Below are 112950 nucleotides of genomic sequence, written 5' to 3'. Positions count from 1 at the left end.
GGCGCGGGCACGGGACGGGTGGAGAGGAAGAGCAGCAGCCCGGCGCCGAAGCCGACCATGATCGCGCCGAGCAGGCTCGACGCTCGTGCGAGGGTGGCGGCGCGCAGCGCGCGGAACGGGTCGATGCGCTGACCGCCGCGGGTGCTGCGCCGCACCGGCCACGCGAGCAGCAGCACAGCGACCGCGATGAGCACGAGCAGCACCGGGAGGAACCCGGAGGGCGTGAAGGTAGCGCCTCCGGTGACCGTCAGCATGTGGTCGAAGGCGAAGCCGGCGCCCGCGGCCAGCAGCGCGAGCACGAGCAGCGTCGATGCGGACGTGCGCTTCATCGATCGTCCGATGAGCGCAGTCGGTGCACCAGCTCGTCGACGCGGCCCGCTCCGGGCAGCACCGCGTAGGGGTCGATGCTGAGCCAGGGCTCCAGCACGAAGAGACGCTCGCCGGCCCGTGGGTGCGGCACCTGCAGATGCTCGGCGTCACTGCGGAAGTCGCCGTACGCGATGAGATCGAGGTCGAGTGTGCGGTCGCCCCAGCGCTCGGCCCGCACCCGGCCCTGCTCCTCCTCCACTGCGTGCAGCATGCCCAGCAGCACCTGCGGTGCGAGGCGGGTCGTCATCAGCGCGACGGCGTTGAGGTACGGCGGCGCGTTCGGGTCGGGCCCGTCGGGCTTCACCGCCACCGTCTCGATCGCCTCCGACATCACGAGGTCGTCGACCAGGGGCAGCCGGCGCAGCCGCTCAGCCGCGGCGCGCAGCATCTCACCGCGGTCGCCCTCGTTCGATCCGAGCGCGATCACCGCGACCTGAGGCGCGCGGCCCGGCCGCGGATCAGGCAGGCCCGAGAGGTGGGTGAGACGCCGATCCATCACTGCCGCCCCCGGCGGATCGTCACCGACACGTCGGCGAAGGTCTGCTCGATCGGCGCGTGCGGCTTGTGCACGGTGACCTCGACGTTCCTCACTCGCGCGTCTTCGAGCGCGGCATCCGCGATGCGCTGCGCGAGGGTCTCGATGAGGTTCACCGGCTCACCCGCGACGATCGCCGCGACTCTGTCGGCGAGCTCGCCGTAGTGCACGGTGTCTACCACGTCGTCGGAGGATGCCGCTGCCGCGAGCGACAGCTGCAGCGTGAGGTCGATCCTGAACTCCTGGCCCTGACGGCGCTCGAAGTCGAAGACGCCGTGGTAGCCGAACACGGTCAGACCCGTCAGCGTGATCTCGTCGAGCTGGCTCATCTCAGACTCCATCCCATGCGCTTGCGACGGCGAGGGCGTCGCGGGTCGCATCGACATCATGCACTCGCACGGCCCATGCGCCCGCCCGCGCGGCGAGCGCGCTCGTGACCGACGTCGCGAGATCGCGGCGTGCCTGACCGGGATCCCCGTCGAGCGTGTCGACGAGGAAGCGCTTGCGGGACGTGCCGACGAGCACGCGGTGCCCCAGGCCGATGATCTCGTCCAGGCCGCGCAGCACCTCCCAGTTCTGCTCCCCCGACTTCGCGAAGCCGATGCCGGGGTCGAGGATGACGCGCGAGGGCGCGATGCCCGCGGCGGCCGCCGCCGTGACTCGCTCGCGCAGCTCGGATGCGACCTCCCGGGCGATCCGCACGTACTGCGCGTGGGCGTACATATCGGATGACGGTCCGCGCCAATGGCCGATCGCGATGTCGGCATCCAGATCGGCGACGGTCGCCAGCATGCGCTCGTCGGCGAGCCCGCCGGAGACGTCGTTCACGATGCGCGCTCCGGCGCGCACGGCCGCTGCCGCGGTGTCGGCGTTGAGGGTGTCGATCGACGTCGGGATGCCGTCGGCGGTGAGCGCCTCGATAACCGGAAGCACTCGGCGCTGCTCCTCGATGCTGCCGATCCGCTCGGCGCCGGGCCGGGTGGACTCGCCGCCCACGTCGACGATGCTGGCGCCCTGCGCGCGCATCGTTCGAGCGCGTGCGAGAGCGATGTCGAGCTCGACGTAGCGGCCGCCGTCGCTGAACGAGTCGGGTGTGATGTTCAGGATGCCCCAGATGCCCGTCATCCGTGACCACCGCCCTGGGTCCCTGAGGCTGCCGAAGGGCCGCCGATCAGGGCGATGAGCTCGGCGCGGGCCGCGGGATCGGTGAACGCGCCGCGTGCGGCGATGGTCACCGTGGTCGCGAGCGGCTGCCGTCCGCCCCGCATCGTGACGCAACCGTGCGACGCGTCGAGCACGACGAGCACGCCGCGGGTGTCGAGGTTCTCGGCGATGGCATCCGCGATCTGCTCGCCGAGGCGCTCCTGCACCTGCGGGCGGCTCGCGAGGGTCTCCACGACCTTCACCAGCGCACCGAGGCCGACCACCTGCTCGCCCGGCAGGTACGCGAGGTGCGCGACGCCGGCGAAGGGCAGCAGGTGATGCTCGCACACCGAGCGGAAGCGGATGTCGCGCAGCAGCACGGCACCGGAGGGAACAGTGTCGGGTGCAGGACCCCGCGAGACGCTGATGGTGCGCGCGAGGTGCACGGCTGGGTCCTCACCGACGCCCGCGAAGAACTCGGCGTACAGCTCGGCCATGCGACTCGGCGTCTGCGTGAGCCCGGGCCGATCCGGATTCTCGCCGATCGCCTCGAGCAGTTCGCGGGTGAGCCGCTCGACGCGCGCCCTGTCGACGCTCACGTCACGCCGTCGCCGGTCGGGCCTGCCCGCCGGTCGCGGGTGAGCTCGCCGTGCGAGCAGTACCGGTCGGCTGTGCGGTCTGGGCGGCCACACCCTCCTCGACCCGACGGGGCATCGCGATGGGAGGCAGCGTCGACACCGGGCGCTCCTCGCTCGAGAGCCACTGCGGACGCTCGGGGAGCTTGCGCACCTCGGTGAAGATCTCGGCGATCTGGTTGTGGTCGAGGGTCTCCTCCTCGAGCAGCGCCAGGGCGAGACGATCGAGGATGTCGCGGTTCTCGCTGATCACCTTGTAAGCCTCGTTGTGCGCCTGTTCGATCAGCGCGCGCACCTCGGCGTCGACGCGCTCGGCGATCGTCTCGGAATACTCACGTCCGCGCCCCATGTCACGACCGGCGAAGGGCTCGCCGCCTTCGGAGCCGAGCTTGACCGGACCGAGCTGCATGGTCATGCCGTACTCGATGACCATCTTGCGGGCGATGCTGGTCGCCTTCTCGATGTCGTTCGAGGCGCCGGTGGTCGGGTCGTGGAAGACGAGTTCCTCGGCCACGCGACCGCCCATGGCGTAGGTCAGCTGATCCTGCAGCTCGTTGCGGGTGACGGAGTACTTGTCGTCGAGGGGCATCACCATCGTGTAGCCGAGCGCCTTGCCGCGCGGCAGGATGGTGATCTTCGTGACCGGGTCGGTGTAGTTCATCGCCGCCGCAGCGAGGGCATGGCCGCCCTCGTGGTAGGCGGTGATGAGCTTCTCCTTGTCCTTCATGACGCGGGTGCGGCGCTGCGGTCCGGCGATCACCCGGTCGATGGCCTCGTCGAGCGCGCGGTTGTCGATCAGCTGCGCGTTCGATCGCGCGGTGAGCAGCGCGGCTTCGTTGAGGACGTTGGCCAGATCGGCACCCGTGAAGCCCGGCGTCTTGCGGGCGACGACCTCGAGGTCGACCGACTGCGCGAGCGGCTTGCCCTTGGCGTGCACCTCGAGGATCTGCTGGCGGCCCTTCATGTCGGGCGCGTCGACGCCGATCTGACGGTCGAAGCGACCGGGGCGCAGCAGCGCGGGGTCGAGGATGTCGGGCCGGTTCGTCGCCGCGATGACGATGACGTTCGCGTTCGGGTCGAAGCCGTCCATCTCGACGAGCATCTGGTTCAGAGTCTGCTCGCGCTCGTCGTTTCCGCCGCCCATGCCTGCACCGCGGTGACGGCCGACGGCGTCGATCTCGTCGATGAAGATGATGGCAGGAGCGTTCTCCTTCGCCTGGGTGAACAGGTCGCGGACGCGGGATGCTCCGACCCCGACGAACATCTCGACGAAGTCCGAACCGGAGATGGAGTAGAACGGGGCGCCCGCCTCGCCCGCCACCGCGCGAGCGAGCAGCGTCTTGCCTGTTCCGGGAGGGCCGTACAGCAGCACGCCCTTCGGGATGCGCGCGCCGATGGCCTGGAACTTCGCGGGGTCCTGCAGGAACTCCTTGATCTCGTGCAGCTCCTCGATGGCCTCGTCCGCCCCGGCGACGTCGCCGAAGGTGACGGTCGGGGTCTCCTTGTTGACGAGCTTGGCCTTCGACTTGCCGAACTGCATCACCTTGCTGCCGCCGCCCTGCATCGACGAGAGCAGCCACCAGAACAGCAGACCCAGCAGCACGAGCGGCAGCAGCAGCGAGATGAAGCCGTCGAACCAGGTCGCGCGCGGCACGACGTCGTTGGCGTCCTTCGCCTTGATCTCCGCGGCGTCGATCGACTCCACGACCTGATCGGCGCGCGCCTCGACGTAGTAGAACTGCACGTTCTTCGCGCCCTCGAATTCCTTCGAGAGCGTGAGGTCGACCCGCTGATCGCCGTCGGTGTTGACCACCTTGGTCACGGTGTCGCCGTCGAGCAGCTCGAGACCCTGCTGCACGGTCACCTGCTTCGGCGCCGAGAGGTTCGAGATCAGCAGGAAACCGGCGAAGAGCAGCGCGCCGATCAACGCGACGTAGATCAGCGGATTGCGGGAGACCTTCTTGACGTCCATGATGCGTTCAGCGTACCGCTCGGCACTCAGGCGTCCGCTGAACGTTCACCACGGGCGTACCCGCCGCTTGAGCCCATCCTGGGCCCCTGAGCCTGCCGAAGGGCCCCGAGCCGCTCTGGGTCCCTGAGCCGCTCTGGGCCCCTGAGCCTGCCGAAGGGCCCGGAGTCCATCCTGGGGCCCCGAGCCGCTCTGGGTCCCTGAGCCTGCCGAAGGGTCAGCTGTAGACGTGGGGCGCCAGCACCGCGACATCGCGCAGGTTGCGGTAGCTCTCGGCGTAATCCAGTCCGTAGCCGACGACGAACTCGTTCGGGATGTCGAATCCGACGTACCGGCAGTCGATCTCCACCTTCGCCGCTTCGGGCTTGCGCAGCAGCGCGAGCACCTCGATCGACTCCGCTCCGCGCGACTCGAAGTTCTCGAGCAGCCAGCTGAGGGTCAGCCCCGAGTCGATGATGTCCTCGACGATGAGCACGTGCTTGCCGTGCAGGTCGGTGTCGAGATCCTTGCGGATCTGCACCACGCCGCTGGACTTCGTGCTCGCGCCGTAGCTCGACACGGCCATCCAGTCCATCGGCGCGTCGATCGGCAGCGCGCGGGAGAAGTCCGCCATGACCATCACTGCGCCCTTGAGCACGCCGACCAGGAGGAGGTCCTTGCCTGCGTAGTCCTCGGCGACGCGCGCTGCCAGCTCATCGAGCTTCGCGAGGATCTCCTCCTCGGTGACGAGGATCTGGCTGAGGTCGTCTTGGATGTCGGCAGCGCGCATGGATCGATCTTAGGTCGATCGGCATATGCTTCCCCACTACTGTGAGCGGTGAAGCGGGGCATCCGCCCTGCGGGGAAGGAAGACATGAACGTCGATGAGATCCTGAAGCAGGTGCCGATCGATGACATCGCGAGGCGCTTCGGCGTCAGCCCCGAGTTGGCGCGGCAGGCCGTGCAGGAGGGTGGCGCGACGCTGCTCGGCGGCCTGGCAAAGAACGCCGAGAGCAGTGAGGGCTCCGCGGCGATCGAGAAGGCACTGAGCCGGCACGGCGGCTCCGCCCGCCCTTCGAGGGTCGACGACGTCGATCAGGCTGATGGCGAGAAGATCGTGAAGCACGTCTTCGGCGACCGCAAGGGCGAGGTCACCGAGAAGCTCAACAAGAGCGAGAAGACGGCGGGCGGCATCGACTTCGGCAAGCTGCTGCCCATCCTCGCGCCGATCATCATGGGCATCATCGCGAACAAGAGCAAGGGCAGCTCGAGTGGCGGCGGCGGTCTGGGCGACATCCTGGGCGGGCTGCTCGGCGGCGGTCAGCACTCCGGCGGCTCAAGCAGCGGTTCGTCGGGTGGCGGCCTGGGCGGCCTCGGAGACATCCTCGGCGGGCTGCTGGGCGGTCGGAAGTAGCCGCTATCGCGCGCTGAAGACGATCTGCCCGCCTGCCCGACGTGCGGTGCACGCGGGCAGATCGATCGGCCCCTGACCAGACCAGTCGGTCACCAGGCGTGCCACCTCGAGCGTCTGCGACCTCGTCAGGCTCACGCCGAACTCGCTGTCGACGACGAGGCGGATGATGCGATTGCGCAGCGCAGCCGGATTCGCGGCGAGCGCCGCGACGCTCACGGCGATGCCAGCCTCGGCATGCTCGACGATGTCCTCGATGGTCTCGTGGATCATCTCCTCGAACGCCTCGGCATCCTCGCGCAGCTGCTCGGCGGTGCGCGCCAGCGCCTCGGCGATGCCGGGGCCGAGCTCTGCCTCGAGCACCGGCAGCACGCGCTCGCGGGTGCGGACGCGGGCGTACCTGTCGTCGAGGTTGTGCGGGTCGTTCCAGATCTCGAGTCCGGATGCCGCGCAGCACGCCCGCGTGGTGGCCCGGCGCACACCGAGCAGCGGTCGGACCCACAGCATCCCGTCGTCGCTCTCGCGAACCGGCGCCATGCCCTGCAGGCTCGCGGCTCCCGAGCCGCGCGCGAGACCCAGCAGCACGGTCTCGGCCTGGTCGTCGAGAGTGTGCCCGAGCATGACGGCGGCCGCGCCCTCGGCACGGGCTATGCCGCCGATGGCCGCATAGCGGGCCTCCCGCGCTGCCGCCTCGACGCCCTCGCCGTCGCTGACCACCCGGACCTTCGTCTGCAGCGCGTCATGCACACCGATGTGCTCCGCGGCGACGGCGGCGGATGCCGCGACCATATCCGAGCCCTCCTGCAGCTGATGGTCGACGGTGAGGCTCAGCACCGTCATGTCGCGGGCTCGCGCCTCGAACACCGTGGCGGCGGTCAGCGCGAGCGAATCGGCGCCGCCGGAGAGAGCCACGATCACGGTCGCGCGGTCGGGCAGCAGGTGGAGGGCGCCCCGGACGGCGCGACGGACTTCGGCGATGGCGAGATCGAGCGAGGGCACGCGTCCACGCTAGCCTGCGGCGCACCACCCCCGGGAGAAACCGGTAGGCGGCAGGGCGGCCTTGGGGGCGCGAACGGTAGCGCGCGCCGCGCGCGCGGCCGTACCCTGGGGCCGTGGACAAGGGGACGGTGCCGACCCGGTTCGCGCCGGAGCGCTTCACGGCGTTCACCGACGCGGTGGTCGCGATCGCGATGACTCTGCTGATCCTGCCGCTGCTGGAGTCGGTCACGGACGCCGCCGAACGCGGCATCCGGACTGCGGATTTCCTTCACGAGACGTCGGGGCAGCTGGTCAGCTTCATCCTCAGCTTCGTGCTCATCGCGACGTTCTGGATGGAGCACCACCAGATGTATCGCCGGGTGGCGGCGATCACGCCCGCGCTGCTGTGGATCAACATCGGCTGGCTGCTGACGATCGTCTGGCTGCCCGTGCCGACCGCGATGCTGGGCCAGCTGCCGACGGATGCGGTGCAGGCGACCGTGTACATCGGCACGCTCATCCTGACCCAGATCGCCACGCTGACGGCGAAGCTCTACCTGCTGCGCCATCGCGATCTCGCCGACATTCCCGCCGAGGCCCTGCGACGCGGCTGCGCAGGAGACATCGCGGCCGTCATCCTGTTCCTCGTCGCGCTGATCCTGGCGGCGTGGGTGCATCCGATCGGCTACCTCGCGCTGCTGCTTCTCGTGCTGGTCGGGCCGCTCGAGCGAGGGCTGCTGCGGCTGCGCAGGTAGGCTGGTGCGCGGCATCCGACCGTCATTCCAAGGAGAACAGCACATGGGCGCACACGACGCCGTCATCGAGATCCCGCGCGGCAGCCGCGTGAAGTACGAGGTCGACCACGAGACCGGTCGCGTTCACCTCGACCGCGTCCTGTACACCACCTTCGGCTACCCGGCCGACTACGGCTACTTCGACAACACGCTCGGCGAGGACGGCGACCCGCTCGACGTGCTCGTGCTGCTCGACCACACGATCTTCCCCGGCGTCGTCGTGAACGTGCGCCCCGTCGCCGTGCTCAAGATGAGCGACGAGGCCGGCGGAGACGACAAGCTGGTGGCCGTGCTGTCGAAGGACCCGCGCTGGGCGCACATCCAGGACATCGACGACCTGCCCGAGTACACGAAGAAGGAGATCGCACACTTCTTCGAGCACTACAAGGACCTCGAGCCCAACAAGTGGGTCAAGGTCGACGCGTGGGGCGACGCCGCCGAGGCGCAGCGCATCCTCGACGAGGCCATCGAGCGCTTCGCCGGCGACGGGCACTGAGCCTCTTCGACGGGCCGCTGAGCCCGTCGAAAACGAGAACCCCCGGCCTCTCGGCCGGGGGTTCTGTCGTTCTCAGCTCCGGTGCGGGTCAGATCGCGCCGCGGGCCGCCAGGAAGTTGTACGGGTTGGTGCGGCCGCCGTTGATGTACACCTCGAAGTGCAGGTGGCATCCCTGGGAGGCGCCGGTGTTGCCGGCGTAACCGACGAGCTGACCGGCGCTGACCTGCTGGCCGTTCGAGACCGCGTAGCCCGACATGTGCGCATAGCTCGTAGCGATGCCGTTGCCGTGCTGGATGCGCACCCAGTTGCCGAAACCGCTGTTGTAGAAGGCGGCGTCCACCCGGCCGCTCGAGGCCGCGTAGATCGGCGCGCCGCACCCGTTGGCGAAGTCGGTGCCGCCGTGCGTGGTCGAGCGGCAGACGCCGCCCGTGCACACCGGCGGGCGGGGACCGAAGTGCGAAGAGATGTGACCGCCGTGCGGGCGACGCCATGCGCCGGATCCGCTTCCGCCGGTTCCGCCGCCACCGCCACCACCGCCGCTGCTGCTGGCGCCGCCACCGCCACCGCCGCCGCCGCCGCCGCTCTGATGGTTCTTGGCGGCTTCTTCGGCGGCCCTGCGAGCGCGCTCGGCCTCCTCGGCGCGGCGTCGCGCCTCCTCTTCCTTCCGGATGCGCTCGCCCTCCTGATAGCCGGCGACCGTCGCGGTGGTGTTGTCCTTGAGAGCGGCGAGCTGCGCCTGCAGCGTCACGAGGTTGGACTGACGCTCCTCGAGCGCAGCCTGAGCCGCGTCGGCGGCGCGCTGCGCGGCCTGCATCTTCTCTTCGGCGATCTTCTGCAGCCGGTCGCGCTCGTCGCGAGCGGTGGATGCCTGATTGCTGAGGGACTGAGCGGTGTCGCGAGCGGACGCCGCACGTTCGGCGACCGTCCGGTTGTACTCGACGAGCTTGTCCATGCTGCCGAGACGCGCGAGCAGGTCGTCGGCTCCGTTGGAGGACTCGGAGAGGAAGAGTTCGAGGGCAGTCTCGTCGCCGCCGCTGCGGTAGAGCTGATTGGCGACCTGCCCGGCCTTGCGAGCGCTGTCGGCGGCGATCTGCGCCTGTTCGTCGGCCTGCGCCTGAAGGTCGTCCGCCTTGGCCGCTTGGTCGAAGTACGCCTGCTGTGCGGCGTAGAACTCGTCGCCGGCCTTGCGGGCAGCGGCTTCGGCCGCTGCAGCCTCATCGGTGAGCTGCTGGATGAGCGCCTCGATGCGCGTGATCTCAGACGCCTTCGCCGCTTCACTGGCCTTGGCGCGCTGCACGTCATCCCAGCTGGGGTACCCGGCGGCCTGAGCGGTCTGCGTGTTCGCGGAGACACCGAAAGCAGAGAGTGCGACGGCGCTCAGAACTCCGACGGTGAGCGCGCTGCGGCGGGTGAGCTTCGAGCGCGACCAGAGAGCCTCGCGTTCTGCGGGCGTCGGGGCGCACCCGCAGTCAGCCCCTGCGGATCGGGCATCCGCAGTAATGTCCTCGTTCACTCGGCTCCTTTCGCCGGATTCACAGCTGCAACAGTAACAACATTCGTCACAGTCGCACCAGGTACCGGCCTCGCCGCGACCCCGCGGAGAGACGCGATGCGTGCTTCTCGCCACTCCATCGTCCTCCCGAAACGCCCGGGATGTAAGCCGACGCGCCCCCGATTTCGTTTTTGCCTCGCCCAGCCCTTATGCTTGAGCGTCGGCAAGGGAAACCCCCAAGGAATCTCTTCGGCCCCATCGTTTAGCGGCCTAGGACGCCGCCCTTTCACGGCGGTAGCACGGGTTCGAATCCCGTTGGGGTCACTCTTCCGATACAATTGAAAAGTTATGGCCCTGTAGCGCAGTTGGTTAGCGTGCCGCCCTGTCACGGCGGAGGTCGCGGGTTCAAGTCCCGTCAGGGTCGCTCCGAGCGTCGAGCCTTCTTTCGAGGAGGCTCTTCGTCTAGGGTGCGGCAGTTCTCGAAGTGCCGCACGGCTCTGTAGCTCAGTTGGTAGAGCGTTCGACTGAAAATCGAAAGGTCACCGGATCGATGCCGGTCGGAGCCACGTAGCGGAGATTACACCGCTGCTGAACCCTCGCAAGGCTTCTACTTGCGGGGGTTCTTTTTTGGCTGCTGACCAGGGAGATTTGTCGGTACTGGCGCTGCGCACTCAGCGACGTGCCAATGGAATCGTGAAGATCTTCCGCGTATCCCCCAGATTCTTCAGTCACGCACCCCGCAGTAACCCCGCACTTTGGAGATCGTACTTTTGCTCCGTCGGGCCTGCGTCACCGCTCAGCCGACTGCGACCTGAGCGACCTCGCGGAGCACGCGATCGCGCTCACGCTCGCGCGCTGCGATCGGATTGGCACGGCGGCATCCCTCGCGCACCTGAGTCGGACCACGATGCGACAGGCGCGGCCTGAGTCGAACCATCGGATGCGGGGTTAGGAGCCCGCGCTCGCTCTGGTGCTCACTGCCGCGCTTCAATCGAGAGCGATGAACTGCGAGCTCAGCTGGTCACGCTGGAGGAGATTCTCCAACGTCGCTGCCGGAACGCCGATCTTCAAACCGATCCAGAACAGCCCCTCACCGTCCGCTAGCCCTGTCGACGACTCCCGAAGATTACCTTGGCCTGCTACTGCACAAGCTGGACAGCAGCCTCCTCTGCCTCCGACGATAGTCATCCTGAGGCGTTGCGGGTGCGTCGACTCAGCCGCGCCACTGCCTTCGCTTGGATGACCGACAACCCGTGGGCTTCTCTCCAACCCCCGACTCGCGCGCCTCCGGCCAGGGCCGACCTCGTAGCAGCACGGCGCGACCTCCTAGATGAGCCCCTGCAGCGACTTGCCCATCACTCCCGCTGCCTTGGTCGAGCCCTTGAGCGTGTTCATGTATACGTCCTGGGTCATGCTCGGATTCTCGTGGCCCAGGTAGTCGGCGATCTCCGTAGCGGATAGACCGGCCTTGTCGAGAATCGTGGCTACTGTCTTCCGGAAAGCGTGCGTAGACAAGCCCGGGTAACCCAGGCTGTTGCGCCGGTCTCGTAGCTCGCGCTGCGTGTTCGATGGGTCCCGAGGTCGCATCAGCGGGGTCGGGAAGATCAGGCCGGTATCGTCGCACAATCTCTTGTGACGCTTGTGCAGCAGGCTCATCGTCGCCTCCGGCAAGTGCGTCGTACGCGCAGACTTGTCAGTCTTCGCAAACTCCTGGCGCACGATCCCCTTCCCCTTCACACGCACGTTCTGCGCCACGACGGACGCTGTGCCGGCGGCGAAATCGATGGCGTCCGCTTCGAGCGCGCATACCTCGGCGACCCGCCACCCGGATGCGAGCATGAACGTGATCAGGTCGACCGTGTCCCACTCGAGGAGCTTCTCGTCAGCACGAACGCGCTCGAGGAATGTAGGGAGCTCGTCCAGCGGAATCGCCGTGCTCCCCTTCTTCTTCCTCTGGGTAACACGCTCGAGCTCACGCACGGGGTTGTGCGACAAGGCACCGTTCCGCACCGCAAGGCCGAGCATGCCGCTCAGGGCCGACCGGCAGTTCTTCGCTGCCCCAGGACCAGCTTCCTTTTCAACCGCGTTGAGGAACTTCTGCAGCCGCTCAGGCGTGGCTTCCGCAACCGAGAGATCGCCGATCCGCGGCGTGATGTGCGCGGTCACCGCATAGCCGTACGTCTCCAGCGTGCCTTCCGAGCGGCCCAAGTCCCGACGGGACTCCAGAAACCTCTGCCCAAGAGCACGAAGGTGCGTCGCCGGCTTCAGCTCGCCACCACGGGCAGCCTCGATCGTGGTCAGCGCGTTCTTCAGCGCGGCCGTCGCCTTCGCCTTGCTCGCCGCGTGCTTCTCGATCTGGCGAGACTTCCCGTCCGCGAAGCGGTAGCGAGCTCGGGCACGCCATTTCCCCGGCTGAACCTCAGCCACGTTGATGGTGCCGTACGTTCCGATCGCCAACCGTGGCCTAGCCATCAGTCCTCGCTTTCCAGGGACGCGCGGATCTCATCGACGAGGATGCGCGTCACGCGGCCGCGCGCTTGCGGGGTGCTCGCCACTCCCGCACGCTGCTTCGCTTCAGCCTCGAGAGAGTGCCCCCAGAGCTTAGACGCGTGGCGCTGAAGAAGGAGCGGTTGAATGCCGAGTTTCTTCGCGGCACGGGACTCCGCGAGGCTGACCGGCGGTCGGGGCCCGCGCAAGCTCGGGGCGAGCTCAGATGGCTGGATCGCGGCATCCCACATCGCGTCGACGCGGTCATAGCTCCGCGCAGCATCGGTGCTGGCGGAGCGCAAACGCAACGCCTCAAGCTCCAGTTCCTCGTCCCAATCGTCTTCAGTGGGACTCGTCATAGGAGCATGAGCATGATCCTCGGCGAGTATCTCGACTGGAGCTCCCGAGAGCACCCTCTCGACCCACGATCGCTTGACCGGCTGATCGGAGCTAAGGATGTACGGGCGATCGAGGAACTCAGCTGTCCCCAGCAGGTCCGCCAGTCGGATTGACTCCCCCGAGAGTCGCCCGAGAACGAGCGCAAGAGTCAGCAGAGTCGGAAGAGTTGGGGCTGCCTTCCCTCCTTCGATGGCCTGCACACTCGACAGGCTCCACCTGGCGCCGAACTCGCGGCCCGCTTGCGCGACCGTGTCCATCGTGATTCCGCGATCTTGGCGGAAAGCACGCAAGAAGCGACCAACCGCTTCGGCGTATGTCGTCGACTCCATACTCAGAGATTACTAGATATTTAGAACCTGTGCTAACGTTGCGCACACGCTACGCATTTATGGTATTCACAAGCAAAAGGAAGTAATCATGACCGCTCGCCAGCCCACTCTGCTCGACGTGAAGGAACTGTCCGCACTCACCGGCATGTCAGTGTCGACCATCTACCGCAAGCGGTCGCTCGGCGAGTCACTGCCGCGCGCCGTCAAGATCGGCTCTGCGGTGCGTTGGCGCCAGGCCGATGTAGACCTGTGGATTGAGGAGCAGCTGGAACCAGCGATGTGACGCAGAGACACTGCCCACAGCGCGAGCAAAGCAAAACGCCCCGGAAAAGCCGGGGCGCTTCACACAACAGATCTCGGCTAACGAGCGGCAACTCGTTTCTCACCAAAGGACCTGCATATGACCGTATCAGCGGACGCTGACACTAGCTTTGACACAACCACAGACCTCGACCTCGACCTCGTCGACCGCGGTGGTCGTCCGGATGCTCTCGACATCGAGTATCAGACCCATTGGCTTCGCGAGAGCGCGAAACAGCATCGTCTCCACATGCGGATCGCCTATGAGGTGGCCGCCGACTTCCAGCTGAAGTTCATGCACGTCACCGGTCTCGGATGGTTTCGATACGACAAGACCCATTGGGCTGCCGACGACGCTGACAAAGGCGCCACGAACGCCGTCATGAAGACCATCCGTAGGCTCGCTGCAGATGGGCTCACCGACAAGGACCTGTATTCCGATCTTGTGAAGGCTCAGACTGCTGCCGGCGCCAAGGGTGTGCTCAAACTCGCAGCGGGCCTCCCCGGTGTCTCCGTGAGCGCATCCGAACTCGACGCCGACCCATTCGTACTGAACACTCCGTCTGGCCTGCTTGACCTTGAGTCGTTCGAACTTCGACCACACGATCCACTGGATCGGATTACCAAAATCACCCGCGGTTCGTACGATCTGACGGCACCGCGTGAACGGTGGTCGACGTTCCTCGAGCAGGTCCTGCCCGACGACGAAGTACGCGCGTATCTACAGCGTGTCCTCGGCCTCGCGCTTGTCGGCAAGCAGCTGGAACACATTCTTGTGATCGCGACCGGCTCTGGCCGCAACGGCAAGGGTGTGACCTACGAGGCACTCGGCTGGGCAATCGGCGATTACACTCACTACGCTCCATCCACTCTGTTCGAGCGCACGAAGGGCAATGCGAATGCCGCGTCGCCCGCGCTGTTCGATCTGCGAGGGGCACGGTTCGTGGCACTGTCAGAGACTGAGAAGATGGCGCGCATCGCGTCGGCCCTTCTCAAGAGCCTGACGGGTGGCGATCCGGTCACCGCTCGTGGCTTGTATGAAAAGCCGATCACCTTCTTGGCGTCCTGGCTGATCCTTCTGGTCACCAACCATCTTCCGACGCTGCCAGCCGATGACCCGGCTGTCTGGGAACGTGTCCGCGTCATCATGTTCGACGTCTTCATCCAGAAGAAAGACCGAGACCCGAGGCTTGCCTCCAAGCTCCAGGACGAGGCTGACGGCATCCTCACCTGGGCCGTCGAGGGCTTGCGTCAGTACTGGGCCGGGGGACTCGCAGAGCCTGAAGCCGTCACCGTGGCCACCAGCGGCTATGCCGCCGCTCAGGACAGCGTCAAGAGGTTCATCGAAGCTGTCTGCACGGAATCGCCTTCGACCGGTGGCAACACCACGAAGGAGCTTCACGACGCCTACACCGACTGGGCGACCGCAGAGCGCATCTTCGCAGAGCACAGACTTGGGCGCACTGAGTTCGGGCACGCCCTTGACCGGCTCGGCTTCCCATCCGTGAAGAAGAGCCGCGGGATGGTACGCGCCGGTCTCGGACTCGCCGGCAACGGTGGCGTTCCGATTTCTAGTGATCCTTACGACCGGAGTCACGAGGTCTCGGCCCCGGACGCGGACCCGCCCACCGCCTCCTGGGAAAGTTCCGATGATCCGCCCAGCGCTGTCTTCGTTGGCTGAGGGTGAGACGAGGGCGTGTCGCGCGGCCTTCGTGGGGGTGCTCCCAGCGTCCGATAACCGTCACTATCTCACGCTCCACGCCCTCTCATTATGAGCTCGGGCGCGCCAGCATCTGAAGAGTCACCGACCTGCTCGGCCCTATGCAGTTGTGCAGTTGAAAGCCCAAACCTCCCCATGTGAAGCACATCACAAGGCTTACGTTCAACTACTGCAGAACTGCATCGGACGGCATACGTGCCGCTCGATGCAGTTCTGCAATTCACATCCCAGATCCCCTCGCACCCGTTGAACAAAGAGAGTTCTGGCCATCAACTGCACAAGTGCATCGGCTTCACCTGCACCGAGCTCCGTTAAGCCGATCTGTCTCCCTAGGACAGGCACGGGAAGTCCCTCATGAGCGGAGTGCGCTGACTCCGTTTCGTAGGTCCGGTGGTGTGAGAGTCGTCCTGTCGCTCGCTGTCGCGGGCGGGAGACTGGTCAGATCCGGCGACAATGCCGATGTGGGAGCGACGCTTGGCAGCAGCGCGATTCGGTCCCATCCGTGGACGGGGCGCTACCAAGGTGGTTTAGGTATCGCGATCTCGTCGACGGAGCATGGAGTACGTGAGCCAGTCATGGGGCGTGTCGGTTGCGCGTCGCGCGATGGAGTCGACGAATTCTCTTTCGCGTTCACCGATTTGCTCCGCCGACAACGCCGGCACATCGAACGGGTCAGCACCCATGGACCACATCGCGTGGGGCTCCAACACGGCGTCGTAGGTCAACACCATCCGGCGGTGTGTCCCATCGTCATAGCGCGCAGCGATGCCGTCGAGGTCGTTTCCCGTTTCCTGAGCGTACTGGCAGGCGACCGTGGCGCTCCACGGGGACTGCAATGCGCCTGCGAGGGTGTCGAGCTTGGCAAGTTCCGCGCTCGTGAGCCCCGTTGCCATGCGCTTCACCTCGACGGGAATGAACTCGCCGGCTCGTGTCAGAAGGAGCACGTCGGCCTCGCCGAGCTCCCTCGTCTCACCGAATGGGAAGATGCTCATCCCGGGATGGCTTCCGATGAGGCGTCCGTTCGAATCGGAGCCGAGGATGGACTCGAGGAACCTCGCAGTGAGAATGTGCCCCATGGCGTCGGCTTCGTAGACGCGGCGTGCCGGTTCGCTCAGCCGATACTTGAAATCGATCGTGGGGCGGTCGCCGAAGGGAAGGTCGATCGCAGTCGCGCATCCTCGGCACGTGATGGGTGGCGCGAACGACCCGATCGGGATCCACTGTTTCGCACCGCAGGTTCCGCATTGGAGGGGGAACCCTTTGATGATGATGCTGGCTCGTTCCGCCCATTCGAGCCAGTACTTCGCAGCCTTGTCGTTGTTGCCAAGAACCCGTTTGAAGTCGTGGAAGGACTTCTCGGGTAGCTCGTCGATGGACGCGCCAACCGCTTCCCCCGGCTGCACGACGATACCGGCGCCTCGGAGGCGTTCCTTGTACCAATTGAAGCCCTGACGCGCAGACATCGATTCCAGCAGGCTGAGGAGGGGCGCGTGGCAGAGCATGTACGCCTCCCATAGGCCACCCATCATTGTGATGAGGAGACGAGCGGCGATTCCGGGCGCGGATTCTCTCACCTCCAGATCGCGGATAGACGCCAGGCTGTGAGCCATCAGCTCGCGAGAGGGCCACTGGAGACGGGTGATTTTGTCAGCGAAACGCGGAGACGACCAGTGACTGTAAGCGCCGTCGTGGAAACCCTCGACGCGGTAGTCGTCGCTGACGGGCAACGGAGCGTCCTCCACCCGAGCGTCGAAGTGAAGTATCAGCAGGTCGTTGATGTTGCGCTTCTCGAAGACTTCACTATGACGTGACATGTCGAGAGCCTTGTAGGACGCGTGGCCGTTTTCCCACACAAGCACCTCGTCGCGGCTCCAACCCAGAACGGTGCCGAACATCAATAGGTCCTCCGGGGTGGCAACAGAGACATCACTGATGTTCGCCGCGGCAGCGACGAGTTCCTCGGTTGGGACGGAACAGCTGGTGACGTAGAGAGAGGAGGCGGAGAGTCCATGACGGGCGAGTCCCCCTGCTGTCGCGAGATTGCTGAGAGACGCGGGCGAGAGAGCGCTCAGCGGTAGGCCGATCGGGGTGGCATAGAAATCTCCATGCGCGGCGCGAAGATTCCACAGAAGCGCCAGATCATCGAGCGATCCGGGAGAACACACCACGACAACATTCGGCCCTGCGTCATAGAGGGAGAACCGGCTTGCGGGGAGGATCGGCTGAGCGGAGCGGATGTGAGAGCTGGCGGTGGAAGCGTATGAAAGGCTCGTCATGGACAATCGCCGTGGGGTTATGACGGGAGTCCGCGGCCAAGTCCGTGTAAGCAAGTCGTCGAGCGACCCCGTCGTGTGCACTCGTTGCACCTCTACGAAGTCCTCGAACTTCACGTCCGGTACCCAATTACCATGCCGGACAATTTCGGGATCGATGTGCTCGGGAAGCGAGCCCAGGCAGGCTTGGTAGATCAACCGCCACGGATCGTCCTCCTGGAGGGAGACGATCTCGATCGGCGGAAGATCGTTCGATCCCCCGTAAGGCAAGAGTCCGGCAGCGAGCTGGTACCGGGAGATGTCGCGCTGGGTACCTGGATCTACAGCGGCATTGAGGGCCATGCTGTGGTCATACGGCGCGCCATGCACGGAGTCGACCTGCGAACCACGCAAGCGCCGACGATACAACTCCGTGATACTGCCGTCCGAGTCGAGAGGCACCATCGGGTTTGATGCGCCACCCCAAAGCTGACACTCGCGTTCGACCAAGCCTGTGAACGAGGCTAAGTCGCCGCTACGGACCGGAACCGCAACGCGCCGCGGTCGGGTACTCAGACGGGTCGCGTGAGGGCCATTGAGACGTTCGCCGTCCAGGAAGTGTGGCATCCCAGCATGATGGCAGTTCCTGCGGCGACCGCGCGGGGTGGAACACGGGTGGGGTGATGCGAAGGGTGCCCATTGCGATCGGCCGTGAGCGGCTCGGAACGACTCGCGCCTCCCGAGGCAGCTGCTCGGGACGCTCGAACTTTCGGCTGCCACTCCGTCCGTTCTGGACTACACGTGCGGAAATGATTCCGTGATCCATTCGGCAAATGTTCGCGAGCCAGGACGTTCATGCCGAAGGCGTCGGCGCGCTTTCGTTCGCCGATGCCCCGGCCGTGCGAAGCGGAGGAGGGGCATCGCCGGGAGCACCCGAGGACGCCCCAGTGGGGCGTCAGAGGGCTAGGAGCGCCAGCTCCGCAGTCAGGGCCTGAGACGCGCCAGCGTCGAAGGTGAGACAGCCAGGAGGACCGAGCGAAGCGAGAGTCCGAGGGGCTGACTCAGAGGCGTCGGCTACGCCGACCAGCGGGCAAGTTGAACCGTAGCGAAGCGGAGGAGAAACGCAGCCCGGTGCCACCTCCCCTTATGCTCTTTTCTCTTTCTCCCTCGAATCGCGAGCCTTAGCGAGCGAACGAGGTCATTATTGCCGTTTCATCAGCGGAAAAGCTTGGTCCCAGACCCATTGGTACCAGAGCAGAATCCGAAGGGCCCAACGGGTGCTCTGGGACCATGGCCATGTTTTTGCGTTGGAAAATCGGGGTTTGCTTGGGACCGCGGTTTTGGGTGCCTTGGCACCGTGGTCCCAAGCCTCGAACGAAGCGAGGCCCGAGGGAGGAACGACCGAGTTTCCACCCCGACGCGGCCGCGGGCACGGTCGTCATTGCTCATCAAACGGCGCAGGCCGAAGCGGAGCGCCGGCCTCTGGGCATAGCGGCTGAGCCCCATCTGCGGCGCCGACGAAGGAGGTGCTGCAGCGACCCGCGACAAGGAGCGGAGCTCCGCTCGTGGTCTCTTCCTTCGCTTTGCGGTGGTCCACTGCTTGCGAGTACGACTGCCGTTCGACCCGTTAGCGCACTGTTGCCGCTCACGTTCTGACAGCCTTTGCGCAGATCGTTTGAGCTGTCTCGGCGGCCATGGCCCGGCCCCACGGAGGCCAAGAGGGGGCATCGTGTGACCGAGATGCGACCAGTCGAAGACCGTCCGGCGACCAGACAGGCTGAATCCGCTCGATTCGGCGTTCGATTCATAGCCGGTGGCCCCTTTGGGCCCAGCGGAAGGCCCAGTCGAGACCATCATGTGGCCCGCCGAGAGAATATGGCCTCTGCCGCTGTGTTAGTGGGCAACGCAGGACCACGGTGGGGCCACGTAGCGGCCAGCACGAGACCATCTCGCACCCGCTCCTCCGTAGTGGGACGCGGGCCGCAGCGAGGAATGCATGATGACCCGAACCGTGGCGGGAGGGTCGAGAGGACACTCAACACGAGCGGAGCTAACCCGCCCTAGCGTTAGTCTGCGTGACAACCGAGGGCGAACTCGTCCGCCCCACCGATGCAGCCGGCCCTCGCCAACGCCGTGGTCGGACCGTGGCGGAGCACCCCTCGACGAGAGTCAGCGCGAGCGATCGTCGAACCGCCGGACATACAGGCACCGCGTTGTGCGGCGTGTCTTGTCGAGGAGATCGCGAACCGCTTCTGCGCGTAAACGAGCATTGCTCGCGGGACCGTCATGATTCACACCAGCCTCCTCGTCCCCGCAGCGGTGAAAATGGATAACCTGACAATCTCCTGCGAACCAAGAATGAGCACAAACATGTTTTGTGTTCATTCATGAGTGGATTCTGTGCAGGCGCTTTGCCGAAATTTTCCGGCAGTTCACAGACAATCACCATCGCACAATTACGGTATATCGTGTGGAACGACAAGACGACGATCCAACGACTGCTGCATGGCCTTCTGCGAGCTCTATTCACGCGCTGGTCGGAGCGGTCTGCCGGCTGACTGACGACCCGGAATGGCTGATCGCTGCATTAACCGAGATGCTGACAGCTATGCGACCACCCGTCCCACCGACGGAAGCCGAAGTCGATTACTTGCTCAGCTCAAGTGCGTTCACCCCGACGCAGCTCTCACGAATCAGGGGCCGAGTCGCGCACGGATCTTTGGCGCTCGAGGGTGCTAAGAGCTTCCTCTCCGCACTCTACGCGACCTGGTCTCTCGAGCAAGTAGTCAGCTACATGGGCTCATCCAGGAATGAGGTTCTGGCGGCCGTCGAAGACGGGCAGCTCTATGCGGCCAAGATCGGGCAGAGCTTTAGGTTCCCGGTGTTCCAGTTCAACATCGGCCGGCCAGAACCTCTCCTACCCCATCTCCCCGAGTTCATCGAGGCAGTTCACGACCGCTGGAACTGGATCAGCGCCGCGGCGTTCATGGAAACGCCCCAAGCGACCTTGCTCTCCGTTTCCAAACTGACGCCACGTGCTTGGCTCCTCGACGGCGGCAGCTTCGAAGACATCAAGCAGATCACCAACTCCACACGCTGGCGCTGACTGCCGAGCGACGACAGAAAGGATTCTCGAATGACCACGAACGCGAACGTATGGCGTCAAGAGTGGCCCGCGCACCGGGTGCGGCTCATCGATATCACTGCCCGACATCTCGTCGATGAGCAAGCCCGCGCCAGTCACGGTGAGCTACCCAGCTGGAACGAACTTACGCCGCAGCATCAGAGCAACTTCAGCGACACCGTGGCCGCAGTGTTCGTTGCGCAAGCCCGAGCGTTCGCCGAGCTCGAGGCGGAGTTCGAAGCCAACGAAGATCCTCACACTGATGAATGAGGCAACGACGTCGGGCGGCGGAGCTACTGCCCCTGAGATAGAGGCATGACTTCGGTGGGACGCCCGAGCAAGGGCCTCCGCGATGCCATCATCATTCGACCGACCCCCGAGCTCGGAGCTCTGCTTCGATGCGAGGGGCAGCGCAACCTCATGACGGCGGGGGAACATGTCGTGTCTCTCCTCGCGCAGCACTTCGGGCTACCCCAGTTCATGCCAGAGCCGTCGCTGCGGAATCCCGAGCGTTACCCCACACGCCCTCATGTCACCAACGGCCGCGATTCGATCAGTGTGCGGCCGCCACTCGAGTTCGGCCATCTCATCAAGGAATGTGCGGGGAACGCAGGACTGAACTACGGCGCGTACGTCGTCGACATGATTGAACTCATGCTTCTTGCTCAGCCCGAGGATGACGACGCGGCGTCCGAGGAGCGCTGAGCCAAAGCTAGAGAGATGGAGATCTTGGAGACCGCTGCTACGTTCAACCTCCCGGACGAGCGCGTGTGGGTTGTCGGAGATCTGCACGGCAACGCAGGCTGGATTCAAACGCTGCTTCCTGCGATGCGCCGATTCGACCCAGGGATGCGCACGATCCTTCAGGTCGGCGACTACGGCTTCGATCACGACAGGCGCGGCACTCACGTGGTGGACTGCTGGGCCAGGAAGGCTGGCATCGATCGGGTACTGGTGACGCTCGGCAACCATGAAATGTGGGAGAAGATCACGCCAGCCCAGCAAGCAGCTCCGGGTCAGCCGATCCGCGTGAGCGAAGTCGTGTGGCTACTTCCCCGGCCGTTCCGCTTCCGTATTGCCGGGCGCGAGGTCCTCTCTCTCGGCGGCGCTTCCAGTGTGGACAAGGCGCATCGCACACTTGGACGAGACTGGTTCGAGGACGAGCTCATCACTGAAGAGATGGAGAAGCTGGCCATCGCCGGAGGCGGCGCTGCTGTACTGCTCTCTCATGAGTCGCCGGCGCGAGCGGTTCCCGAGGCTCGCACGATTCTCGAGAGCAATCCGCACGGGTTTCCGGCGGATGCACTCGCCCTGTCCGCAGCACAGCGTGAGCGAGTGCAACGTGTCAGCGACGCAGTGATGCCCGAACTTCATCTGCACGGCCACATGCACGTCTACGGCGACGTCGAGCACGCAGACGGACGCCGAGTGATCAGCCTTGACCGCGACACCTTCGCTGGCAACGCAGGCGTCCTCGACCTCGAGTGGCTTTCCTTCGCCCCTCTTCCTCACCTCTCTATTCGCGGCCGGTGGTGACGACCCAGGAGAAGGAGTTGTCCTGCGCGCCGGCACCATGCGCTCCTACGTCGTTGACCCGGGACTGCTCGGCAAGTAACGCCAGTAACTGCGTTACCTGTTACCGGTGTTACTGAGGCTGAGAAGCCACAACTCGTGTGCACTCGAACCGCATGGCAGAGCTCGCGCATGGACCAGGGACGCTCCAGAACAGGTCGACGCCGGTGGGCGTGAGCCTATGCGGCAGGGTGGATGACGGTTGGGTCCGTTGTATCCACAGCGCGGGAGTTGTTCACCTTACGGTCCACCACATACTGCTGAATGGTGGCGGCGACAGCAACGGATGATCCGTCGAGCGTGGCGAGCATGTCTTCTCGTCCGCCTCGGTTCAGCTTCAGCGGCTCGAGCCATGCGTCCATCGCCTCCGGTGTCAGGAAAGCCGGCATCCGGTCGTGCACCTCGCCGCCGGCATCGCGTGCTTCGCGTGTGACGACGACGAAGCACCGGATGCGCTCCCCGTGCACGTCCATCGACCAGGTGAGGCCGGCCGCGGCCAGAAGTCCGTCGCCGTGAAGGTAGTGCGGGGTCTTGTCGCCCTTCTCGCCCGTCCACTCGAAGTAGCCGCGCATCGGAACCACGCACCGTGCGGCGGTGAGCGCGGGCGCCCAGAACCCGGTGGCGAGCTTCTCGATCCGGGCGTTGATGATCGGGGCACCCTTGGGCCGGTTGGCGGGCTTCTGCCAGTCCCAGCGCACGAGCTCCAGGATGCGTCCCTCGCCGCGGTCACGGACGATCGGGGCGTCGTCGGTCGGGGCTATCGAGTAGGAGCCGTTCCAGGACTTCCACCAGTCTTCGGGCTTGCCGCCCTCGGCGACGAACTCGCGCACGAGCTCGTCGGTCTTGTCGGCGGAGAGAAGTATTCATCGGAGAAGTATTGCTACTCAGACGCAGCGACCAGACGGTCACCCCGACCAGCAGATGAACACGCATGTGTGTTTCTGTTCAGGGCGTGTTCAGCCGCTCGAGGATCTGCTTCATCTGGTCGATCTCCCGCTGTTGGGACGAGACGATCTGCCCGCAAAGCTCGACGATCTTGGGGTCAGTGATCGTCGATTGCTCGCACACGAGGATCGCCCGCGAGTGGTGGGGGATCATCGAGCGCAGGAACTGGTCGTCGCCTACGAATGCTTCTGCTCGCCCCATGAAGAACGCAACAAGGAAGAGAACGACGAAACCGACGAGCAGGCCGATTTTCAGCACCGTGTTGGGGAACATCTTCCACATCACTGCGATCATGATGATGCCCATCGGGAACACCATCATCAGTGCCATGTAGAGGTTGCTGATGTTGAGGAAGAGGTCACCGAGAACGTTGATCATCGCGAAGGTGAGGAAGTACATCACCACGAAGCTCAATGCGAGCGAGATGGCGAGCTTGAGGTAGCTCGCCATTCCGCCATGCTCTTGTTCGCTGGTCGCGGGTGTGTGCGCCTTGTCGCTCCCGTGCATGTTGTGGCTTGTCACAGCGCCTCCAGCAGTGCGGAGCAGGCCCGTTCACAGCGCCGGCAGGCTTCAGCGCACACGGTACAGTGCTCGTGCATGGTGTGCTTCTCGCACTCGTCGGCGCAACTGGCGCAGGCCTTGCGACAGGCCTCCAACGTCGCCCGGGTGAGGTTGGCGTCATATCCGGTGTGGCGAGACAGGACTCGGGCGGTAGCTTCGCAGAGATCTGCGCAGTCGAGGTTTGTGCGGATGCACTTGGTCAGCTCGGTGACCATGTCCTCACTGAGGCAAGAGTCTGCGCAGGCGGTGCAGGCCTGAGCGCACTCCAGGCACGCGTCGATACAGGCGGCGAGAGCCTGCTGGTCGACGTGCCCGAGGTCGCGGGGATAGGTGCGGAGCATCTCCGCGGTCGCAGTCATGGTGGACTCCTTTCGTAGGAGTGCCTGACGTTACGCCGCACCGGGACCGACCATGAGGGCCTTGAATACCCTCCAGGGGCATGGTAGCCAGCGGCGGCGGTCTGTGGCCTGGTCAGCAGGTGTTCCCGGCTAGCGGCCTCGGATGCGGCGGCGAGCTGTGAACCTTGCGGCGGTGAGGGCGGCCAGCCCGGCCCATAGCAGTAGCTGCGAAATGGCTGTGCCGAAGGCCACGCCGGGGGTGGTCCCTGTGCGTAGCTCCACGTTCTCGACCATGACGCCCTCCACGCCTGCGGGCAGTGACCTGATCGTCGCGCCGTCGGAGCGGATGATCTGGCTTGTTCCGACCGTCGAGATGTTGACGACCGTGCGGCCGGCTTCGATCGCTCGCATTCGGGCGAAGGCGAGCTGTTGCAGGTTCTCGTCGGTGCCGCGGAAGTCCGCGTTGTTGGTCTGGAAGACGAGGACTTGGGCTCCTGCTCGAACGCTCTCTCTGATCATCTCGTCGTAGATGACGTCGAAGCAGATGGCGAGCCCGACCTGGACCCCGTCGATGGAGACCGCAGGTGTGTCAGTGCCGGCGGCGTAGTCCCTCTGCAAGAGTCCCACGAGGTCCGGGGCCAGAGCGTTGTAGAAATCCCTGTCAGGCACGTACTCCCCGAAGGGAACCGGGTTGCGTTTGTCGTAGGTCTGCAGATCTTCGCGTTCAGGTGCCGGGCTGATGCTCGGGTCCCAGACGAAGGAGGTGTTGTAGAGCGCAGATCCATCGGTGGTGGCGGCGTTCGCCAGCAGCGGTGCACCAGCACGCCCGCTGATGCCGGTCAGGTAGCTGGCGAGGTACTCGTTCCGGAAGGGGTCGGCGTCCAAGCCTTCCGGCCAAACCAGCAGGTCAAGGTCCTCTCCGTACAACGGGTCGGTGGCAGCCGCTTGCGCATCGACGATGCCCCACGGCTTGCGCTCATCGAAGTACCCGGACGGGCCGTTGCCCTGGACGGCACCGATCCGCAGCGATCCTGCAGCGGCGGTCGGGAATGCCGGCATCAGCAGCAGTATCGCGACTGCGGACGCCGGAACGGCAACCCACGCAGGCTGCCGCCAGGAACGAGTGCGGGCGCACTCGATGGTTGCGGCCACGGCGAACACCATCAGGAAGCTCAGGCCGCTCACGCCCACCCACGAAGAGATCGCTGCGACCGGGCTCTCAGATTGCGACATTCCCAGCCGCGCCCAGGGCAGCCCGCCGTACGGCCACGTTCCGAGCACGACCTCGCGTCCGGTCCACAGCGCCGCCACCAGCGCAGGCAACAGCACGTGGCGTCCTAGGTGCCGGGGAATCCCTCGAGGCAGCCAGCGGTAGGCCAGGGCGATCGGGATCAATCCGAGCGCGGTCAACAGCCCTTCCAAGGCGCTCAAGGCGATCCAGGGGATCGGACCGAGGTAGCGGGATGTCCAGAACACCAAGAGGGCGTAGAACACGAGCCCGAAGACAGCCCCCACTGCCAGGGAGCCGGCGACACTACGGCCGATCATGGCCAGCAGCACGAGCGCTGTGGCAATGTATGCAGCGGGCCAGACGCCTGCAGCGGGGTAAGCGAGGTCCATCAGGACCCCCGCCGCCGCCGCCGTGATGACTGCCAGCCAGCACGGCATGACCGGGCGTGACCGAACCACCTCACGAGGCTCCTGCCAGCCCGACGCTCCCCCTGCCAGGGACGTGCGGCCGATCAGGCGCAGTCGAGGCGGCGACGGCAGCTTCGCGCTCACACCGCTGGTCATGTGGGTTTTCGGCTGGAGACCACGGCACCCACGATGATGAGGAGCATCGCCATCGGGTAACCGGCAACAAGGTCGATCCACCCTTCGGGTTGCCCCGGCCCGAACGCTTCCAGGTGGCTGAGCCAGTGGATGATGGCGATGAGCGCGCCGATCACCATGACGGCCTGACCCGCTCGAAGGAAACGCCTCCGCAGTCGATAGTTCCGTGCGGGATCAGGATTCTCTCTGGATCGTGTCATCAGGTACTCCTTGTGGTGTGAAGGCGTGCTCCAAATCGACGGGGCGGTACGGCGAGAGCTCGGGATGCGGGTGGCGGCGGGTCTGGATGAGGAACAGGGCCAGGCCTCCTGCAGCGACGAGTATGGCTGTCAGCATGTTCACCTTGAGCCCCCACACTTCGAACTCCGTCGGGTCGATGCGGAATGATTCGAACCAGGCCCGGCCGGTGCCGTAGATCACCAGGTAGAGGCTGATGGCCCTCCCCCATCGAAGAGGGGTCTTTCGCTCGATCGTCAGGATGAGGGCTGCGCCGGCGAGGTTCCAGACCATCTCATACAGGAACAAAGGGTGGAAGAGGGTGTCCGGCGCCATTCCCGGCGGGAAGGCCGGACTGGTCGGGTCGATCTGCAGCCCCCACGGAAGGTCTGTCGGTGTGCCGAAGAGCTCCTGGTTGAAGTAGTTGCCGAACCTGCCGACCGCTTGAGCGATCAATAGCCCGGGGGCCAGCGCATCAGCGAAAGACAGCAACCGCAGCCCCGCCCGGCGGCAGGCGATGAATGCGCCGAGGCTTCCAGCGAGGATGGCGCCGAAGATCGCGAGACCACCCTCCCAGACGAACAGGGTGCGCCACAGATTCGCGCCCGGATAGAAGTAGTCCCCAGGGTGAGTGATGACGTGGTAGACGCGGCCTCCGGCGATGCCTATCGGTACGGCCCAAAGAGCGATGTCGACGACGACTCCTGGTTTCGCTCCTCGCTGACGCAGACGGCGCGCGGTCAACCAGACAGCGAGGATGATGCCCACGATGATGAACAGCGCATAGAACCGGACCGTGAAGGGGCCGAGCTCAATACCGTTGGTGCTGGGGCTCGGGATCGACATTGAGGTCATCCGGGCTTCGCCTGCGAATCGCCCGTGTCGGAGCCGGGAGCCATACCGCTGTGTGCGGCGGCGGCCTGGGCTGCTCGTTCCGCGCGGAGGTCTTTCTCAATTCGTGCGTACGCTGCTCGTTCGTTGCGATCGGCGCGGAGGATCCCCCGCAAGACGAACCAGAACACGGCACTGATCGCGAGAGTCGGGATGATCGACCAGAGGGCGTTGATCCAGAGGTCATCGAGAATCATGCCGCGCCCCTCGAGGTTCCCGGAACACGAGAGCGACACCGATGATCGTGGCGATGACCCCCACCTCGCCACTGAGGATCGTGTACGTCCAGACGGTGCCAGCGCCACCGCGCTGAGCGTCGATGATCAGGTGCATCACGGTCAACGCGGGGCCGATGAACAACAGCGCCCACCCGAGACGCACGAGCCTTCGGTGCCCGCGATTCGCAGGGTGGGGCGTCGATGGGGCATGGTCGTCGGCGTGTGGTGAACATGTCTGGCACACGGGAAGGCGGTTCATCCGAACATGCCCCCGATCAGGCAGTAGCTGGCGATCGTCAGCACGATGACCAGGAGCGTGCCGGCCGTGATGAAGAACGCCGGATTCTTGAGAAGACTTGTGGGACGGTCCATGTGCATCTCCTGACTCGGACTCGTAAGTGGGTTAGCGGGCCGGGGAGAGAATGCGAGCCGAATCGGGGGTGATCTCCACCACGCCGCGATCGTCGACGAGGATGAACCTGTCTTCCCCGATAACGCTGAACGCCTGCGCGGCACCCTGGACGGTATCCAGACTCTGCCAGGCCCCGTCCGGGCCCTGCGACCACACGGAGCCGTCGGTGCCGACACCGGCGAGCGAGCCGTCCGCGGCCGCATCCAGTGTGTAGAGCACCGGCGCTCCCGTGGCCGGGGTGAATGTCCGGCCCTGGTCCGTGCTGACCTGCAGGCCCGCTTCGGTGGCGGCGTAGAGACCGTCATCGGTGGCGGCGAGGTCTGCGGCGGCGAACGAAGCGCCAGGGGTCCAGGTGCGGCCCTCATCCACGCTGATCAGCAGTTCCACCTCGGTCGACGCGAATCCGTAGAGCGTCCCATCGGGGCCTGCGGTGAGGACGTGGAAGTCCGCGCTGCCATTGAGCGCTACAGGTGACCAGGTTTCACCGAAATCGTCGCTGCGAATGATCCCCAGGTTTGGGGCCCCGAGCTCAGCGGACGTTTCCATCCCGGGGTGGCCGGAGGCGAACAAGGTGTCGTCCAGGACCGTGAATCCCATGGCATCGAAGTCGTGACCGCCGATAGGTCCAGCGACTGTCCCGGACGGGGTGAGGGTGAAGATGCCGGTGTGCGTGGCGATGAAGAGGTCCTCGCCTCGCGGGTCTGCAGCGACGCCGTGAATATGGCCGATGGTCGGCGGGACGGCGGCGGGCTCGTCAGCTTGCGCAGTGCAGCCGGTGATGGTGAGTGCGACGCCCGTGATGCAGAGGGCTGTCAGGGAGAGGATGGGGCGATTCATGAGGGGCTCCGTGGGGCGGATGGTCGCCGACGTGGTCAATCTCGGAACACTCGAACGCGTGGGTTCAGCGTCAGGAGAGTGACGGGCGGCTGAGATGAGGTGTGCGCGTCAGGGGCGTGAGAGCGGGGTGGGTCGGTTCGGGCCCGACCCACCCCGCGGTCTCAGAGCTCGCTGAGGAGTGCCTGCATGGTGGAGATCTCGGCCGTCTGGTCGTCGATCACCTGCTGAGCGAGCTCGAGGACATCCGGATTCTTCGCGTCCTCGAGGGCCGTCTCTGCCATGTCGACGGCGCCCTCGTGATGCTTGATCATCTGCTCGAGGAACAGACGGTTGGCCTCGGCAGCGTCTGCGCTCTCCAGCGCGGCCATGTCCTCCTCGGACATCATCCCGTCCATCGAACCGCCCATGGACCCGTGATCCATGTCTTCGGTGGCGTCAGGGTCGTACTCGACGCCCCAATCCTCAAGCCAGCCGCGCATCCGGTCGATCTCGGGGCCCTGGGCCTGTTTGATCTGCTCGGCGAGATCCGCGACGCGCGGATCCAGGCCGTCCTTCGCGAGGACCATGTCCGACATCTCAACGGCTTGCTGGTGATGCGGGATCATCATGGTGACGAACATCTCGTCCGCTTCAGTCGCCGCCGCGTTCGGTGCCTCGGACGACGAGGTTGCCTCTCCGGTGGGGGCGGACGCGTCCGTGCAGCCAGTAAGGACCAGGGCGAGGCTGAGCACGCCTGTGCTCAGCGCAAGGGGGAGCTTCTTCATCATCGTTCCTTCGATTCAGTCTGAGAAAGGGTCGACGCAGCTGCCGCCCGTCCGGGACGGTGCTGCATGTCGGCACGGCGCCGACGTCGACCGCTCAGGTACGACTGATCGAAAGAAGGGTCAGTGACGGGGCGCGGCTCAGTGTGCGCGCGGCGCCCGGCCGGAGCCTGGGGAGGATCGACATCAGGGGAGGCCCGAGTCGGTACGAGAACCCGGGACGCAGAAGCAGCACAAGGCCAGCAAGAAGAGCAAGAACGCATGCGGTGATCATGTCCGCGTGCCCACCCGCGGGGCCGGACATGCAGGCGTCATCGCATACGGCGAGCCCCGACGTGGCGGGGGCCGCCGTCCCATCGCTTTGCGCGTTCCCGGACGAGTGCATGCTGTTCTCGGAAACCGCGTGCGCAGGTGCGGCGGTTCGGTGACCGGCCGCGTCGGCGGTGAAGGTGTGCATGCCCAAGAGCCCGACGATGATTGTCAGAGCAGCCGTCGCGAGCAGGAGCGCTCCACGCAGCGAGATCTGCGGGCGCAAGCCGCGGCGCGCGACATTCATGCTCTACCTCCGTCCGGTGCACACCGTAGCATCCTCCTTTAGCACGCCGCTGGGAACACTTATGCGCCGATGATGCCCTGGCGGAGTGCCTGGATCGCCCGCGTTGCTTTCCAGCCGACAGCGCCCGTCACGCCGCCGGTGGACTCGGCGAACGTCGTGACCAGGCCGCCCTCCGCGGCCGTCTCCGTTCGGGCACGGGTCCCCGGTGCACGAATGCCGACGCCTGTGAGCGAGGAACCGTACATGCTCACCGAGTAGCCGCTGACCGGGCGGTAGGGCCCCGGATCTTCGCCCATGCTCAGATCGTGGAGCATGCTCCGGGCGACGTGAGCACCTTGTGCGACAGCATCGTCCCAGTGGTCAACTCGGACCCGAGTTCCGTCTCCCCACGGATACAACACCGCGCCGCCGGCCGCATACATGCGGGGAAGCGCGTCAGCTCGAAGCGACCTGTCGACGCCGATGCCGGCGGTGCTTCCCGCTGATACCCACCCCGTCGCCGGTGTCGTGCCGTGAGAGGTGACGACGAGGTCGGACTCCCATGTGATGCCGCTGTCGAGGCGCACCTCGACGCCGCCGTTGCTGGCGCGGCGCAGCGAGGTCACCGCCCGTCCACCGTGGAAGGTCGTGTGTTCGCGGTGCAGGTCCCGCAGTCGGGTGGCGATCGGGATGCCGAGCGTCGCCACCAGTGGAAGGTCCGATCGCGCGACCAGGTGCACCTCCGCTCCCGCGGCGACGAAGAAGCTCGCCGCTTCCGTGCCGATCAGACCCGCGCCGAGCACCGTCACGGATCGACCAGCGAAGTCGCCGGCGACATGATCGCGGATGCGCAGTGCGTCGGCAGCACGATGCAACGGGAAGACGCCATTCAATGGCGAATCCGGGGCGGATCGCGGTGCACTCCCAACAGCGAGTAGGCACTGCCGGAAGCCGAGCTCGCGTCCATCCTCCAGCCGCACCGACCGCTCAGCCGGGTCGACTGCAACAGCTCGGCCCGGCACGAGATCCAGGCCTTCCACGTGGCGGATGGGCAACCCCGCCTGCTCTTGGGTGAGCAGGCCGGGGAGGATGCCCTTGTCGACCAGTGTGCGGTTGTACGGCGAACCGGGTTCATCATGCAGCAGGCGAATCGAGCCGGTGAATCCCTCGCGCCGCAGCGTCGAGGCAGCAGAATGCCCGGCAGCTCCTGCTCCGACGATCAGAATGTCCGTCATTCCCGTTTCCCTCTCCCTTGACCGGAATACCCCAGGAGGGTATACAGTTGAGCGTAACAGTACCCCACCGGGGTATTGGGACCGAGGAAGGATCAGCGATGAGCAACACGAGCGAATATCAGGTTTCCGGCATGAGCTGCGGCCACTGCGAGGTCGCCATTCGTGGCGAGGTCGGCCAGCTCGCGGGCGTGACAGGCATCGATGTCAGTGCCCAGAGCGGAAGGCTGGTCGTCACCAGCGAACAGCCTCTGGACGACGCCAAGGTCCTCGCTGCGGTCGAGGAGGCCGGTTATGAGGCGGTTCGGACCCGATGAACACCGCAAGCCGGTTGAGTGCGTACGGCGCGGTTCTGGTTGTGCTGTTCGGTGCCGCCTACGTCGCCGGCGACGCTGTCATTCCTGACGGCACGGTCGCCTCCTGGGCGGGTTCTGGGGCGGCTCCGCATGAGACGCATGGTGCGGCAGACCTCGACGTGAACACAACCGCTGAGAAGGCGAGCATGAACGGACTATCACTGGCCGCATCCGGGTTCCGGCTCGGCGCGCTTCGCGCGCCGACGCAGGCGGGCACCAGCGGACAACTCGCATTCGAGATCTTTGGCCCGGCCGGCGCGCCGGTCACCGAGTATGAAACCGCGCACGGACAGCAGCTGCACCTGATTGTGGTGCGCAGCGACGGGGCCGAGTACCGGCACGTGCATCCCACTCTCGATGCCAGCACCGGCACCTGGTCGATGCCGTGGGTGTGGGACTCGGCGGGAACGTACCGCGTCTACACGGATTTCACTTCTGCCGATGGCACCACCGCCACCCTCTCGCGAACGGTCGATGTCGCCGGAGCAACCACTTCATCACCGCCGACAGAGGTGAGGACGCGTGACTCCGTCGACGGTTTCGATGTGACGGTGTCCGGCGACCTCGTCGGTGGACAAGGCAGCGAGCTGACGCTCGAGGTCACCCGGGACGGTGCGCCGGTAACCGAGCTGCAGCCGTATCTCGGCGCCTTCGGTCACCTGGTCGCGCTGCGTGAGGGCGACCTGGCCTACCTCCACGTGCATGCACACGGTGAGGCACCGAAGCCTGAGGAGACGGCTGGCCCTGGCATCACATTTACGGCTGAAGCGCCCACGGAAGGGCGCTACCTGCTGTACCTCGACTTCCAGGTCGCAGGGCAGGTCCGCACGGCGACATTCGTGCTCGATACCGCACCGCCCAAGCAGGGCAAAGAAGCCGCCACCGGCACCGAATCGGAGACGGCCGACGACGGACACGACGGCCACTGACCAGTCCAGGTCGTCTCACCCTTTGCACGAACTGCCGATAAGGAGATCATCATGACAGGCACGCGGTCCGACACCAGCGTTGAGCTGGAAATCGGTGGCATGACCTGCGCATCGTGCGCGATGCGCATCGAGAAGAAGCTGAACAAGCTCGATGGGGTCAGCGCGACCGTGAACTACGCCACCGAGAAGGCCAAGGTCACCGCGCCCGCAGGTATCGACCCGGCGGTGCTCATCGCCGAAGTAGAGAAGACCGGATACTCCGCAGCGCTCCCCACACCGACCGAACCCTCCTCGAGCGTAGATGAGGAGGAACCTCAGGACAGGGAGCTGGTGAGCCTGCGCAACCGCCTGATCGCCTCGGTCGCGCTCACCGTTCCGGTCGTCGCGATGGCGATGATCCCCGCCCTGCAGTTCACGTACTGGCAGTGGCTGTCGCTCGCACTGGCCGGCCCCGTCATCGTGTGGGCGGCATGGCCGTTCCACAAAGCGGCCTGGACGAATCTGCGCCACGGTGCGGCGACGATGGACACCCTCATCTCCATGGGAACCCTCGCGGCGCTGCTGTGGTCCCTGTATGCGCTGTTCTTCGGCACCGCCGGCGTTCCCGGGATGACGCACCCGTTCGAGTTCACCGTCACCCCGAGCGACGGGGCCGCGAACATCTATCTCGAAGTCGGCGCCGGGGTGACGACGTTCATCCTCGCCGGCCGCTACTTCGAGAAGCGTTCCAAGCGTCAGGCCGGCGCGGCCCTTCGTGCCCTGCTGGAGCTGGGTGCGAAGGATGTCGCCGTTCTGCGCGATGGCGTGGAAACCCGCATACCGACCAGCGAGTTGAAGGCCGGTGACGAGTTCGTCGTGCGCCCCGGCGAGAAGATCGCCACCGACGGCATCATCCTCTCCGGCACCTCTGCCGTGGATGCGTCCATGCTCACCGGCGAGTCCGTGCCGGTCGAGGTCGGCGAAGGCGACGCCGTCACCGGCGCGACCGTGAACGCCGGCGGGCGGCTGGTCGTAAGCGCCACGAGAGTCGGCGCCGACACACAGCTCGCCCAGATGGCGAAACTCGTCGAGGACGCCCAATCCGGCAAGGCCGAAGTTCAGCGACTCGCCGACCGCGTCTCCGGGATCTTCGTCCCGATCGTGATCGCCATCGCCGTGGCAACTCTCGGAGTCTGGCTGGGCGCAGGGTTCCCCACGGCCGCCGCATTCACCGCTGCGGTGGCCGTGCTCATCATCGCCTGCCCCTGCGCACTCGGACTCGCCACCCCGACCGCGCTGCTGGTGGGCACGGGACGCGGCGCGCAGATGGGCATCCTGATCAAGGGACCCGAGGTCCTCGAATCCACCCGCCAGGTCGACACAGTCGTGCTGGACAAGACCGGCACGGTCACCACCGGGAAGATGACGCTCACCGACGTGTACACAGCTGACGGTGTTGACCGTGAGGACGTGCTGCGTCTGGCGGGGGCCCTCGAGGACGCCTCCGAGCACCCCATCGCCCAGGCCATCGCCAAGGCGGCCACCCAAACGGTCGGCCCGCTCCCGACTCCGGAAGACTTTGCGAACATCGAAGGCAAGGGCGTGCAAGGGGTCGTCGATGGGCACGCAGTGCTCGTCGGACGGGAATCGCTCCTCTCGGACTGGTCACAGCATCTCCCCGCCGCCCTCGCCGCGGCGAAAGCGGATGCGGAGCGTCGGGGCAAGACCGCTGTTGCGGTCGGCTGGGACGGGCAGGCCCGCGGGATACTCGTCGTCGCCGACACGGTCAAGCCCACCAGCGCTGAAGCCATCGCCGAGCTCAGACGCCTGGGCCTGACCCCGGTGTTGCTTACCGGCGACAACCGCGCTGTGGCGGAGCAGATCGCCGCTGAGGTCGGAATCACCGAAGTCATCGCCGAAGTGCTGCCCAAGGACAAGGTCGACGTCGTCACCCGCCTGCAGGGAGAGGGGAAGATCGTAGCGATGGTCGGTGATGGCGTCAACGACGCCGCCGCGCTCGCTCAAGCCGACCTCGGGCTCGCGATGGGCACCGGCACTGATGTCGCCATCGAAGCCAGCGACATCACGCTCGTGCGCGGCGACCTGCGCAGCGCAGCGGACGCGATCCGCTTGTCACGTAAGACGTTGGGCACGATCAAGGGAAACCTGTTCTGGGCGTTCGCATACAACGTGGCGGCGATTCCGCTCGCCGCGCTCGGGCTGCTCAACCCGATGCTCGCCGGCGCGGCGATGGCGTTCTCCAGCGTCTTCGTCGTCGGCAACAGCCTCCGCCTGCGCTCGTTCCGCAGCCAGGCGGCGGACCCCTCTCCGACGAAGGCCCGCCAAACGCGGGAAGCCGTGACCACGGCAGTCACCGTCGGAACACACCACTGATAGCGAAAGAGAAACACCATGTCTGAGAACTCCACAGGCTCCTGCTGCAACCACAACCACCACGCCGCCGTCGACGCAGAGGGACGCAAGGACCTCCTCGCCCCGTCCGCAGAAGACCTCGCTGAATGTCCCGTGATGACCGGAAGCACCGTGGTCAAGGCAGACGCCGAAGCCGCCGGCCTGTTCCGCGACTACGAAGGCACCCGCTACTACTTCTGCTGCGCAGCCTGCGGCCCGCTCTTCGACGCCGACCCGGCGAAGTACGCGGCCACCCCGGCGTAAGAGTCCACCGCGGTGGGGCCACGGTGTTTGACTGTGGCCCCACCGTAGGCGAGAGAATCCCGACCAGGAGTCGATCCGCGGGAGCGACGCGGGTTCCACGGCGCGGACCGAAAACCGTAGCGGAATACCCTCCAGGGGTATATCGTTACCCTCATCAGGCCAGACCAGGCCGGGACACCTGATCCGAACGAGGTACGCCAGCAATGACTGATCCGCACGCCCACCATCATCACGGACCCGCCGACGCCACCTCCCACGGCGAAGCGCACACACACGACCACAACATGGCCCACACCGGGCACGCAACACCGGCGGTGACGGATCCACGGTCCGAGGACAGCGGACACGTCGGCGACGCGCACGGTTCCGGCCACATGGATCACAGCGCGCATCAGGGGGCGAAACAGGTCGACCACACTGCCCACACCAGCATGAACCACGCCGAGCATGGGCATGCCGGTCACGCCGATCACGCCGGGATGGACCACTCCGGGCATGGTGACCACGTCGGTCAGTTCCGGCGCCTGTTCTGGGTCATGCTGATCCTCGCCATCCCGACCGTGGCCCTGTCCGGGATGTTCGCGATGATCCTCGGCTACGCCCTTCCTGAGATCCCCGGCCTCACATGGGTGTCCCCGCTGCTGGGCACAGTGATGTACGTCTGGGGTGGGCGTCCCTTCCTCGTCGGTGCCGTCAATGAGCTCCGTGCCCGCAAGCCCGGGATGATGCTCCTCATCGGGCTGGCCATCACGGTCGCGTTCTTCGCCTCCTGGGGCGCGAGCTTGGGTGTGCTCCATCACGAACTCGACTTCTGGTGGGAGCTGGCGCTCCTGATCGTGATCATGCTGCTCGGTCACTGGATCGAGATGCGCTCCCTCGCCCAGACCACTTCCGCACTGGACTCACTGGCCGCTCTCCTGCCCGACGAGGCCGAGCGCATCGAGAACGGGCAGGTCGTCACCGTCTCGCCAGCCGATCTCCTGGTGGGCGATGTCGTCGTGGTCCGCCCCGGAGGAAGCATCCCCGCTGACGGGCGCATCATCGACGGGCGAGCCTCCATGGACGAGTCCATGGTCACCGGAGAATCCCGCACGGTCACCCGATCAACCGGCGACACCGTCACGGCCGGAACAGTCGCCACCGACTCCGGGCTCCGTATCGAGATCACTGCGACCGGCGACGACACCACTCTTGCCGGCATCCAACGTCTCGTGACGGAGGCTCAGAACTCTTCCTCGCGTGCCCAGCGCCTCGCCGATACCGCGGCAGGCTGGTTGTTCTGGTTCGCCCTCGGAGCAGCCGCGATCACCGCCATCGTGTGGACCGTGATCGGTTTCCCCGACGCCGCCGTCATCCGCACCATCACGGTCCTCGTGATCGCCTGCCCCCACGCACTCGGCCTGGCTATCCCGCTCGTCGTGTCGATCGCCACCGAGCGTGCCGCACGTGGCGGAGTGCTCGTCAAGGACAGGCTGGCGCTGGAAAGCATGCGCACCGTCGACACCGTTCTGTTCGACAAGACCGGAACCCTCACCAAGGGAGAGCCGATCGTGAGCGACGTATCGGTGCCTGAGGGTGGTGACCGTGACCACGTGCTCGCCCTCGCCGCAGCCGCGGAAGCTGACAGTGAGCACCCGCTCGCCAAAGCCATCGTCCGCGCTGCAGCCGACAAGAACCTCACGGTTCCCCACAGCCGTGACTTCACCTCCTCTCCCGCTGTCGGAGTCACCGCGACCGTTGAGGGCACAACGATCCGAGTCGGCGGGCCGCACCTGCTCACCGAAGAGAACGCGAGCGAGCTTCCCGTGGCGGGCCGCTGGCGCAAGGACGGCGCCATCATCCTGCACGTCGCGCAGGATGGGCAAGTGATCGGTGCGCTGAAGCTCGCCGACGAGGTGCGTTCTGAGTCCCGCGAAGCCGTCGACGCGCTGCACGCCCTGGGTGTTCAGGTGGTCATGATCACCGGAGACGCCGAAGCGGTGGCGCACACGGTTGCTCAGGACCTCGGAATCGACCGCTACTTCGCTGGTGTCCGCCCCGAAGACAAGGCCGCCAAGGTGCAAGAACTGCAAAAGGAGGGCAGGAAGGTCGCGATGGTCGGTGACGGCGTCAACGACGCCCCCGCCCTCGCCCAAGCGGACGTGGGCCTTGCGATCGGCGCCGGTACCGACGTCGCGATCGCATCCGCCGGCGTGATCCTCGCCAGCGACGATCCCCGCTCCGTGCTGTCCGTCATCGAACTCTCTCGCGCTGCGTATCGGAAGATGAAGCAGAACCTGTGGTGGGCCGCCGGCTACAACCTGATCTCCGTGCCACTGGCAGCGGGAGTACTTGCACCCATCGGATTCGTCCTACCGATGTCCGTCGGCGCGATCCTCATGTCCCTGTCGACCATCGTCGTCGCTTTGAACGCGCAGCTGCTGCGTCGGCTCGACCTCCGGCCCGAGACCACCACACGCGCCATCCTCAACAAGACCTGACTCCTCGGAGGCAACCATGACCGACACCGCCCAAGCAACTGTGTGTGAGCACGGGGAACACGGCTATATCACCGACAAATCTCGCTACCTCGCGCGCCTCAAGCGCATCGAAGGACAGGCCCGCGGCGTACACCGCATGGTCGAAGAGGAGAAATACTGCATCGACATCCTCACGCAGATCTCCGCACTCACCAGCGCTCTACAGAGCGTCGCCGTCGGACTGCTCGAAGACCACCTACGCCACTGTGTCACCGACGCTGTCCGAGCCGACAGTGACATCGAAGGCAAGATCCGCGAGGCTTCAGAAGCGATCGGTCGGCTCGTGCGTTGACACGACCCTGTGTCTCAACTCGTGGCACCCCACCCGCGCGCGACCTTCATACGCGCAGAGGCCCCGCTGTCCGTTGAAGGCTTCCAAGGACAGGGCGCGACCATGGTCTCGGTATCGGCGATGCAGTTTCAGCAATATGGCCCACCTGGCCGGTGATGCCGACGATCCGCAGGTCGCCGCCGTAGAAGCGGCGAGGCTTGTTTCCAGTGGGGCGCTCGAGCTTCGATGAGCAGACGCCGAAAGTAACATGTTGACGCCCGCTGCGGCAGAAGATCAAGCGCTGAGTGGTCGGGAGGCAGTTCACCCGTTGCCATCCCCCTCACCGGACCGGGCTGGAGATCTCCTCCGCGATCACCTTGTCCAACGCGATCGGCGCGAACAGCAGCAGTTACGCGGCCGCGGTCATCGAACGGGTCGGCATTTCGATCCCGAACCTTTGACAGGAGGTGATCAGACCAAGCGCAGCGCTTCGGTGATCTGTGACGCTGTCGGTGCTCCGGCGTAGCCGTTCTCAGTCGCGTAGACGCGGCACGCGAGCGAGTGAACTGGTGCGGTTGGGAAGAGGTCGACCCCGTCGACCAGGATCGTGGGCGAGCCTCCGAACCGAGTGCTTACTGCCTCGGCCTCGGTCCGGATCGTCACCGACTCGATAGGTACGGCCCCGAGTCCGAGAGTGTCCAGCGCAGCGCGCGTGTTGGCTTCGGTGATGTCCGTGTTCGGGCAGCCGACAATGTGCAGCAGTTCAATCATCATGAGTTGCCTTCCGCTCGTGCGCCGCCGACGGTCGTCGGCGTGAGGAGGTGCAGACAGACCAGTCCGACACCGGTGACGACGAAGACGTCGGCCATGTTCCCGACGAAGAGGTTTCCGTAGGCGAGGAAGTCGGTGACGTGCCCCTGCCCGAACGAGGGAGGGTTGAGGAGTCGGTCGACGAGGTTGCCGAGCGCGCCGCCGAGCACCAGGCCCAGGGCCATGCCCCACCGGGCACCGCGCAGCCGCACGGCAAACACGACCACCGTCCCGGCTGCAAGGATGCCGACTACTGTGAAGATCCAGGCGGCCCCGGAGCCGAGCGAGAAAGCGGCTCCGGGATTGTAGACCAGTGACAGGCCGAACAGGTCGCCGATCAGCGGGATCCGTCCTGCAGAAGTCAACTGCGCAACCGCGAGGGCCTTCGACCCCTGGTCCACGGCCAGGGCGAGCACGGCCACGACGAGCGCGAGACCGAGCGCCCTCCTGCGGCTCGCAGCCGACCCGCGGTTCCTCTCGACGACGGCATCCAGCGCGTTCACGAGGCGGTCTTCCTCGTCCGGGCGGCGCGGAGACCGTTGAGGATGACGATGACCTCGGCGATCTCGTGCACCAGCACCACCGCGGCCAGCCCCAGCAGGCCGAACAGGGCGAGCGGGAGCAGGGCGGTGATGATCAGCAGGGACAGGATGATGTTCTGGTTGATGATGTGCCTGCCGCGGCGGGCGTGGTCGAACGCGCGCGGGAGGAGCCGCAGGTCGTGGCCGGTGAACGCGACGTCGGCGGACTCGATCGCGGCGTCGGAACCTGTCGCGCCCATCGCGATTCCGATGTCTGAGGCGGCCAGGGCGGGGGCGTCGTTGATGCCGTCGCCGATCATCGCGACCGAGCCGTGCCTGCCCAGTTCGCTGATTGCGGCGGCCTTGTCCTCGGGACGCAGCTCGGCGCGCACGTCCTCGATCCCGGCCTGCATTGCCAGCGCCCGGGCGGTGCGGGTGTTGTCGCCGGTGAGCATGGTCATCCCGACGTCCTGGGCGGCGAGGGTGCGGACCACCTCGGGGACCTCGGGGCGCAGCTCGTCGCGGACCCCGATCGCCGCGACCGGGACGTCGTCGCGGTGGACGATGACGACGGTCATGCCCTGCTCCTCCAGGCCCGCGACCTGGTCCTTGAGCGTTCCCGCGTCCAGCCAGCGTGGGCTGCCGACGGTGATCCGGGCCCCGTCGAGGGTGCCCTCGATGCCGTGCCCGGCTTGCTCGGTGACGTCCAGGGCGGCGGGGGCTCCGGGGGCGGCGGCGGTGATCGCGGCGGCCAGCGGGTGGGTGCTGTGCTGCTCCAGCGACGCTGCCCATGCCAGGGCCTGCGCCTCGCCCACCCCGTCGGCGGTGAGGACGGTGGTGACGGCGGGCTCGTTGCGGGTGAGGGTGCCGGTTTTGTCGACGGCGACGTGGCGGATCACGCCGAAGCGCTCGAAGACCGCGCCGGATTTGATGATCACGCCGAACTTGCTCGCCGAGCCGATTGCGGCGACGACGGTGAGCGGGACGGAGATCGCCAGCGCGCACGGCGACGCGGCGACGAGCACCACGAGGGCGCGGGTGATCCACAGCTCCGGGTCGCCCAGCAGCGAGCCGATGACCGCGACGAGGGCGGCGAGGATCAGCACGCCGGGCACGAGCGGGCGGGCGATGCGGTCGGCCAGGCGGGCGCGGTCGCCCTTCTCGGTCTGCGCCTGCTCGACCAGCTCCACGATCGTGGTCAGCGAGTTGTCCGTGCCCGCCGCGGTCGTCTCGACCTCCAGGGCACCGGCGGTGTTGATCGCCCCGGCCGACACCGCGTCGCCGGGCTCGACCTCCACCGGGATCGACTCGCCGGTGATCGCCGAGGTGTCCAGGCTCGACCGGCCCGCATGCACGATGCCGTCGGTCGCGATCCGCTCCCCGGGACGCACCAGCATGAGCTGCCCGACCTGGAGGTCCTTCGCGGCGACCTCCACGGACGCGCTGTCCTGCCGGATGGTCGCGGTCTCCGGGACGAGCTTGAGCAGCGCCCGCAGCCCGCCGCGGGCGCGATCCATGGCCTTGTCCTCCAGCGCTTCGGCGATGGAGTACAGGAACGCCAACGCGGCGGCCTCCTCGACGTAGCCGAGGATGACCGCGCCGACCGCGCTGATCGTCATCAGCAACCCGATGCCCAGCTTGCCCTTGAACAGCTTGCGGACCGCGCCCGGGGTGAACGTCGACGCGCCCAGCAGCAGGCCGATCCAGAACGCCACCAGCGCCGGGATCTCCGCGCCCGTCCATTCCAGGACCAGGCCCGTGCCCAAGGCGACGCCGGAGAACACCGGGACCATGATCCCGCGGTCCCGCCACCACGGACGCTCCCGCTCCTCCTCGGCCTCCTCGCCGACCCGGGTCTCCGGCTCGTCGCAGCCGCACGCCGCGCTCACGCGCCCGCTCCCGTCCCGCAGCAACCCGGCACCGTGCACTCGTCGTCCACGCACGGCGCGTGCTCGTCCACCGCCAGCGTCACGTCCACGAGCGCCGTGAGCGCCGCCGCGAGGTGCGGGTCGGCGATCTCGTAGCGCGTCTGCCGCCCCTCCGGCTCGGCGACCACAATCCCGCAGTCGCGCAGGCACGTCAGGTGGTTCGACACGTTGGAGCGCGTCAGCTCCAGTTCACGCGAAAGCACGGCCGGGTAGCTCGGCCCGTTCAGCAGGGTCATCAGGATCCGGGAGCGCGTCGGGTCCGCCATGGCCCGGCCCAGCCGGTTCATGACGTCGAGGCGAGAAGCAATAGTCAGCATGCACTGAACTATACAGCGTTCACTGACCTAATGCGGTCTATGGCAACTGGTTGCATCGGATTGTGTGACTACCCACGGACGCTAGCTCGAGCAAATGTGACCTACGCCCCCTCCCCCCGGGGCGCTAGATCGGCGTCGCGAACAAGGCGAGCGCGACACCCTGCTGGCGCAAACGGCGAGGGAGAGTCGAACTCGAAGTGATCAACCCGGCCTCGATTGTGCGCAGCGAGTCAGTCGGGGACGCGGTGACCGCCAGTAAGCCCCCGGTCAACCCAGCTTCTCAGTCTGTCGGCGGAAGAAATGCTCCGCGGGGATTATTCGCCCGCCCATCTGAGTCAGATCAGCTCGTCAACCAGCTTCTCGATGCGTGCGCGGATCTCGTCGCGGATGGGACGCACGGCGTCGATGCTCTGTCCTGCGGGGTCGTCGAGCTTCCAGTCCTCGTAGCGCTTTCCGGGGAAGAACGGGCAGGCGTCGCCGCATCCCATCGTGATGACGACGTCGGAGGCCTGCACCGCCTCGGTGGTCAGGATCTTGGGCTGCTCGGTGGTGATGTCGATGCCGAGCTCACCCATGGCCTCGGCGGCGATGGGGTTGATCTGGTCAGCGGGCATGGATCCTGCGGAGCGGACCTCGATGCGGTCGCCGGCGATGTCGCGGAGGAATCCCGCGGCCATCTGCGAGCGGCCGGCGTTGTGCACGCAGACGAAGAGGACGGAGGGCTTGGCGGATGTGTCGGTCATGAGGGCTCCTGCGGGTGCGGTCAGTGGGTGAGCTGGTCGATGAGGGCGCGGACGCGGTCTTCGATGTCGTCGCGGATGGCTTCGACGCCTTCGCGGGAGGCGAGGGCGGGGTCGCCGACGGCCCAGTCGTCGTAGCGGACGCCGGGGATGATCGGGCAGACGTCGCCACAGCCCATCGTGATCACCACGTCAGCGGCACGGACCGCGTCGTCGGTGAGGGGCTTGGGGAACCGCTCGCCCGCGGCATCGCCTTCGATCTCTGCGAGGATCGAGCGCACGTGAGGGTGAATGACCTCGGCGGGGCTGGATCCGGCGGAGCGGGCGATGACCTTGCCGCCGGCGATCTGGTTGACGAGAGCTGCTGCCATCTGGGAGCGTCCGGCGTTGGCGACGCAGACGAACAGCACCTGCGGCACCGACTGGTCGCGGTCACGGGTGAGGTCAGCGAGCCGCTGACGAGCGAACCGTTCGGTGAGCGGGACGAGGGCGCCGGTGACCTTGGCCGTGCGGGCGAGCGAGGTGTAGGACTCACGAACGATGCTCAGCACCGTCTCCGGGGCGAGTTCGGGGACCTCGGCTGCGAGTTCGTCGGCGAGGTGGGTGATCCGGATGTCGAAGTCGGGGCGACTGTCGCGGTCTTCGCTGTCGCCATCCACGCCAGGCGCGGTCATGGTCGCCGGCGCGAAGGAGTCCAGTAGCGCGGTGACGGCGCCGCGGCGGCCCGGGTTGATGCGGTACCAGACCCACGTCCCGCGGCGTTCGGAGGTGAGCACGTCGACGTCTTTGAGCACCTTCAGGTGGTGGGAGACGGTGGGCTGGGACACGTCGGCGAGCTCGGCGAGGTCGCAGACGCAGGACTCGCCGCGCGGGTCGGAGGCGATGGCAGAGAGCATGCGCAGGCGCAGCGGGTCGGAGAGGGCCTTCAGGGTCGCGGCGACAGCGGATGCCGCCTCTTGGCCGATGGCGTGCGTGGCGACGGGGCTGCAGGCGTCCGCGGCGTCCGCGATGGTGACGTTCATGAGGTGATCCTCTCGCCGGTGTACGGATCGGCGTGGAACCAGGCGCGTGCCGCCCACAGGGAGACGTAGACGAGCCCGACGAGGACGGGGACTTCGATGAGGGGGCCGACCACGCCGGCGAGGGCCTGGCCGGAGGCGGCGCCGAAGGTGCCGATGGCGACCGCGATGGCGAGCTCGAAGTTGTTGCCAGCGGCCGTGAACGCCAGCGATGTGGAGCGGGCGTAGTTCAGCCGCAAGACCTTGCCGAGCAGGAGACCTGCGAACCACATCAGCCCGAAGTAGGCCAGCAGCGGCAGCGCGATCCGGGCGACATCCAGGGGCTTGGCCAGGACCGCGTCGCCCTGCAGCGCGAACAGCAGCACGATGGTGAACAGCAGCCCGTACAGCGCCCACGGGCTGATCACGGGGAGGAACTTCTGCTCATACCAGTCCCGCCCGCGGCGCTTCTCGCCGATGTATCGGGACGCGAACCCGGCGACGAGCGGAACGCCCAGGAAGACCAGCACGTTGAGGGCGATCTGCCAGACCGAGATCTCGACCCCCTGGGTATCCAGGCCCAGCCAGCCGGGAAGCACCGTGAGGTAGAACCAGCCCAGCAGCGAGAACGCGACGACCTGGAACACCGAGTTGATGGCGACGAGCACGGCGGTGGCCTCGCGGTCGCCGCAGGCGAGGTCGTTCCAGATGACGACCATGGCGATGCAGCGTGCGAGGCCGACGATGATCAGCCCGGTGCGGTACTCGGGCAGGTCCGGGAGGAAGATCCACGCGAGCGCGAACATCAGCGCGGGGCCGACCAGCCAGTTCAGCACCAGCGAGGAGACCAGCAGCTTCTTGTCTCCGGTGACGGCGGCGACCTTGTCGTAGCGGACCTTCGCGAGCACCGGGTACATCATCACCAACAGCCCGAGCCCGATGGGCACCGAGATGCCGCCGACCTCCATGGCGGACAGCGCATCGGAGAGCGCGGGCACGAACCGGCCGAGGAGGAGCCCGGCGACCATGGCGAGCCCGATCCACAACGGCAGCCACTTGTCGAGCGTGGACAGACGCCGGACGGCCACGGGAGCAGAAGATGCGGTTGCGGTACTCATGAGATCAGGGCCTCGATTTTCTCGGCGATGACGGGCTTCGGGTGCGCGCCGATGAGGATGTCCGTGCGGGCACCGTCACGGTAGAACCCGAGCGTCGGGATTGAGGTCACGCCGGCGGCAGTGACCGTCTCGGGGTTCTGGTCGGCGTCGACCTTGACGATCTTCACCCGCCCGTCGTACTCGGCCGCCAGCTGCTCGAGCAGCGGAGCGACCTGGCGGCACGGCCCGCACCAGGTGGCCCAGATGTCCACCACGACGGGGATGTCGGAGCCGAGGACCTCGTCGTGGAATGTGGCGTCGGTGACAGCCGTGAGCGTGCTCATGCGAAGACCTCCTCAGTCTCGGTCAAGGCGTCAGTCTGGGGCAGAGGCGCAGCGTCTTCCTCGAGGGCGGAGAGGAAGTGCTGGGCGTCCTGGGCGGCAGCGCAGCCGGTACCCGCGGCGGTGATCGCCTGCCGGTAGGTGTGGTCCACCAGGTCTCCGGCCGCGAAGACGCCGGGGAGGTTGGTCCGCGTCGAGGGATGATCCACCAGAACGAAACCGGCCGCGTCGGTGTCGACGATTCCGGTGACGAGCTCGGAGCGCGGATCGTGGCCGATGGCGACGAAGAGCCCGGACGCAGGCATCTCCCACTCGACACCGGTGACGGTGTCGAGAAGGGTCACGGACTCGAGCTTCGCGGTCCCGTTGAGGCGTGCGACCTCGCTGTTCCACGCGACCTCGATCTTCGGGTGGTCGAGCACGCGTTGCGCCATGATCTTCGAAGCCCGGAACTCACTGCGGCGGTGCACGACGGTCACCTTCGATGCGAAGCGGGTGAGGAACAGGGCTTCCTCCATCGCGGAGTCGCCCCCGCCGACGACGACGATCTCCTGCTCGCGGAAGAAGAAACCATCGCACGTGGCACACCAGGAAACCCCGCGACCGGTCAGGCGCTCTTCGTCCGGGAGGCTGAGCTTGCGATAGGCGGAGCCCATGGCCAGGATCACCGCCCTGGCACGGAACGTCTCTCCAGCGCCGGTCTCGATGGTCTTGACCGGACCGTCCAGGTCCACGCGGACCGCGTCGTCGAGGAGGATGCGGGCGCCGAACCGCTCGGCCTGCTGGCGCATCGACTCCATCAGCTCCGGACCCTGCACTCCGTCGATGAAGCCGGGGAAGTTCTCCACCTCCGTCGTCGTCATCAGAGCGCCACCCGCCGTCACAGAACCAGCGATCACCACCGGGGCAAGCCCCGCACGAGCGGCATAGACCGCGGCGGTGTAACCCGCAGGGCCCGATCCAATGATGACCAGCTCAACCTCTTGATTCGACATGCTTCTATATTGACATTCTTCAAAGTAACGCGCAATCGGAGGTGAGGCAGTTCACCGACTCTTCACCTGGGCACGCGACGAGGGCGGCCTCCATCAGGAAGCCGCCCCCTCGGGAATCGGTCAGCGCGTCAGACGCTGACGGGTCGAGAACCGATCTGCAGCACCGACGGGGCGCCGCAGCAGCTGGCACCTTCGGCGTCGAATTCGCCGGCGCCGCCGCAGACGCCGGTGTCGGGAAGGACGAGCTCATTGCGGTCGGCGGCCTCAGGGTCGCCGGCGAGGTGAGCTGCGACGCTGCGCACCTGCTCGTACCCGGTGAGGGCCAGGAACGTGGGCGCGCGGCCATACGACTTTGCGCCGACGATGAACAACCCCTGCTCGGGCTGGGTCAACTGGCGGGCACCCGTGGCGCCGACCGATCCGCAGGAGTGGATGTTCGGGTCGATCTCCGACGCGATCCCCGCCACCGCATCCAAGGACCCGTCCAGGTCGATGCGCACCTCTCGCAGGATGCTCGTGTCGGGCCGGAACCCCGTGAGGGCGAAGACGCGCGCGACACCGGAGATCTCCTGGCCGTTCTCGGCGATGACCGTGAGGGCACCGTCGTCCTGATGGAACTCGGCGACACGGAACCCGGTGACCACCTCGACCACGCCGGCTTCAATGACCTTTCGTGCACGAGAGCCGAGCGCGGCACGCTCGGGCAGCTCATCGCCCACACCTCCACCGAACACGTTCGTCGCGCTCCCACGGCGCAGCAGCCACGTCACCCGGATGCCCGGCGCGCGGCGGGCCAGCTCGCTCAGACGAAGCACGGTGTGCGTGGCCGAGTGGCCGGCACCGACGACGACCACATGCGTACCGGCCAGGTCGGAGACGTCATCGGGAATTCGGTAGGAGATACGGTCGGCCGCGGCGGTCTCGCCGACCGCGGGGTATCCGTCGGCACCAGCAGGGTTCGGCAGCGACCAGGTGCCGGTCGCGTCGATGACCGAGCTTGCGAGGATGCGGCCATCGCGGCCATCCTGGTCGACGGTGTGCACGACAAACGGCTGTGCCTTCCGGCCGCTCGCAACCACTTTGTCACGCCCCTGCCGCGCGATGCCCGTCACCGTCGTGCCGTAGAGGACTCGGTCGCCCAGCGTGTCCGCAAGTGGCGCGAGGTACTCGCTGACCCACTCCGCACCGGTCGGGTAGCCGCTCGCCGGCGCAGTCCAACCGGTCGGCTCAAGTAGCCGTCGCGCCGCGGCATCGGTGAGTTCCGGCCACCCCGAGAACAGCCGCACATGCCCCCACTCGGACACCGCAGCGCCGGCCGAAGCGCCGCGCTCGACGACCACGGCATCGACGCCGCGTTCAGTCAGGTGGGCGGCCGCGGCCAGGCCCTGCGGACCGGCACCGATGACGACGACGGGAAGCACGGGAATCTCAGACATCACATCTCCTCGGATCGAAAAACTTCAATACGAGAACATTCGCGCACCTATCGAAGTTTGTCAATACGTGTCAGACTAGCCTTGTGAGCGTGCCAACGACCATCGAAAAGTCCGCGTGCTGCGTGCCGCAGATCGCATCTGCCCTCACTGCAGAGGACGCTGAGCGCGTCGCGCGGGTGTTCAAGGCTATCGGCGACCCCACTCGGGTCATGCTGCTCTCCCTCATCGCTGGCAGCCCCGGCGGTGAAGCCTGCATCTGCGACCTCACCGCACCTGTCGGGCTCTCTCAGGGGACGGTATCGCACCATATGAAGCTGCTCGCCGATGCGGGTCTGGTGACTCGCGAGCAGCGCGGCAAGTGGGCGTACTTCGCCCTCAACGATGGAGCATTGGATGCTGCCGCCGACGCTCTTCGCTCTGTATGACGTCTGACGTGGCCGCCCCGGCCCGGCTCGGCGGGAGGCTGGCAGCCTTGTCCGTGGGGCAGGTCATCAGCTGGGGAATCCTGTACTACGCCCTCATCGTCGCGTCCCCGGCCATATCCGTCGCCACCGGCTGGCCGGTCACACTCGTCACGCTGTCGTTCTCTGCAGGTCTCATCGCCTCCGCCGTGGCCGGAGTCTTCATCGGCCGTTGGCTCGACGAGCGCGGTCCGCGCCTGATCATGACATTGGGAAGCATCGTCGGCCCGGCTGGACTCGTCGTCGTCGCCCTCGCCCCGAACCTCGCCCTGTTCACCGCCGGGTGGGTGATCGCTGGTGTCGCGCAGTCCGCCGTGCTCTACCAGGCCGCGTTCACCGTCATCGCCCGCCGCCACGGGACCCGGCGGCGCCCGGCGATGACCATCCTCACCCCTGGCTGGCGGGCTCGCCTCCACCGTTTTCGCACCGGTCGTCGCCGGACTTCTCACGGTCACCGACTGGCGAACCACGTTCCTGATCCTCGCCGCATTCCTGCTTGTGACCACCGTGCCCCTTCACTGGTTCAGCCTGGAACGCCGTTGGGACCAGGTCCCGCACGGCCCGGCCGCGGACCACGTGCACACGGTCAGCACCGTCATCCGCACCCGCCGCTTCTGGATGCTCGAGCTATCGATGCTCACACTCGCAGCGGCGCTGTTCAGCGTCACCCTGGCGTTGATCCCTCTCTTCACCGAGAAAGGCATGAGCTACGAGCTCGCGGCCTGGGCGCTCGGACTCCTCGGCGCCGGACAGGTCATCGGCCGGCTCCTCTACGTCGCGATACCGCACACCGCAGCCCCGTGGATCCCGCTTGCGGCTACCGCCGGGCTGAGCGTCGTGTTTCTCGCCCTTCTCGCGCTCGTGCCTGGCCCGCCGTGGCTGTTGATCGTCATCGGGATCGCGGCAGGTGCCGTACGCGGCGCGCAGACACTCGTCCAAGGTTCCGCTGTCGCCGACCGGTGGGGAGTCCGTAACTACGGCTCCATCAACGGCGTCTTCGCCGCACCCATCACCCTCATCAGCGCGGTCGGTCCCGCCCTTGGCCCCCTGCTCGCGGCCGCTACCGGCTCCTACACGGCGATGGCCCTGAGCGCCGTGATGCTGGCAGCCGTCTCTCTGGGCCTCGCTCGCTTCTCCTGATATCGCTGGCGTTCTCATTCACATGGACTCGCGCCGTGCGGTCGCGATGACCCTCGCGAGATGGGGATCACACCCGCAAGTCCGGGTAGTTCGACCAGGTTCCGCCGGCCATACTCTTGCGACGGTCTGCAGTGGTGGTGCGGATACCAACCACATCTGCGACCACGGCGGCCGGCATTCGCATGGCAAGGAGATTCATCCGGGTCTCACGCGACACACGCGGGCGAATCCCGAGTTCACCCAGGCGAAGTCGGATGTACGCCGCGGTCATGTGCGTCCCTGGCGAGAGCCCCTCGAACAGCCAGCTTGATGCACCTGTGGCGTACCCTCGTCGGGGTTCCGCCTCGAGTTGCCGACGAACGAGATTGCCGACCGTGTCATCGAGCACGACGGGTGTGACGCCGAACTGCACAGTCACCTTGTCCGGTGTGGCGTCGATTTGATCGCGAGTCATGCTGACGGCGCGACCGAGTATCTGGGCGTACAGGAGCACGAAGAGCCCGGCGACGCGCACTTCGAGCTCGATCTCCTCGTCGTAGAGGAGGAGATCGACAGCGCGCCACAACTCATCCTCGGTCATGGACGACATCGTGTTTCGCGCAGCACGGACGTTCGTGGTGAGGTCGTCGGACAATCGTGATCGGGTCGCCCACCGCACGAAGTGCTCCACAGGCTCTCGGGTCTTGATACGGGCGATGTAGTGGTCGAGTGTGCGCTGGTCCAGATCGCCGACCGTCAGATCACTGGCATCCAGCCAGGCAAGGAACCTCACGACCGCAGCGAGATGGCCGCGCTGCCCGTTGAAGGCTTCCATGGACAGGTCTCGACCACGATCTCGGTACCGTCGGTGTAGTTTCGGCAGGATGTCCCATCGGTAGAAGCGGCGGAGCTTGTTTCCGGTTGGGCGCTCGAGCGTCGCCGCCAAGGCGGCGACGTGCAGCGTGAGCTCGTGCTGAAACACATGGATCTGCGGCAGCACACCGGCTTCGATGAGTAGACGCCGGAAGTAGCGTGTTGCCGCCCCTTGTGGCAGGTGATCGAGGGCCGAATGGTCGAGAGGGAGTGCGCCCGTTGCCATGCCCCTCAGCGTTTCCGTTACATGCGGTCGCCGAAGCCAGCGGACAATCGAGCGCGGGTCCATCGGAGCGTTCCCGAGGTGTGTGCGGAGCCTGGTCAGCTCCACTGGCGCTTCCTCCGCGGGGCCGATGAGCTCGTCTAGACGCGCTTGCAGCCTGCAGCGGCCGCAGTGAGTTCCGGTCAGGAACTCCTCGCTACCGCATGTGCGGCACGCGAATCGTGGCGGGTGGCCAGCACAGATCGCGCAGGAGATCACACCCTCCTTGGTGGTGAATGCAAGGACCCGGATGTTCCCACACAAGGGGCACTCGGACGGGTTTCGGCGGAGTGCGCTGTAGCAGACGTTGCAGATCCTTCCACCGAGCAGAGAGTACAGACCCACAGCCGTACGTCCGCACCGGTCGCAGACCCGCAAGGGAGCTTCCGTCATCATCGGCCAGGATCGGCGGGACGATGAAGTCGCGCACGCACCGGACGCAGATCCCCAATCGCCGTGTCACGCCCGCGCGCGGTGCCCGTCTTCCTCGCCACCGCCGGCTGCGCCTTAACGGTGATTAGATCGTTCGGCTGGCATCCGAAGATGCGGCACAGCGCCGCCAGCACTTCGACGTTCAACCGCTCCGGGGTCCTGGTGACCAGCCGATACACCTGCTCACGGGACAGCACGACCCCCTGTTCACGCAGCGGTGCAAGTAGCTCGGTGGTCTGAAACATCCCGGCTTCAGCCATCACGGCGCGCAGGTGCCAGTCGATGGACCCCTTGGATTCAGTCGTCATTGCGGTTCTCCGTGTTCCTCTTCAGCGCATCGGCGAGCACGCGGTTCTTGTAGTCGTCCCCGACGGACGTGTAGATCGCCGTCGTCGAGGCGTACGCGTGGCCCACCTGATCCTGTACGAACTTCTCGCTGTAACCCCACTCGATGAGGTTTGTCACATAGGTGTGCCGCAGCGAATGCAGGGTGAGCTCCTCCGGAAGCCCGACCTCGTCACGCAGCTCGGCGAAACGGTCATTCAGATAGCGGCCGCTGACTCTCGTCCGGCGCTCCGTCGGCCAGAGGACGCCCGTCTCCCAGTCGCCGATCATCCGCGGCCGCCCCTGGTCCGCCCAATGAGTGAGCCCGTCAACGATCCAGTCGAACTCGGGCAGCGTCAATACGGTCCGTCGCTTCGGGCCAGTCCCTCGGCTGCCCTTCCCGTGCCGGACATACACGGCACCGAAACTGCCGAACTGGGGCGCCATCGGGTTCGACCGCAGATCCGCGATATCAAGCCCGATGCACTCGGAGCGCCTCAGCCCGAACGCGTAAATGGTCTTGAACATCTGCGCGTTGCGGAGCGCGGCGAGTGCACCCTTCCTCCTGTGGCGAACGATGGTCTCCACCCGAGCGTCCGCGGCATCGAAGAACTGCTCCAGCTCGTCGAAGGTGAGCGCGCGCTTCCCTGGATCGCCTTCATAGTCCAGCAAGTGCGCGATGGTGTTCCAGTCGTGACAGATCTGCTGAGGTGCCTCCCCGAAGCGCGCCAAGCACTCTGCCTGCCAGCCATACCGCGGGTCCGTGAGGAAGTCGCAGAACAGGCGGATCTTCGCCTGGTAGCCCCGAATGGTCGACCGCTTCAAAGGCCCCTTGCCGTGTCGCACGCGCACCGAGTAGTCCTCCAGGTCCCGCGGCAGCCACTGCCATGGGTACGTCGCGCAGAACTCAGCGAAATCCTCGATGAACCGCCGCCGTGCGTCGATGGTTGTCGCCTGCAACCCGCGGCTCGCTTGCTGGTCACCCCAGCCATCCAGCATCGACTCGAAGACGTACTTTCCCTCATCGAGGGCGATGACATTCCCTGTCAACCGCAACGACGACCGACCATCGTCATCTGAACCAGTGCGCACGCATCTATGGTTGCAATAAATGCATCATTGTTGCAACCATGACCACCGATAGTCTTCCACTTGAAGCTGTTTGCTCACTATCACAACACCACACCGGGGCCCCAAATGGTGCCGGGTAGCCCAATCGCCCTCATTGGCGCCGCGGGTGACAGCCGCGGAACTCTCGATGCGCTTGCGTGCTCACGTGGGGCCTCCGCCGCAGAGGACGCTTCAGTGACGAGAAACACCTGTTCAGCCTTCTAATCGCGGCCTAGTGATGCATCTGATGTTGATACTTCTCGGTCTGGCGTTCATCGCGAATCGTCCACACATGCTGGCGACCCTACTCCGCCAGCTAGCCTTCATGACTTGTCACCATGGATAGGGTCGCACCATGACCTTCAACGATCAGTTCACCCTGTTCACGATCGCATCGTGGGCTGCGGCGGCTCTGGCATTCATCATCGGCCTGCTCATCATGTACTGGGTGATTCGGTTGGCAGTCACGCACGGCCTCCGCTCCCACCACCACTGGCTGGAGGACAACGGGCGCCGCTGAGTCACTCGGCCAACTGCACGGCGTTGCCCCATACCCAGCACCGCAGCGTCTGATCCTCACACCGGAACTCGATGCCGGCCGCCAAGGGAGTGGAGCGCACGATCTTCGCGTCGACGCGGATTGACTCGGGCCCGAAGCGGACCCACGCTTTCACTTTTCGCTGCAACCGCCACGGATAGACGGTCATTGGCTGCTCGTCGAGGGCGAGTTCTCTTTCGGTCAGCGTCTGTAGCGGCCCGCGCTTCGCCGCCTCGCGGATCGACGCCCACTGGGACCGCCTGTCGACGTTCGCTTCGCGCAACGCGCTCGGTCGTCCCATAGCCGGTGTCCTTCCTCCGGCCGAGAGCATAGATTCTACGTCCGACGGCGACCGTCGTCGAAGGCGGCGCCGTCGAACTCGGGCGGCATCTCGACCTCGTCGAGCAGTTGCAGGTGGCCGCAGTGGGGGCAGACGAATAGCGCGGTGCGCGGCGCCGACCCAGCTGTCCCCCTTCGCCTAGGTGTCGCAGTCGGTCTTCGAAGCAAGAGTCAAGCTACGTCCCGTGACAATCGCGAAGTCCGGATAGCGACGCGACGGTGCTGGCGCCACACAATCAGGTGCACGGCATCCCCGCGTTCTGTTCGGTTACGATTCACGGCATGACGTGCAGCAAGTGTGGATTCGATGGCCACAATAGCCGAACCTGCGATGGCCCTCACTGGCCGTGCTCAACATGCGGGAAGCCGACCGCGAACATGAACGACTACAGTGAGCGCCACGACAGCGACTACTGCTCGCCGATGACCTCACCTGGATGCTGGGGCTGACATCGTCAAACAGAGGATCACGTGCAGCAGTCCCCATTGCCCACCTGCGGCGTTGACTTGCGGGGCGCGCATGTCTAGCTCGGGTCGAGGGTGCCGTACAAGTCGAGACGATAGTAAGTCTTGGTTGCAGGGTCGTAGTCATAGCCACTTACCTTCATTAGTTGGGCCGCATCTCCGTCGCTCAACCCAAACTCGCTGCGAAGGTCGGCGACAGGCCACGCGCGATACTGAGCTACTTGATCGCGAAGCAGGCCATGAACCTCGCCGTATCCTCCCCGCACCCAGTACTCGGCTTCGCGTCGGGTTTCTCGGTGTCGTCGCTTCTCAATGGCGCGACCTGCGGCCCGCATGACTTCTACCGCTCCGTACGCCTCCAGGAGATTTCTCGCGAACGGCAGGAAATCGTTCACGGCCCACAAAAAGTACTCAGGGCCTTGGCTGTCCCCCCAGCTTCCTTGGCGGAGTAGGACCCGAGAGTCTTCAGGGCCTATGGCGAGCCGAAGATCAGCCAGTGTCTCGTTGCCGTCGAGAACTAGAAAGTGTGTGTCCGACGCCTGAGGATCGTCACCGAGGACGTCGGCCGGAGAGAGCTTCAAGTCCGAGCCGTCACCGTCGTCGGATCGGCCGACGTGAACTAAGGCTCGGGTGATGACAGCTCTCGCCATCTCCTCCGGCTCACCGCCGAAAGCTAGCATCATCGGATCGGTGCCTGATCCGAAAGCGTAAAGGAGTCGGAAATCGAGACGGTCGCTGCTCATGGCCGCACTGTAGCGGAGTCCGGAGCGGTCTCGGCGCGCTGACCGATGCGCGGCGCAGAGGGGGCGATAATTCTGAACATGCTGCCTGCACAAGAGTTGCCCGTAAGACACCAAAACCACTCGCGGTCTACGTGGTCGAATCGTGCGTTCGAGGGCGTGTTGCCGCGCGAATGGGTAATTCACTCGCTCGCAGAGGATTACGGTATCGACAGGCGTGTAGAGGTGTTCGAGAACGGCCGGACGACCGGAATCTTCTTCAACGTTCAGTTGAAGTCGACGGACAGAGGCAGCGGTCATCAGCCAGCCGAGTCCATCAGGCGCGCGACCTTGAATTATTGGGAGCAGACCCCCGACCCAACTCTCATCGTGATCGGTCACGACTCCACCAAAACACTCTGGTATCGGTGGGCGCATCTACTCGCGTACGACGAGAACCCCGACACAGTCAGTCGTCAGGTGCGTTGTGAGAACGTGCTCGACACCGACGCGGCGGCTTCACTGAGGGAGGAGGCGCGGGCTTGGCGTCTGGCGCGAGACCTATCGCGACACGTACCTATCGACCTTCATGTGACCGGAAGCACATTGTACGGCGAGAGCTCGACGCCTTTGAAACGCGCCATCGCTCAGAAGCTATCCTCACTGCCGTCCTTCGTACGGGTGGTGCACAGCAACCCACAGCTTCCCTATCTCCGAGTCTCAATCGAAGACATGAAAGTAATGGCGGGGGTGCGCGGCGACGCGATGCGGCAAATCACTTGGGGCTTCCACGGTCCGAGAGACTACGGAGCACTCGCATCTGACGTGATAGCTGCCTTATCGCTTTCCCTCGCCAACGTCGGTGCCGAGGACTTGTGTGTCCGGCTCCTGGAGATTGCCGCGCCTGAGACGCACACTCTCCTCGAAGCGAACGGGTTTGGGTATGCCATGGCTCTTCTGACACGCCATGACGCAAGCGAAGCGGTCCTCACGTTGATTCGGCGCACAGCTAGTCGTGAAGATTATCCGGCTCAAAATATCGCCCTAGCTGCGGTTTCGTCGTCAGATCCGACCCCCGAACTCAGGCGGGCCGTGGCGCACGAGATTGCCCGTGCTGCTCGAACATGGTCCCAGCCAGCCACGGGTCTGTATAACGCGGCGAACACCTTCGGTGAGGAAGACGCCGCGGACGCGCTTCGCCTCTATGAGGAGGCGGCGCAAGCTGACCCGCGGTATAGGGAGCGCGGATACTGGTGGAGAGAACAGGGCACGGTGCACTGGTCGCTGGGAAATATTGAGGAGGCGGAAGAGTGCTATATCAAAGCGATCGAGTACGGCGACACGACGGCTGCCCCTCTCGTCGCGGACGTGCTGATGCGAACCGGTAGGTACCGAGAGGCGCGACAAGCATTCGACGATGCCGACATCTGGTCTGCTCCCGATGCGGGCGCTCAGTGGCGTCTCTCACGCGAAGCGATGGAGTTCATCGTGGAAGACCTGAAGATTGACTCTCAGGTCAGACCGACCCTCGCGACACCAGTTTTCTTCCCGCCGGATACCGAGGACATGGCCGTCCTGAAAGACGCTGCGATGGCGGCGATCAACGCGGACGCGCTGAATGGCTGGGCGCACTCGACGCTCGCGAACGTGTATGAGGATCAAGGCGAACAGTCCATCTTCGCGTCCATTGCCGCCGCTGTCACGATCAACGTCGATCCGCATCTGTGGTTAGAGCTATTGCGTCAATCGCTCGCGGACAGATCGCTCGACCACGAGGCGCGCGCGGCAATCGGACAGGATGCCATGCTGTGCGCATGGAAGTATTTCGGGTCCTCTTTCGCAGACGTGGTCTTGGACGAGGGACTGATCCGCGACGATGAATTGAGGGCGGGAGTGCTCGACTTGTTCGAGACGGTACGGCCCACCTCGCCGCCGTTGGAGATGCGGCTGCACTCCGAACAGGGTTCAGGCTATGAGTCGTTCTTCATCCCTACGGACCCGCGCCGCTCCGGAGCGAGATAGTTCCATTGGTCACGAATCATCAACCTTCTTGACGCTCCTGGGAGAGAGGTCGAATTCCTGTGTTGAGAGCGCAGCATGGCACCGCCGCCATTTATCGCGAGTGCACCGTTTACGGCGATGGGGCGTACCCCTGTTGAGGGAAACGGGCTGCCGCTTCTGCGACACGAGTGCCGGCCGCGGTGCGCGTGACCACCCCGCTGAGTCATTCGTCGAGTTGCACGGCTTTGCCCCACACCCAGCACCGCACGGTCTGATCCTCGCATCGGAACTCAATGCCGGCCGCCATGGGAGTAGAGCGCACGATCTTCCAAAGACAGGGATCGATTCCGGCCCGAACCTCACCCAGGCCCGCGCCTTCCGCTGCGCGTCCCATGGGGAGATCGTCAGCGGGTGGGTCTCGAGCGCGAGTTCACGCTCCGTAAGCGACTGCAGTGGCCCGTGCTTCGCCGCAGCGCGAATGGACGACCACTGCGATCGAAGCTCAATCATGTGCTCGCGTAGCGCACTGGGTCGTCCCATGGCCGGTGTCCTTCCTCCGGCCGAGAGCATAGATTCTACGTCGGACGGCGACCATCGTCGAAGTCGGCGCCGTCGAACTCCGGCGGCATCTTGACCTCGTCGAGCAGCTGCAGGTGGCCGCAGTGCGGGCAGACAAACGCGTGCGGCTCCGTGCGCATCACGATGTCGCATTCGGGGCAGTGCGGCTGCACGGCGAAGTCGTCCACCTGCCAAGCGTATGCCGACGTCCAACCGGCCGGGAGTTAAAGTCCACCTCTGAGAGACGTTGCGGGTGCCCTATATGATTCGGCGCATCGCGATGGCAGAGTCGACATCGCTACTGGTCCTGTCCTTGGAAGGAAGGCGCTGAACGCATGGATGAAGACGAAGTGAAGCGGCACTTCGCGTTGATTCAGAAATCGCACGAGCTGGAGAGTAAACCGGTCGCTCCTGACGCGTTGGATCGGGCCCGTCGCATCCTGTCGGGTTCCCTGAGCGCCTCCGATGCCGAGGCTGAACTCGCCGATGCTCTACTGCGAATTGCGTTGCGCGAGAAGCAAGCCCGAGACGGATCGGCCTGAAGCGCCCCCGCCTGTAGCGTCTCGGTTGCTTCGGCGTCGCGATCCAGCGGCAGGCTCTGTTCCCGGAGGCCGTTTCGCTCTCAACCCCGAAAAAAGGGGGCTTGGCGCCGATAGTTCGGATAACTGTGAATATCGGCGGTTAGATTCACACCCCTTGAAGTGAGATGGGGCTGAGCTGAGATTAACACGCACAAGCACGGGTCTGCTCGGAAACGAGCAGACCTACGCTCTGGATCGCATGTCGACTCGAGACCACGCCGGGCGGCATCTGGCGTTCTGTCGTAGAGCCCTGCAGCAGGTGTCGGCGCTCTCTGAGAGGATGACGTCGTGTCCACCACCAAGCAGGCGAGCGGCGACTCTGCGTCGGCGATCGTGTCCGATCTGCCCACTGAGGAGGAGTCGAGCTCGCGCAACTTGAAATGGGTCTGGTTGATCGTCGGCCTCATCGCCGTCCTCGCCGGCGGGGTCGTTCTGCAGCTCTGGGGCGATGCGCTGGGTGAAAGCATCGCGGACTGGTGGACTGGCGTTGGCCGCTGGTGGCATAAGGACGGTTGGTCTTGGGTCAGTAACTGGCTGACGACTGCGGGCTTCGGTGGCTTCGCGGCCGTCGTCGCCGCGTCCCTGGCGTTTTCCGGTGCCCGCCATCAGGCGCGCCTGAACTCCTGGTGGCAGCGAGCTGAGTGGGCGCTCAATCTGTATACGAAGCCGAACGCGAAGGACATGGAACGTCGTGTGGGTGCTGCAGCTGTGGCGGCGCTGCAAAGCAGTCGGCTCGCGAAAAGGGATGAGAAGCGGTTCCTGGCCGAGGTTGCGGCGGCCGTGACCTTCGATCCAAAGGGTGACGGCGTGGGAACCGATGACTGGTCGGAGGCTGTCGCGGACGTCCAATTGTCCTCCACCACGAATGGGGACACGCCAGCAGCCTCGATTCCCGGTGACAGCAAGGAAGAACGCGTCGGTGATGGGCGTTGATCTTGATGACCGGTGCTGGTGTGGACTTTTCTCGCTATGGTGACGGATACTTGAAGCACATAGGCCCAGAGGGAGGTGCGTGATGACACAGGCAGAGCTTGAGAAGCGTGCTGGCCGACCTGCCCCTACGCAAGCCGAGCGCCGGATCGCGGCCCGGATCGTTGTCGAAGGCAACAAGGCAACTCGGACGAAGACTCCGAAGTGGATCCTGGAGTTGGCGAAGTCAGCCTGAGTTTTTCATGGAGCCCCTGGCCGAACGGCCAGGGGCTCTGCTGTAGATGCGAGCCGCTGTGTTCGGGCCGGAGGAGTGCGCCGAGATGCGCAAGATCAAGCTGAATGATCCGCAGCCGAGCTACATCGAGCGTCCTGTAGACGACCCGAAGAGGGCGATGGAGGGTGCTCGGAAGCAGATACGCGCTGAACGCAAGCGTCGTGCTCACTTCCTGATCACGCTGCCGGCGCGCCTCAGAGCCTCAGCGCAAGAGACGACGCATCTCAGCGGCCTCCAGCGACGCATCGCCGAAGGACTTGCTGACCCGATCAGCGACCTCGAGCGCGAGCAGCTCAGGCAGATGGAGCAGACCTACATCCGCCGCTTCGGCAAGAAGCCGGGCGGTCGGCACGGGCGAGGCTGAACGGGCCCGTCACCAGCCGCCCAGCGACGGGTAGCCGCTCACGTCGGACAGACGGATGTGTGCAGCGCTTTTACTCGTCGAGGAAACGTGTGAAAAATCGGGCCGGTTCTTGACACGTTCCTTCTCGGGTGCACGCTGGCGAACGCTCCAGCGCTTGTCGCCGGCGATGACGAACGCGACGCCGTCATTGGTATCCAGTGCGTCAGGACCTTCAGCGATCGTCGCTCGAGCTCGGCGCGCAGCACATCGACGTCTGCATCGCTGAACTCCCAGGCGCGAGAGGTGCTGCGGGCCTTGTACGGGGCGTGGGCGTAGGTGCTGATGCGAGCATCGGTGGCGGAGAAGTGGACATCGATTGGCAGCGTGCGGCCGCGTCCATGTCGGCGCGCGTGGGTATCCGAGAAAGTCGCCGTAGGTCGTGCCCTCCTGGACGAGGGTCGCGATCCGGTCGAACGCCTCGAGTCGCGTGGGTGGTGGGAATGACGATTCGCGGGCGGTCAGCATAGCGCCATAGGGGTCCATCCGATCGCGCGGCTCCTGGTGGTGTGCACGGTCCGGCCTGGGAAACTCAGTGTCCATGTCGTTGATCACCTGGCGCAACTCGACGATCTCTGGGGATTCGCCAACGACCCGTTGGCAAATTGTGTCGTGCTGGTTGGACGAATAGATGGGTGTCATGTCAGAACGCTTCTTTCACGGGTGGTCGAGGGTGTGCCGGCGCACGAAAGAGCCGCTCCGACGCGATGTCGGAGCGGCTCGTGAGAGGTTCTCAGGTAGGTGAGCCCGAGGTGGGGTTCAGACCTCCGGCCAGCTAGTTGTCCGGAAGGCCTCCAGGGCGCGATGGCGGAAGGAGTACAGACATCCGCGAGCAACGATGCCGCGCTCTCGATCGAGCCTCTGCGAGGTCCTGCCAGCGTCGGTCGCCTTGCTGAGGCCCATCTTCTCGGCGATGAGGCTGAGCGTTCGCTCAGCTGCGCGGTGCGACCGGCTCACACAGCGGGAATGACGTCAGAGCCCGGGTTGAACGGATTGTCGACAGCGTCTCGAATGTTGGTAACTTTACCAACGATGGATCAGGTTGGTAACTTTACCGGCCTGCTCGCTGAAGTGTGACGCACACCGTCGGCCTGCTCTGCGGTGAGCTGCCAACGCTCGTTCTGCGCGGTGACGCCGTTGATCCCCACCTCGGCGCCGACGCTCCTGGCGTTCACGAGCGGTTGACGGAGGAGATGCTCCTTCACCCAATGCACTAACGCGTCGCTCCGGGCGATGACAGTCGTGTGCCCGCGCTGAGCGACGGCCTGGGTGCCGTTGCACTGCTGCCGACAGTCGAGAACGCCGCCATTGCCCGAAGCTCCGGGCGAATCGTATTGATTCGTATTTACTCTATTTACTTCGGCGCACGGGAAGCGCGCATCTGCGTCTTCAATGAGTGAGGCACGAGTACCCTGGCTCCATGGCACGGACGTCTTCGGCAGCAGCAGCGCACATCGGCTCTCTCATTAGCGCAGAGCGGAAGAAGCGGGCGATGAGCGTCGACGAGCTGGCCGTCGCCAGCAAGATCGACTCGTCGAACATCCGCGGCTATGAGGCGGGGCGCGCGACGATGAACGTGCACTCGCTGGTGCGGATCGCCGAGGCCCTCGGGGTCGATGCGGGCGTGCTGCTGGCGGGTGTCAGCTCCGCGATGTTCGTGCAGGAGCGCTGAGCCCCTCAGGCAACGGGGAACGCTCTCGCGATCCGGGCGTGCACGGCGTCGACGTCGATCGCTGCGTCGGGGGTCCCGGCGATCCGCTTGGGGAGCAGTCGCGGCCAGAGGACCTGGATGTCGTCGACGGCGAAGCTGCCGCCGATCATCGGCCAGTCGGCGTCGAGGAAGCAGAGTGCGCCCAGGACGGGGATGCCGGGGTCGCCGAGGGCGTCTGTCATGAGAGCGATCTGCTTGTGCACGCCGGCGACGAGCTTGCTGCCGTCGCGGCCGCCGATCCTGAGCGTCTCCACTCGGGGACGGAGGATGCCGCCCTCGACGTGGAGAGCCGGGCGCTTGTCCTTGTACCGCTTGGCGTCGATGACCCAGACCCCGGAGTCCGCCACGACGATGTGGTCGATGTTTGCCCGAGTGCGGGGGATGCGCCGGTCGTGCAGCGACCGTGCGGGTGCAGGCAGTCTCTCGAGCCGCGCCGCGAGCTTCTCTTCGCCGATCGCGCCCCGTTCCCAGGAGCGGGTGCTCGCCGGCTCATCGGAGAGAGCCAGGATCAGTCCACCGAGCTTCGGGTGATTCGAGCGGATACGCTGCTCGCGGCTGTCGCGGCGACGCTCGTACTCACGGCGCGCTGACGCGCCCGCGGTGCCCGCGTCGATCTCGGCAGACTCGAGCGTGCGCTCCGATGCCGTCTGGATCTGCTCGAACGGGGCGCTCCAGGCGGGGGCAACGTCGGCTGGTGCTCGACTCTCGGCTGGACGGCAGCTGACACAGCGCACCCGGCGGGCAGCGCGCTCGTAGACAGCGTGCGTACCTGCCGGCAGAACCGTGCCGCAGAGGTGGCAGATGCCGTCGTAGCGGAGGCGCATCTGCTTCTCGTCAGGGACCGTTCCGCCAGTCATGCTGGCACGTACTCCTGGCGAACCCGTCCTTCGGTCGCAAGCTCAAGATATCCGAAGTCGCGGTCGGAGTTCAGAATCACTGCGTCATTGACGACGGCGTACGCGGCGATGAGACAGTCGAACGCGGCGGCGGCGCGCACGAACCCCTTACGCCAGAGCGCCTGCTGGATGTCCAGGGCGTCCTGCTCAGAGGGGTGCTCCCAAGCGGGGAGAAGCTGCTCCATGTCCTCGCGCAGCTCTTCATACTCCTGGGCATTGCGCGCCGAGTGGCAGTATTCGAGCACCTGCGGAGGGCAGGTGATGATCAGATGATTCGGGGAGAGGGCTCTGAGCCGGTCTGCGATCCGGGCGCTCGTGTTGGCCTTCTGCCAGATGCTGTTGTCAACGAGGTACGTGCTCACCGTGCTGAGCTCTTGCCCCGCGAAGAACTGATGAACCGCCCGGACGTCGCGCTTCGAACAGTGCTCTTCCCTTGAGGCGCAGACTTCGTGCTAACCGCACCTTGGCTCTTCTGCCGCGTGTTGCTCTCACGGGACTCGTCTTTGATGGGCCGGGAACTGGCGGACGGATCAATCGTCGGCGCATCGATCTGGTCAGCTTCGAAGCGACGGCCGATGATGCGCTCCACCGCGGCAGGCTGGCGGCGGACGGCGATCAGTGTTCGAAGGGCCAGGTCCACGGTCTCTCGGTTGGAGGTCGTACCCGCGAGCTCCTTGGCGTGCTTCAGCTCGTTCTGGTCGATGTCGATGGACGTGACAGCCATGATCCCTCCTTCACCCGAATCCTTGTATAGAGCACTATACAAGCGTTCTGTGGCCGAGCGGGTTACCTCCTGGGAGCGAAAAGCACCCCAGCGTCGGAATGACCCTGGGGTGCTGCTCGCATCTCGAAGTGCTCAGCTGGTGGGATCGAGCTCCTGATGCTCGACGATCCACTTCTGCAGGCGCGGATACACCCAGAAGCTGTAGATGCCGAGGGTGATCACGCACAGCAGGAACCACTTGACCCAGTGGCCGAAGAGCCCGGGGGCGGATCCCGTGAAGCGCAGGCGCTGGCCGTTGATCCAGGTGTGCTTGGTCTTCCAGCGGTAGGTCATCACGATCGCCCAGGGGTAGCAGATGCCGAGGGTGAGAACGGTGACGAAGAAGCCGGCGATGCCGACCCAGAGCCAGCTGCCGGCGCCGCCGGTGAAGCCGAACTGCAGATGAGGCAGGCGGTGCGTGCCGGGGGCAGGCACCGGGACTGCGGCGGGGGCCGCGGGAGTGCCGGTGGCGATCTCGGGCGTGGTCATGTCGGGTCGTTCCTTTCGCGCTGCTCAGGGCAGCCGGGCAGAGTGCGCACCGGGCGGTGCGCTCTTCGGGTAGCGAGGGGCGCACGATGCACTATCGACAGCCGTGGCCTCGCCGGTATACGTTCTTCGTGCTGCATCGAGGGGCTGCGGCTGTAGGTAGAGCTGGGGACACAGCAAGAGCCGCTCGATGGGGATATCGGCGGCTCTTGTTGTGAGGGCGATCGAGCGAGCAGCATGCGTGCCGCGTCGGGATGTGCGGGCGCGCTCAGCCCACCGCGCGTTCCGACCATGAGCCGTCGTCCTCGAGGCGCAGCACGTTCAGCACGCCCGTGGTTTCGACGCTGCCGTCGATGTAGATGTGCCCCTCATCGGCGAACACGGTGTGGTTCTTTGGGTCACCGTGCAGCTCTGTCGTCCTGACATGGCCGGCAACGATCCGCTTGCCTATCCGCACCGGTCCGGTGGTGGCCGGGAACTTCTCGGTGAAGACATGCTCGGGAGTTCCGTGGCGCCAGAGTTCGCCCGCGTCCTCGTCCACGCCGGCGTGCACGAAGACATGCGAGTCGGTTTCATGGACGAGCGGCAGGGAGTGCATCCACGCGATCAGATCGCCGTGCTGCGCTCGGACGGCGGCCTTGATGTTGCGGTTCATCGTCTGCCCGTCCAGGCTCGAGGCGTCCGAGGTCGGATCTTCGTGCCCCAGGGCGCGCGCAAGAGTCATGGGCTCAAGCAACGACTTCACCGTGACCAGGTCCATGTCGCTCATAAGCCAGGAGAGCTCGTCGTCGGCGGCGTCGAGCCAGTCGAGGAACCAGCGGTCGTGATTGCCCGCGAGGACGGTGACCTGATCCGGCTGATCCTGCTGTGTCCGCCTGACCAGTTCGAGCACTCCCTGCGAGTCCCGGCCGCGGTCGATGTAGTCGCCGAGGAAGACGAGCTGAGTAGCCGGATCGTCCAGCGGGATCTCGTCGAGCGCCGTCCGCAGCTGCAGGGCGTGACCGTGGATGTCGGAGATGGCATAGGTGGGCATGGCGTCCTTGGGGCTGGCTCAGTGATGAGGATGCACCTGAGTCCTCGCCGCTGTCGTAGCGAGGAGGACTCAGGCGATGAAGATGAGCGTCAGGCGTTGCTGGAGACGGGCTCTGCGGCACCCTCAGGGGCATCGACGGCAGTCCCGCCCGGCAGGTCCCCGTGCGCACGCGCATAGGACGCCGCGAGTACAGCAATCACGTTCTCGAACCTGCCGGACGGACCCTCCCATTGGGACGCGTACTGCGAGTTGCCGATGAGACGCCCCGTGCACACCGGGATGCGCACCAGGACGTGTTCGACCTCGCGCAGCGTCGGTGCGTCACCGTTGGCGAGGCGCTCGAGCACGGGGGTGATCGAGCTGCCCTGCCACTGCTCCTCCTCCTGCAGGATCACCTGCGGGTCGAAGCTCGCCGGGTCGTAGCGGAAGCTGTGACGCACACCGTCGTTCTCGGTGATGAGCGCGGAGAAGCCGACACCGAGACGGTCGATGTATCCCTCACCGGCGATTCGAGTTTCGTCGCGACCGCGCTTCGCGGACGCGGCGCTGCCGATGTAGAGGATGTGACCCTCGGGATCGGTGTAGACGTAGAGGTTCTCCTGGTGCTCGTCGGTGACGCGCTCCAGCGTGATGCCGCCGCGACGGGCGATCCCGATGAGCTCGTTGAGTGTCATGAGCTTGACCATGCAGTTCTCCTTGGTTCGAACGGATGTTGTGCGAGGGGCTTGGGGTCTGCGCTGCTGCGAGATCGGGCGTCCCGTATCAGCGAGCGAAGGTGTCCATCCAGGTCTCCCAGTCGAGAGCTTCCTCGACCTGGACGAACGCGATGGTGTCAGGGTCGCCAACAGCTTGCTGCAGCTGGTCAGCAGGCACAGCACCTGCGAGGGACGGAGCGAGCACGCTGACTGGGTAGATGCCGGCGCTCAGCCCTTCGGTCTCGAAGAGGCCCATGGGGTTGAGCCGCCCCGCCTCGTCGTGCGTGACGGTCAGACGCTCGTCGTCGGCAGGCTGGAGGTCTCCCTGCAGCTGCACGCGCAGGATGCTCGCCCGCTGGGCAGCGTGTCGGAGTGCCACCATGGCGCCGCGTTCTGCAGAGGTGTCCGGAGTGATCGGGATCTGCTTCTGGTTCAGGTAGCCAGCGCGCACGTGAGCGAGCACGGAGAGATGAGCGTCTTTGGTGGCGATGCCCGCCTGAGCGGGCTCGCGCAGCACCGTGGTGAACTCGTCGATCAGCTCCGAGAGCGAAGGGGCGACGATGATCTCAGTCTGCATCGCGGTCATTGCGAACTCCTGGCTCTCAAGGTCTCCGCCCACCCTAGAGGTGGCGTCGGACGTTGATGGGACGGGAACCGTACGGCAGCGACGGCGGTAGTGCCGGCTGACTCAGCCGGCCAGGCCGTCCAAGACGACCATGGCGCGGGTTCCGGGGCTCTTGTCGACCCACGACTGGACGACTGCTCTCGCCTCAGCTTCGCTCGTTCCGCTATAGCCCCCGGTCTGAGCGGTGCCGGTCGACCAGAGAGGGTGGTCCGGGCCACCGTTGGGATCGGAGTTCATCGCGTGAATGACGATGATGATGTGACGTCCGAGTGCTTGCGCTTGAGCCTTCTGTGCTTCGTTGAAGCGGATCGTTGCGCTCTCGTCGTATCTCGATGTGACTAGCTGTGGCCGTCCGGCTTCCAGCAGGATGCCTGTCACGGCGTCGTGGACGTTCGTCGGCAGTGGTTCGTTGCCCTTGAGGTACACCCACTCGCCGGAGGGCATCTGGTACGCCTTATCGTCAGCGAGACCGGACCAGGATTGGTTGATGGTCGAAGCAAGCTCCGCGTCGATCGGGTCACCGCTCACCTTGCCCTCGAGTGGGTCGTCCGGAGTGGGAGGCGGCGACGGCTGTGCAGGCGCGCTCGCGTCCGAGCGAGGTTTCGGCGGCGCTGCGTCCGCGGTGCATCCGGTTAGCGCGATGGCGCTCACTAGCGCGAGCACTACGAGAGATGACGTCTTCGTGATCATGGAGTTCCTGTCGGTCAGGGCTTCAGATGGACTATCGGCAGGTGACTGCCGTGCGGGAGATGACTGCTCGATCGCCAGGGTGAACACGGCCTGACCCTCGGGGAGCGCAGGTGCCGGCGCTGATACCGTCGGCACTATGGCACGCAGAATCATCCATCAGCTCGTCGACGACATCGACGGTGCAGTCCTCGAGGTCGGCGCAGGCGAGCAGGTGAGCTTCGCGCTCGACGGCCGCGCATACGAGATCGACCTGTCAGAGACCAACGCCCAGGCCCTCCGCGACGCGCTGCAGCCGTGGATCGAGGCAGGGCGCCGTGTCTCCGCCGGCGGCAATCAGGTGGGGCGCGGGCGGCGTGAGTCTCGGGTCAGCCAGGACGGCGCGAAGCGGGATCTTGCTGCCGTGCGCAGCTGGGCGCGCGAGAACGGACACGAAGTCTCCGACCGCGGCCGCGTGCCGGCGTCCGTGCTCGAGGCATACGATGCCGCGAACTGAGTCCGGGCAGCCACGATGAATGCCGATCTCCCGGGCAGCGTTGGCGAAGGTGACGAGACGTACCGGACATGCTCCGAATGCGGTCGCGACTGTGAGCCTTCGCCCCTCACTACGGAGCAGGGAATGAGGACCGCGTTCGTGTGCCCTCTGCACGGTGTCCACACGGTGGTGGATCCGTTCGAGGAGCAGCGTTTCGACTGACCCGGAATCCAGGTCTGCCAACGCAGTTTCTGGATGCGAGTTCCGCTCCGCTCGCGGTGTCCGACCCCGATGAGAAGGTGGGCACATGATCGATGAGACAGCCGGACCCCCGACACTCCGGAAGCGCCTTCATTGCTGAGCACGTTCGGACCGGCGTCGATGGCCGGTGCGTTCATCAAGCGCCCGGGGATGTACATCGGGTTCGACCCCACGTACAGAGAGGCTGTGGCATTCGCCCGAGGAATGGCGATGGCGCTGATCATGGCCGGCGACCATACGGACTACGCAGCCATCCATCCGAAACATGATCAGGACGGGACCCTCGGAGCGCGCAATTCCCTCGAGCAGGCCGGGGGCATTAAGCAACTGGAGTCATCCTTCGCCGCCCTGTTCGAAGCGACAGCTCGCCTAAGCAAGCGCGACAACGATCGACCTGGTCCCCGACAGGGCAAGTGAACTAAGCCCGCCCAGGAATGCGTTGGGGAGTCATCGAGGAGCACCCCCAGCTCATCATCAGCACGTCGGGTGGGTCCTCAGCGCACGCATCAGCGCGAGCACGGCCCGTGCCAGGCTTGTGCGGGCGTCTCCGTAGAGTGATGTGCGGGGCGTCCATTCGCCCGCCACCGGAACGACGGGAGCATGTCTTGATCACCTTCGCCGATTTCCTGCCCGTCCCCGAGCCGCAGCTCACGAAGGTGAAGTTCAACATGCGCTCCGGCGACGGCAGCGGTGAAGCCTTGGACTTCCTCATGGACGAGCACGAGCGCTGGCTTAATTTCGGCCGCTGGCGCACCAAGCAGACGAACAACAACATGGGCGGCGCTCGCTACCTGCTGTCGTTCGCCCAGTACTACCCCTATGGGCCGCAGTACTTCATTTTCGGCGGCGCGTACGAGGTGACCGAGATCAAGCCCGACCGGTTCGACGATCATGGCTACGACCTGACACCGCTACCGCTGCACGAGGAGTACATCAAGCGCCTGATCATCAAGCTCGACAGGCCCATCGGTCGAACTCCGTACCTGCGCCACTACGTGGGGCTTCAGGAGAGCCTGCTCGCCCCGGAGGTCTACGAGCTCGCACCCGACGTCAAGCTCGGCACGTTCCCCGGATACCAGAACGTCCGACTGCGGCATCACGAGATGCAGCGCATCATCGCCGGCGATGAGCCCAGTTGGAGGGACGCGCTCTCCAGCGTGAAGGGCGTGTACGTGATCACGGACCTCAGTAACGGACGGCTGTACGTCGGTTCAGCCTCCGGAGAGGCCAACGGCCTGTGGCAGCGCTGGTCCAGCTACGCGCACCTGAAGAATCTCACCGGCGGCAACCGGGAGCTCGAGCAGCTGCGCACAGACCTCGGCGACGCGCACATCGTGGAGAACTTCCAGTACTCGATCCTGGAGATCTTCGACCCCAAGACCCGGGCCGACAGGATCTTGTCCCGCGAGTCTTTCTGGAAGAACGCGCTGGACAGCCGAGCGCACGGGATGAACTGGAACTGAGAACCGTGGCTCAGCGGGTGTCGGCGTGATCCTCGACCAAGGGAACATCACGGCGCTTGATCTCGTTGCCGACGCTGGCGATCGCGGCTCCCTCAGCGACGTCGCGCCCCCGCTGGCCCGGTTGAGCATTAGCTCCGGCGGGAACATTCGAGTAGCGGGTTCTCCCCGGCGAATGACCGAGTGGTCTGAACCGCGAAGATGCGAGTGGTCTGAAGCGCGAAGATGCGAGTGGTATCGAGTGCTCGGAAGTGTTGTCGATGCCAGTGGCGGGCTTCTCGATCTGGACGCCTCCCCTGCCGTCATAGCGCTGGGCTGTCTGACTCGTTGAAGCGCAGCCGGCGTCCGGGAACCCACGAGGCGCGATCGATTGAGCTGGTGACGGTTAACAGGCACCCACGTTCCGCTACCGCCTGAGCTCCGGAGGGACCATGATCGAGCCGGCAGGAACAGCTTGCGCCCCGATTCGAGGGGTTACCGCGACGCCGGGAACGATAACTGTGATCGGTCGTCCGTCCGGATTGACCCATCCAGCTTCTCGGGCGCGTCGACGCACCTCGTCGAGGAGACTAGCGTCGGTGTTGGGCTTGTCGGCGCGCATTACAGTTTGCGTCTGGGGGTAGTAGACGAACCACCGTTCTCGGCCTCCTCTGTAGAAGGCGAGCAGTGCGGCTGGGGGTGGGCTCGGGTAGGCGGGCCATAGCATCCGGTCGATGCGCGCCAGCCCGTCGCGCACGTGTCCCGTGTGCGCAAGGAGTCGTTCAGCTCCATCGCGCAGTGCCGCCGCTTCGGGGCGGGCCGTCGCAATGAACATACGGTCGAAGTACTGGTATGCGCTTCGCATGCCTTCTACATAGGCGGTTGCCGCGAGATCAAGATCAGGACCGGTGCGGTGCACCCTTGCCCCGTTGATCTCACGAACAACACCCGCCATCGAGCCGCTACTCCCGTGGATCACGGACGAAAGAATCCGGTATCCGTCATAGTCGGCGCCGAAGCCGTGTTTGTCGGCTCGATCTTTCAAGTTCTGTTCGGCCCACGACCGGCGAAAGCCGCTGCCATAACTCGCAACCAGCCGCCTAACCGTGCGTTCCATGCCGCGGCCGAGCTTGTCCAGACGAGCGGTCTCCTTCCTGCGAGCTACTGGGTCAAGTAGCGGCAGGTACCACCGACGCTGTGACACTCGCTCCTGAGTGACAGCTCGGTGGTCCATATACCTCTGCTCGTTCGCTGGTGTCGCCTCGACATCCTGAGCGTTGATGAGATGCTCGAATAGCGCTCTCGCGCAATGGGCCGCAGATCGACCATCCAGATGGTCGACGTGCGAGATCAGCGACACGGCATCGTTGACCGTGGCGGTGAGAATGAGTCGCGACGCGTCGGACGACAGCGACGGATACAGCCCTGCGGGCCCACCAAGGAGGGTCTCGGTCCACGCCGCAGCGTCTTCGCTGACGGCCTCAGGTAGGAGCGCGAACAGCGAAGACGGCCACTCAACTGCCTCGCCGCGGATCTCGTGGCCAAAGTTACCTACGTCTGCTCGACCGTGCCCAAAGGCTGTTCCTACACTCGACGCGTCGTTGGCATCGCCAAATATGTCCGACATCGCACAAACCTACCGCCGTACTGAATGGAGCATCCGCACGACAGCGAGCGCCCGCGCCTCTACCAGCGTGCTCGCTCCGGTATCTTCATTGCCATGGGAGCAGAAGGTCAAAAGAGCGCGAAATTGAAGTGCTTCGTGGTGTCGACCATCGGAGAGCCGGGGAGCAAGGAACGCGAAGATGCGGACCTGGTGCTGGAGTACCTCGTCAAGCCAGCAGTTGGGGACAATTATGAGGTCACTCGCGGCGATGAGGATTCAAATCCGGGAGCGATCACTCCTCAGATTGTCGAGTCGATCCTCGAAGCTGACCTCGTGGTGGCGGACCTCACAAGCTTCAACCCAAATGTCTACTATGAGGTAGCAATCGCTCACGGTTACGAGCGCCCGACTGTCCATCTCCAGATCGCTTCGGAGAGGCCCGCCTTCGACCTTAAAGACATGCGGTTGGTGCGATACAACCTAACCAACCCAAGGGATCTGGCGACGGCAGTGAAGACGCTGAGGGATTTCGCGACTTACGCATCCGAGCATCCAGCGAAGGTGAAGACACCACTCTCAGGGGCTAAGCAGTTCCTCCAGATCGAGGAAAGTGGCGATCCGATCGCCCAGAGCAATTTGGAGATCATTGAGCAGATCCGTCGCCTCCGCTCAGAGGTCCGACGCGCCCTACGGCCGAATGCGGCTGAGCAGCATAGCGCGGACATACGGAGCCTTCGGATGATCATTGATCGAGTGAGGAGGCGGGGGGTCCTCCGGGAGAAGGATCTTATCGGGGTGATCAGCCAGGCGACGAGTACCGGCTTCGACAGTTGGGTGAGGGACCTAGCAACGGAACTCACTGGAGAGCGAGACGTCGACATGCTCAACGAATTGCTTTTCGATGCCGAGCTCCTCGGGATGCGCGACCCTAGCGATGAGCCCGACGAACCCCAGGACTAGAGCGAGGTCTGAGTATGGCAATTAGCGACGAGCATCGCGCGCTGATCGAGAAGCTCAAACCAGTTGACGTTCCGGAGATCCCGTGTCTTGATTGTGAACCACACATCGACGGTCTGCGCATTACTCACGCGGCGCTCTGCCCCGTCGCAATGTGTATCGACGACGTCACCGCGGCTGATCGCGCGTGGTTTGAAGCGCACCCCTTCGCGGACTTTTACCACCGGTCAGTGACCTGGGGGGAGGGAGCAAATCTCATCGTTCTCAACCCCGACATGGTGAAACTGTCGGAGAGTCATCATCTTGCCGTTCAGGGCCGAGTTCGAGTGGAGCGGATACGTGATGATGCTCGGATTCGCAAGTTCGATGAGGTCTGGTTCCTCGTCGTGCCTCGACCGGGGGCCGATGCCGAAAGGTTACCCGCCGCGACTTCACCTCCCAGTATGACCAGGTCAGACACCGAGCTGACTGAGAACTTGTAGCGTCAGGCGTTGTCCTTGGGGGTGGATGCCCTGCCCGAGTGTCAAGATGGACCTATGAACGGCCTCTGGGACTGGGTACTACACCGACGCATCGGCGTCGGCCTGGTGCTCTTCACCTTGGGGCTAAGCGCTTCTGGATGGCTGGCGTTTGCTGCATCGGCGGAAAGCCCGCCGACCGGCTCTCAAAGCGCTCTACTGGTGATACTCGGGGGCCTCTTCAACCTGGGTGGCGCTTGGCTCGTTTCGAGACGTCCCGGAGGCCCCAACCTCACCGCTGCGCGTATCGTCGTGCGCCATCTGGCCGCGATTGGTGAACGGGTCGTCGATGTCAGAACGATGGCGGAAGTCGCGTTCGACAGCAGGCCCGGCGGCAAGGCGCGGGAAGACATTGGGGTGATCAGCGTCAAGCTGAGTGAAGTAGAAGATCGCCTCATCGCGAACCTGGAGGACTGGACGAGAGCGTATCCGGACCTGCTCGACCGCGAAACCGCTAACAGGATGTCCGAAGCGAAGGGCGAAGAATCATGACGGACGAAGACGACCTGATCCACGCGAAGGTAGCCCGGGTCCTCAACAACACGGATCTGGCCCTCAATAAAGGTCAGGACGATGACGTGCAGGTCGGCATGAAGTTCGCCGTTCTGAGCGACGCGGGCGAAGAAATTCGGGATCCGGATACGGGCGAAGTCCTCGATTCCATCCGGATCGCGAAGACGGTAGTCAAGGTGATCCATGTGGCCTCTCGGTCCAGCGTGGCACGAACCTTCCGCGCTCACACATCGCCCGGCATTTTCGGTACTTTCGGCCATCTCAATCAAGGCACTACACGGCACGAAACGCTCGCCAGTGACGAGTCCCGTGTCCAGCAAGAGCTGGATCCCAAGAAGGCAAAGGTGAAGGTCGGAGATTCCGCGGTCCAGTACACCGGGGAGTACACCGGAATCCTGTACGACTTCTAGCCCGCGCCTGCAAGCTTAGGGAGTCAAACTTGCCGGATATGACGGTTGGCCTCGGCGTCTAGGAAAGGCGCCGTAGACCCGATTCGCAAATCTGGTGGCAGGGCGGTTCCGCACCCGGCACTATCTACGAGTCACAGCTCCATGGCACCTGATAGTCAGCGAGTGATGCGGCGGTATCCACCAGCACCAGGAACATCCCAGCCAAAAACATCAACGTCAGCGGCCAGGTCCACCACCAGCGGCGGTGCACGACTCCGCTCTTGATCGCGCGGTACACGCCGAGTATGGCGAGTGTGCCGGTAGCAAGCGCAAAGATCGTCAGGCTCGAGCTGACGAGCGCTATGGCGAACCTATCCGCGCAAGCGAGTCCTGCCACGCAGACACCGAGCATTAGTACGACCGCGGAGACCGCGACCGCGATGTCAGCGTGCCACCGAGTCCAGTCCGGAACGAGCACCACGGCTGAGCCCGTCTTTTGTCGCACTCCTTGCTCCACCAGAGCTTGCACCGACCCGACTAGAAGAGACCACGTAAATGCGGCAACGGACACGGCCGGCCGTCTGTACGGCGAGGGCCATTGGTCGGCGAGTGGCAGTGCCCAGAACCAGTCCCAACCATCGGCGAGGACCAGGAACGCCCAGTCGGCGAACGCGGCTAGCACTGGAACCGACACTCAGGGCGTCGCCACACCGTCATGTAATCAACCTCGAGCGGCTCCATGCGTGTGAGGCATCCGGGCAGTTCGGCGTGTTGAAGATCGCATCGCGTGCCCGCCGAAGATCCCGCTGCCGCTCCAGGTCATCCATGGCGCGAGCTTACTTGGGACGAGGCGCGAGCTTGTGAAGGTTCAGTTGCCGGTATCCATCGACACCGGCCACTTGCCCTGCGAGGTGATCAGCGAGATGTCGTACGAGAACGAAATGCCTGAGCGCCACGACACCCGCGCTGATGGATCCGTCGGACGGCGAGCAAAATCGGGACGCGGGGAGGCCGATACGGTAGTGATCGAGTGGCGCGGTGAGAGGCCGTGCACTCGTGAGAAGGAGACTCGATGACGCTTGCCCCCGCGAATCCCGACCACCTCACGCAGCGAGAGCTCGAGCAGGCCCTGTGGGGCGCTGCGAATGCGCTCCGCGGCCCGGTCGATCCCGGGGACTTCAAGGCGTACGTGTTCCCGGTGCTGTTCTACAAGTGGATCAGCGACGTCTACGACTACCACCATGAGCAGGCGGTCGAGGACCTGGGTGAGGACTGGTCGCAGGAGCAGGAGGACCACGAGTACCAGACCTTCCTGATCCCGGACAGCGCTCACTGGGATGAGACCTTCGAGGTCACGAAGAACTCCGGTCAAGCCCTGAACAAGGCGCTCGTCGCCATCCAGGAGGCGAACCCCGGCAAGCTCGCCGGCGTCTTCGGAGATGTGAACTGGGCCAATACGGAGCGGATCCCGCAGGCTGCTCTTCGTGCGCTGATGGCGGTCTTCGACAAGCTCACCCTCGATCCTGCTCACGTCTCCGGCGACATGCTGGGCTCGGCGTACGAGTACCTGCTGCGAGAGTTCGCGGAGGCGTCGGGCAAGAAGGCGGGGGAGTTCTTCACCCCTCGGCCGGTGGTGCACCTGCTGGTGAAGATCCTCGACCCGCTGGCCGGCGACTCCGTGTGTGATCCGGCCTGTGGCTCCGCGGGCATGCTCGTGGAGACGGTCGAGGCCGTGAAGCTCTCCGGCGGGAACCCGCGGTCGCTGTTCCTCTACGGCCAGGAGTACAACCTCACTACCGCCGGGATCGCCCGGATGAACCTCTACTTGCACGGTGTGGAGGACTTCGAGATCAAGCGCGGCGACACGTTCCGGGAGCCGAAGCTGCTGGACGAAGCAGGGCGCCTGCGGAAGTTCAACGTGGTGATCGCCAACCCGCCGTTCTCGCTGGACAACTGGCCGGCATCCACCTGGGCGAAGGACCCGCACAAGCGTGCCCTGGGAGGCATCGTCCCGCCGGCGAAGAACGGCGACTGGGCGTGGATCCAGCACATGCTCTCCGTGATGGACGAGAGCGACGGTCGCGTCGGGGTGGTCATGCCGCACGGCGTGCTGTTCCGTGGCGGCCGCGAGGCGGAGATGCGCAAGTGGGTCGTCGAGAACGACAAGCTCGAGGCCGTGATCGGCTTGCCGAACAACCTGTTCTATTCGACCTCGATCCCGGTCAGCCTGCTGATCTTCCGGTCAGACAAGAGCGCCGAGCGTCGCGAGCACGTGATGTTCATCGACGCCCGTGCCCGGTTCAAGGCCGGCAAGAACCAGAACACCCTCAGCGACGACGACGTCGACGCGATCGACGCTGCCTACAAGCGGGGCGAGGACATCGACGGTGACGGCGGTCTCTCGCTCTCCCTCGTTCACCGCGAGAGGATCCGCGAGCAGGGCTACGACCTCAACATCGGCCGATACATCCAGACGGAGACTCGGGCAGAGGCAGATGTCGATGCAGCGCTGGCGTCGCTGCGCGAGGCGCAGGAGCGCATGGATGCCGCCCGGGCGGCACTGGACCTACGGCTTCGGGAGGCGGGATTCGATGCGTGAGGGGTGGCGGGAGGTTCGGCTGGGGGAAGTATGCACTCTCCACTACGGGAAAGCCCTGCCGGCCAAGAGTCGAGTACATGGGGTTGTGCCGGTCGCTGGGTCATCCGGCGCTTTCGACTCTCACGACTCTGCCAACGTTGGAACTGCTCAGAGCATCGTCGTGGGCCGAAAGGGGACAGCTGGGTCAGTCACGTGGTTTGACCAAGCTGTGTGGGTAACGGACACCGCCTACTGGGCAGAGGCAAAAGGTGTTGAGATGCCGTTTCTCCACTTGCTCCTCGGATCCGTAGACCTGCCGTCCTACACCGCGCAGACCGGAGTCCCGGGCCTGAATCGCGAGCGCGTGTACTCAATCCCCGTTGCGATCCCGTCGCGCCCAGAGCGGCTTCGAATCGTTAACCTGATCGCATCGGCGGACGACGCTCTTCATGCTGCCCTTTGCGAAGAAAATCGCGCACTGGCAATGCTTTCCTCGCTTCGAGCAGACCACTTCGCACCGATGTTGACAGGTGAACAATCATTTGCGTCGCACCTCGCTCTCATCAAGAAGACGATCCCCATAGTCAGCGACCGCGCCTATCGGATCATCGGAGTATTGAATCGCGGCCGTGGCCTACTTGACCGCGGCACCAAACTTGGCGGGGACACAAGTTATGAGAAGCTCAACGTCATTGAGTCTGAGCAGTTGGTCTACAGTCGCCTCAAGGCATTCGAAGGAGCAGTGACTGTTACCCCTGCGGACATGGAGAGTGCTTTCGCGTCTGCGGAGTTTCCGGCGTTCGCGATAGGGGGCACCGTGTCTCCCGATTGGCTACGGGAGCTGACACGCAGTCCGCAACTCTGGGAGCTGATGGCGTCGAGGTCTAAGGGCATGGGTGGTCGCCGGGAGCGATTGAAGCCCGACGACTTCCTCTCACTCCCGCTGACGCCGCCAGATCTCGTCGAGCAGCATCGAGTGATGGAGACGATCCGCAGGGTGTCAGCCACCGCCGACGCCGCTCACGCCACAGCCGAAGCTCTCCGCACGCTCCGCAGCAACCTGCTCACCGTGCTGCTCTCCGGTGAGCATGAGATCCCTGAGAGCTACGACCATCTACTGAACCTCGCTGAGGAGGGCGCAGCAGCATGACCGGGTACACAGAGAAGGGCACCGTGCAGAAAGCGCTCCTCGAGCTGCTGGTCGGTGCCGGCTGGACGCACGTGGAGGGCAAAGACCTCCCGCGCACGACGCAGCAGGTCTTCATCGAGAGTGACCTCAACGATGCGATCGAGCGGCTGAACCCGGCTCTGGTGGGCAGGACCGACGCGGTGCTGGCGAAGGTCCGGCAGGTGGCCCTGAGCGCGGCGGCCGAGGGGCTCATGACCGCCAACGAAGAGTTCACGCACCTGCTGCGCGGCGGTGGCACGGTGCTGATGCCGGACACCAACCATGACGAGCCGTTCCGGCTGCTGGACTTTGACAACCCCGACGAGAACACTCTGCTGGTCTCGGACGAAGTCACCTACCAGGGTGCGCGGTTCGACCTGGTGCTGTGGATCAACGGCATCCCGGTCGTCGTCGGGGAGACCAAGACGCCGGTGTCGCTGGTGAAGAGCTGGAAGGACGGCGCCAAGGACATCTACACCTCCTACGAAGTGCACCAGCCCGCGTTCTTCACGCCCAACCTGCTCTCCTTCGCCACCGAAGGCAAAGACTTCAGGTACTCGGGCGTCCGCACGCCGTTGGATCACTGGCAGCGGTGGGGCTCGGCTGGCGTGCCGGCGACCATCGAGGGCTGGGCGCGCGTGGAGATGAGTGTTCAGGGCCTGCTCGCCCCGCAGGTGATCCTGAACTTCATCGAGCACTACGCGATGTACGACAGGCAGTCCGACGACGGCGCGGCACGCACGATCAAGCTGCTGCCGCGCTACTTCCAGTACGCGTCCGTGGAGAAGATCGTCGAGCGCGCGACGAGCCAGGCAGGCTCCCGGGGGCTGATCTACCACACACAAGGGTCCGGCAAGACGCTCACGATGAGCTGGGTGGCGACCCGGCTCTACTTCGACCCGCGGATGCACAACCCGACCATCGTCGCCGTGGCGGACCGCACGCAGCTGGTCACTCAGACCTTCTCCCAGTTCGCCTCTGCCGGCGTCCCGCAGCCGGTGAAAGCGGGGAGCACAAGCTCGCTGCAGCAGACGCTCAAGGACGGAGCGCGGGGCATCATCGCCACCACCGTGCACAAGTTCGCCGGCGCCGGTGTTCTCACCGAGCGGGAGAACGTCATCCTGCTGGTCGACGAAGCGCACCGCACGCAGGAGGGATCCCTCGGCGCCGACATGCGCGCGGCCCTGCCGAACGCGCACCGGTTCGGCTTCACCGGGACCCCCATCGCGGATCTGGACCGCAACACCTACCAGCTGTTCGGCGACGACCGGGATCCCGGCTGGGCGCTGGACACGTATGACTCGGACCGCTCGATCGCCGACGGCACGACCGTCCCAATGAGAGTGATCCCCAGGCCCGTCCGGTTCGACGTCGCCAAGGACGAGCTCGACGCGGCGTTCGATGCGCTGGCGGACGAGGAACAGCTCAGCGACGGCCAGAAAGAGTCTTTCGCGCGCCGGGTCGCCAACGCCCGGGCGATCTTCCACAACCCCGAGCGGATCGCACAGGTGGCCGCCGACATCGTCGCGCACTTCTATGCCTCGATCGACCCGCACGGGATGAAGGCGCAGGTGGTCGTCGCCGACCAGGAGCTGTGCATCCTGTACGAGCGGGCGCTGCGGGAGGAGCTTGCGCGCACGGGCAGGGACGATCAGGTAGCTGTGGTGATCTCCGCCACCGGCAAGAGCGAGTTCGAGGCGTACAAGCTCACCGAGGGCGAGGAGGAGGCGCTGCTGGACCGGTTCCGGGACGTCAACGATGGCCTGAAATTTCTCGTGGTCACGGCCAAGCTCGGCACCGGCTTCAATGCGCCCATCGAGGGGGTGCTGTACCTGGACAAGCCGATGAAGCTGCACACGCTGTTCCAGACGATCACCCGCACGAACAGGCCCTGGCGGCACCCGGATACCGGGTTCACGAAGCGCTACGGCACGATCGTCGATTACGTCGGCCTCGGCGGTGCCTTCGCGCGCGCGATCGCGCCCAGCGACCCCGAGCACGCCCAGCGGGAGCTGGAGACGGACACGCTGCTGGAGAACCTGGAAGCCGCCCTCAAGGAGATGCGGCGCCGCTTCGTGGGCATCACCCGGGACGGTTCGATGGACTCGCTGCAGCAGGCTCTCGAGCGCCTCCCTCAGGACAGCGAAGACCGCGCCGAGTACAGGGCCGAGTACCTCTACGCCCAGGGGCTGTGGGAGACGATCGCCCCCGATGAGCACCTCACCGAGCGGGAGGGCGACTACCGCTGGTACGCGCAGGTATATGCCGCGATCCCGAGCGAGGACTCCGAAGACGACATCCTCTGGGAGCGACTGGGGCCAAAGACTCGTGCACTCGTGCACCAGCACATGCGCAACGTCCGGGTCGACGACAAGCAGATCTCCGTGGTGATCGCCGACGCCCAGACCATCAAGCAGATGACCGACGCCGGCCAGCTGCCGCCGGTGCCGACCGAGTACGAAGGCAAGTCCGCGCAGGAGATCATGGACTCGCTCACCCAGCGGATCCGCAAGAAGCTCGACGGGGGCGGCGCCAACGAGGCTGCGTACAAGTCGATCGCCGAGCGGCTGGACCAGCTGCGACAGCAGATGATCACCACCGCCGAGGACTCGCTCTTGTGGCTCACAAAGCTGTTCACCGTCGGCACGGACCTGAAGACCGTGGAGGACGCCGACGAGGACGGCGTGCTCGCCGACCTGCCGGACCCGAACGTGGGGATGCTCACCCGGATCTTCGAGGAGCACAAGCCTGAGGGCATGACCGTGCTCGTCAGCCAGGTCGCTCGCGAAGTCGACCAGCTGGTCAGCCATGCCGTGCACCCCCAGTGGACGTCACAGGAGGGTTCCATGAAGGCGATCAAGCGTGAGCTGAACGCCCTCTTCAAGAGGTACGGCCTGCCGCGCACCGGCGAGCCGATGGAGTCCGCGTGGAAGTACATCCTGAAGCACTACTGAGCGGCGTACCGGTGCGCCGCCATCGCTCGAAAGCGCAAGCTACGTACCCACTGGCATGTTATTCCGCAGTATCGCGCGAATGGCGGGCGTGAACCCCAGCTACAGTTGCCGTTATGAACATTCCCGTCGGCGTGTGGGTACATTACGGCTTCTCCGATTCCCCATATTCGACGACAGCCTTGAGGATCGCCGACGCCGACAAATCCCTGCTGGTTGGCCGAGAGAACGAGCTTCGCACGGTCCTCAGGGACTTGGCCAGCGGTGCACAAATGGTCGCCCTCGAAGGTGACTACGGTGTTGGTAAATCGAGTCTCGCCGCCATCGCGACCGCGAAGGCTGCTCGCTGGCGACAAGCACGAAGTATCGATCCGCTCTTCTTACCCGCGGGCCGCCCCCTAGAGCTCGAAGAGTCAGATACCGCCGCCAAGCTAGAGCGTCGCGCCTATCACCAAGTTGCCGGAGCGATCCTGTCGCATGCAGAAGGTCTCCTCCGAGACGGATTCAGACTCAATCAGGTTCGCGAGTTTCACCACTGGCTGAGCACCCCCGCCGGCGGCGGGTGGTCGGCAGGCATTGGCGCGAGTTTTCCAGGCGTGCTTGGCCTTAACTTCTCGGGAGGACGATCGAGCACTCCGAACACGGGCTCCGGCTTCAATGACACGGGGGTGATCACGCTACTCGATTCATGGCTAGCGGAGCTTTTCCCAACACCGGGGGACGGCGGCGTTATTCTGCTTCTCGATAACCTCGAGGTGCTTCGCCGCTTCCCCAACGCTGTGCACTTGTTTGAATCACTACGAGACAGGGTCTTCAAGCGCCAAGGTCTCCGCTGGATTATCAGCGGAGCCGAGGGGACCGTGCGGGCCGCGCTTAGCACGCCAAAGATGAGCGGCGTGTTTCCAGAGCCAATTGATGTCCTACCGCTTCGGCACGATCAAGTGAAAGAAGTTGTGCAGCGACGCGAGTTAGCGCTGCGATCTCGATCCGATGCGAAGTTACCCGTCTCTCCCGAAGCGTTTGAATCTGCGTACACCGCGACTGGACGAAATTTACGAATGGCGCTCGGCCTTGCGGAGCGCTTCTCGATGCGCACGGATCCGGCGACGATGACTTGGAAAGGTGCCGAGGAACGCGACCTGTTGTTCCTGGAGTGGCGCGCGGCCGAAGGAAAGAAGGTCGTCGAACAGGTATCGGACCGGGTCACGAAAACCGGGTGGAAGGTGCTCACCACGCTGGTGCAAAAATTGGACGGCTTCACGACACCGGGTGACTACAGTGAGTTCGGATATAAGACGATGTCCTCCTTGTTGCACCAGGTTCAACCTCTTGCGAGTTTGGGGCTACTCACCTACACGGTCGACGACGATGACCAGCGTCGTCGGTTGATCACTGCTACGGAAAGCGGAAGACTTGCCGTGGCGACCCGCATCGGTACCGCTGACACCGACGATGTCAATCGACCGCGTTCCTCGGGCCAAACCGACAGCGGCGGCACGGCATAGTCCAGTCCTGTTGCTGCCCAGCAGTTGCGATCACCGGCAAGCCGTGCCAATCCGGAATCCCGCATCTATCCCGCGCATTCGCTGAAACCGCGAGACAGCGCGGAGTAACGAAAAGCAGACCTGATCAGGGCTGTTCGAAGCGCCCGCAAGTCCGCAGAAACCCCTGATAGAGCCAAACTCTTACTCGAAAGGTCACCGGATCGATGCCGGTCGGAGCCACGTAGCGGAGATTACACCGCTTCCGAACCCTCGCAAGGCTTCTACTTGCGGGGGTTCTTTTCGTGCCGGCCAGGAGACCACGCGGGCACGTGCGCTCCTCGGCGCTGAACTTGCGCTGACATGCTCAGACCTCCGGCCAGCTGGTGGTCAAGAAGGCCTCCAGCGCGCGGTGGCGGAATGAGTACAGGCGTCCGCGATCGATGATGCCGCGCTCCCGATCGAGCCTCTGCGAGGTGGTGCCGGCGTCGGTGGCCTTGCTGAGCCCCATCATCTCGGCGATGCGGCTGAGCGTTCGCTCCGCGACGGGGAGGGATGCCATGGCTTCGACGAACTGCTTCTCGCGACGCGGAAGTCGATCGAGGATACGCTCAATGTGCGCGGTGGCTTCTCGTTGTGCCGATCGCCAACCCTGACGCACCTGGTCGGTGGTGATCACCCGGGTGCCACCGGCGTACCAGGCCTGCTCACCGGCAAGCTGAAACAGGAACGGCTCACCCCTGCAGAGGTCGACGATCTTCGCGGCCGCCTGCTTCTCCATCCGGATGGGCACGGTGCCGCCGGAGCCGTCGGGCACGTCCCACCCACGCAGAACGAAGTCCTGCAGAGCAGCTGCCAGGTCGTCGTCGCTGAGTGGTGCCAGCGTCTCGGTCTTGAACCGCCGGGCAAAGGTCGCGACCTTGCGGGCCCTCGCCATGTCCTCGAAGTCGGGCAGCCCCGTGAGGTACACCGCGATGGGCAGCGTGCGCTCGACCCGGCCGCCCGGGACGTCCACCTCGATCTCGTGGACGATGGCGTCACCGAGCGCGATCAGCAGCTGCGAGAGCACCTCACCATCGGTGATGTTCTGCACCTCGTCGAGGTGGATAAGGACCATGACGTCTCCGCGCTCAGCCGCGGCGGTGCCGATCTCGACGAGCAGGTCAGTGAGCGCAGCATGGGGCTCGGGGCCCTGCCGGTCGCGAAGAGTGAGGCCGATCCCGGACACGGCGACGGCCTGGACGCGGGAGATGGCGTCGGCGATCCGCCTCTCCCGGGATGCCGGAAGACCGGCGTCGTCGGCGAGCTTGAGCAGCGCCGTGGCGACGAGCTTCAGGGGGTCGGAGCCCGAGGGGACGCGCAGCTGCTGGGTCACCCAGTCACCGGCGGCCGCCGCCTCTTTCGCGATGCGCCGCACCAGCGTGGACTTGCCGAGACCCGGCTCGCCGAGGATCGTCCGGCCTCGCTCGTACAGCCCGGCGAGACGGCGCGGGCGCACGACGTCGCGCCAGTCGCTCAGCTGCGCGGTGCGACCGGCCCATACGGCGGGGATGACGTCGGAGCCGGGGTTGAAGGGGTTGTCGACCGCGTGGCGCATGCTGGTAAGTTTACCAACGGCGGTGGGGCTTGGTAAACTTACCAACACGCACATTCACTTCAGTGAGGATGCCGTCGGCTCCTCCACGGCGCGTCGCGGCCTCACGCCCCATCGTTCGACAATCCGACGTACTCCGCGCTGCGGCGCCACAGTTCGGCGGCGAGCTGCTCATCGAACGCCTGCGGGCTGGTCGCTGCGATCTTGTGCTTCTCGTAGTACTCGCCGGACATCCAGTCCGTGCCTGGCTCACCTTCCGCCAACCGAACCAGCGATTCCGCTCCCTGCTCCGGGCTGAGAAGACCCAGCAGGCGCGCTAGAGGCGTCTGATACAGGAACCGCATGACGCTCGTGGTGTCCGAGGCGAAGCTCGTGCGCACGATGCCGGGGTGGAAGGCAACGGCCGACAGCCCGTGTCGGCCGAAACGACGCTCGAGCTCCTTGGTGAAGATGATGTTGCTGAGCTTCGCGTCGCCGTACGCCTTGTTCGGCGAGTAGCCCCGCTCGTTGTTCAGGTCGTCGATGTCGATGGATCCGAACAGGCGCGCGGCCGCGCTGGATGTGTTGACGACCGACGCTCTGCTCGCGATCAGGGTGTCGAGGAGAAGGTTCGTGAGCAGAAACGGCGCGAGATGGTTCACCTGCAGCGTCTTCTCGAACCCGTCGACGGTTCTGGTCCTGTCGCCGAAGATGCCGCCGGCGTTGTTGACGAGGACGTCGATGCGCGGATGGGCGCGTTTCAGTTCATCCGCCAATTCGCGCACCTGAGACAGATCCGCGAAGTCTGCGGTGAAGTGCTCGGCACTGAGCTCGCCGGCCAGCGCTGCGGTCTTCTGCGCAGAGCGCCCGACGAGGACGACCGTGTGCCCGTCAGCGACCAGCTTGCGCGACGCTGCGGCGCCGATGCCGTCGCTGGCACCTGTCAGCACGACCGTCTTCGCGGTCATCAGGGCAGCCTGTTGGCGACCGCGAGATTCTCGGCCAGCTCCTCGGCGTTCTGCCGCACGACGTATGCGGGGCGGTCGCGCTCGACGCGCCACGACTCGCTGAGCGGCCCGATGTTGACCGTGTCGAATCCCAGCTGGTCGTACAGGTGGGTGACGAACTCCGCGGCATCAGCATGATCGCTGGCCGTCGCCAGCGCTCGACGATTCGGGGTGCCGGCCGGCATGCCGCCTGCGGTGATCTGCTCGGCCTGGATGTGGTTGAACGCCTTCGCGACGCGAGACGTCGGCAGGTGCTCCTGCAGCATCTGGGAGGTCGTGGTCAGTCCCCTGTCGAGGGCGTCGATGTGGCCGTCTCGTTCGAAGTAGTAGTTGTTGGTGTCGAGCACGATCTTCCCGGCGAGGGGCCCGACAGGGATCTGCTGCAGAGCACGCAGCGGGACAGTCACGACCACGACGTCGCCGGCTTCGCCGGCCTCCTCAGCAGTCGCCGCCCGGGCGCGGTCGCCGAGATCGGCGACGAGATCCCCGAGGGTCTCTGGCCCGCGCGAGTTCGCGATCACGACGTCGTAGCCTGCACCGATCGCAGCCCGAGCGATCTGGCTGCCGATGTGTCCTGCACCGATGATTCCGAGAGTCGTCATATCGGACTCAACCCGGCGAGCGGGCGGATATTCCTTTCACCCATCGAGATCGACGCCGCACCACAGATACCCTTGCGCCCATGGCCGATCCCGATTCCGCACACGTTCCGATATCCCGTCCGATGGATGCCTGGCTCGACGCCCTCAGTCAGCCCAACGGCTCCCCTGGCGGTGGGGCGGCGACGGGCGTGCTGCTCGGCGTCGCTGCCGCCCTGATGGGCATGGTCGCGGCGTACACGCACGACAGCGCCGCCGCATCGGCCTGCGCGGCGCGACTCGAGCGCAACCGCGCGGACGTGCTGCAGGCCGTCGAGGCGGACGGCGTGCTGTCGGTGCGGTTCGGCGCCGCACTGGCGCTGCCGTCCGACGACCCGCAGCGCGATGAGCAGGTCAGCGCGGCCGCCGTCGACGCAGCCGAATCAGTGGCGCGGGTCGGCGCGATCGGCATCCTGCTCACGTCCGATGCGCAGGTGCTCGCCGAGGCCGGCAATCCGCACATCGCGGTCGATCTCGCCGTCGCGATGGAAGCACTGAGCGCCGGGCTGTCGGGGGCTGCGATGAGCATCCGCGCGAACCTGCAGATCGCCGGCAGACACGACGCGACGCAAGCACGGCTGGCGAGCCTCGAGACCGACGTCCGTCGGCTGCTCGAGGCCCGCCACCGGATCACGCAGATGATCGAGGAGATCTCCGCGGGGCTGCACTGACCGCAGTCTCAGCCGGAGTACACGCCGACCTCCTTGATCGAGTAGCCGTACGTCGTCGTGCGCTCGATGCACAGCACTCGTACGTGCTGCGTCGTCACCGGGTCGAAGGTCGCGGTGTCGAGCCCGCCGTCACCGGTCGTCGTCGACCACACGGTCCGCCATGCGACGGCGTCGTCGGACACCTGGATCTCGTACGCCTTCGCCGCCGCCTTCTCCCAGTCGATGCTCACCCGATCGATGCGGTGCTGTTCGCCGAGGTCGACACGGATCCACTGGGGGCTGGTGCCCCAGTTGCCGCTCGCCCACCGTGTCGACGACTTTCCGTCGACAGCCCGGCTCGCTGCGTAGCTCGTGAACGGGTTGTTCTCGTTCGAACTGGCATACGCGCCCTTGCCTGTGGCGATGTTCGTCGCGCTCTGGAAGGCGCGGGTGGCCTCCCACGTCTGCAGATACGACTCCGCACCGCGCATCATGCTGTCGACGATCTCCGCACCGCCACCGGCAAGGCGTACCTGCTCGATGTAGTCGGGCGTCAGGCCGGTGTGCGCGAAGCCGTCGACGTTGATGTCGAAGGTGCGCTGCCCGCTGACCTGCCGCTCGACGACGGTCGAGCCGTCAGCCGCAGTGAAGGGATACTGCACCTCGACCGGCGCCGAGCCGCCGGCGGGGTGACCGCCGAGACCGTTGAAGTCCAGTCCGAGACCGTACCCCTTGCCGTACTTCTCGCGCAGCGCCTGCTCGTCGCGCCAGTCGGCGACGAACTCCTCGGCCGCGTGCGGGTACGAGGTCTTGAACCCACCGAGGCGATACAGGCGCTCGGTCCAGCCGGCATCCATCCAGCTGTGGCTCGACAGCACCCCGGGATACTGCTCGGCCTCAAGCACGTCGAGCGCCTGACCTGCCGCCTTCACACTCATGTGGTCGAGCTCGACCATCATGTTGCGATCCATCATCGCCCGCAGCGCGTACTCTCCGAGCTTCGTCATCCCGCGCACGTTGCACTGCGCACCGGACGGGTAGGTCGGCGGGTCGGCGCCTTCCAGCCCGTCAGGCACAGGCGCATTGCCGATCGGGTTGTCGTGCTGCGGTCCGCGGCACGCCTCGGTCTTCCAGTACGTGCCGGTCGAGTAGAACTGCCCGACGTTGATGATCGTGCCCATCGTGCCGGGGTCGAAGCGCACACCGCACAGCGCGTTGTCGAACTTGTGGCACAGGAACATGCTCGAGATGCCGAGGCGCTGGAACTCGTCGAGTCCGCGGTCGATGTCGGCCTTCGAGCACTGCGCGACGTCGAGGATCATCTTGCAGCCGAACGGCTCGCTCATCTCGACACCGAGCACCACAGCCAGCTTGCCGGCGGCGATCACCTCACGAGCCTGCGCAGGGTCGGTGACGATGCGGAAGAAGCCCTTGCCCTGACCGCCGTAGAGCCCGTCGATATACGCCTCCATCCTGCGCGCCTTCTGCGCCTCGAGCCGGATGGCCGACATCTCGTCGCACGAGCGGTCCTTTGCCAGGATCGGCAGCGAGCAGATCACGCCGTTGGTGACCAGGTCGTTCACGAGCACGCGCTGGCCCGAACGCCAGGCGCGCTCGACCCACGCGTAGTACGCCGCCTGGTGACTGAGCGACGTCGTGCTCGGCCAGTGCGCGAAGCTCGGCCAGCCGACCGGATCGTGCGTGCCGTTCGCACCGCCGGTGAGGTTCTCGAAGATCGCCAGCTCGCCGTGCGGATAGTGATCCGGGCAGTCCTTCAGGGCATCGGCGACGCCGGCCGGCGAGAAGGGAGCGCCGCAGATCAGCCGCCCACCGAAGCCCTCGTTCGAGTTCAGGTGCGTGTGCGAGTCGATGTATCCGGGCACCGGCTCACCGGGGCCGGAGGTCGGCGGCGCACCGGCCACGTTGAGCTCCACCTCCTCCGCCGGACGGTTGGGCGCATCCCACCAGGCATCCGACGCCGAAGCGGATGTTTGGGAGCCGACCCCGGTCGACGCCGTCACGCCGTCCGAGGCGGGCGCGGCCATCGCGGTCGGCGCGACCGACAGGCCGAGGACGACCGCCGCGGCGGCGAGCGCAGCGCCGAGCGTTCGCCGCCGTCGGGACCGGAAGATCGGGAATCGCCTCCCGCGGGGCGAGAGTGTGGAACGGACGGATGCCTGATGCACGATGAGCCTCCTTGCTCTGCTGTCCAGCACCGTAGTGTGGGACGACCGTCCCAGTCAATCGTCCCGCACCTGCCACCCTTGTGCGCGTCCGAGACTGGCCCTAGGATCGAGCGAAGTGGGACGACTGTCCCACTTGTGCCATCCACCAGGAGACGATGATGCTCGCTGACGCCACTGCCGCCGCCACCCCGCATGCCCTCGCCCGCTCGCTGCCGGAGGGTTTCCTCATCGGCACCGCTACCGCCGCCGCGCAGATCGAGGGCGCGACCGCTGCCGACGATCGCACCCCGAGCGTGTGGGACCGCTTCGCGGTGGAACCCGGCCGGATCATCGACGGCAGCGACACCGCCACAACCGCCGATCACTACCACCGCTACGCCGAGGACGTCGCGCTGATGCGCGAGCTCGGCGCGGACGCGTACCGCTTCTCGTTCTCCTGGACGCGTGTGCAGCCCGGCGGCTCCGGCGCCCTGAGCCGCGAGGGCGCCGACTTCTACGATCGACTGCTCGACCGCCTGCACAGCGCCGGAATCCGCCCGTTCGCGACCATCTCGCACTGGGATCTGCCGGAGGAGTACGCGCACGGCTGGCTCGACCGCGACACCGCCCAGCGCCTCGGCGACCTGGCCGGCATGCTGGGCGAGCGCTTCGGTGATCGCGTCGACTCGTGGATCACCATCAACGAGCCGGCCACGGTGACCCTCAACGGCTACGCGCTGGGGCTGCACGCCCCGGGACACAGCCTGCTCTTCGACGCGCTGCCCACCGTGCATCACCAGCTGCTCGGTCACGGCCTGGCGGTGCAGGCGCTGCGCGCCGCGGCGGTCCCCGGCGGCATCGGCATCACCAACACTCACAGCCCGGTGATCCCGGCATCCGACTCCCCCGACGATCTCGCGATGGCCGCCCTGTTCGATCTCGTGCACAATCGCGTCTACGCCGACCCGGTGCTGCTCGGCCGCTACCCCGAGGCACCGGACTTCCTGGGCGACGCGCTGACGGCCTTCGACGCCGTCCCGTCTGAGGATCTCGCGCAGATCCATCAGCCGCTGGACTTCTACGGGCTCAACTACTACATGCCCACCCTCGTGGCCGCCGGCGCTGGCGACGGGGAGAGCCCCGACGGCACGAGCCAGGCGATGGCCGATCTGCCGTTCCGACTGCTCGACTTCGAGGGTGTGCCCACCACAGGCTTCGGCTGGCCGATCCAGCCCGCCGGCTTCGCCCGCTCCCTCGCCGAGGTGCAGGAGCGCTACGGCGACGCGCTGCCGCCGGTGCACATCACCGAGAACGGCGCGAGCTTCCCCGACGAGGTCGGCCCCGACGGCACCGTCGACGACGTCGAGCGCGTCGCCTTCCTGCGCGACCACCTCGCCGCAGCACTGGAGGCCGTCGCTCCCGGAGGCCCCGCGGAGGGCCTGGATCTGCGGGGCTGGTTCGTGTGGTCGCTGATGGACAACTGGGAGTGGGCCGCCGGGTTCACGCAGCGCTTCGGCCTGGTGCACGTCGACTTCGCCAGCGGCGAGCGCACTCCGAAGTCATCGTTCCGGTGGCTGCAGCAGCTGATCGCCGCGCGCTCAGACGCGCGCTGATTCGGCGAGCGCTGAGAGCCGGCATCCGTTTCGGATGCCGGCTCTCAGCGCTCGCGCTCCGCGAAGCACTCAGGCGCCTAGCATCCGCTCCAGGTGCTCGTTCGCGAACACTCGCTGCGGGTCGAGATCATCCCGAACGGTGAGGAAGTCGGCGAACCGCGGATACTCGCCGGCGAGGTCAGCAGCGGTCCGCCCATGCAGCTTGCCCCAGTGCGGCCGGCCGCCACGCGCGCGCATGATCTGCTCGACAGCCCGGAAGTAGGGCTGCGGGTCCTCTCCCACTGCCCGGTGCACCGCGATGTAAGCCGACGGGCGCTGGTAGGCCGTCGACATCCACAGCTCGTCGGCGGCGGCGAAGCGCACCTCGACCGGGAACGTGATGCGCCAGCCGCCTCTCGTGATCGCCTCCTGCACCTCAAGGAAGGCGGGAACCGCCTGATCGATCGGCAGCGCGTACTCCATCTCGGTGAAGCGCACGGTGCGCCGCGTGGCGAACACGCGCGAAGAGACGTCCGAGAAGCTTCGCTCGCCGGCCAGTCGCGCGGCGGCGCGGTTGATCGTCGGCACCGCGGCCGGGACCAGCTTGCCCAGGGCGCACGTCGCCCGGAACACGCCGTTCGCCATGAGGGTCTCGTCGAACCAGCGCCGCACGGGCTTCAGGGGCGCACGACCGTCACCCGCGCGCACCCGCGTGTTCGTCTTGGTGAGGGCGACGTCGGTGTGCGGAAACCAGAAGAACTCGAAGTGATCGGCGTCACGCACTCGCGCGTCGAGCGAGTCGAGCACGGCGGCGAGGGGCTCTGCGCGCTCGCGAGCGCGCAGGTCGAAGGCCGGCACGCATTGCACGGTCACCTCGACCAGGATGCCGAGGGCCCCGAGCCCGAGGGCCACGGCGGGCAGCAGCTGCGGGCTGTGCTCGGCATCCACCCGCATCCGCTCTCCTCGGCCGGTGACGAGGGTGACGCCGACGATCTGCGCGGCGATGCCCCGGAAACGCGCGCCGGTGCCGTGCGTGCCGGTCGACACGGCACCCGCGATCGACTGAGTGTCGATGTCGCCGAGGTTCTGCATCGCGAGTCCCAGCGGCGCCAGGAGGGCCGGGATCTCGTGCAGGCGGGTACCGGCCCCGATCGTCACGGTCTGCCGCGCCGGATCGACGCTGCGCAGTCCGCTCAGCCCGTCGAGACTCATCTGCACGTCGTCTGCCCGAGCGATCGCGGTGAAGCTGTGCCCCGCCCCGACCGCTTTGACCCGCCGACCCGACCGGCCCGCAGTCGCGACGATCTCGCACACCTCCTCCACGGATGTCGGGGTGACGACGTCGCGAGGGTGCGCACGCACCGTGCGTCCCCAGTTCTGCCATGCGCGTCGCGCGTCAGTGCTGTCGGTGATGGTGGTGGTCACAGGAAGGCCTTCCCCTCGCCTCGGTAGGTGGGATGCCGGTCGACGACGCGTCCTGCGTCGACGACCAGGAACTCGTTGACGTGCTCGCTCAGCTCTCCGGACTTCGCGTGGCGCAGCCAGACCACATCGCCGACCGAGAGGCTGCGTGCGGCGCTGCCTCTCAACGGGGTCTGAACCTCCCCCGCGCTCTCGCGCGGCAGCATCCGCAGCCCCGCCGGATGCACGACCTGCGGCAGCCGGTCCGGCCCCGGCGGCCCGGATGCGACCCACCCGCCGCCGAGCACCGTGACGCAGTCAGGCCTGGGCTTGCGCACCACGCTGAGGGCGAAGCCGGTGGCCGGCCGGAGGCGGAAGGCGGTGTAGTCGTCGAAGTAGTGGCCCGCGAACAATCCGCTGCCGGCCGCGATCTCGGTCACCGAGGCGTCTGCGGCCGTACTCTCGATCGACCCTGTGCCGCCGCCGTTGACGAACTCGAGGTCGGCGATCTCGCGCACCGCGGCCACGGCGCACGCCCGCCGCTCGGCGATCTCTGCGCGCGAGCGCTGCTTGACCCACGAGACGATCGCGTTCATCGCCGCACGATGCGGCACGTGGTCGGCCACCCCGGCGATCTGGGCCTCGTACGCCATGACGCCGACGAGCTCGAACCCCTTCCGGCGCTGCACCGCGACGGCGAGGGCCCGCAGCTGCTCCGGTGTGCGCGCCGGTGAGCGCAGCACGCCGAGGCGACCGAGCGGAAGAGGACCCTGCCATGCAGCGTCCAGTTCGAGGCAGACCCGGATGGGCAGCCGCTGCGCGGGAGAGGCGACGGCGTCGATGAGGTCGAGCTGCGCGACGCTGTCGATCATGAGCGTGATCACGCGCGCGGAATGCTCATCCCGCGCGAGCTCGGCGATGGCCCGGCGATCAGCGGTGGGGTAGCCGACGACGACATCCGGACAGCTGCGCGCGAGCCACAGCGCCTCAGGCAGGGTGAAGGCGAGCACCCCGGCGAAGCCGGGCAGGGTGAGGAGTTCTTCGATCACCGGGCGCACACGCAGCGATTTGCTGGCGATGCGCAGCGGCACGCCGCCCGCGCGGCGCGTGAGGTCTGCTGCGTTGGCGAGCAGGGCCTGCCTGTCGAGCACGGCGTAGGGCGGAGGCTCGTCGGCGGTGGCCTGCGCCCATTCGCGCCAGGGTGTGTGCGTGACGGTCATGTGCGACCTCTCTCGCGGGCGCCGGCGACCGCGGAACGGAAAAGTGGGTCAACTGTCCCACATCCCGAATATAGTAGATCTGCGCCGGGCGCCGAGCAACCTGCGCGAAAACATCCGTGCTAAGGAGGAGACATGGCCCGCACCCCCGTCGATGTACGCCGCCGAGAACTCATCGCCGCCGCCCTGCGGGTGGTCGCCTCGCGCGGGCTGCACGAAGCGTCCACGCGCGCGATCGTCGCCGAAGCGGGCATGTCTCTGGCGAGCTTCCACTACGCGTTCGAGTCGCGAGACGAGCTGATAGATCGGCTCATCCTCGACGTGCTCGCCACGGAGGAGAAGGCGGTACTGCCCGCCGATCTCGAGGGGCGCGGTCTCACCGAGCTGCTCACCGACGGGCTGACCGGCTACCTCGAGCACCTGAAGGCCGAGCCGACCCGGGAACAGGCCATGCTCGAGTTGACCCAGCACGCCCTGCGCACCCGCCGTCCTCTCGCGCAGCAGCAGTACGACCAGTACCTGCGTATCGCGCGCGAGTCGCTGACGCTCGCCGCTGCGCACTCCGGATCACGGTGGACGGTGCCACTCGCGACAGCCGCACATCTGCTGGTCGCGCTGACCGACGGCCTGACGCTGAACTGGCTGGTCAACCGCGACGACGATGCCAGCCGGGAGGCCGTGCGAGCCGCGGCGCGGGCTGTGGCGAGCCTCGCCGAACCGCTTCCGGACGACGATGAGACGGCCACGTCCGAGCGGCGCACCCGGGGGGCCGCGTCGTGAGCCGGGCGCAGCAGACGACACAGGCGCTGCGGGCGGGTTTCGACGCGGGCGTCACCCGGTCGCGCCGCTGGCGGCGCGACCAGCTGCGGGCGCTGCGGCGCATGCTGGTCGAGAACCAGCCCGAGATCGAGCAGGCGCTGCGCGACGACCTCGGCAAGCACCCCATGGAGGCGGTGATCACCGAAATCGGCATGGTGATCGCCGAGATCGACTACGCCCTGCCGCGCCTGCGCCGCTGGATGCGAGCGCGCACCGTGCCGCTGCCACTGATGCTCGCGCCCACTCGCGGCCGGATCGCCCCGGAGCCCCTCGGCGTCGTGCTCATCATCGGCCCGTGGAACTACCCGCTTCAGCTCGTGCTGAATCCGCTGGTCGGCGCCCTCGCAGCGGGTAACACCGCCGTCGTCAAGCCCAGCGAGCTGGCCCGCGCCACCAGCGTCGTGCTCGCCGATCTGCTGCCGCGCTACCTCGACCGGCGTGCGATCGCCGTCGTCGAGGGGGGCGCGGAGGTCACCGGCGAGCTGCTCGAGCAGCGGTTCGACCACATCTTCTTCACCGGGTCCGAGAAGGTGGGGGGCATCGTCGCGACAGCGGCGGCGCGCACCCTGACGCCGGTCACCCTCGAGCTCGGCGGCAAGTCCCCCACCTACATCGATGACTCGGTCGATCTCGCAGCGGCCGCACGGCGGATCATGTGGGGCAAACTGCTCAACGCCGGCCAGACCTGCGTCGCACCCGACTACGTGCTCGCCACACCGGCGACCGCCCGCGCACTCCTGCCGCACCTCGACCGCGCCACGCGCGAGCTGTACGGATCGGATGCCGCGGCGAGCGCCGACTACGGTCGCATCGTCACCACGCGGCACACCGAACGCCTCGCTCAGATGCTGTCGGATGTCGAGCCCGCCTTCGGCGGCGACGTCTCGATCGAGGGGCGCTACGTCGCCCCGACCGTCGTCGACGCGGTGAGCCCCGACTCACCCCTGATGCAGGAGGAGATCTTCGGTCCGATCCTGCCGATCGTGCACGTGGGCTCGGCTGCGGAGGCACGTGCCTTCATCCGAGCGCGGCCGAAGCCGCTGGCCGCGTACGTGTTCAGCCGTCGTCGGCGAGTGCGACGAGCCTTCCTCACCGAGACCAGTTCGGGTGGGCTGAGCTTCGGTGCCCCGGCCGCGCACCTCGGAGCGCCCCAACTGCCGTTCGGCGGGGTGGGCGCCAGCGGCATGGGCGCGTATCACGGCGAGGCGTCGTTCCGCACCTTCAGCCATCTCAAGAGCGTGCTCGACAAGCCGCTGCACCCCGACACGATGCGCCTCGCGTACCCGCCGTACCGCGGGCGGGTGAAGAGTCTGCTGCGACGGATGCTGATGCGCGGCCGCTGACACACCCGCCGGCTTGCATCCGATACCCGGCGGTCGTATCATCCTGAGAAGTGGGGCACTTGTCCCACTTCTGATGGGCGGACGACGGTGTCCGCCGAGGAGACGATGATGTTCCACGCGCACCTGATCGACCCCATCCCTCGGATGACAGCATGAGCGCCGCCGCCCTGCCGGCGACGCCCGACACGGCATCCGCAGCCCCGGTGCAGACCCGCGTGAGTCGCAGCTGGCTGTGGACGTTCAGCTTCGCCTGGTTCGGCTTCTGGCTCCTGGTGATGCTTCCGGGGCAGTTCATGCTCGTGCAGCTGGCGAGCGCCCTCGACCCGGCCGAGAAGATCGGCATCGGCTCGTTCCTCATCGCCGAGATGGCGATCGTGATCGTCGTCTCGGTGCCGATCATCGGCTGGCTGTGCGATCGCAGCAGCCCGCGGTTCGGCCGACGGCGCACCTGGGCGCTCGGCGGATTCGTGACCGCAACCGTGCCGTTCGCCCTGGTCGGGGTGCAGCCTTCGTGGCAGCTGGCTGCCGTCCTGCTCGCGATCGTGGCGGTGGGGCAGTCCGCGGTGCTGGTGTCGCTGTCCGCGATGATCGCCGATCAGGTGCCGCCCGCGCAGCGCGGCCGCGCGTCTGCGGCAGCCGGTGTGCCGCAGGTGATCGCCCTCGCGGGCGGCATGATCATCGTCACCGAGCTCGTGAAGGACGTCGGCTGGAGCTGGGCGGTGATCGCCGCGCTGGCGCTGGTCGCGCCGCTCCCCTTCCTGATGGGGCATCCCGAGCCCGCCGGGCCCACCTCACCTGCCCGCACGGGCGCCGCCGGTTCGACGACGCCGCGCCGCAGCATCCGCCAGGTCTCCCGGACCTACCACGACCTCGGCTGGGCGGGCCTGTCGCGCGTGCTCGTCAACGCCGGCAATCTCGTCGGAACCACCTATCTGCTCTACTTCCTCTCCGACTCCCTCGGGCTGGCGAACCCCGAGTCGGCGCTCACCGTGCTGATCCTCGTCTATCTCGTCGCGAGCGGTCTCGGGTCGTGGGCCGGCGGCACGCTCACCGACCGACTGCGCTCGCGGCGCTTCTTCGTCGCCGCCTCCGCAGGCCTGCAGGTCGCCGCTGCTCTCACGCTTGCCTTCGTGCCCACCTGGAGCGCATCCATCGTCGCCGCCGTGCTGCTCGGCATCGGGTACGGGGTGTTCCTGTCGGTCGATCAGGCTCTGCTCACCGACGTGCTGCCCGATGTCACCACCCGCGCCCGCGACCTCGGCATCGTCAACGCCGCCCAGCACCTCCCGGTCGCCGCCCTGGTGGGCTGGCTCGTGCTGAGCATGGCCGGATACACCGAGCTGTACGTCATCGCCGCGGTCATCATGGCGCTCGGCGGCGTGGCCGTCTACCGCATCCGCTCGGTCCGCTGAGCATCGCCTCCGCCTCCGAAGGAGAACCCGTGAAAGCCATCGTCGTCCTGTTCGACACCCTCAACCGAGCGTTCCTGCCGCCCTACGGCGCCGAGGGCGTGCATGCGCCGAACTTCGAGCGCCTCGCCGAGCGCAGCGCACGCTTCACCCGCTGCTACGGCGGCAGCATGCCGTGCATGCCGGCGCGGCGCGAGATGCACACCGGGCGATACAACTTCCTGCACCGCAGCTGGGGGCCGCTTGAGCCGTTCGACGACTCCGTGCCCCAGATACTCGATGAGGCCGGCGTGCACACTCACCTCGTCACCGACCACCAGCACTACTGGCTCGACGGCGGCGCCACCTACCACCCGCGGTTCCGCACTTTCGAGTTCTTCCGCGGCCAGGAAGGCGATGAGTGGAAGGGTCAGATCGCCGATCCGGACATGACCAACGTCACGCCGCACGCGAGCAATCACGCCCTGCGCCGTCAGGACGCCGTCAACCGGCAGCACCTGATCGACGAGGCCGACCACCCGCAGACCCGGACCTTCGACGCGGGGCTGGAGTTCGTCGAGACCAACCACGCCGACGACGGCTGGATGCTGCAGATCGAGACCTTCGATCCGCACGAGCCGTTCTTCAGCTACGCGCAGTACCACGAGCTGTACGGCACGCCCACGGTCACCGAAGGGGTCGACTTCGACTGGCCCGACTACAAGCAGGTCACCGAGAGCGACACCGAACTCAACCATCTGCGCGACCGCTACCTCGCCCTGCTGTCGATGTGCGACCGGTCGCTCGGGCGGGTGCTCGACGCGATGGATCAGCATGACCTGTGGCAGGACACGATGCTCATCGTGTGCACGGACCACGGTCTACTGCTGGGCGAGCACGGCTGGCTCGGCAAGAACGTGCCGCCCTTCTACGAGGAGACCATCCACACCCCGCTGTTCGTATGGGATCCGCGCTCGGGCGTGGCCGGCGAGAGTCGGGATGCCCTGGTGCAGACGATCGACTTCGGCCCCACCTTGCTCGATCACTTCGGACTCGACACGACCGCAGACATGCAGGGCCGCTCGCTTCTGCCCGTCCTGGCATCAGACCGCCCGCTGCATGGGGCGGCCCTCTTCGGCCTGCACGGCGGACACGCCAACGTCACCGACGGGCGCTTCGTGTACATGCGCGCCTGCGTGACCCCCGATAATCAGCCGCTGTTCGACTACACGCTCATGCCGACCAGCATGCGCGGGCGCTTCGGCGCCGACGCCCTCCGTCGCGCACAGCTGGTCGATCCTCTCCCGTTCACGAAGGGGATGCCGGTGCTGAAGGTGCCGGCCATCGCACCCACCAACCCCGCGGCGTTCGGGTCGCAGCTGTTCGACCTCGAGAGCGACCCGCAGCAGCTGAACCCGCTCGTCGACGACGAGCTCGAGCTGCGTATGATCGGCCTCCTGGTCGAGCTGATGCGCACGAACGACGCGCCGGCCGATCAATACGAGCGGCTCGGACTGCCGGCGACGGGCGCTCCCGGCGCCGAGCATCTGGTGCTCGCTCGGCAACTGCCGGAGGGCGCCGCCGGCCCCGCCGCCGATGCCGACCTGTCGACGTTGGGCGACACGGCGGTGGCGATGCGCTCGGTGCGTGAGCTGCTCGCCGACGAGAGGGCCCGCGCCGTGCTGCGCGACGAGCTCGGCCCCATCGTCGACGGCCCGCTGCCCGAGGAGGCGATGGGGATGTCGCTGCTGCAGATCGCCACGGTGACCGCCGGACTCGTGCCGCACGAGGCGCTGCACCGCATCGCCGCGCGTCTGTGAGCCGAAGCGGGCGATCGGCCATGGCACACTGACAGTCATGCCTCAGCAGCCGGATGATCCCCGCCAGACGCGACGACTGCCCGAGACTCTCGATGAGTTCCAGCAGGCGGAGGGGCATCCGCAGTTCCGGGTCGACGTCGAGCGCATCCGCTTCTCGCCCTACTACTCGCGCCTCTCGGCAGTGACGCAGGTCATCTCCCAGGCCGGCGCCGGTCTCGCGGTGCACAACCGCCTGACGCATTCGATCAAGGTCGCCGCCGTCGCGCGCGCCATCGCCACGCACCTCTCCACCCGCACTGACGAGGCGAACCGCATCGTCACAGAGCTCGGAGGGACGCATCCGGTCGTGGTGCAGGCCGCCGCCGCCGCGCACGATCTCGGGCATCCGCCGTTCGGGCATCTCGGTGAGCAGACGCTCGACCGCCTCGCCCGCACCCGGTTCGGGCTCGTGGAGGGGTTCGAGGGCAACGCGCAGACGTACCGCATCCTCACCCGCCTCGACGAGCACGACCGCCCCGGCGTGGGGCTCAACCTCACCGCCGCCGTGCGGGCGGCGGTGCTCAAGTACCCCTGGCGGCGCAGCGAAGGCGGCCCACGACGCGGCGGCGGAAGCAAGTTCAGCTTCTACGCGATCGACGAACCGGATGCCCGTCAGGCGCTCTCCGCGTATCCGGCGATCACCGAGGGGCAGCAGACCGTCGAGTGCTCGATCATGGACATCTCCGACGACATCGCCTATTCGCTGCACGACCTCGACGACTTCTACCGGGCGGGGCTGCTCAACCCGGCGACGCTGTCAGCCGAGTTCCGGTCGTGGCGCCGCGACCTGGCCCAGCTTCGCGCTGCCGACGCGGCCACCCTCGCCGCCGACACCCGCACTCCCGGCCATTCCCTGGAACTGCTCTGGCGGCGGATGCAGTTCAAGGACAGCTGGATCGCCGACCCCGACGCGTTCAGCGAAGCCGTCGCGAAGGTGTCGTCCGAGGTGATCGACGGACTCGTCGCCGAGCCCTTCGACGGGTCGCTCGCCAGCGAGCGCGGACTCGCCCGGTTCACCACCGCCTGGATCGCCCGGCTGCAGTCGTCGATCGAGGTGCACCGGCATCCGGACATCCGCTCCGGGCACGTCAGTCTCAATCGCCAGGCCTGGCACGAGGTGGCGGTGCTGAAATTCCTGCACGAGCGGTTCATCCTCGAGCGTCCCGACCTCGCCGTCTACCAGCGCGGTCAGGCCAGCGTGCTCGAGCGTCTCGTCGACGGATTCTCCGCCTGGCTCGAGGATCCGCGGGATGCGCGTCGCGCACCGCGCCGATTGATCGACCTCGTCGATCTCGCCACCGACGACCACCGGCAACTGGGCGCGCCCCTTCCAGACGGCACCGCCGTCGAGACACTCGGCCGCGGACGCGGCATCATCGACTACGTCGCGTCGCTCACCGACGCTCAGGCGATCTCGCTCGACGCTCTGCTCGCCGGCCGCACCGAGCGGCTGTGGGACGCCGGCCAGGGGCTGTGAAGCGCGAGTTCACAACGACGACATTCGACTGACGAACGCGAGACTTGCGTTCAGAGAGGCCGCGACTTCCGGCCCGGGCCGCCGCACGCCGTGGAAGAGTGGATGCCATCCGCACCCGCTCTGAGGAGGCAACATGCGCGCTGTCGTATACGACCGGTATTCCAAGGATCTCGACGCGCTCGAGGTGCGCGAGGTGCCGGATCCGAAGCTGCCACCGGCGTCGGTGCTGGTCGAGGTGCGGGCGGCGGGGGTGAACCCCGTCGACTGGAAGGTCATGGCGGGCGGGCTGGACGCTCTCATGCCCACGCAGTTCCCTGTGATCCCGGGTTGGGACGTGGCAGGTGTCGTCGTCGCGGTCGGCTTCGACACCCCGGAGTTCCAGGTCGGCGACGAGATCATGGCATACGCCCGCAAGGACACGGTGAGTGCGGGCACGTTCGCCAAGCGGGTGGCGGTTCCCGTCTCCACCGCGGCGCGGAAGCCGGCATCCCTCTCCTGGGAGGAGGCCGGGGCCCTGCCGCTGGCCGGCGGGACAGCGCTGCGGGCGATCGACGCGCTCGGCGACCTGACCGGACGCACCCTGCTGATCCACGGCGCCGCCGGCGGGGTGGGAGGCTTCGCCGTGCAGATCGCTGTGACCGGCGGCGCGAAGGTCATCGCCACGGCATCCGAGCGCAACCACGACTACATCCGCTCGCTCGGCGGCGAGCCGATCACCTACGGTGAGGGACTGCCCGAGCGCGTCCGCGCACTCGCCGGCGGCCCGGTCGATGCCGTCGCAGACTTCGTGGGCGGACAGCTCGACGTGACCCTCGACGTGCTCAGCGACGGAGGCGCGCATGTCTCGACCGCAGACCCCTCGGTCACCGAGCACGGCGGCCGGTACATCTGGGTCCGCCCCGACGGCACGCAGACGGCCCGCCTGGCGACTCTCGTCGAAGAGGGGCGTCTGAGGGTGGAGGTCGCCGAGACGTTCCCCCTCGACGGAGTGGCGGATGCCTTCGCCGCCAGCCAGAGCGGTCACATCCGCGGCAAGCTCGTCATCGTCCCCTGAGCGCGCGTCGCGCAGGCTGAGCGGACACCCGCAGACAGAGTTCGCGCCCGGGCCTCACTCGGGACCCGGGCGCGAACGTCCCTCCGGTCAGAAGACCTCTTCGTCTCCTGCCGCGCGTGTGGAGCGACGCGTCTCGTACGCGCCGGGAGCGGCCTCGGTGCGAGTGACGACGTCCGTGCGACGGTGACGCGCCATGAGCAGCAGACCGACGATGAAGGCGACGACACCCGCACCCATCAGAATGTAGCCGATCATCGTGAGGTCGGCCCAGCCGACGTCGATGTTGAGTGCGAAAGCGAGAATCGCTCCGATGACGAACAGAACGACTCCGGTGCCGATGGTCATCACTTGCTCCCTTCGATGCGGCGGGCCGCGCGGCCTGCCTGAGCTCCAGAATCCCAAGCCCACGCCCGCCGAAGAACGGGGTTGACAACGCCGACCCGCTTCGAAGTCGTTACAGCGTCAGCTCTGCCGGGGCTGGTCGGAGTCGGCGGGCTCGACGCCGTCGACGGCGTCGGCCATCGCGCGGAGGAACTCCGTGACATGCGCCTGCGCCCGGGCATTCATCCTCGCCGCCACCCCGTACATCAGATCGTGCATGCGACCCAGGGTATGGCGCACGTCCTCGTCGGCGTGCGCGGTCGCCCGAACCGCGATCGGCTGGCCGGCGGCGTCCCGTTCCCGCTGCACGTGACCCGACTGCTCGAGACGATCGATCAGCACCGAGGTCGCGGCCGGCGAGATGCCGAGATACGCGACCAGAGCGGCCGGCTGCGCGGTGTGCCCGGGCTGGCGGAACAGGTAGCGCAGTGCGAGCAGCTCGTTCTCGCCCATCGACATCTTGTCGCGCGTACGGCGACGCATCGCCCGCTCGGCGGCCCGGTACATGCGCAGGGACTCGAGAACCTCGCGCGCACGCTCGCGCTCGCTTCGCTCGTCGTACCAGTAGCCGTCTGCCTGTGATTGCGCCACACTCACTCCTTCAGCGAGCGCCTGCACAGCCCGCGTAAGCAATGATAGGAGAGGAGAAATGGATCCGCACTGTCCGAGGGAGCAGTCGGATCGCACTGAGGGAGGACATCTGTGAGTTTTCGAAGCAAAGAGACCCTGGAGGGCTGGCTTGACGAGTTCCGCTCCGCGCGCGAGGCCGGGGATCTCATCCGGGTCATCATCCAGGACGGCTCCGACGGCTCCGATACCGGACTGGTGATCGTCCCCGTGAAGAACTCCTCCGTCAGCATCTTCATGCAGCCGATCCACATCGGCGAGGCGCGGTGGAACGTCACGCTCGAGCCGAGCGACAAGAACACCGTGCTCAACAGCCACCAGCTGCACTCCCTCGCCAGCGAGCTCGCGGTCGCCGCTGAGCTGTGCTCGTTCCTCGAAGCCCGCAGCGTCGGTCACGACGAGCAGTCGGATGCTCAGGTCGACGACTCCGCCGCGATCGAGAACGTCTGAGTCTCAGAGCTCTCCGGGTCGCATCGCCTCGGCATCGATCGCACGGATGACCCGCAGCGCCGCGGTGTCCGTCGGCGGCTCGTCCGTGGCATCCGTCCGCCGCCGAGGCGCGTACACGACCAGGGCGTGGAACAGGAAGCGGGCGAAGAACGCGACCACCAGCGAGATCGCCGTGGCGATCACGCTGGAGATGTGCCAGGTCTCGACCATCAGCGCCATCAGCGGGATGCGCAGCGCCGCCTCGACCGAGTTGAACGAGACGGATGCCGCGAAGCGCACCCACAGCCGCGGAGCGTCCTCGCGGTCGTCGCGGAAGACGAAGAGCTCCTGCAGCACGAAGTTGCCGACGATCGTGACGGCCGCACCGACGATCGCGGCGAGCACGTAGTCGACGCCGAGGTGGGTGAGCGCCCACATGATGCCGATGTTCACGATCGCGCCGACGCCGCCGATCAGCGCGAAGCGCCCCATCCTGCCGAAACGCAGACGGGCCAGGTGGGCGAGGAAGGTCGCGCCCTGCCGCAGGCTCGCCTTCGAGTCGCCGTGCCGCCGCGCACCGAACTCGAGCGGCACCTCGGCGATGCGCAGCTCGCGTCGCTCCCCGCCGCGCACGAGGATCTCGAGCAGGATCTTGAACCCCTGGGGTCGCAGCTCGTCGAGGTCGATGTGCGAGCGGTCGACGAGGAAGAACCCGGTCATCGGATCGGTGCTGTGCCACAGGCGCCGCAGGAACATCGCCTTGGTGACGACCGTGGCAGCCTTCGACACCCCGTAGCGGACGGCGGTGCCCAGGCCCGCCGAATCGCCTCCGCCTATGTAGCGCGAGGCCGCGACGACGTCTGCCCCGCCCTCGGCGTAGCGCGTCAGCATGGCGCGCAGCAGTTCGGGCGGATGCTGCAGATCGCCGTCCATGACGATGCACACGTCGTATGCCGCTTCGGCGAGGCCCAGCGCGACGGCGCCGCTCAGCCCGCCGGTGTTGCGGTCTCGGTGGATGCCGCGTACGGCGAGAGCGGCGGATGCCCCGACGCGCGCGATCTCGTCGATCGTGTCGTCCGCGCTGTCGTCGATGAACAGGATCTCCGCGGTGATCCCGGCGAGCGCCGCCGAGGTGCGGGCGACGAGCTCGGCGACGTTGTCGCGCTCGTTGAAGGTCGGGACGATCACGGTCACGGGAGGGAGGGAGGGGGCGCTCACGGGTTCTCCTCCACGGTGTCCTCTGAGATGCGGTGTCTCGGCGATGCAGCATCCATCGTTTCACGGGTCGCTTCGCCTCGACGCCATACGGCGCTCGTCCGGGCGTGCAGTCGTAGGCTGGACGCATGAGCACCCCCGCATCCGACACCATCACCATGTTCGGCGCCGACTGGTGCCGAGACTGCGTCCGCACCAAGAGGCAGCTCGACGACCTGGGCATCGAGTACACCTACATCGACCTCGTCGCCGACCCGGCAGCTGCGGACGTCGCCAAGGAGATCTCGGGCCGCATGAACATCCCCGTCGTCGTCTACCCGGACTCGAGCCACCACGTCGAGCCGAGCAACGCAGACGTCGAGGCCAAGCTGCGCGACCTCTCGCTGATCTGACGCGGTTCCGCTCCCCCCGCCACCAGGAGACGACGATGACTCAGGAGACGGCTCTCGACGCCGAACTCGACGAGGCGCAGCGTGTCGCGCTGGATGCCGACGTCGACGTGCTGCAGCAGGGTGCACGCACGTGGGCGCACCTCACCGTCGGTCAGCGCGCGACCCTGCTGCGAGCGCTGCGGACGAGCGTCGCCTCCGCCGCGGAGGACTGGGCGAACACCGCCGCCGATTCCAAGGGCCTCGACCGCAGGCATCCGCTGCGCGGCGAGGAGTGGCTGAGCGGGCCGTACTCGGTTCTCGGCGCGCTTGACGCATATGTGGACACCCTCTCCAAGCTCGCCGACGGGCGCTCTCCTCTCGACGGAGTGACGGTCGGTCGTGCCCCCGGGGGCCGCACCAGGGTCAGCGCGTTCCCGCTGACCGGGCTCGACCGGTTCCTGCTCTCGGGGTTCAGTGGCGAGGTGTGGCTGCAGCCGGGCATCACCCCGAACACGGCCCGGGCCAACGCAGGGCTGGCACAGCGGTCGTCGGATGCCGCGGGCGGGGTCGGCCTGGTGCTGGGCGCCGGCAACATCACCTCGATCCCGGTGCTCGATGTGCTGTATGAGCTGCTCGCGCACAATCGCGTGGTGCTGCTGAAGGTGAACCCCACGCAGGATGCCCTCGTGCCGGTGTACGAGCGCGCCCTGGCGCCGCTGATCGCCCCCGGGTTCCTGCGGATCGTGCGCGGCGGCCCCGAGGTCGGCTCGTATCTGACGGCGCATCGCGACCTGGTGCACGTGCACATCACGGGCTCTGCGGCCACCTTCGACGCCATCGTGTGGGGTGCTTCGACGGGCTCAGAGGCTCAGAAAGCCGCGCTCCGTCGACAGGAGAACCGTCCGCTGCTGCACAAGCCGATCACGGCTGAGCTGGGCGGCGTCTCGCCGATCATCCTGGTGCCGGGCGAATGGAGCGACGCCGACATCGCCTTCCAGGCCGAGCACGTCGCGACCATGCGGCTGCAGAACTCGGGGCACAACTGCATCGCCGGCCAGGTCGTGGTCATGTCGTCGGAGTGGGCTCAGGCCGAGCAGTTCCGCACCGCTCTGCGGCGCGCTTACGCCGCGGCTCCCGAGCGGCCTATCTGGTACCCCGGTTCGGCGTCGCGCATGCAGCAGGCGGCGGAGGACTATCCGGATGCCCTGGTGCTGGCCGATCGTCTGCTGGTCGATGTCGGCGACGATCAGGATGCCACGGCACTGCAGTCCACCGAGTACTTCGCCCCGGTGCTGGGGATCGTGGAGCTGCCCGGCACCGGGCAGGAATTCCTGGATGCCGCGATCGCACACGCGAACGACCAGCTGCAGGGCACCCTCGGGGCCAACCTCATCATCGATCCGGCCACCGAGAAATCGCTCGGCACCGGGTTCGAGCGGGCGATCGCCGAGCTGCGCTACGGGTCGATCGCGATCAACTCGTGGACGGCGTTCGGGTTCATCACGCCGACGCTGACCTGGGGCGCGTTCCCGGGCAACACCCTCGACGACGTGGGCAGCGGCATCGGCGTGGTGCACAACGCGCTGCTGCTCGACGGTGTGGAGCGCTCGGTGGTGCGCGGGCCGTTCCGCCCGTTCCCGCGGTGGCTCGCCCCTGGGTCCCTGAGCCTGTCGAGAGGCACGATCCTCCCCAAGCCCCCGTGGTTCGTCTCCTCGCGCACCGGGTCGGCCGTGAGCGAGGGGCTCACCCGGTTCCGGGCGCACGGGAGCATCGCGGTGCTCGTCCGCACCCTGGTCCAGGCGCTCCGCGCCTGACCCCGCTCATTCGCTGACACCCCCAGTTTCCGCCGAGACCCCTACCTGCACACGTCCGCAGGTAGGGGTCTCGGCGACAGGTGGGGGTGTCAGCGTGGGTCAGAGGTCGGCGCCGGAGACCGCGAAGGTGTCGCAGACGCCGAGACCGTTCTTGTAGCCGTCGGCGAACCATCCCTGGCGCTGCTCGCTGGTGCCGTGGGTGAAGCTCTCCGGGTTCACGCGTCCCGCCTGCTGCTCCTGGATGTGGTCGTCGCCGACCGTGAACGCCGCGTTGAGAGCATCCGTGATCTGCTCCTCCGTCGGCTTCTGCACGTACGCGACGCCGTTGTCATCCTTCTGCTCGGTGATGTCGCCCAGCCAGGCGCCGGCGTAGCAGTCGGCCTGCAGCTCGGTGCGCACGCCGTTGCTGTCGGCGCCGGTGCCGTTGTTCGGGTACTTGTCCATCGTGCCGGTGATGTTCTGGATGTGGTGGCCCCACTCATGCCCGACGATGTAGAGCTGCGCCAGCTCATTCGCAGACGCACCGAACTGATCGCGCATGAGCTGGAAGAACGTCGTGTCGATGTAGACGCCCTGCTCGGGCGGACAGTAGAACGGCCCGACCGCGTTCGACGCCGTACCGCACTGCGTGGAGGTCTGCCCCTCGACCACAGTCAGGCTGGGCGGCCGGTAGCCGTCGACGTGCTTCTCCCAGTACTCGTTGAGCACCAGCTCGGCACCGGCCATGCGGCAGTCGTCGTTGGTGTTCGCGTCTTCGCCGGTGTCGCACTCAGCGAGGGTGTTCTCACCGCTCGAGGCGGGTGCGTTCCCGCCACCGGGCGCTCCGCCGACCAGGCCGGTGAGGTCGGGACCGCCGAGCATCGCCACGACGAGCGCGACCAGGCCGAGCACGCCCGCACCACCGCCGGCGATCGCAGCGCCGCGCCCGCGGCGACGCGTGGTGTTGCCCGAGATGTCCGCATCCGGATTGAAAGTCATGCTGAAAAGGTAGCGTTCCGCGGCATCCGGCGCCGAGGGCTTGACGAATCGGCGCCCGGCTCTCATCTGGGCAGGACTGGAGGCATAGGCTCGGGTCATGGCGACGACGATCACGATCACAGGTGCTGGCGGACAGATCGGCTACGCGCTGCTGTTCCGCATCGCGGCAGGAGACATGCTCGGACCGAACGAGCACGTCAGGCTGCGGCTGCTCGAGATCCCGCAGGGACTGCGTGCCGCCGAAGGCGCGGCGCTGGAGCTGCAGGACGGCGCGTACGGGCTGCTCGATGCCGTCGAGGTGACCGACGACGCCGAGGTCGCGTTCGACGGCGCAAACCTCGCCCTGCTCGTCGGCGCGCGTCCGCGCGGCCCCGGCATGGAGCGCGGCGACCTGCTCGCCGCCAACGGCGGCATCTTCGGCCCGCAGGGCCGCGCGATCGCCGCGTCGGCGGCATCCGACATCCGCGTCACCGTCGTCGGCAACCCCGCCAACACGAACGCGCTGATCGCCGCCTCCTCGGCCGACGGCGTTCCCGCCGAGCGCTTCACCGCGCTCACGCGACTCGACGAGAACCGCGCACGGGCGCAGCTCGCCCAGACGCTCGACGCCCCGGTCGCCAGCGTGCGCCGCGTGCCGATCTGGGGCAATCACTCGGCCACGCAGTTCCCCGACATCTCGCACGCGAGGGTCGATGGTGAGCCGGTCGCCGAGCGGCTCCAGGCCGCTGTCGGCGATGTCCGGGCCTGGCAGGAGCAGACGTTCATCCCCCGCGTCGCCAAGCGCGGCGCCGAGATCATCGAGGTGCGCGGCTCGTCGTCGGTGGCATCCGCGGCGAGTGCGACCATCGACCACGTGCGCGACTGGGTGCACGGCACAGAGGACTGGACCAGCGCCGGCGTCGTCTCGCATGGCGAGTACGGCGTGCCGGAGGGTCTGATCTCCTCGTTCCCCGTCCGCTCGTCCGGTGGGGAGTGGCAGATCATCGAAGGGCTGGAGGCGGATGCCTGGGCGCGAGCACGCATCGACGCGTCGGTCGCCGAGCTGGTCGACGAACGCGAGACGGTGCGCTCCCTCGCACTGATCTGAACGCGCCCGCGCCCACTCCGCAGCCCGGAGTCCGGCCGCCGCAGCCGCCGGACTCGGGCAGAATGGATGCTGGAGGTGCGACGATGAGCGACGCGATGAATCAGGCGGATGCCGGTGTCGATCTGGCGCTGACCAGTCCGCTGCACCTGCCGCACGCGGCTGCCACGTGCCCGAAGTGCCTGGCGAACGCCGATCACGACTGGTGGTCGGCTCGTCCCGAGGGCGCGCGGCTGGTGGGGCTCGTCGTCTCCCGCGAGGGGATGCCGTCGGTCACGCAGCAGCGCGAGGATCTCACGCGCTTCGGCGTGCCGATCGAGGGCTTCCGTCATCCGGCCCCCGAGATCCTGGAGAGCTGGGGAGACCGCCTCGCACGCCTGATCGAGACGCTGCGCCCGGGCGACGTGCTGGTCGTCGCGAACGCGCACGCTCTGGGACGTGATCGCGACGAGGAGTCACGCACGATCTCGGAGCTGCGCCGGCGCGGCATCATGGTGAAGGTGCTCGGGCACCACGCCCGCCACCTGGCCGACGCTCCCTGAGCCCAGCACAACGGCGAGCAGGCCACGTGATCGGCGACGGTCGAGGCGGAGACTCGCCCTCGCGTCAGAATTCTCCGGAGCGCAGTCGCTCGAGGGTGGCGGGGCCGATCTCGGAGCGGGCGTCCGGTTACCGACACCCGGACGATACGCATGCGGGTCACTCGGATGTGGGCCACCAGCAGCCAGATCCCCACCGCGACCGCGGCGACGACGCCGACGCCCACCAGCTTCAGCGCCGGTGCCGGTTCGGCGAACAGGATCAGGCTGAACAGGAGGGCGAAGACGCTGAACGCTGCCGCGAAGACGACCAGCCCGGTCGTCGCTCGCTGCTGACCTTGCCAGCCGACATGGCCGCGAACCCAGATCGTCTCGACGGGCGCCGTCGCATGCTGGTCCAACCGAGCACTCCTCTCCGCGCGACCGCGTCGCGTCGGTCGTCAGACACCGTCTACTCGTAGCTCGGCGGCACCCAGAGCAGCTGCGCGGACACCAGTCCGCGATCGCGGCTCACGATCTGGGCCCGACCGGGGATCGCCGGCACGGCCTTGACCTTGCCGATCAGCTGGCCCTCCTCGGGGCTGCCCGAGAGCAGGATGCCAGTGGCACCGAGGTCGGTCATGCGCTGGATGATGGGGTCGTAGGCCGCGCGGCTCGCGCCGCCCGTGCGGCGGGTGAGGATCACGTGCAGCCCGAGGTCGGCAGCCTGGGCGAGCAGCGGGGCGAGCACCGCGACGGGATTGCCCTGCGACGTCGCCACGAGGTCGTAGTCGTCGATGAGCACGAAACCCTCCGCGCCTTTCCACCACGACCGGGTGCGCAGTTGATCCGGGGTGACATCCGGTCCGGGGATGCGGCTGCGGAAGAACTGCGCCAGCTCGTTCATGCCGCCGTCGGTCATCTCGTGCGAGGTGAGGTAGGCCCCGAGGTAGTCCTTCGGGATCTCGCCCAGCAGCGCGCGCCGGTAGTCGACCACGAAGATCTTCGCCTCGGTCGGCCCGTACAGGCGTGTGATCTCGTGCACGACCCCGCGGAGCATGGATGACTTGCCCGAGTCGGCGTCGCCGTAGAGGTACAGCAGCGGCTCCCCGATCGGATCGATCGAGAACGGCGCCAGATTCGCCTCGTCGATGCCCAGCAGCAGCTCGCGGGGCTCCGAGCCGTCGGGCGACTGCGCAGCGGCGACCGCGCGCAGGTCGGCGTGTCCGATGCGCGAGGGCAGGAGGCGCAGCTTCGGCCCGGCGGGACCGTGCCATGCCGCCGCGACACGCGCGACGAGGTCGTCGATGCCGTCGGCGAGACTCGACGCGTCATCCACTCCGTCGACGCGGGGCAGTGCCGTGAGCATCTGCAGACCGCGATCGTTCAGGCCCCGGCCGGGGATCGCCGTGACATTCTCAGCCGCCTTGCGGTTGACCTCGGAGTCGGTCGGGTCGCCGAGTCGCAGCTCGATGCGCGTGCCGATGAGGTCCTTGATGTTGGCGCGGATCTCCATCCAGCGCGCCGCAGTGATCACGACGTGCACGCCGTAGGTGAGACCGCGCGCGGCGATCGCCTGGATCTGCGGCTCGAGCATCTCGAACTCCGCGCGCAGCGTGCCCCAGCCGTCGACGATGAGGAAGATGTCGCCGTAGCCGTCGTCGGCGAGTCCCTGCGCCCGCCGCTGCCGGTAGGCGTCGATCGAGTCGATGCCGTTCTGCCGGAAGTACACCTCGCGGGCGTTGAGCAGGCTGGTGACCTCGGCGACGGTGCGTCGCACGACATCCGGCTCCGAACGCGTCGCAACTCCGCTCACGTGGGTGAAGTCCTGCAGGCCGGTGAAGCTGCCGCCACCGAAGTCGATGACGAAGAACTGCACCTCCTGCGGGGTGTGGGTGAGGGCCAGGGCGACCACGGCGGTGCGCGCGAGAGTGCTCTTGCCGCTCAGCGGAGCGCCGACGATCGCCATGTGGCCGGCGGCGCCACCCAGCGAGATCGCCAGGTTCTCGCGGCGCTGCTCGAGTGGCACGTCGACGACGCCGAGCGGGACGGTGAGCGCCCCGGCCGCCCGCCAGCGCGGGGAGACGAGACCGAGCGACGGGTCTTCGACGAGGTCGCCGAAGAGCTGGTCGAGCGTCGCGGGTGTCACCAGCGGCGGCAGCCAGACCTGATGCGCTGCGGGGCCCCGCCCCTTCATCGACTCGACCGCGATCTCGAAGGTGTTCCGCTTCTCCTCCGGCTCGGCGTCGACGACGATCTCCGGCTCGTCGACGGGAGTCTCAGCGCGCCACACCGGTGCGGCGGTGAACAGCTCGACCGCGGCGGTCGATCCGGTGCTCTGGCTGGTGCCCGACGCGGCGCGTCGACGCCGACGCGGTGGCGGCCCTGACACGTACGCGGCACGGAACTGCGTCATCGTCTCGGTATCGGATTTCAGGATGCCCGCGCCAGGCTGCGTGGGCAGGTGATAGGCATCCGGAACGCCGAGGACGGTGCGCGACTCGCCCGCCGAGAACGTGCGCAGACCGATGCGGTAGGAGAGGTGCGTGTCCAGACCGCGCAGCTTGCCCTCCTCCAGGCGCTGCGACGACAGCAGCAGGTGCACCTGGAGCGAGCGGCCCAGACGGCCGATGTTGACGAACGTGTCGACGAACTCCGGCTTGGCTGACAGCAGCTCCGAGAACTCGTCGGCGACGATCAGCAGCGCGGGCAGCGGCGCGAGATCCGTGCGACCACCGCGGCGCGCCTTCTCGTAGTCGGCCACGTTGGCGAAGGGTCCGGTTGCGCGCAGCAGCTCCTGCCGGCGGACCATCTCGCCCTGCAGCGCATCCTGCATGCGGTCGACGAGCGAGATCTCCTCGCCGAGGTTCGTGATGATCGCCGACACGTGAGGCATGTCGGCCATACCCGCGAATGTCGCTCCGCCCTTGAAGTCGACCAGCACGAAGTTGAGCTGCTCGGGCGAGTGGGTCATCGCCAGGGCCAACACGAGCGTGCGCAGCACCTCCGACTTGCCCGAGCCGGTGGCGCCGATGATGAGGCCGTGCGGCCCCATGCCCTGCTGCGCCGATTCCTTGATGTCGAGGATCAGGGGGCTGCCGTCCTCGGTCTGACCGATGGGAACCCGCAGCCGGTCGCGTTCCAGGCGAGGCGCCCAGGCGGCGTCGAGATCCAGGTCTCGCACATCCGGCAGCCCGAGCAGCTCGACGAGCTCTGCCTGGCCGGTCGCACTGTTCTTCTTGGCGATCGTCGTCCCGCCGGAATACAGGGCGATGAGTCGCCGAGCCGTCGCCTCGGCCTCCACGATGCTGATCGCGTCTGGCTCAAACGGTCGTGCGGGCAGCTGCAGGCTCACGAGCTCCGCACGCACGCCCTGGCCGCCCGTCTCGAACGCGATACGGAGGGCGTTCGGGTCGTCGAGATCGCCCCAGCGAGCGGGCAGGTCGATCACCGTGACGCCCTGCACGCCGTCACCGGTGACCAGCGCGTCGGTGAACGAGGTGGTCGCGCCGTCGGTGACGATCACGATGTGCGGCACCTTCGCCGGCGAGCCGTCCCGGGCGAAGCGCGACCGCTCCCGCACCTCGGCCGGGAGCATCTCCTCGAGCTCCGACAGCTGCGAGCCGATCATCCGCGCCGCGCCCAGGCCGTCGCGCACCGTGCGCGAATGCGTGTGCGGGAGCCACTTGGCCCACTCCCACTGCGGAAGCACCGCATTGTCGGCGGCGATGACGATCTGCAGCACCTCGGGGTCGTGCATGGCGGCGGCGTGCAGCAGCATCGCCCGCGCCAGCGCTCGCGTCTCGTCCTCGTCGCCAGTGACCTCGATGCGCGCGTAGTCGCGCAGCGTGACGCCCAGGGGAAGGTCCTTCTGGACCTCGTGCGTCAGCATGAACCGGTGTGCGGCGGACGCCGCCACGGGGTCCAGCTGGGCAAGCGGGGGCAGCTCGGGCGCCTCGAGCGTGACGCACAGCGGCTGATCGCTCGTGCCCACGCGCACCGACAGGAAGTCGGCATCGTTGACACCGCGCTCCCACACCCGGGTGCGTTCTTCAGCGAGGTACGGCAGCGTCGAGGGTGCCGGCAGATGCCAGTTCCCGGAGCGACGCTGCTGACGTGCGGCGACCCGCACCGTCTGGCGCAGCTCGCTCAGGTAGGCGAGGTACTCGCGGCGAGCCCCGAGAGTCGCGGCCTGGCGCTGTGAGCGCTGCCGCCAGCCGTTTACGGCAACGAAGCCGAGCGACGAGAGCAGGAACATGCCGCCGGTCAGCAGCCCCGTGACCGACTGATTCGACATGGTCACCATGACGATCGCGCCGACGCTTCCCAGCATGGGCAGGAGTGATCCGAGCACGCCCATCCCGCCGTCGTTCGGCTGCAGCTCGGGCGGCGCCTGAACCGGGAGTCTCCCTGCGGGGACGCGAGGTGGGGCGAGGCGGGGTCCTGTCATGCTCTCTCTCCGGCGCTGCTGTCGGTGCCCAGCAGGAGGCTGATGGTGAAGCTGCGGTTGCCGATCCGCACGCGGTCCGCGTCGTCGAGCAGCACCCGCTCCCCGGCGACGAGCTCGGTCAGCTGGCCGTCGTCGGCGCGGATGTCGGAGCCGTTGGTCGATCCGAAGTCCGTCACCCACGTGCGGCCGCGAGAGTGCTCGATGCGCAGATGGGTCTTCGACACCGACGAGTCCGGATCGGTGACGACGATGAGCCTGTCGTCGTGCGCGCTGGCGACGGGAGCGCGCCCGAGATTCGCGGCGAGCGGCAGGGCGAGCTGCACGCGCTGCCCGGTGTCGAAGATCAGCAGCAGAGCGCCGGTCTCGGATGCCGGGGAGGCGGCGTCGACGTTCGTCTGGGCTGCTGCCGGCGCCGGGGCGACGGTGAAGAGCGGCCGGTCGGCGGCAGGGGTCGCCTGTTCGGGCGTCTCGGTGCGGCGCGACGCCGCTCGAGCGTCGGTGGGCTCGGAGTCCTCATCGATGAGCGCGGAGTGGCCGCCGAGGGGCACCACTTGGGGCGGAGCGAGCGGACCGGCATCCGGAGCTGCGGCCGCCTGCGGCACCGTTTCGACCTCAGCACGTGCCGGCACCGCCACGACCACGGTTCCGGCGATGCGATCCGCCCACGACTGTCGCTTCCCGCCGCGATCCCAGGCGCTGGAGGCCACGACCACCCAGCTGCCCACGGCGACGATGAAGCCCGCGCCGGTGATGATGGCACGCACGAGCTGGCGTCCGACTCCGGGTGAGAACGGCCGGTCGGCGCGGGCGCTGCGCAGGCGCAGCACGGCGTTGCCGAGGGTGAGGCCGGTGCGGGCTTCGAGCACCCAGAGGAAGAGCGCGAGTTCGAAGACCGTGAGGCCGGCGAGCAGCGGGCTCTGAGAGAACACCAGCACGAGGGCCGCGGCGAGGAAGACGACCGCCGCGTCGAGCGTGAAGGCCGCGATCTGCTGCACCGTTCCCGCGGGAACGCCGGCGAATGCCGGTCCGAGCCCGTCATCGTTGCTCTGCGCCGGGCGCCTCGACGACACGATCGGGGTAGGCGGAGGGGGCGTCTGCCTGAGCGGCGCTCCATCCACTCCCGGGGCGGCGGCGATCAGGGCGGGCGGCAGAGCCGGGATGTCGTCGGGTCGGGCTCCCCCCGGTGCCATCGGCGGGACCGGGTCACCGCTCGGACGCGACTGTGATTGGCGGTTCCCGCTCATCCGGCCATCATTCCACGAACCAGCGAGAGAGCATTCGCGTAGAGCAGCGCAGCGGGCAGCGCGAGAGCGACAGCGAGCCACTCGAAGGCGTCGCCGATCCGCGACCAGATGAGCGAGCTCGCGCCGCGTGAGATCGGGATGACCACGGCGACGGCGACCAGTGCCACGACGAACAGCAGGGCGGCCCCGAGCAGGTGGAATCCCGACTCGAGAGCAGCGGCGATCTGGATGCCGGCGACGACGAACACGACCGCGGCCGCTGCGCGCGGGAACCACCGGAGGATGCGTGAGGTGGTGTGACGCGGTGTGAGCAGCAGAGCAAGACCCAGGCAGCACAGCAGCCCGATGCCTCCGGAGACCACCACCGGGTCAGCCGGCCAGGGGCGCAGGAAGGCGATCGGGGCCATCAGCGCGGCGACCACGCTCAGCACGGCGGTTCCGGCGATGAGTCGCGCAGAGGAGTCGTCGACGACGGCGGTGATGCGCTCGGGCTGCAGTACGCCGACGGGCTCGGGGATCGCCCCGCGCACCGTCCATCGGCTGGTCATGAAGTGCTTGTAGTCGATGAAGTAGCCCTCGGGGAGGTTGACCAGACTGCTCGGCAGGGCACGAAGACCGAGGGGGATGAGTCCGAGCGAGATCGCCGCGGCTTCGACGTGCCCCCAGCGCATCAGCAGAGCGAGACCCCACACCGCGGCGAGCGCCACGAGCAGCACCGTCGCGGTGCCTGCGGCGGCTCGCATCGGACGCAGGCGTGCGGTGACGGCGACGATAGCAGTGGTGGTGCCTGCGGCGAGAAAGCCGGTCGCGGCCGACAGGTGCGCGCCGGATTCGAGCCCGGCCGGAATGAGGAGCGCACCGGCGGCGAACGACAGCAGCACCGGTGCGAGCACACCGAGAACGCCGCGCGCCCCTGCATCGGAGTCGCGGTGCGCCCACGCCACCGCCCCGCTGACTGCGCCGCCTGCGGCAAGAAGAGCGACGACGAGCCGAAGCAGCGGCTCGGCGGATCCCAGCGCGAAGACCGCGACGAGCAGCAGGCCGCTCACCGCGAGCAGCCACCAGCGGGCTCCGTGGTCGGCGCGTGTGGGGCGATCGGTCGACTGGGCGGAGCGCATCTGCGGCGCGAGAGCGGCGCGGTCGATCAGCGCATAGAGGCCGCCGTCGATGAGGTCCTCGCACTCGGTGTCGCCCGGCACCTCGAAGCCACCGGGACCGACCGTGATGAAGCGATCAGCCGACGACAGCCCGCTTAGCGTGAGAGCGTCGTCGAGGGTCTCGTCGAGGGGAAGGGACAGATCGATGCGGCGATCCTCGGTCTGGAGCACGATCCGACGTCGCTCTGCGATCTCGACTGTCACACCTGAACCCTATCGACTGTATGGAGCGTGTTCCGTTCCCGGGATGCCCCGCAAGATCTTCATCGCTGTGCGCTGACGGCGTCGATGATCTCACGTGCGCCGTCTATCGTGATTCGAACGTCTTCGTATGACGTGACGACCACCACGCCGGGCACCAGTTGCTCCATCATCGATTCGAGAGCGATGGGCTCGCCATCGACGTCGTGGATGCTGAGCTTGATCTGGTCGAGCGGAAGATCATTCTCGTCCACGACGATCTGCAGCACCGACGCGAGGTCGGAATCGGTGAGATCGTGATCATCGAGGTCCACCCCGACCGCAAGGTAGTGGGTGAACCCGTTCAGACCCTTCTCCGCGTATGCGTCAGTCGCGCCGACATCAGATGCGAGCAGCGCCGCCGGGATCTCCTCGACCTGGTCATCCGCTCGGTCCGCCGCGATGAAAGAGCACCCTGCGAGCGAGAGCGCGACACCGAGGCCTGCGACCATAACCGCCATCCGGCGGCCGTGCATGTGTATGCGAGCGCTCCACCTCATCAGTGCTCCACCCCCGCCCTCAGACGCCTCCGAACCCACCGCGGGCACCGCGACGGCAACGCTCATCGCAGCGAGGCCGAACGTCGCCGCGATCATTCGCCGCCTATGCGCGGTCACCAAAGGCCTGCTCCACACTTACCGCCCATGACCTTCCCTCTGCTCAGTGGTGTGTCGTCGTGAGGATCTCGTCAGCACGATCGCGAGGATGATGCCGCCGACGAGCAGCAGCACGAGGGCGATCCGTCACGCCTGCTGTACCGTCCGGCAGTTCACCGAAAAGCACAGCAGACGGCGCGGGCCCGACGCGCCACCGCGCCAGGCCCGCGCCCCGCACTCACGCGCCGAAACGACCCGCAGCAGACCGGTCGGCCTGCACATACTGACCCGAGATCTCCTCGGTCTTACCCGCGATCTGCGTCAGCAGCTGCTGCATCTCACTCAGCGAACGGTTCCACTTCGCCTGCG

111 protein-coding genes, 3 tRNA genes and 1 pseudogene (1 of these 115 only partly in view) are annotated in these 112950 nt (G+C 66.5%); 52 read left to right on the top strand and 63 right to left on the bottom strand.

The window, feature by feature from the left end:
* The 7 genes from ACIPV2_RS00575 to hpt all read right to left on the bottom strand — a co-directional run.
* Positions 1-329, bottom strand: the 5' portion of a protein-coding gene (locus ACIPV2_RS00575; RefSeq protein ID WP_400837054.1) for a DUF3180 domain-containing protein. It extends 136 nt beyond the left edge of the window; 329 of the gene's 465 nt are visible here — the first part of the coding sequence; the start codon lies at positions 327-329; its stop codon lies beyond the left edge, outside the window.
* Positions 326-865: a 2-amino-4-hydroxy-6-hydroxymethyldihydropteridine diphosphokinase gene (folK, locus tag ACIPV2_RS00570; protein WP_400837051.1), complete on the bottom strand. Its 540-nt coding sequence runs from the start codon at positions 863-865 to the stop codon at positions 326-328. Before folK ends, ACIPV2_RS00575 begins: the two co-directional genes overlap by 4 nt.
* Positions 865-1233, bottom strand: a complete 369-nt coding sequence (gene folB / locus ACIPV2_RS00565; protein WP_400837048.1) for a dihydroneopterin aldolase — start codon at positions 1231-1233, stop codon at positions 865-867. Before folB ends, folK begins: the two co-directional genes overlap by 1 nt.
* 1 nt (position 1234) lies before the next feature.
* Entirely contained in the window at positions 1235-2029 is a 795-nt protein-coding gene (gene folP, locus ACIPV2_RS00560) for a dihydropteroate synthase (RefSeq protein ID WP_400837045.1), read from the bottom strand.
* Positions 2026-2646 carry a GTP cyclohydrolase I gene (folE, locus tag ACIPV2_RS00555; RefSeq protein ID WP_400837042.1) on the bottom strand — a complete coding sequence of 207 codons (621 nt, stop codon included), beginning with the start codon at positions 2644-2646 and terminating at the stop codon, positions 2026-2028. The genes folP and folE overlap by 4 nt, the downstream gene beginning before the upstream one ends.
* Before the next feature lies 1 nt (position 2647).
* Positions 2648-4654 carry an ATP-dependent zinc metalloprotease FtsH gene (ftsH, locus tag ACIPV2_RS00550; protein ID WP_400837039.1) on the bottom strand — a complete coding sequence of 669 codons (2007 nt, stop codon included), beginning with the start codon at positions 4652-4654 and terminating at the stop codon, positions 2648-2650.
* 214 nt (positions 4655-4868) lie between these two features.
* On the bottom strand, positions 4869-5420 hold the full coding sequence (hpt, locus tag ACIPV2_RS00545) for a hypoxanthine phosphoribosyltransferase (protein WP_400837036.1): 552 nt from the start codon (positions 5418-5420) through the stop codon (positions 4869-4871).
* 84 nt (positions 5421-5504) lie between these two features.
* On the opposite strand from hpt, the gene ACIPV2_RS00540 reads away from it, so the two are divergent.
* Positions 5505-6044 (top strand): DUF937 domain-containing protein, encoded by a 540-nt coding sequence (locus ACIPV2_RS00540; RefSeq protein WP_400837034.1) that lies wholly within the window; start codon positions 5505-5507, stop codon positions 6042-6044.
* A 3-nt stretch (positions 6045-6047) separates the two neighbouring features.
* Here ACIPV2_RS00540 and tilS read toward each other — a convergent pair whose 3' ends face one another.
* Positions 6048-7040, bottom strand: coding sequence for a tRNA lysidine(34) synthetase TilS (tilS, locus tag ACIPV2_RS00535; RefSeq protein ID WP_400837031.1), 993 nt, complete (start codon positions 7038-7040; stop codon positions 6048-6050).
* A gap of 113 nt (positions 7041-7153) precedes the next feature.
* On the opposite strand from tilS, the gene ACIPV2_RS00530 reads away from it, so the two are divergent.
* Positions 7154-7774, top strand: coding sequence for a TMEM175 family protein (locus ACIPV2_RS00530; protein ID WP_400837028.1), 621 nt, complete (start codon positions 7154-7156; stop codon positions 7772-7774).
* Positions 7775-7817: 43 nt separating this feature from the next.
* The gene (ppa, locus tag ACIPV2_RS00525; RefSeq protein WP_400837025.1) at positions 7818-8309 is read left to right on the top strand and encodes an inorganic diphosphatase; all 492 of its coding nucleotides are present in this window, start codon (positions 7818-7820) and stop codon (positions 8307-8309) included.
* An 88-nt stretch (positions 8310-8397) separates the two neighbouring features.
* Here the strand turns inward: ppa and ACIPV2_RS00520 are convergent, their stop codons facing one another.
* A complete protein-coding gene (locus ACIPV2_RS00520) occupies positions 8398-9822 on the bottom strand; it encodes a M23 family metallopeptidase (protein ID WP_400837022.1) in 1425 nt (474 codons plus the stop codon).
* 230 nt (positions 9823-10052) lie between these two features.
* Between ACIPV2_RS00520 and ACIPV2_RS00515 the strand changes: the two genes are divergently transcribed.
* The 3 genes from ACIPV2_RS00515 to ACIPV2_RS00505 all read left to right on the top strand — a co-directional run bounded on the left by ACIPV2_RS00515 (position 10053) and on the right by ACIPV2_RS00505 (position 10367).
* Positions 10053-10125: transfer RNA gene (locus ACIPV2_RS00515), tRNA-Glu, on the top strand.
* Positions 10126-10151: 26 nt separating this feature from the next.
* A tRNA-Asp gene (locus ACIPV2_RS00510) sits at positions 10152-10225 on the top strand.
* 69 nt (positions 10226-10294) lie between these two features.
* A tRNA-Phe gene (locus ACIPV2_RS00505) sits at positions 10295-10367 on the top strand.
* Positions 10368-11127: 760 nt separating this feature from the next.
* Here the strand turns inward: ACIPV2_RS00505 and xerC are convergent.
* Positions 11128-12258 carry a tyrosine recombinase XerC gene (gene xerC / locus ACIPV2_RS00500; RefSeq protein WP_400837019.1) on the bottom strand — a complete coding sequence of 377 codons (1131 nt, stop codon included), beginning with the start codon at positions 12256-12258 and terminating at the stop codon, positions 11128-11130.
* 14 nt (positions 12259-12272) lie between these two features.
* Positions 12273-13016, bottom strand: a complete 744-nt coding sequence (locus ACIPV2_RS00495) for a helix-turn-helix domain-containing protein (protein WP_400837016.1) — start codon at positions 13014-13016, stop codon at positions 12273-12275.
* An 88-nt stretch (positions 13017-13104) separates the two neighbouring features.
* On the opposite strand from ACIPV2_RS00495, the gene ACIPV2_RS00490 reads away from it, so the two are divergent.
* On the top strand, positions 13105-13299 hold the full coding sequence (locus tag ACIPV2_RS00490) for an AlpA family transcriptional regulator (RefSeq protein ID WP_101188030.1): 195 nt from the start codon (positions 13105-13107) through the stop codon (positions 13297-13299).
* A 117-nt stretch (positions 13300-13416) separates the two neighbouring features.
* Positions 13417-14997 carry a phage/plasmid primase, P4 family gene (locus ACIPV2_RS00485; protein WP_400837012.1) on the top strand — a complete coding sequence of 527 codons (1581 nt, stop codon included), beginning with the start codon at positions 13417-13419 and terminating at the stop codon, positions 14995-14997.
* 566 nt (positions 14998-15563) lie between these two features.
* Here the strand turns inward: ACIPV2_RS00485 and ACIPV2_RS00480 are convergent.
* Complete coding sequence (locus tag ACIPV2_RS00480) at positions 15564-17651, bottom strand: hypothetical protein (protein ID WP_400837010.1); 2088 nt, start codon at positions 17649-17651, stop codon at positions 15564-15566.
* Positions 17652-19758: 2107 nt separating this feature from the next.
* Between ACIPV2_RS00480 and ACIPV2_RS00475 the strand changes: the two genes are divergently transcribed.
* From ACIPV2_RS00475 to ACIPV2_RS00460, 4 genes are read left to right on the top strand one after another with little or no spacing between them, the layout of a single operon-like run.
* Complete coding sequence (locus tag ACIPV2_RS00475) at positions 19759-20394, top strand: hypothetical protein (protein ID WP_400837007.1); 636 nt, start codon at positions 19759-19761, stop codon at positions 20392-20394.
* A gap of 30 nt (positions 20395-20424) precedes the next feature.
* On the top strand, positions 20425-20682 hold the full coding sequence (locus ACIPV2_RS00470; protein WP_400837004.1) for a hypothetical protein: 258 nt from the start codon (positions 20425-20427) through the stop codon (positions 20680-20682).
* 45 nt (positions 20683-20727) lie between these two features.
* Entirely contained in the window at positions 20728-21117 is a 390-nt protein-coding gene (locus tag ACIPV2_RS00465; RefSeq protein ID WP_400837001.1) for a hypothetical protein, read from the top strand.
* 15 nt (positions 21118-21132) lie between these two features.
* A complete protein-coding gene (locus tag ACIPV2_RS00460) occupies positions 21133-21948 on the top strand; it encodes a metallophosphoesterase (protein ID WP_400836998.1) in 816 nt (271 codons plus the stop codon).
* Between the two features lie 215 nt (positions 21949-22163).
* Here ACIPV2_RS00460 and ACIPV2_RS00455 read toward each other — a convergent pair whose 3' ends face one another.
* From ACIPV2_RS00455 to ACIPV2_RS00405, 11 genes are all read right to left on the bottom strand, one after another.
* Positions 22164-22814, bottom strand: a complete 651-nt coding sequence (locus tag ACIPV2_RS00455) for an SOS response-associated peptidase (RefSeq protein WP_400836995.1) — start codon at positions 22812-22814, stop codon at positions 22164-22166.
* Between the two features lie 115 nt (positions 22815-22929).
* Positions 22930-23379: a DUF305 domain-containing protein gene (locus ACIPV2_RS00450; RefSeq protein ID WP_400836992.1), complete on the bottom strand. Its 450-nt coding sequence runs from the start codon at positions 23377-23379 to the stop codon at positions 22930-22932.
* A 68-nt stretch (positions 23380-23447) separates the two neighbouring features.
* The gene (locus tag ACIPV2_RS00445; RefSeq protein WP_400836989.1) at positions 23448-23849 is read right to left on the bottom strand and encodes a four-helix bundle copper-binding protein; all 402 of its coding nucleotides are present in this window, start codon (positions 23847-23849) and stop codon (positions 23448-23450) included.
* Between the two features lie 129 nt (positions 23850-23978).
* Positions 23979-25496, bottom strand: coding sequence for an apolipoprotein N-acyltransferase (lnt, locus tag ACIPV2_RS00440; protein ID WP_400839870.1), 1518 nt, complete (start codon positions 25494-25496; stop codon positions 23979-23981).
* A 122-nt stretch (positions 25497-25618) separates the two neighbouring features.
* Entirely contained in the window at positions 25619-25861 is a 243-nt protein-coding gene (locus ACIPV2_RS00435) for a hypothetical protein (RefSeq protein WP_400836986.1), read from the bottom strand.
* Entirely contained in the window at positions 25836-26723 is an 888-nt protein-coding gene (gene lgt, locus ACIPV2_RS00430; RefSeq protein ID WP_400836983.1) for a prolipoprotein diacylglyceryl transferase, read from the bottom strand. The genes ACIPV2_RS00435 and lgt overlap by 26 nt, the downstream gene beginning before the upstream one ends.
* A gap of 5 nt (positions 26724-26728) precedes the next feature.
* Positions 26729-26965, bottom strand: a complete 237-nt coding sequence (locus tag ACIPV2_RS00425; RefSeq protein ID WP_400836980.1) for a hypothetical protein — start codon at positions 26963-26965, stop codon at positions 26729-26731.
* A gap of 424 nt (positions 26966-27389) precedes the next feature.
* Positions 27390-28235, bottom strand: coding sequence for a F510_1955 family glycosylhydrolase (locus tag ACIPV2_RS00420; protein WP_400836977.1), 846 nt, complete (start codon positions 28233-28235; stop codon positions 27390-27392).
* A 161-nt stretch (positions 28236-28396) separates the two neighbouring features.
* Positions 28397-28999 carry a DUF305 domain-containing protein gene (locus ACIPV2_RS00415; RefSeq protein ID WP_400836974.1) on the bottom strand — a complete coding sequence of 201 codons (603 nt, stop codon included), beginning with the start codon at positions 28997-28999 and terminating at the stop codon, positions 28397-28399.
* Positions 29000-29093: 94 nt separating this feature from the next.
* Positions 29094-29552, bottom strand: a complete 459-nt coding sequence (locus ACIPV2_RS00410) for a DUF6153 family protein (protein WP_330171164.1) — start codon at positions 29550-29552, stop codon at positions 29094-29096.
* A gap of 59 nt (positions 29553-29611) precedes the next feature.
* The gene (locus ACIPV2_RS00405) at positions 29612-30766 is read right to left on the bottom strand and encodes an FAD-dependent oxidoreductase (protein WP_400836970.1); all 1155 of its coding nucleotides are present in this window, start codon (positions 30764-30766) and stop codon (positions 29612-29614) included.
* Between the two features lie 98 nt (positions 30767-30864).
* On the opposite strand from ACIPV2_RS00405, the gene ACIPV2_RS00400 reads away from it, so the two are divergent.
* The 6 genes from ACIPV2_RS00400 to ACIPV2_RS00375 all read left to right on the top strand — a co-directional run bounded on the left by ACIPV2_RS00400 (position 30865) and on the right by ACIPV2_RS00375 (position 37514).
* Complete coding sequence (locus ACIPV2_RS00400; protein ID WP_400836967.1) at positions 30865-31080, top strand: heavy-metal-associated domain-containing protein; 216 nt, start codon at positions 30865-30867, stop codon at positions 31078-31080.
* A gap of 185 nt (positions 31081-31265) precedes the next feature.
* Positions 31266-32048 carry a hypothetical protein gene (locus ACIPV2_RS00395; protein WP_400836964.1) on the top strand — a complete coding sequence of 261 codons (783 nt, stop codon included), beginning with the start codon at positions 31266-31268 and terminating at the stop codon, positions 32046-32048.
* Positions 32049-32099: 51 nt separating this feature from the next.
* On the top strand, positions 32100-34421 hold the full coding sequence (locus ACIPV2_RS00390) for a heavy metal translocating P-type ATPase (protein ID WP_400836961.1): 2322 nt from the start codon (positions 32100-32102) through the stop codon (positions 34419-34421).
* A gap of 18 nt (positions 34422-34439) precedes the next feature.
* A complete protein-coding gene (locus ACIPV2_RS00385) occupies positions 34440-34703 on the top strand; it encodes a YHS domain-containing protein (protein WP_400836959.1) in 264 nt (87 codons plus the stop codon).
* Between the two features lie 203 nt (positions 34704-34906).
* Complete coding sequence (locus ACIPV2_RS00380; protein WP_400836956.1) at positions 34907-37183, top strand: heavy metal translocating P-type ATPase; 2277 nt, start codon at positions 34907-34909, stop codon at positions 37181-37183.
* A 16-nt stretch (positions 37184-37199) separates the two neighbouring features.
* Positions 37200-37514 (top strand): metal-sensitive transcriptional regulator, encoded by a 315-nt coding sequence (locus tag ACIPV2_RS00375; protein WP_400836954.1) that lies wholly within the window; start codon positions 37200-37202, stop codon positions 37512-37514.
* A gap of 450 nt (positions 37515-37964) precedes the next feature.
* Here ACIPV2_RS00375 and ACIPV2_RS00370 read toward each other — a convergent pair whose 3' ends face one another.
* The 10 genes from ACIPV2_RS00370 to ACIPV2_RS00325 form a co-directional block, all read right to left on the bottom strand.
* Positions 37965-38267 (bottom strand): hypothetical protein, encoded by a 303-nt coding sequence (locus ACIPV2_RS00370; protein WP_400836951.1) that lies wholly within the window; start codon positions 38265-38267, stop codon positions 37965-37967.
* Positions 38264-38806, bottom strand: coding sequence for a signal peptidase II (lspA, locus tag ACIPV2_RS00365; RefSeq protein ID WP_400836948.1), 543 nt, complete (start codon positions 38804-38806; stop codon positions 38264-38266). The genes ACIPV2_RS00370 and lspA overlap by 4 nt, the downstream gene beginning before the upstream one ends.
* A complete protein-coding gene (locus tag ACIPV2_RS00360) occupies positions 38803-40713 on the bottom strand; it encodes a heavy metal translocating P-type ATPase (RefSeq protein ID WP_400836945.1) in 1911 nt (636 codons plus the stop codon). Before ACIPV2_RS00360 ends, lspA begins: the two co-directional genes overlap by 4 nt.
* Entirely contained in the window at positions 40710-41069 is a 360-nt protein-coding gene (locus ACIPV2_RS00355; protein ID WP_400836942.1) for an ArsR/SmtB family transcription factor, read from the bottom strand. Before ACIPV2_RS00355 ends, ACIPV2_RS00360 begins: the two co-directional genes overlap by 4 nt.
* A 335-nt stretch (positions 41070-41404) precedes the next feature.
* Positions 41405-41812, bottom strand: coding sequence for an arsenate reductase ArsC (locus ACIPV2_RS00350; RefSeq protein ID WP_400836939.1), 408 nt, complete (start codon positions 41810-41812; stop codon positions 41405-41407).
* A 20-nt stretch (positions 41813-41832) separates the two neighbouring features.
* The gene (locus ACIPV2_RS00345) at positions 41833-42831 is read right to left on the bottom strand and encodes a metalloregulator ArsR/SmtB family transcription factor (RefSeq protein WP_400836936.1); all 999 of its coding nucleotides are present in this window, start codon (positions 42829-42831) and stop codon (positions 41833-41835) included.
* The gene (gene arsB, locus ACIPV2_RS00340; protein ID WP_400836933.1) at positions 42828-43925 is read right to left on the bottom strand and encodes an ACR3 family arsenite efflux transporter; all 1098 of its coding nucleotides are present in this window, start codon (positions 43923-43925) and stop codon (positions 42828-42830) included. Before arsB ends, ACIPV2_RS00345 begins: the two co-directional genes overlap by 4 nt.
* Positions 43922-44248 carry a thioredoxin gene (gene trxA / locus ACIPV2_RS00335; protein WP_400836930.1) on the bottom strand — a complete coding sequence of 109 codons (327 nt, stop codon included), beginning with the start codon at positions 44246-44248 and terminating at the stop codon, positions 43922-43924. Before trxA ends, arsB begins: the two co-directional genes overlap by 4 nt.
* Positions 44245-45240 (bottom strand): thioredoxin-disulfide reductase, encoded by a 996-nt coding sequence (gene trxB, locus ACIPV2_RS00330; protein ID WP_400836927.1) that lies wholly within the window; start codon positions 45238-45240, stop codon positions 44245-44247. The genes trxA and trxB overlap by 4 nt, the downstream gene beginning before the upstream one ends.
* Before the next feature lie 128 nt (positions 45241-45368).
* Complete coding sequence (locus ACIPV2_RS00325) at positions 45369-46676, bottom strand: NAD(P)-binding domain-containing protein (RefSeq protein WP_400836924.1); 1308 nt, start codon at positions 46674-46676, stop codon at positions 45369-45371.
* An 83-nt stretch (positions 46677-46759) separates the two neighbouring features.
* Here ACIPV2_RS00325 and ACIPV2_RS00320 point away from each other — a divergent pair, with 83 nt between their 5' ends.
* The 3 genes and pseudogenes from ACIPV2_RS00320 (at position 46760) to ACIPV2_RS00310 (ending at position 48277) form a co-directional block, all read left to right on the top strand.
* Positions 46760-47101, top strand: coding sequence for an ArsR/SmtB family transcription factor (locus tag ACIPV2_RS00320; RefSeq protein WP_400836921.1), 342 nt, complete (start codon positions 46760-46762; stop codon positions 47099-47101).
* Positions 47098-47505, top strand: a pseudogene (locus ACIPV2_RS00315) (MFS transporter); the annotation flags it as partial. The gene ACIPV2_RS00320 and the pseudogene ACIPV2_RS00315, both read left to right, overlap by 4 nt.
* A 25-nt stretch (positions 47506-47530) precedes the next feature.
* Positions 47531-48277, top strand: a complete 747-nt coding sequence (locus tag ACIPV2_RS00310; RefSeq protein ID WP_400839868.1) for an MFS transporter — start codon at positions 47531-47533, stop codon at positions 48275-48277.
* Between the two features lie 67 nt (positions 48278-48344).
* Here the strand turns inward: ACIPV2_RS00310 and ACIPV2_RS00305 are convergent, their stop codons facing one another.
* From ACIPV2_RS00305 to ACIPV2_RS00295, 3 genes are all read right to left on the bottom strand, one after another.
* Positions 48345-49355 (bottom strand): hypothetical protein, encoded by a 1011-nt coding sequence (locus tag ACIPV2_RS00305; RefSeq protein WP_400836918.1) that lies wholly within the window; start codon positions 49353-49355, stop codon positions 48345-48347.
* Positions 49356-49783: 428 nt separating this feature from the next.
* Positions 49784-50131 (bottom strand): helix-turn-helix domain-containing protein, encoded by a 348-nt coding sequence (locus tag ACIPV2_RS00300; RefSeq protein WP_400836915.1) that lies wholly within the window; start codon positions 50129-50131, stop codon positions 49784-49786.
* A complete protein-coding gene (locus ACIPV2_RS00295; RefSeq protein WP_400836912.1) occupies positions 50121-51239 on the bottom strand; it encodes a tyrosine-type recombinase/integrase in 1119 nt (372 codons plus the stop codon). Before ACIPV2_RS00295 ends, ACIPV2_RS00300 begins: the two co-directional genes overlap by 11 nt.
* A gap of 373 nt (positions 51240-51612) precedes the next feature.
* Between ACIPV2_RS00295 and ACIPV2_RS00290 the strand changes: the two genes are divergently transcribed.
* Positions 51613-51777: a hypothetical protein gene (locus ACIPV2_RS00290; protein ID WP_400836910.1), complete on the top strand. Its 165-nt coding sequence runs from the start codon at positions 51613-51615 to the stop codon at positions 51775-51777.
* A gap of 1 nt (position 51778) precedes the next feature.
* Here ACIPV2_RS00290 and ACIPV2_RS00285 read toward each other — a convergent pair whose 3' ends face one another.
* Positions 51779-52096, bottom strand: coding sequence for a hypothetical protein (locus ACIPV2_RS00285; RefSeq protein WP_400836907.1), 318 nt, complete (start codon positions 52094-52096; stop codon positions 51779-51781).
* 562 nt (positions 52097-52658) lie between these two features.
* Positions 52659-53342: a hypothetical protein gene (locus ACIPV2_RS00280; RefSeq protein ID WP_400836905.1), complete on the bottom strand. Its 684-nt coding sequence runs from the start codon at positions 53340-53342 to the stop codon at positions 52659-52661.
* Positions 53343-53420: 78 nt separating this feature from the next.
* Here ACIPV2_RS00280 and ACIPV2_RS00275 point away from each other — a divergent pair, with 78 nt between their 5' ends.
* Positions 53421-55340: a DUF4365 domain-containing protein gene (locus tag ACIPV2_RS00275; protein WP_400836903.1), complete on the top strand. Its 1920-nt coding sequence runs from the start codon at positions 53421-53423 to the stop codon at positions 55338-55340.
* 554 nt (positions 55341-55894) lie between these two features.
* Here the strand turns inward: ACIPV2_RS00275 and ACIPV2_RS00270 are convergent.
* On the bottom strand, positions 55895-56065 hold the full coding sequence (locus tag ACIPV2_RS00270) for a hypothetical protein (protein ID WP_400836900.1): 171 nt from the start codon (positions 56063-56065) through the stop codon (positions 55895-55897).
* A gap of 147 nt (positions 56066-56212) precedes the next feature.
* Here ACIPV2_RS00270 and ACIPV2_RS00265 point away from each other — a divergent pair, with 147 nt between their 5' ends.
* The 3 genes from ACIPV2_RS00265 (at position 56213) to ACIPV2_RS00255 (ending at position 58026) form a co-directional block, all read left to right on the top strand.
* On the top strand, positions 56213-56419 hold the full coding sequence (locus ACIPV2_RS00265; RefSeq protein ID WP_400836897.1) for a hypothetical protein: 207 nt from the start codon (positions 56213-56215) through the stop codon (positions 56417-56419).
* 327 nt (positions 56420-56746) lie between these two features.
* Positions 56747-57391 carry a hypothetical protein gene (locus ACIPV2_RS00260; RefSeq protein ID WP_400836894.1) on the top strand — a complete coding sequence of 215 codons (645 nt, stop codon included), beginning with the start codon at positions 56747-56749 and terminating at the stop codon, positions 57389-57391.
* Positions 57392-57708: 317 nt separating this feature from the next.
* Positions 57709-58026: a hypothetical protein gene (locus ACIPV2_RS00255; RefSeq protein ID WP_400836891.1), complete on the top strand. Its 318-nt coding sequence runs from the start codon at positions 57709-57711 to the stop codon at positions 58024-58026.
* Positions 58027-58035: 9 nt separating this feature from the next.
* Here the strand turns inward: ACIPV2_RS00255 and ACIPV2_RS00250 are convergent, their stop codons facing one another.
* A complete protein-coding gene (locus tag ACIPV2_RS00250) occupies positions 58036-58704 on the bottom strand; it encodes a hypothetical protein (RefSeq protein ID WP_400836888.1) in 669 nt (222 codons plus the stop codon).
* 778 nt (positions 58705-59482) lie between these two features.
* Between ACIPV2_RS00250 and ACIPV2_RS00245 the strand changes: the two genes are divergently transcribed.
* Positions 59483-59734, top strand: coding sequence for a helix-turn-helix domain-containing protein (locus ACIPV2_RS00245; RefSeq protein WP_400836885.1), 252 nt, complete (start codon positions 59483-59485; stop codon positions 59732-59734).
* Positions 59735-59739: 5 nt separating this feature from the next.
* Here the strand turns inward: ACIPV2_RS00245 and ACIPV2_RS00240 are convergent, their stop codons facing one another.
* The 8 genes from ACIPV2_RS00240 to ACIPV2_RS00205 all read right to left on the bottom strand — a co-directional run bounded on the left by ACIPV2_RS00240 (position 59740) and on the right by ACIPV2_RS00205 (position 65048).
* The gene (locus tag ACIPV2_RS00240; RefSeq protein ID WP_400836882.1) at positions 59740-60630 is read right to left on the bottom strand and encodes a nuclease-related domain-containing protein; all 891 of its coding nucleotides are present in this window, start codon (positions 60628-60630) and stop codon (positions 59740-59742) included.
* Positions 60627-61031: a PIN domain-containing protein gene (locus tag ACIPV2_RS00235; RefSeq protein WP_400836879.1), complete on the bottom strand. Its 405-nt coding sequence runs from the start codon at positions 61029-61031 to the stop codon at positions 60627-60629. The genes ACIPV2_RS00240 and ACIPV2_RS00235 overlap by 4 nt, the downstream gene beginning before the upstream one ends.
* Positions 61028-61393 carry a type II toxin-antitoxin system VapB family antitoxin gene (locus ACIPV2_RS00230; protein WP_400836876.1) on the bottom strand — a complete coding sequence of 122 codons (366 nt, stop codon included), beginning with the start codon at positions 61391-61393 and terminating at the stop codon, positions 61028-61030. The genes ACIPV2_RS00235 and ACIPV2_RS00230 overlap by 4 nt, the downstream gene beginning before the upstream one ends.
* 132 nt (positions 61394-61525) lie before the next feature.
* Positions 61526-61921, bottom strand: coding sequence for a DUF898 family protein (locus ACIPV2_RS00225; RefSeq protein ID WP_400836873.1), 396 nt, complete (start codon positions 61919-61921; stop codon positions 61526-61528).
* Between the two features lie 265 nt (positions 61922-62186).
* The gene (locus tag ACIPV2_RS00220; RefSeq protein WP_400836866.1) at positions 62187-62951 is read right to left on the bottom strand and encodes a metallophosphoesterase; all 765 of its coding nucleotides are present in this window, start codon (positions 62949-62951) and stop codon (positions 62187-62189) included.
* 89 nt (positions 62952-63040) lie between these two features.
* Complete coding sequence (locus tag ACIPV2_RS00215; protein ID WP_400836863.1) at positions 63041-63637, bottom strand: hypothetical protein; 597 nt, start codon at positions 63635-63637, stop codon at positions 63041-63043.
* Positions 63638-63713: 76 nt separating this feature from the next.
* Positions 63714-64232, bottom strand: a complete 519-nt coding sequence (locus ACIPV2_RS00210) for a hypothetical protein (RefSeq protein WP_400836860.1) — start codon at positions 64230-64232, stop codon at positions 63714-63716.
* Between the two features lie 102 nt (positions 64233-64334).
* Positions 64335-65048 (bottom strand): hypothetical protein, encoded by a 714-nt coding sequence (locus tag ACIPV2_RS00205; protein WP_400836857.1) that lies wholly within the window; start codon positions 65046-65048, stop codon positions 64335-64337.
* 49 nt (positions 65049-65097) lie between these two features.
* On the opposite strand from ACIPV2_RS00205, the gene ACIPV2_RS00200 reads away from it, so the two are divergent.
* The 3 genes from ACIPV2_RS00200 to ACIPV2_RS00190 all read left to right on the top strand — a co-directional run bounded on the left by ACIPV2_RS00200 (position 65098) and on the right by ACIPV2_RS00190 (position 67157).
* Positions 65098-65454, top strand: a complete 357-nt coding sequence (locus ACIPV2_RS00200; RefSeq protein ID WP_400836854.1) for an Lsr2 family protein — start codon at positions 65098-65100, stop codon at positions 65452-65454.
* A 450-nt stretch (positions 65455-65904) separates the two neighbouring features.
* Complete coding sequence (locus tag ACIPV2_RS00195; RefSeq protein ID WP_400836852.1) at positions 65905-66111, top strand: hypothetical protein; 207 nt, start codon at positions 65905-65907, stop codon at positions 66109-66111.
* Positions 66112-66299: 188 nt separating this feature from the next.
* Positions 66300-67157, top strand: coding sequence for a GIY-YIG nuclease family protein (locus ACIPV2_RS00190; protein WP_400836849.1), 858 nt, complete (start codon positions 66300-66302; stop codon positions 67155-67157).
* A gap of 403 nt (positions 67158-67560) precedes the next feature.
* On the opposite strand, the gene ACIPV2_RS00185 is transcribed toward ACIPV2_RS00190, so the two are convergent.
* Positions 67561-68760, bottom strand: a complete 1200-nt coding sequence (locus ACIPV2_RS00185) for a DUF5677 domain-containing protein (RefSeq protein WP_400836846.1) — start codon at positions 68758-68760, stop codon at positions 67561-67563.
* Positions 68761-68853: 93 nt separating this feature from the next.
* Here ACIPV2_RS00185 and ACIPV2_RS00180 point away from each other — a divergent pair, with 93 nt between their 5' ends.
* The 8 genes from ACIPV2_RS00180 (at position 68854) to ACIPV2_RS00145 (ending at position 79318) form a co-directional block, all read left to right on the top strand.
* Complete coding sequence (locus tag ACIPV2_RS00180) at positions 68854-69699, top strand: hypothetical protein (protein ID WP_400836843.1); 846 nt, start codon at positions 68854-68856, stop codon at positions 69697-69699.
* A 14-nt stretch (positions 69700-69713) separates the two neighbouring features.
* The gene (locus ACIPV2_RS00175; protein ID WP_400836841.1) at positions 69714-70178 is read left to right on the top strand and encodes a hypothetical protein; all 465 of its coding nucleotides are present in this window, start codon (positions 69714-69716) and stop codon (positions 70176-70178) included.
* Positions 70179-70232: 54 nt separating this feature from the next.
* The gene (locus tag ACIPV2_RS00170; protein ID WP_400836839.1) at positions 70233-70706 is read left to right on the top strand and encodes a hypothetical protein; all 474 of its coding nucleotides are present in this window, start codon (positions 70233-70235) and stop codon (positions 70704-70706) included.
* Positions 70703-71137 (top strand): hypothetical protein, encoded by a 435-nt coding sequence (locus ACIPV2_RS00165; protein ID WP_400836836.1) that lies wholly within the window; start codon positions 70703-70705, stop codon positions 71135-71137. Before ACIPV2_RS00170 ends, ACIPV2_RS00165 begins: the two co-directional genes overlap by 4 nt.
* Positions 71138-72188: 1051 nt before the next feature.
* The gene (locus tag ACIPV2_RS00160) at positions 72189-73715 is read left to right on the top strand and encodes an N-6 DNA methylase (RefSeq protein WP_400836833.1); all 1527 of its coding nucleotides are present in this window, start codon (positions 72189-72191) and stop codon (positions 73713-73715) included.
* Positions 73612-74844 (top strand): restriction endonuclease subunit S, encoded by a 1233-nt coding sequence (locus ACIPV2_RS00155; RefSeq protein ID WP_400836830.1) that lies wholly within the window; start codon positions 73612-73614, stop codon positions 74842-74844. Before ACIPV2_RS00160 ends, ACIPV2_RS00155 begins: the two co-directional genes overlap by 104 nt.
* A complete protein-coding gene (locus ACIPV2_RS00150) occupies positions 74841-77816 on the top strand; it encodes a type I restriction endonuclease subunit R (protein ID WP_400836827.1) in 2976 nt (991 codons plus the stop codon). The genes ACIPV2_RS00155 and ACIPV2_RS00150 overlap by 4 nt, the downstream gene beginning before the upstream one ends.
* A 113-nt stretch (positions 77817-77929) precedes the next feature.
* Entirely contained in the window at positions 77930-79318 is a 1389-nt protein-coding gene (locus ACIPV2_RS00145) for a hypothetical protein (protein WP_400836825.1), read from the top strand.
* Positions 79319-79661: 343 nt separating this feature from the next.
* On the opposite strand, the gene ACIPV2_RS00140 is transcribed toward ACIPV2_RS00145, so the two are convergent.
* The 3 genes from ACIPV2_RS00140 to ACIPV2_RS00130 form a co-directional block, all read right to left on the bottom strand.
* Complete coding sequence (locus tag ACIPV2_RS00140; RefSeq protein ID WP_400836823.1) at positions 79662-80891, bottom strand: ATP-binding protein; 1230 nt, start codon at positions 80889-80891, stop codon at positions 79662-79664.
* Positions 80892-80992: 101 nt separating this feature from the next.
* Positions 80993-81835 (bottom strand): SDR family NAD(P)-dependent oxidoreductase, encoded by an 843-nt coding sequence (locus ACIPV2_RS00135; RefSeq protein ID WP_400836820.1) that lies wholly within the window; start codon positions 81833-81835, stop codon positions 80993-80995.
* A complete protein-coding gene (locus ACIPV2_RS00130; protein ID WP_400836817.1) occupies positions 81835-82476 on the bottom strand; it encodes an NADPH-dependent F420 reductase in 642 nt (213 codons plus the stop codon). The genes ACIPV2_RS00135 and ACIPV2_RS00130 overlap by 1 nt, the downstream gene beginning before the upstream one ends.
* Before the next feature lie 80 nt (positions 82477-82556).
* Here ACIPV2_RS00130 and ACIPV2_RS00125 point away from each other — a divergent pair, with 80 nt between their 5' ends.
* Positions 82557-83183, top strand: coding sequence for a cyclodeaminase/cyclohydrolase family protein (locus ACIPV2_RS00125; protein WP_400836814.1), 627 nt, complete (start codon positions 82557-82559; stop codon positions 83181-83183).
* Positions 83184-83191: 8 nt separating this feature from the next.
* On the opposite strand, the gene ACIPV2_RS00120 is transcribed toward ACIPV2_RS00125, so the two are convergent.
* Entirely contained in the window at positions 83192-85348 is a 2157-nt protein-coding gene (locus ACIPV2_RS00120; protein WP_400836813.1) for a discoidin domain-containing protein, read from the bottom strand.
* A 158-nt stretch (positions 85349-85506) separates the two neighbouring features.
* Between ACIPV2_RS00120 and ACIPV2_RS00115 the strand changes: the two genes are divergently transcribed.
* On the top strand, positions 85507-86940 hold the full coding sequence (locus ACIPV2_RS00115) for a glycoside hydrolase family 1 protein (protein ID WP_400836810.1): 1434 nt from the start codon (positions 85507-85509) through the stop codon (positions 86938-86940).
* Between the two features lie 69 nt (positions 86941-87009).
* Here the strand turns inward: ACIPV2_RS00115 and ACIPV2_RS00110 are convergent, their stop codons facing one another.
* Together ACIPV2_RS00110 and ACIPV2_RS00105 are read right to left on the bottom strand one after the other, a co-directional pair.
* Positions 87010-88344 (bottom strand): D-arabinono-1,4-lactone oxidase, encoded by a 1335-nt coding sequence (locus tag ACIPV2_RS00110; protein WP_400836807.1) that lies wholly within the window; start codon positions 88342-88344, stop codon positions 87010-87012.
* Positions 88341-89540, bottom strand: a complete 1200-nt coding sequence (locus ACIPV2_RS00105; protein ID WP_400836804.1) for an amino acid deaminase/aldolase — start codon at positions 89538-89540, stop codon at positions 88341-88343. Before ACIPV2_RS00105 ends, ACIPV2_RS00110 begins: the two co-directional genes overlap by 4 nt.
* Before the next feature lie 132 nt (positions 89541-89672).
* On the opposite strand from ACIPV2_RS00105, the gene ACIPV2_RS00100 reads away from it, so the two are divergent.
* The 6 genes from ACIPV2_RS00100 (at position 89673) to ACIPV2_RS00075 (ending at position 97477) form a co-directional block, all read left to right on the top strand.
* Positions 89673-90317 carry a TetR/AcrR family transcriptional regulator gene (locus ACIPV2_RS00100; protein ID WP_400836801.1) on the top strand — a complete coding sequence of 215 codons (645 nt, stop codon included), beginning with the start codon at positions 89673-89675 and terminating at the stop codon, positions 90315-90317.
* Positions 90314-91699 carry an aldehyde dehydrogenase family protein gene (locus ACIPV2_RS00095; protein WP_400836798.1) on the top strand — a complete coding sequence of 462 codons (1386 nt, stop codon included), beginning with the start codon at positions 90314-90316 and terminating at the stop codon, positions 91697-91699. The genes ACIPV2_RS00100 and ACIPV2_RS00095 overlap by 4 nt, the downstream gene beginning before the upstream one ends.
* 152 nt (positions 91700-91851) lie before the next feature.
* Positions 91852-93111, top strand: coding sequence for an MFS transporter (locus tag ACIPV2_RS00090; RefSeq protein WP_400836795.1), 1260 nt, complete (start codon positions 91852-91854; stop codon positions 93109-93111).
* A gap of 29 nt (positions 93112-93140) precedes the next feature.
* On the top strand, positions 93141-94907 hold the full coding sequence (locus ACIPV2_RS00085) for a sulfatase (protein ID WP_400836793.1): 1767 nt from the start codon (positions 93141-93143) through the stop codon (positions 94905-94907).
* 37 nt (positions 94908-94944) lie between these two features.
* Complete coding sequence (locus ACIPV2_RS00080; RefSeq protein WP_400836790.1) at positions 94945-96423, top strand: deoxyguanosinetriphosphate triphosphohydrolase family protein; 1479 nt, start codon at positions 94945-94947, stop codon at positions 96421-96423.
* 133 nt (positions 96424-96556) lie between these two features.
* Positions 96557-97477 (top strand): NADP-dependent oxidoreductase, encoded by a 921-nt coding sequence (locus ACIPV2_RS00075; RefSeq protein WP_400836787.1) that lies wholly within the window; start codon positions 96557-96559, stop codon positions 97475-97477.
* Positions 97478-97564: 87 nt separating this feature from the next.
* Here ACIPV2_RS00075 and ACIPV2_RS00070 read toward each other — a convergent pair whose 3' ends face one another.
* Together ACIPV2_RS00070 and ACIPV2_RS00065 are read right to left on the bottom strand one after the other, a co-directional pair.
* A complete protein-coding gene (locus tag ACIPV2_RS00070; protein ID WP_101188699.1) occupies positions 97565-97822 on the bottom strand; it encodes a DUF6458 family protein in 258 nt (85 codons plus the stop codon).
* Positions 97823-97939: 117 nt separating this feature from the next.
* Positions 97940-98449, bottom strand: coding sequence for a MarR family winged helix-turn-helix transcriptional regulator (locus tag ACIPV2_RS00065; protein WP_400836784.1), 510 nt, complete (start codon positions 98447-98449; stop codon positions 97940-97942).
* Positions 98450-98560: 111 nt separating this feature from the next.
* On the opposite strand from ACIPV2_RS00065, the gene ACIPV2_RS00060 reads away from it, so the two are divergent.
* The gene (locus tag ACIPV2_RS00060; RefSeq protein ID WP_400836781.1) at positions 98561-98935 is read left to right on the top strand and encodes a hypothetical protein; all 375 of its coding nucleotides are present in this window, start codon (positions 98561-98563) and stop codon (positions 98933-98935) included.
* A gap of 3 nt (positions 98936-98938) precedes the next feature.
* Here ACIPV2_RS00060 and ACIPV2_RS00055 read toward each other — a convergent pair whose 3' ends face one another.
* A complete protein-coding gene (locus tag ACIPV2_RS00055) occupies positions 98939-100132 on the bottom strand; it encodes a glycosyltransferase (RefSeq protein ID WP_400836778.1) in 1194 nt (397 codons plus the stop codon).
* Between the two features lie 125 nt (positions 100133-100257).
* Here ACIPV2_RS00055 and ACIPV2_RS00050 point away from each other — a divergent pair, with 125 nt between their 5' ends.
* Entirely contained in the window at positions 100258-100521 is a 264-nt protein-coding gene (locus tag ACIPV2_RS00050; RefSeq protein WP_400836775.1) for a glutaredoxin family protein, read from the top strand.
* A 35-nt stretch (positions 100522-100556) separates the two neighbouring features.
* Positions 100557-102314 carry an aldehyde dehydrogenase family protein gene (locus ACIPV2_RS00045; protein WP_400836772.1) on the top strand — a complete coding sequence of 586 codons (1758 nt, stop codon included), beginning with the start codon at positions 100557-100559 and terminating at the stop codon, positions 102312-102314.
* 99 nt (positions 102315-102413) lie between these two features.
* Here ACIPV2_RS00045 and ACIPV2_RS00040 read toward each other — a convergent pair whose 3' ends face one another.
* A complete protein-coding gene (locus tag ACIPV2_RS00040) occupies positions 102414-103292 on the bottom strand; it encodes a neutral zinc metallopeptidase (protein ID WP_400836769.1) in 879 nt (292 codons plus the stop codon).
* Between the two features lie 97 nt (positions 103293-103389).
* Here ACIPV2_RS00040 and ACIPV2_RS00035 point away from each other — a divergent pair, with 97 nt between their 5' ends.
* The 3 genes from ACIPV2_RS00035 (at position 103390) to ACIPV2_RS00025 (ending at position 105251) form a co-directional block, all read left to right on the top strand.
* Positions 103390-104379, top strand: coding sequence for a malate dehydrogenase (locus ACIPV2_RS00035; protein WP_400836767.1), 990 nt, complete (start codon positions 103390-103392; stop codon positions 104377-104379).
* An 83-nt stretch (positions 104380-104462) separates the two neighbouring features.
* Entirely contained in the window at positions 104463-104918 is a 456-nt protein-coding gene (locus ACIPV2_RS00030) for a recombinase family protein (RefSeq protein WP_400836764.1), read from the top strand.
* Positions 104919-105068: 150 nt separating this feature from the next.
* Positions 105069-105251, top strand: a complete 183-nt coding sequence (locus ACIPV2_RS00025) for a hypothetical protein (protein ID WP_400836761.1) — start codon at positions 105069-105071, stop codon at positions 105249-105251.
* Between the two features lie 115 nt (positions 105252-105366).
* Here ACIPV2_RS00025 and eccCa read toward each other — a convergent pair whose 3' ends face one another.
* Genes eccCa through ACIPV2_RS00005 form a run of 4 tightly spaced genes read right to left on the bottom strand, consistent with a single transcriptional unit; the run spans position 105367 to position 112620 of the window.
* Positions 105367-109344 carry a type VII secretion protein EccCa gene (gene eccCa / locus ACIPV2_RS00020; RefSeq protein ID WP_400836758.1) on the bottom strand — a complete coding sequence of 1326 codons (3978 nt, stop codon included), beginning with the start codon at positions 109342-109344 and terminating at the stop codon, positions 105367-105369.
* A complete protein-coding gene (locus ACIPV2_RS00015) occupies positions 109341-110588 on the bottom strand; it encodes an FHA domain-containing protein (RefSeq protein ID WP_400836755.1) in 1248 nt (415 codons plus the stop codon). Before ACIPV2_RS00015 ends, eccCa begins: the two co-directional genes overlap by 4 nt.
* Positions 110585-111949, bottom strand: coding sequence for a hypothetical protein (locus ACIPV2_RS00010; protein WP_400836752.1), 1365 nt, complete (start codon positions 111947-111949; stop codon positions 110585-110587). The genes ACIPV2_RS00015 and ACIPV2_RS00010 overlap by 4 nt, the downstream gene beginning before the upstream one ends.
* Positions 111950-112008: 59 nt before the next feature.
* On the bottom strand, positions 112009-112620 hold the full coding sequence (locus ACIPV2_RS00005) for a hypothetical protein (protein ID WP_400836749.1): 612 nt from the start codon (positions 112618-112620) through the stop codon (positions 112009-112011).
* Between the last annotated feature and the right edge of the window lie 330 nt (positions 112621-112950).

The sequence above is a fragment of the Microbacterium sp. NPDC089987 genome (assembly GCF_044748505.1).
In the GTDB taxonomy this organism is placed as follows: Bacteria; Actinomycetota; Actinomycetes; order Actinomycetales; family Microbacteriaceae; genus Microbacterium.
This window is presented reverse-complemented; position numbering and strand designations above follow the sequence as displayed.

Coding starts and splice junctions, on each gene's coding strand:
- ppa (WP_400837025.1), top strand. CDS start 7,818: ATGGGCGCACACGACGCCGTCATCGAGATCCCGCGCGGCAGCCGCGTG.
- ACIPV2_RS00070 (WP_101188699.1), bottom strand. CDS start 97,822: ATGACCATCGGCACCGGAGTCGTTCTGTTCGTCATCGGAGCGATTCTC.
- ACIPV2_RS00480 (WP_400837010.1), bottom strand. CDS start 17,651: ATGGCCCTCAATGCCGCTGTAGATCCAGGTACCCAGCGCGACATCTCC.
- ACIPV2_RS00245 (WP_400836885.1), top strand. CDS start 59,483: ATGGCACGGACGTCTTCGGCAGCAGCAGCGCACATCGGCTCTCTCATT.
- ACIPV2_RS00415 (WP_400836974.1), bottom strand. CDS start 28,999: ATGAAGAAGCTCCCCCTTGCGCTGAGCACAGGCGTGCTCAGCCTCGCC.
- ACIPV2_RS00385 (WP_400836959.1), top strand. CDS start 34,440: ATGTCTGAGAACTCCACAGGCTCCTGCTGCAACCACAACCACCACGCC.
- ACIPV2_RS00150 (WP_400836827.1), top strand. CDS start 74,841: ATGACCGGGTACACAGAGAAGGGCACCGTGCAGAAAGCGCTCCTCGAG.
- ACIPV2_RS00090 (WP_400836795.1), top strand. CDS start 91,852: ATGAGCGCCGCCGCCCTGCCGGCGACGCCCGACACGGCATCCGCAGCC.
- ACIPV2_RS00420 (WP_400836977.1), bottom strand. CDS start 28,235: ATGAATCGCCCCATCCTCTCCCTGACAGCCCTCTGCATCACGGGCGTC.
- ACIPV2_RS00220 (WP_400836866.1), bottom strand. CDS start 62,951: ATGCCCACCTATGCCATCTCCGACATCCACGGTCACGCCCTGCAGCTG.
- ACIPV2_RS00175 (WP_400836841.1), top strand. CDS start 69,714: ATGGCAATTAGCGACGAGCATCGCGCGCTGATCGAGAAGCTCAAACCA.
- ACIPV2_RS00400 (WP_400836967.1), top strand. CDS start 30,865: ATGAGCAACACGAGCGAATATCAGGTTTCCGGCATGAGCTGCGGCCAC.
- ACIPV2_RS00015 (WP_400836755.1), bottom strand. CDS start 110,588: ATGAGCGGGAACCGCCAATCACAGTCGCGTCCGAGCGGTGACCCGGTC.
- ACIPV2_RS00105 (WP_400836804.1), bottom strand. CDS start 89,540: ATGACCGTCACGCACACACCCTGGCGCGAATGGGCGCAGGCCACCGCC.
- ACIPV2_RS00280 (WP_400836905.1), bottom strand. CDS start 53,342: ATGAGCAGCGACCGTCTCGATTTCCGACTCCTTTACGCTTTCGGATCA.
- ACIPV2_RS00425 (WP_400836980.1), bottom strand. CDS start 26,965: ATGATTCTCGATGACCTCTGGATCAACGCCCTCTGGTCGATCATCCCG.
- ACIPV2_RS00355 (WP_400836942.1), bottom strand. CDS start 41,069: ATGCTGACTATTGCTTCTCGCCTCGACGTCATGAACCGGCTGGGCCGG.
- eccCa (WP_400836758.1), bottom strand. CDS start 109,344: ATGACAGGACCCCGCCTCGCCCCACCTCGCGTCCCCGCAGGGAGACTC.
- ACIPV2_RS00230 (WP_400836876.1), bottom strand. CDS start 61,393: ATGGCTGTCACGTCCATCGACATCGACCAGAACGAGCTGAAGCACGCC.
- ACIPV2_RS00145 (WP_400836825.1), top strand. CDS start 77,930: ATGAACATTCCCGTCGGCGTGTGGGTACATTACGGCTTCTCCGATTCC.
- arsB (WP_400836933.1), bottom strand. CDS start 43,925: ATGAGTACCGCAACCGCATCTTCTGCTCCCGTGGCCGTCCGGCGTCTG.
- lnt (WP_400839870.1), bottom strand. CDS start 25,496: ATGCCGTGCTGGCTGGCAGTCATCACGGCGGCGGCGGCGGGGGTCCTG.
- ACIPV2_RS00390 (WP_400836961.1), top strand. CDS start 32,100: ATGACAGGCACGCGGTCCGACACCAGCGTTGAGCTGGAAATCGGTGGC.
- ACIPV2_RS00375 (WP_400836954.1), top strand. CDS start 37,200: ATGACCGACACCGCCCAAGCAACTGTGTGTGAGCACGGGGAACACGGC.
- ACIPV2_RS00485 (WP_400837012.1), top strand. CDS start 13,417: ATGACCGTATCAGCGGACGCTGACACTAGCTTTGACACAACCACAGAC.
- ACIPV2_RS00115 (WP_400836810.1), top strand. CDS start 85,507: ATGCTCGCTGACGCCACTGCCGCCGCCACCCCGCATGCCCTCGCCCGC.
- ACIPV2_RS00265 (WP_400836897.1), top strand. CDS start 56,213: ATGGATGAAGACGAAGTGAAGCGGCACTTCGCGTTGATTCAGAAATCG.
- ACIPV2_RS00130 (WP_400836817.1), bottom strand. CDS start 82,476: ATGACGACTCTCGGAATCATCGGTGCAGGACACATCGGCAGCCAGATC.
- ACIPV2_RS00045 (WP_400836772.1), top strand. CDS start 100,557: ATGACTCAGGAGACGGCTCTCGACGCCGAACTCGACGAGGCGCAGCGT.
- ACIPV2_RS00155 (WP_400836830.1), top strand. CDS start 73,612: ATGTCGATGCAGCGCTGGCGTCGCTGCGCGAGGCGCAGGAGCGCATGG.
- ftsH (WP_400837039.1), bottom strand. CDS start 4,654: ATGGACGTCAAGAAGGTCTCCCGCAATCCGCTGATCTACGTCGCGTTG.
- ACIPV2_RS00465 (WP_400837001.1), top strand. CDS start 20,728: ATGACTTCGGTGGGACGCCCGAGCAAGGGCCTCCGCGATGCCATCATC.
- ACIPV2_RS00125 (WP_400836814.1), top strand. CDS start 82,557: ATGGCCGATCCCGATTCCGCACACGTTCCGATATCCCGTCCGATGGAT.
- ACIPV2_RS00050 (WP_400836775.1), top strand. CDS start 100,258: ATGAGCACCCCCGCATCCGACACCATCACCATGTTCGGCGCCGACTGG.
- ACIPV2_RS00460 (WP_400836998.1), top strand. CDS start 21,133: ATGGAGATCTTGGAGACCGCTGCTACGTTCAACCTCCCGGACGAGCGC.
- ACIPV2_RS00290 (WP_400836910.1), top strand. CDS start 51,613: ATGACCTTCAACGATCAGTTCACCCTGTTCACGATCGCATCGTGGGCT.
- ACIPV2_RS00435 (WP_400836986.1), bottom strand. CDS start 25,861: ATGACACGATCCAGAGAGAATCCTGATCCCGCACGGAACTATCGACTG.
- ACIPV2_RS00300 (WP_400836915.1), bottom strand. CDS start 50,131: ATGACGACTGAATCCAAGGGGTCCATCGACTGGCACCTGCGCGCCGTG.
- ACIPV2_RS00380 (WP_400836956.1), top strand. CDS start 34,907: ATGACTGATCCGCACGCCCACCATCATCACGGACCCGCCGACGCCACC.
- ACIPV2_RS00225 (WP_400836873.1), bottom strand. CDS start 61,921: ATGACCACGCCCGAGATCGCCACCGGCACTCCCGCGGCCCCCGCCGCA.
- ACIPV2_RS00035 (WP_400836767.1), top strand. CDS start 103,390: ATGGCGACGACGATCACGATCACAGGTGCTGGCGGACAGATCGGCTAC.
- ACIPV2_RS00215 (WP_400836863.1), bottom strand. CDS start 63,637: ATGGTCAAGCTCATGACACTCAACGAGCTCATCGGGATCGCCCGTCGC.
- ACIPV2_RS00075 (WP_400836787.1), top strand. CDS start 96,557: ATGCGCGCTGTCGTATACGACCGGTATTCCAAGGATCTCGACGCGCTC.
- trxA (WP_400836930.1), bottom strand. CDS start 44,248: ATGAGCACGCTCACGGCTGTCACCGACGCCACATTCCACGACGAGGTC.
- ACIPV2_RS00445 (WP_400836989.1), bottom strand. CDS start 23,849: ATGACTGCGACCGCGGAGATGCTCCGCACCTATCCCCGCGACCTCGGG.
- ACIPV2_RS00140 (WP_400836823.1), bottom strand. CDS start 80,891: ATGCGCCACGCGGTCGACAACCCCTTCAACCCCGGCTCCGACGTCATC.
- lgt (WP_400836983.1), bottom strand. CDS start 26,723: ATGTCGATCCCGAGCCCCAGCACCAACGGTATTGAGCTCGGCCCCTTC.
- ACIPV2_RS00285 (WP_400836907.1), bottom strand. CDS start 52,096: ATGGGACGACCGAGCGCGTTGCGCGAAGCGAACGTCGACAGGCGGTCC.
- folP (WP_400837045.1), bottom strand. CDS start 2,029: ATGACGGGCATCTGGGGCATCCTGAACATCACACCCGACTCGTTCAGC.
- ACIPV2_RS00305 (WP_400836918.1), bottom strand. CDS start 49,355: ATGGCAACGGGCGCACTCCCTCTCGACCATTCGGCCCTCGATCACCTG.
- ACIPV2_RS00240 (WP_400836882.1), bottom strand. CDS start 60,630: ATGACTGGCGGAACGGTCCCTGACGAGAAGCAGATGCGCCTCCGCTAC.
- ACIPV2_RS00350 (WP_400836939.1), bottom strand. CDS start 41,812: ATGACCGACACATCCGCCAAGCCCTCCGTCCTCTTCGTCTGCGTGCAC.
- ACIPV2_RS00370 (WP_400836951.1), bottom strand. CDS start 38,267: ATGATGATTGAACTGCTGCACATTGTCGGCTGCCCGAACACGGACATC.
- ACIPV2_RS00030 (WP_400836764.1), top strand. CDS start 104,463: ATGAGCGACGCGATGAATCAGGCGGATGCCGGTGTCGATCTGGCGCTG.
- ACIPV2_RS00490 (WP_101188030.1), top strand. CDS start 13,105: ATGACCGCTCGCCAGCCCACTCTGCTCGACGTGAAGGAACTGTCCGCA.
- ACIPV2_RS00325 (WP_400836924.1), bottom strand. CDS start 46,676: ATGTCTGAGATTCCCGTGCTTCCCGTCGTCGTCATCGGTGCCGGTCCG.
- folK (WP_400837051.1), bottom strand. CDS start 865: ATGGATCGGCGTCTCACCCACCTCTCGGGCCTGCCTGATCCGCGGCCG.
- ACIPV2_RS00135 (WP_400836820.1), bottom strand. CDS start 81,835: ATGACCGCGAAGACGGTCGTGCTGACAGGTGCCAGCGACGGCATCGGC.
- ACIPV2_RS00210 (WP_400836860.1), bottom strand. CDS start 64,232: ATGACCGCGATGCAGACTGAGATCATCGTCGCCCCTTCGCTCTCGGAG.
- hpt (WP_400837036.1), bottom strand. CDS start 5,420: ATGCGCGCTGCCGACATCCAAGACGACCTCAGCCAGATCCTCGTCACC.
- ACIPV2_RS00195 (WP_400836852.1), top strand. CDS start 65,905: ATGGCGCTGATCATGGCCGGCGACCATACGGACTACGCAGCCATCCAT.
- ACIPV2_RS00185 (WP_400836846.1), bottom strand. CDS start 68,760: ATGTCGGACATATTTGGCGATGCCAACGACGCGTCGAGTGTAGGAACA.
- ACIPV2_RS00410 (WP_330171164.1), bottom strand. CDS start 29,552: ATGAATGTCGCGCGCCGCGGCTTGCGCCCGCAGATCTCGCTGCGTGGA.
- ACIPV2_RS00470 (WP_400837004.1), top strand. CDS start 20,425: ATGACCACGAACGCGAACGTATGGCGTCAAGAGTGGCCCGCGCACCGG.
- ACIPV2_RS00160 (WP_400836833.1), top strand. CDS start 72,189: ATGACGCTTGCCCCCGCGAATCCCGACCACCTCACGCAGCGAGAGCTC.
- ACIPV2_RS00200 (WP_400836854.1), top strand. CDS start 65,098: ATGGCACGCAGAATCATCCATCAGCTCGTCGACGACATCGACGGTGCA.
- ACIPV2_RS00255 (WP_400836891.1), top strand. CDS start 57,709: ATGCGCAAGATCAAGCTGAATGATCCGCAGCCGAGCTACATCGAGCGT.
- ACIPV2_RS00405 (WP_400836970.1), bottom strand. CDS start 30,766: ATGACGGACATTCTGATCGTCGGAGCAGGAGCTGCCGGGCATTCTGCT.
- ACIPV2_RS00170 (WP_400836839.1), top strand. CDS start 70,233: ATGAACGGCCTCTGGGACTGGGTACTACACCGACGCATCGGCGTCGGC.
- ACIPV2_RS00180 (WP_400836843.1), top strand. CDS start 68,854: ATGGGAGCAGAAGGTCAAAAGAGCGCGAAATTGAAGTGCTTCGTGGTG.
- ACIPV2_RS00450 (WP_400836992.1), bottom strand. CDS start 23,379: ATGGCGAGCTACCTCAAGCTCGCCATCTCGCTCGCATTGAGCTTCGTG.
- ACIPV2_RS00165 (WP_400836836.1), top strand. CDS start 70,703: ATGACGGACGAAGACGACCTGATCCACGCGAAGGTAGCCCGGGTCCTC.
- ACIPV2_RS00540 (WP_400837034.1), top strand. CDS start 5,505: ATGAACGTCGATGAGATCCTGAAGCAGGTGCCGATCGATGACATCGCG.
- trxB (WP_400836927.1), bottom strand. CDS start 45,240: ATGTCGAATCAAGAGGTTGAGCTGGTCATCATTGGATCGGGCCCTGCG.
- ACIPV2_RS00395 (WP_400836964.1), top strand. CDS start 31,266: ATGAACGGACTATCACTGGCCGCATCCGGGTTCCGGCTCGGCGCGCTT.
- ACIPV2_RS00250 (WP_400836888.1), bottom strand. CDS start 58,704: ATGACACCCATCTATTCGTCCAACCAGCACGACACAATTTGCCAACGG.
- ACIPV2_RS00345 (WP_400836936.1), bottom strand. CDS start 42,831: ATGAACGTCACCATCGCGGACGCCGCGGACGCCTGCAGCCCCGTCGCC.
- ACIPV2_RS00495 (WP_400837016.1), bottom strand. CDS start 13,016: ATGGAGTCGACGACATACGCCGAAGCGGTTGGTCGCTTCTTGCGTGCT.
- ACIPV2_RS00025 (WP_400836761.1), top strand. CDS start 105,069: ATGCGGGTCACTCGGATGTGGGCCACCAGCAGCCAGATCCCCACCGCG.
- ACIPV2_RS00275 (WP_400836903.1), top strand. CDS start 53,421: ATGCTGCCTGCACAAGAGTTGCCCGTAAGACACCAAAACCACTCGCGG.
- ACIPV2_RS00080 (WP_400836790.1), top strand. CDS start 94,945: ATGCCTCAGCAGCCGGATGATCCCCGCCAGACGCGACGACTGCCCGAG.
- ACIPV2_RS00040 (WP_400836769.1), bottom strand. CDS start 103,292: ATGACTTTCAATCCGGATGCGGACATCTCGGGCAACACCACGCGTCGC.
- ACIPV2_RS00100 (WP_400836801.1), top strand. CDS start 89,673: ATGGCCCGCACCCCCGTCGATGTACGCCGCCGAGAACTCATCGCCGCC.
- folB (WP_400837048.1), bottom strand. CDS start 1,233: ATGAGCCAGCTCGACGAGATCACGCTGACGGGTCTGACCGTGTTCGGC.